The organism is Micromonospora eburnea (assembly GCF_900090225.1).
GTDB classification, from domain to species: Bacteria; Actinomycetota; Actinomycetes; order Mycobacteriales; family Micromonosporaceae; genus Micromonospora; species Micromonospora eburnea.
In genome coordinates, this window is the sequence record NZ_FMHY01000002.1 from 905,450 (window position 1) to 1,020,031 (window position 114,582).

General features: G+C 71.5%; 104 protein-coding genes, 1 tRNA gene and 1 other RNA gene (1 of these 106 running past the window's edge). 71 read left to right on the forward strand and 35 right to left on the reverse strand.

Annotated features, from left to right (window positions below):
* The 5 genes in view from GA0070604_RS04515 to GA0070604_RS04535 are tightly spaced (each overlapping or abutting the next) and all read right to left on the reverse strand, a layout consistent with a single transcriptional unit that may run on beyond the window.
* Positions 1–1,045: the 5' portion of a DUF58 domain-containing protein gene (locus GA0070604_RS04515; RefSeq protein ID WP_091114638.1), read on the reverse strand. The gene continues 266 nt to the left of window position 1, outside the view; only the first 1,045 of its 1,311 coding nucleotides appear in the window; it begins with the start codon at positions 1,043–1,045; its stop codon lies beyond the left edge, outside the window.
* Positions 1,042–2,031 carry an AAA family ATPase gene (locus tag GA0070604_RS04520; RefSeq protein WP_091114642.1) on the reverse strand — a complete coding sequence of 330 codons (990 nt, stop codon included), beginning with the start codon at positions 2,029–2,031 and terminating at the stop codon, positions 1,042–1,044. The genes GA0070604_RS04515 and GA0070604_RS04520 overlap by 4 nt, the downstream gene beginning before the upstream one ends.
* Complete coding sequence (locus tag GA0070604_RS04525; RefSeq protein ID WP_091114645.1) at positions 2,028–3,317, reverse strand: DUF4350 domain-containing protein; 1,290 nt, start codon at positions 3,315–3,317, stop codon at positions 2,028–2,030. The genes GA0070604_RS04520 and GA0070604_RS04525 overlap by 4 nt, the downstream gene beginning before the upstream one ends.
* The gene (locus GA0070604_RS04530) at positions 3,314–3,937 is read right to left on the reverse strand and encodes a DUF4129 domain-containing protein (RefSeq protein WP_091114648.1); all 624 of its coding nucleotides are present in this window, start codon (positions 3,935–3,937) and stop codon (positions 3,314–3,316) included. Before GA0070604_RS04530 ends, GA0070604_RS04525 begins: the two co-directional genes overlap by 4 nt.
* A complete protein-coding gene (locus tag GA0070604_RS04535) occupies positions 3,934–4,779 on the reverse strand; it encodes a hypothetical protein (protein WP_091114651.1) in 846 nt (281 codons plus the stop codon). The genes GA0070604_RS04530 and GA0070604_RS04535 overlap by 4 nt, the downstream gene beginning before the upstream one ends.
* 213 nt (positions 4,780–4,992) lie before the next feature.
* Between GA0070604_RS04535 and mtrA the strand changes: the two genes are divergently transcribed.
* From mtrA to hpf, 5 genes are all read left to right on the forward strand, one after another.
* On the forward strand, positions 4,993–5,682 hold the full coding sequence (gene mtrA / locus GA0070604_RS04540; RefSeq protein ID WP_091114656.1) for an MtrAB system response regulator MtrA: 690 nt from the start codon (positions 4,993–4,995) through the stop codon (positions 5,680–5,682).
* A 67-nt stretch (positions 5,683–5,749) separates the two neighbouring features.
* A complete protein-coding gene (mtrB, locus tag GA0070604_RS04545; protein WP_091126900.1) occupies positions 5,750–7,477 on the forward strand; it encodes an MtrAB system histidine kinase MtrB in 1,728 nt (575 codons plus the stop codon).
* A gap of 235 nt (positions 7,478–7,712) precedes the next feature.
* The gene (locus GA0070604_RS04550; protein ID WP_091114660.1) at positions 7,713–9,518 is read left to right on the forward strand and encodes an LpqB family beta-propeller domain-containing protein; all 1,806 of its coding nucleotides are present in this window, start codon (positions 7,713–7,715) and stop codon (positions 9,516–9,518) included.
* A gap of 7 nt (positions 9,519–9,525) precedes the next feature.
* The gene (locus GA0070604_RS04555) at positions 9,526–10,227 is read left to right on the forward strand and encodes a ComF family protein (RefSeq protein ID WP_091114663.1); all 702 of its coding nucleotides are present in this window, start codon (positions 9,526–9,528) and stop codon (positions 10,225–10,227) included.
* Between the two features lie 245 nt (positions 10,228–10,472).
* A complete protein-coding gene (hpf, locus tag GA0070604_RS04560) occupies positions 10,473–11,156 on the forward strand; it encodes a ribosome hibernation-promoting factor, HPF/YfiA family (RefSeq protein WP_091126901.1) in 684 nt (227 codons plus the stop codon).
* A gap of 40 nt (positions 11,157–11,196) precedes the next feature.
* Here the strand turns inward: hpf and GA0070604_RS31615 are convergent, their stop codons facing one another.
* A complete protein-coding gene (locus tag GA0070604_RS31615; protein WP_167363394.1) occupies positions 11,197–11,838 on the reverse strand; it encodes a GNAT family N-acetyltransferase in 642 nt (213 codons plus the stop codon).
* Positions 11,835–13,001 (reverse strand): GNAT family N-acetyltransferase, encoded by a 1,167-nt coding sequence (locus tag GA0070604_RS31620; protein WP_244161741.1) that lies wholly within the window; start codon positions 12,999–13,001, stop codon positions 11,835–11,837. The genes GA0070604_RS31615 and GA0070604_RS31620 overlap by 4 nt, the downstream gene beginning before the upstream one ends.
* Positions 13,002–13,162: 161 nt before the next feature.
* Here GA0070604_RS31620 and secA point away from each other — a divergent pair, with 161 nt between their 5' ends.
* Positions 13,163–16,081 (forward strand): preprotein translocase subunit SecA, encoded by a 2,919-nt coding sequence (secA, locus tag GA0070604_RS04570; protein ID WP_091114666.1) that lies wholly within the window; start codon positions 13,163–13,165, stop codon positions 16,079–16,081.
* A gap of 229 nt (positions 16,082–16,310) precedes the next feature.
* Here the strand turns inward: secA and GA0070604_RS04575 are convergent, their stop codons facing one another.
* Entirely contained in the window at positions 16,311–16,901 is a 591-nt protein-coding gene (locus tag GA0070604_RS04575; RefSeq protein ID WP_091114671.1) for an Rv3235 family protein, read from the reverse strand.
* A gap of 102 nt (positions 16,902–17,003) precedes the next feature.
* Entirely contained in the window at positions 17,004–17,231 is a 228-nt protein-coding gene (locus GA0070604_RS04580; protein WP_091114674.1) for a helix-turn-helix domain-containing protein, read from the reverse strand.
* Positions 17,232–17,436: 205 nt separating this feature from the next.
* On the opposite strand from GA0070604_RS04580, the gene GA0070604_RS04585 reads away from it, so the two are divergent.
* Positions 17,437–17,946 (forward strand): DUF6912 family protein, encoded by a 510-nt coding sequence (locus tag GA0070604_RS04585; protein WP_091114677.1) that lies wholly within the window; start codon positions 17,437–17,439, stop codon positions 17,944–17,946.
* Between the two features lie 73 nt (positions 17,947–18,019).
* On the opposite strand, the gene GA0070604_RS04590 is transcribed toward GA0070604_RS04585, so the two are convergent.
* Positions 18,020–19,066, reverse strand: coding sequence for a hypothetical protein (locus GA0070604_RS04590; protein WP_091114679.1), 1,047 nt, complete (start codon positions 19,064–19,066; stop codon positions 18,020–18,022).
* Between the two features lie 540 nt (positions 19,067–19,606).
* On the opposite strand from GA0070604_RS04590, the gene pruA reads away from it, so the two are divergent.
* From pruA to GA0070604_RS04640, 10 genes are all read left to right on the forward strand, one after another.
* Positions 19,607–21,235, forward strand: a complete 1,629-nt coding sequence (gene pruA, locus GA0070604_RS04595; protein ID WP_091114684.1) for an L-glutamate gamma-semialdehyde dehydrogenase — start codon at positions 19,607–19,609, stop codon at positions 21,233–21,235.
* 215 nt (positions 21,236–21,450) lie between these two features.
* On the forward strand, positions 21,451–21,969 hold the full coding sequence (locus GA0070604_RS04600) for a PadR family transcriptional regulator (RefSeq protein WP_091114687.1): 519 nt from the start codon (positions 21,451–21,453) through the stop codon (positions 21,967–21,969).
* Positions 21,970–22,201: 232 nt separating this feature from the next.
* A complete protein-coding gene (gene prfB, locus GA0070604_RS04605) occupies positions 22,202–23,323 on the forward strand; it encodes a peptide chain release factor 2 (RefSeq protein ID WP_091114690.1) in 1,122 nt (373 codons plus the stop codon).
* 118 nt (positions 23,324–23,441) lie between these two features.
* Positions 23,442–24,122: a cell division ATP-binding protein FtsE gene (gene ftsE / locus GA0070604_RS04610; RefSeq protein WP_091114694.1), complete on the forward strand. Its 681-nt coding sequence runs from the start codon at positions 23,442–23,444 to the stop codon at positions 24,120–24,122.
* 70 nt (positions 24,123–24,192) lie between these two features.
* A complete protein-coding gene (gene ftsX / locus GA0070604_RS04615; RefSeq protein ID WP_091114697.1) occupies positions 24,193–25,068 on the forward strand; it encodes a permease-like cell division protein FtsX in 876 nt (291 codons plus the stop codon).
* A 133-nt stretch (positions 25,069–25,201) separates the two neighbouring features.
* Positions 25,202–25,681, forward strand: coding sequence for an SsrA-binding protein SmpB (smpB, locus tag GA0070604_RS04620; RefSeq protein ID WP_091114701.1), 480 nt, complete (start codon positions 25,202–25,204; stop codon positions 25,679–25,681).
* 103 nt (positions 25,682–25,784) lie between these two features.
* Positions 25,785–26,160, forward strand: a transfer-messenger RNA (tmRNA) gene (gene ssrA / locus GA0070604_RS04625).
* A 116-nt stretch (positions 26,161–26,276) separates the two neighbouring features.
* Complete coding sequence (locus GA0070604_RS04630; protein WP_141721230.1) at positions 26,277–26,936, forward strand: hypothetical protein; 660 nt, start codon at positions 26,277–26,279, stop codon at positions 26,934–26,936.
* 119 nt (positions 26,937–27,055) lie between these two features.
* Positions 27,056–27,526, forward strand: a complete 471-nt coding sequence (locus GA0070604_RS04635; RefSeq protein ID WP_091114709.1) for a hypothetical protein — start codon at positions 27,056–27,058, stop codon at positions 27,524–27,526.
* Between the two features lie 40 nt (positions 27,527–27,566).
* Positions 27,567–28,625, forward strand: a complete 1,059-nt coding sequence (locus GA0070604_RS04640; RefSeq protein ID WP_091114711.1) for a hypothetical protein — start codon at positions 27,567–27,569, stop codon at positions 28,623–28,625.
* Here GA0070604_RS04640 and mdlC read toward each other — a convergent pair.
* The gene (gene mdlC, locus GA0070604_RS04645; RefSeq protein WP_091114715.1) at positions 28,597–30,192 is read right to left on the reverse strand and encodes a benzoylformate decarboxylase; all 1,596 of its coding nucleotides are present in this window, start codon (positions 30,190–30,192) and stop codon (positions 28,597–28,599) included. The two genes, GA0070604_RS04640 and mdlC, sit on opposite strands and share 29 nt — an antisense overlap.
* Before the next feature lie 146 nt (positions 30,193–30,338).
* Entirely contained in the window at positions 30,339–31,142 is an 804-nt protein-coding gene (locus GA0070604_RS04650; RefSeq protein WP_091114718.1) for an S-methyl-5'-thioadenosine phosphorylase, read from the reverse strand.
* A 154-nt stretch (positions 31,143–31,296) separates the two neighbouring features.
* Here GA0070604_RS04650 and GA0070604_RS04655 point away from each other — a divergent pair, with 154 nt between their 5' ends.
* Positions 31,297–31,887 carry a YqgE/AlgH family protein gene (locus GA0070604_RS04655; RefSeq protein WP_091114725.1) on the forward strand — a complete coding sequence of 197 codons (591 nt, stop codon included), beginning with the start codon at positions 31,297–31,299 and terminating at the stop codon, positions 31,885–31,887.
* 90 nt (positions 31,888–31,977) lie between these two features.
* Positions 31,978–32,050, forward strand: a tRNA-Ala gene (locus tag GA0070604_RS04660).
* A gap of 325 nt (positions 32,051–32,375) precedes the next feature.
* Here the strand turns inward: GA0070604_RS04660 and GA0070604_RS04665 are convergent.
* A complete protein-coding gene (locus GA0070604_RS04665) occupies positions 32,376–33,767 on the reverse strand; it encodes an MFS transporter (protein ID WP_167363395.1) in 1,392 nt (463 codons plus the stop codon).
* Positions 33,768–33,839: 72 nt separating this feature from the next.
* On the opposite strand from GA0070604_RS04665, the gene GA0070604_RS04670 reads away from it, so the two are divergent.
* The gene (locus GA0070604_RS04670; protein WP_091126902.1) at positions 33,840–34,919 is read left to right on the forward strand and encodes a DUF5937 family protein; all 1,080 of its coding nucleotides are present in this window, start codon (positions 33,840–33,842) and stop codon (positions 34,917–34,919) included.
* 101 nt (positions 34,920–35,020) lie between these two features.
* On the opposite strand, the gene GA0070604_RS04675 is transcribed toward GA0070604_RS04670, so the two are convergent.
* From GA0070604_RS04675 to mgrA, 4 genes are all read right to left on the reverse strand, one after another.
* Positions 35,021–36,556: an MFS transporter gene (locus tag GA0070604_RS04675; protein WP_208601969.1), complete on the reverse strand. Its 1,536-nt coding sequence runs from the start codon at positions 36,554–36,556 to the stop codon at positions 35,021–35,023.
* A gap of 126 nt (positions 36,557–36,682) precedes the next feature.
* On the reverse strand, positions 36,683–37,186 hold the full coding sequence (locus GA0070604_RS04680; RefSeq protein WP_167363396.1) for a hypothetical protein: 504 nt from the start codon (positions 37,184–37,186) through the stop codon (positions 36,683–36,685).
* A 329-nt stretch (positions 37,187–37,515) separates the two neighbouring features.
* Positions 37,516–39,741: a DUF4153 domain-containing protein gene (locus GA0070604_RS04685; RefSeq protein WP_244161742.1), complete on the reverse strand. Its 2,226-nt coding sequence runs from the start codon at positions 39,739–39,741 to the stop codon at positions 37,516–37,518.
* Positions 39,742–40,025: 284 nt separating this feature from the next.
* Entirely contained in the window at positions 40,026–41,015 is a 990-nt protein-coding gene (gene mgrA / locus GA0070604_RS04690) for an L-glyceraldehyde 3-phosphate reductase (RefSeq protein ID WP_091114739.1), read from the reverse strand.
* 140 nt (positions 41,016–41,155) lie between these two features.
* Here mgrA and GA0070604_RS04695 point away from each other — a divergent pair, with 140 nt between their 5' ends.
* The 6 genes from GA0070604_RS04695 (at position 41,156) to GA0070604_RS04720 (ending at position 46,412) form a co-directional block, all read left to right on the forward strand.
* Positions 41,156–42,124, forward strand: coding sequence for an aldo/keto reductase (locus tag GA0070604_RS04695; protein ID WP_091126903.1), 969 nt, complete (start codon positions 41,156–41,158; stop codon positions 42,122–42,124).
* 7 nt (positions 42,125–42,131) lie between these two features.
* Positions 42,132–42,629, forward strand: a complete 498-nt coding sequence (locus GA0070604_RS04700; protein ID WP_091114742.1) for a hemerythrin domain-containing protein — start codon at positions 42,132–42,134, stop codon at positions 42,627–42,629.
* Between the two features lie 53 nt (positions 42,630–42,682).
* Positions 42,683–43,927 (forward strand): sensor histidine kinase, encoded by a 1,245-nt coding sequence (locus GA0070604_RS04705; RefSeq protein WP_091114744.1) that lies wholly within the window; start codon positions 42,683–42,685, stop codon positions 43,925–43,927.
* Complete coding sequence (locus tag GA0070604_RS04710) at positions 43,924–44,574, forward strand: response regulator (protein WP_091114747.1); 651 nt, start codon at positions 43,924–43,926, stop codon at positions 44,572–44,574. Before GA0070604_RS04705 ends, GA0070604_RS04710 begins: the two co-directional genes overlap by 4 nt.
* 77 nt (positions 44,575–44,651) lie before the next feature.
* Positions 44,652–45,725 (forward strand): hypothetical protein, encoded by a 1,074-nt coding sequence (locus tag GA0070604_RS04715; RefSeq protein WP_091114750.1) that lies wholly within the window; start codon positions 44,652–44,654, stop codon positions 45,723–45,725.
* Between the two features lie 192 nt (positions 45,726–45,917).
* Positions 45,918–46,412 carry a hypothetical protein gene (locus GA0070604_RS04720; RefSeq protein ID WP_091114754.1) on the forward strand — a complete coding sequence of 165 codons (495 nt, stop codon included), beginning with the start codon at positions 45,918–45,920 and terminating at the stop codon, positions 46,410–46,412.
* Here the strand turns inward: GA0070604_RS04720 and GA0070604_RS04725 are convergent.
* A complete protein-coding gene (locus tag GA0070604_RS04725; RefSeq protein WP_091114759.1) occupies positions 46,311–47,405 on the reverse strand; it encodes a GlxA family transcriptional regulator in 1,095 nt (364 codons plus the stop codon). The two genes, GA0070604_RS04720 and GA0070604_RS04725, sit on opposite strands and share 102 nt — an antisense overlap.
* 70 nt (positions 47,406–47,475) lie before the next feature.
* Between GA0070604_RS04725 and GA0070604_RS04730 the strand changes: the two genes are divergently transcribed.
* Positions 47,476–48,774, forward strand: coding sequence for an MFS transporter (locus GA0070604_RS04730; protein ID WP_091126904.1), 1,299 nt, complete (start codon positions 47,476–47,478; stop codon positions 48,772–48,774).
* A gap of 31 nt (positions 48,775–48,805) precedes the next feature.
* Here GA0070604_RS04730 and GA0070604_RS04735 read toward each other — a convergent pair whose 3' ends face one another.
* Together GA0070604_RS04735 and GA0070604_RS04740 are read right to left on the reverse strand one after the other, a co-directional pair.
* Complete coding sequence (locus GA0070604_RS04735) at positions 48,806–49,546, reverse strand: RICIN domain-containing protein (RefSeq protein ID WP_091114762.1); 741 nt, start codon at positions 49,544–49,546, stop codon at positions 48,806–48,808.
* A 58-nt stretch (positions 49,547–49,604) separates the two neighbouring features.
* Positions 49,605–49,889 (reverse strand): DUF427 domain-containing protein, encoded by a 285-nt coding sequence (locus GA0070604_RS04740; protein WP_091114763.1) that lies wholly within the window; start codon positions 49,887–49,889, stop codon positions 49,605–49,607.
* A 222-nt stretch (positions 49,890–50,111) separates the two neighbouring features.
* Between GA0070604_RS04740 and GA0070604_RS04745 the strand changes: the two genes are divergently transcribed.
* From GA0070604_RS04745 to GA0070604_RS04795, 11 genes are all read left to right on the forward strand, one after another.
* Positions 50,112–51,515 (forward strand): FAD-binding oxidoreductase, encoded by a 1,404-nt coding sequence (locus tag GA0070604_RS04745; RefSeq protein WP_091114766.1) that lies wholly within the window; start codon positions 50,112–50,114, stop codon positions 51,513–51,515.
* Entirely contained in the window at positions 51,512–52,855 is a 1,344-nt protein-coding gene (locus tag GA0070604_RS04750; RefSeq protein ID WP_091114770.1) for a class I SAM-dependent methyltransferase, read from the forward strand. The genes GA0070604_RS04745 and GA0070604_RS04750 overlap by 4 nt, the downstream gene beginning before the upstream one ends.
* A gap of 137 nt (positions 52,856–52,992) precedes the next feature.
* Positions 52,993–53,514, forward strand: coding sequence for a SigE family RNA polymerase sigma factor (locus GA0070604_RS04755; protein ID WP_244161743.1), 522 nt, complete (start codon positions 52,993–52,995; stop codon positions 53,512–53,514).
* Positions 53,511–54,449 carry a hypothetical protein gene (locus GA0070604_RS04760; RefSeq protein WP_141721232.1) on the forward strand — a complete coding sequence of 313 codons (939 nt, stop codon included), beginning with the start codon at positions 53,511–53,513 and terminating at the stop codon, positions 54,447–54,449. Before GA0070604_RS04755 ends, GA0070604_RS04760 begins: the two co-directional genes overlap by 4 nt.
* A gap of 80 nt (positions 54,450–54,529) precedes the next feature.
* Positions 54,530–55,090: a winged helix-turn-helix domain-containing protein gene (locus GA0070604_RS04765; protein ID WP_091114779.1), complete on the forward strand. Its 561-nt coding sequence runs from the start codon at positions 54,530–54,532 to the stop codon at positions 55,088–55,090.
* Positions 55,083–55,934 carry an SRPBCC family protein gene (locus GA0070604_RS04770; protein WP_091114783.1) on the forward strand — a complete coding sequence of 284 codons (852 nt, stop codon included), beginning with the start codon at positions 55,083–55,085 and terminating at the stop codon, positions 55,932–55,934. Before GA0070604_RS04765 ends, GA0070604_RS04770 begins: the two co-directional genes overlap by 8 nt.
* Positions 55,935–56,062: 128 nt before the next feature.
* Complete coding sequence (locus GA0070604_RS04775; RefSeq protein ID WP_091114787.1) at positions 56,063–57,151, forward strand: hypothetical protein; 1,089 nt, start codon at positions 56,063–56,065, stop codon at positions 57,149–57,151.
* Positions 57,152–57,197: 46 nt separating this feature from the next.
* Complete coding sequence (locus tag GA0070604_RS04780) at positions 57,198–58,730, forward strand: hypothetical protein (protein WP_244161744.1); 1,533 nt, start codon at positions 57,198–57,200, stop codon at positions 58,728–58,730.
* A 175-nt stretch (positions 58,731–58,905) separates the two neighbouring features.
* The gene (locus GA0070604_RS04785) at positions 58,906–61,314 is read left to right on the forward strand and encodes a putative bifunctional diguanylate cyclase/phosphodiesterase (protein WP_208601970.1); all 2,409 of its coding nucleotides are present in this window, start codon (positions 58,906–58,908) and stop codon (positions 61,312–61,314) included.
* On the forward strand, positions 61,311–61,949 hold the full coding sequence (locus GA0070604_RS04790) for a lipase chaperone (RefSeq protein WP_091114790.1): 639 nt from the start codon (positions 61,311–61,313) through the stop codon (positions 61,947–61,949). Before GA0070604_RS04785 ends, GA0070604_RS04790 begins: the two co-directional genes overlap by 4 nt.
* Before the next feature lie 163 nt (positions 61,950–62,112).
* Positions 62,113–62,871 (forward strand): MerR family transcriptional regulator, encoded by a 759-nt coding sequence (locus GA0070604_RS04795; protein WP_091114793.1) that lies wholly within the window; start codon positions 62,113–62,115, stop codon positions 62,869–62,871.
* A gap of 287 nt (positions 62,872–63,158) precedes the next feature.
* On the opposite strand, the gene GA0070604_RS04800 is transcribed toward GA0070604_RS04795, so the two are convergent.
* Positions 63,159–64,700 carry a gluconokinase gene (locus tag GA0070604_RS04800; protein ID WP_091114795.1) on the reverse strand — a complete coding sequence of 514 codons (1,542 nt, stop codon included), beginning with the start codon at positions 64,698–64,700 and terminating at the stop codon, positions 63,159–63,161.
* Between the two features lie 187 nt (positions 64,701–64,887).
* On the opposite strand from GA0070604_RS04800, the gene GA0070604_RS04805 reads away from it, so the two are divergent.
* Positions 64,888–66,051, forward strand: a complete 1,164-nt coding sequence (locus tag GA0070604_RS04805) for a hypothetical protein (RefSeq protein WP_091114798.1) — start codon at positions 64,888–64,890, stop codon at positions 66,049–66,051.
* A gap of 3 nt (positions 66,052–66,054) precedes the next feature.
* On the opposite strand, the gene GA0070604_RS04810 is transcribed toward GA0070604_RS04805, so the two are convergent.
* Complete coding sequence (locus tag GA0070604_RS04810; protein ID WP_091114800.1) at positions 66,055–66,486, reverse strand: VOC family protein; 432 nt, start codon at positions 66,484–66,486, stop codon at positions 66,055–66,057.
* A 17-nt stretch (positions 66,487–66,503) separates the two neighbouring features.
* The gene (locus GA0070604_RS04815; RefSeq protein WP_091114803.1) at positions 66,504–67,064 is read right to left on the reverse strand and encodes a hypothetical protein; all 561 of its coding nucleotides are present in this window, start codon (positions 67,062–67,064) and stop codon (positions 66,504–66,506) included.
* Between the two features lie 186 nt (positions 67,065–67,250).
* Here GA0070604_RS04815 and GA0070604_RS04820 point away from each other — a divergent pair, with 186 nt between their 5' ends.
* Together GA0070604_RS04820 and yidD are read left to right on the forward strand one after the other, a co-directional pair.
* Positions 67,251–68,441 carry a phosphotransferase family protein gene (locus GA0070604_RS04820; protein WP_091126907.1) on the forward strand — a complete coding sequence of 397 codons (1,191 nt, stop codon included), beginning with the start codon at positions 67,251–67,253 and terminating at the stop codon, positions 68,439–68,441.
* 68 nt (positions 68,442–68,509) lie between these two features.
* Entirely contained in the window at positions 68,510–68,890 is a 381-nt protein-coding gene (gene yidD, locus GA0070604_RS33300; RefSeq protein ID WP_244161745.1) for a membrane protein insertion efficiency factor YidD, read from the forward strand.
* 16 nt (positions 68,891–68,906) lie between these two features.
* On the opposite strand, the gene GA0070604_RS04830 is transcribed toward yidD, so the two are convergent.
* Positions 68,907–69,275 carry a VOC family protein gene (locus tag GA0070604_RS04830; protein ID WP_091114809.1) on the reverse strand — a complete coding sequence of 123 codons (369 nt, stop codon included), beginning with the start codon at positions 69,273–69,275 and terminating at the stop codon, positions 68,907–68,909.
* Positions 69,276–69,430: 155 nt separating this feature from the next.
* On the opposite strand from GA0070604_RS04830, the gene GA0070604_RS33305 reads away from it, so the two are divergent.
* The 7 genes from GA0070604_RS33305 (at position 69,431) to GA0070604_RS04865 (ending at position 75,661) form a co-directional block, all read left to right on the forward strand.
* Positions 69,431–69,898: a hypothetical protein gene (locus GA0070604_RS33305; protein WP_091114813.1), complete on the forward strand. Its 468-nt coding sequence runs from the start codon at positions 69,431–69,433 to the stop codon at positions 69,896–69,898.
* Positions 69,891–70,805, forward strand: coding sequence for an alpha/beta fold hydrolase (locus GA0070604_RS04840; RefSeq protein WP_091114817.1), 915 nt, complete (start codon positions 69,891–69,893; stop codon positions 70,803–70,805). The genes GA0070604_RS33305 and GA0070604_RS04840 overlap by 8 nt, the downstream gene beginning before the upstream one ends.
* 130 nt (positions 70,806–70,935) lie before the next feature.
* Positions 70,936–72,183, forward strand: a complete 1,248-nt coding sequence (locus tag GA0070604_RS04845; RefSeq protein ID WP_091114820.1) for an RNA polymerase sigma factor — start codon at positions 70,936–70,938, stop codon at positions 72,181–72,183.
* A gap of 79 nt (positions 72,184–72,262) precedes the next feature.
* On the forward strand, positions 72,263–72,922 hold the full coding sequence (locus tag GA0070604_RS04850; RefSeq protein WP_091114823.1) for a DUF998 domain-containing protein: 660 nt from the start codon (positions 72,263–72,265) through the stop codon (positions 72,920–72,922).
* 13 nt (positions 72,923–72,935) lie between these two features.
* Positions 72,936–73,310 carry a YciI family protein gene (locus GA0070604_RS04855; protein ID WP_091114827.1) on the forward strand — a complete coding sequence of 125 codons (375 nt, stop codon included), beginning with the start codon at positions 72,936–72,938 and terminating at the stop codon, positions 73,308–73,310.
* A 153-nt stretch (positions 73,311–73,463) separates the two neighbouring features.
* Positions 73,464–73,976 (forward strand): PPOX class F420-dependent oxidoreductase, encoded by a 513-nt coding sequence (locus tag GA0070604_RS04860; RefSeq protein WP_167363397.1) that lies wholly within the window; start codon positions 73,464–73,466, stop codon positions 73,974–73,976.
* 44 nt (positions 73,977–74,020) lie between these two features.
* Positions 74,021–75,661, forward strand: coding sequence for a fibronectin type III domain-containing protein (locus GA0070604_RS04865; RefSeq protein ID WP_141721233.1), 1,641 nt, complete (start codon positions 74,021–74,023; stop codon positions 75,659–75,661).
* Between the two features lie 45 nt (positions 75,662–75,706).
* Here GA0070604_RS04865 and GA0070604_RS04870 read toward each other — a convergent pair whose 3' ends face one another.
* The gene (locus tag GA0070604_RS04870) at positions 75,707–76,321 is read right to left on the reverse strand and encodes a TMEM175 family protein (RefSeq protein WP_091114836.1); all 615 of its coding nucleotides are present in this window, start codon (positions 76,319–76,321) and stop codon (positions 75,707–75,709) included.
* A 107-nt stretch (positions 76,322–76,428) separates the two neighbouring features.
* Here GA0070604_RS04870 and GA0070604_RS04875 point away from each other — a divergent pair, with 107 nt between their 5' ends.
* From GA0070604_RS04875 to GA0070604_RS04885, 3 genes are read left to right on the forward strand one after another with little or no spacing between them, the layout of a single operon-like run.
* Positions 76,429–76,953, forward strand: a complete 525-nt coding sequence (locus GA0070604_RS04875) for a PadR family transcriptional regulator (RefSeq protein ID WP_091114839.1) — start codon at positions 76,429–76,431, stop codon at positions 76,951–76,953.
* Positions 76,950–77,621, forward strand: a complete 672-nt coding sequence (locus GA0070604_RS04880; protein ID WP_091114843.1) for an ABC transporter ATP-binding protein — start codon at positions 76,950–76,952, stop codon at positions 77,619–77,621. The genes GA0070604_RS04875 and GA0070604_RS04880 overlap by 4 nt, the downstream gene beginning before the upstream one ends.
* Positions 77,618–79,867 carry an FtsX-like permease family protein gene (locus tag GA0070604_RS04885; RefSeq protein ID WP_091114845.1) on the forward strand — a complete coding sequence of 750 codons (2,250 nt, stop codon included), beginning with the start codon at positions 77,618–77,620 and terminating at the stop codon, positions 79,865–79,867. Before GA0070604_RS04880 ends, GA0070604_RS04885 begins: the two co-directional genes overlap by 4 nt.
* 48 nt (positions 79,868–79,915) lie before the next feature.
* On the opposite strand, the gene GA0070604_RS04890 is transcribed toward GA0070604_RS04885, so the two are convergent.
* Positions 79,916–80,269 carry a nitroreductase/quinone reductase family protein gene (locus GA0070604_RS04890; RefSeq protein ID WP_091114848.1) on the reverse strand — a complete coding sequence of 118 codons (354 nt, stop codon included), beginning with the start codon at positions 80,267–80,269 and terminating at the stop codon, positions 79,916–79,918.
* A 239-nt stretch (positions 80,270–80,508) separates the two neighbouring features.
* Here GA0070604_RS04890 and GA0070604_RS04895 point away from each other — a divergent pair, with 239 nt between their 5' ends.
* From GA0070604_RS04895 to GA0070604_RS04915, 5 genes are all read left to right on the forward strand, one after another.
* A complete protein-coding gene (locus GA0070604_RS04895; protein ID WP_091114851.1) occupies positions 80,509–81,447 on the forward strand; it encodes a PrsW family intramembrane metalloprotease in 939 nt (312 codons plus the stop codon).
* A 366-nt stretch (positions 81,448–81,813) separates the two neighbouring features.
* On the forward strand, positions 81,814–83,295 hold the full coding sequence (locus tag GA0070604_RS04900; RefSeq protein WP_244161746.1) for a restriction endonuclease: 1,482 nt from the start codon (positions 81,814–81,816) through the stop codon (positions 83,293–83,295).
* Positions 83,296–83,298: 3 nt separating this feature from the next.
* On the forward strand, positions 83,299–83,988 hold the full coding sequence (gene darT, locus GA0070604_RS04905; RefSeq protein ID WP_091114857.1) for a type II toxin-antitoxin system toxin DNA ADP-ribosyl transferase DarT: 690 nt from the start codon (positions 83,299–83,301) through the stop codon (positions 83,986–83,988).
* Positions 83,985–85,064, forward strand: a complete 1,080-nt coding sequence (darG, locus tag GA0070604_RS04910; RefSeq protein WP_091114860.1) for a type II toxin-antitoxin system antitoxin DNA ADP-ribosyl glycohydrolase DarG — start codon at positions 83,985–83,987, stop codon at positions 85,062–85,064. Before darT ends, darG begins: the two co-directional genes overlap by 4 nt.
* 300 nt (positions 85,065–85,364) lie before the next feature.
* Positions 85,365–85,604: a hypothetical protein gene (locus GA0070604_RS04915; protein WP_091114864.1), complete on the forward strand. Its 240-nt coding sequence runs from the start codon at positions 85,365–85,367 to the stop codon at positions 85,602–85,604.
* On the opposite strand, the gene GA0070604_RS04920 is transcribed toward GA0070604_RS04915, so the two are convergent.
* On the reverse strand, positions 85,601–86,182 hold the full coding sequence (locus tag GA0070604_RS04920) for a TetR/AcrR family transcriptional regulator (RefSeq protein ID WP_091114867.1): 582 nt from the start codon (positions 86,180–86,182) through the stop codon (positions 85,601–85,603). The two genes, GA0070604_RS04915 and GA0070604_RS04920, sit on opposite strands and share 4 nt — an antisense overlap.
* 68 nt (positions 86,183–86,250) lie before the next feature.
* On the opposite strand from GA0070604_RS04920, the gene GA0070604_RS04925 reads away from it, so the two are divergent.
* Complete coding sequence (locus tag GA0070604_RS04925) at positions 86,251–86,742, forward strand: FBP domain-containing protein (RefSeq protein ID WP_091114870.1); 492 nt, start codon at positions 86,251–86,253, stop codon at positions 86,740–86,742.
* 78 nt (positions 86,743–86,820) lie between these two features.
* On the opposite strand, the gene GA0070604_RS04930 is transcribed toward GA0070604_RS04925, so the two are convergent.
* Entirely contained in the window at positions 86,821–88,950 is a 2,130-nt protein-coding gene (locus tag GA0070604_RS04930; RefSeq protein WP_091114874.1) for an MMPL family transporter, read from the reverse strand.
* A gap of 219 nt (positions 88,951–89,169) precedes the next feature.
* On the opposite strand from GA0070604_RS04930, the gene GA0070604_RS04935 reads away from it, so the two are divergent.
* From GA0070604_RS04935 to GA0070604_RS04955, 5 genes are all read left to right on the forward strand, one after another.
* Positions 89,170–89,889, forward strand: coding sequence for a class I SAM-dependent methyltransferase (locus GA0070604_RS04935; RefSeq protein ID WP_167363398.1), 720 nt, complete (start codon positions 89,170–89,172; stop codon positions 89,887–89,889).
* 16 nt (positions 89,890–89,905) lie between these two features.
* A complete protein-coding gene (locus GA0070604_RS04940) occupies positions 89,906–91,666 on the forward strand; it encodes a hypothetical protein (protein ID WP_091114880.1) in 1,761 nt (586 codons plus the stop codon).
* Positions 91,667–91,774: 108 nt separating this feature from the next.
* Positions 91,775–93,079, forward strand: coding sequence for a sensor histidine kinase (locus tag GA0070604_RS04945; protein ID WP_244161747.1), 1,305 nt, complete (start codon positions 91,775–91,777; stop codon positions 93,077–93,079).
* Positions 93,031–93,675, forward strand: a complete 645-nt coding sequence (locus tag GA0070604_RS04950) for a response regulator (RefSeq protein WP_091114883.1) — start codon at positions 93,031–93,033, stop codon at positions 93,673–93,675. The genes GA0070604_RS04945 and GA0070604_RS04950 overlap by 49 nt, the downstream gene beginning before the upstream one ends.
* 79 nt (positions 93,676–93,754) lie before the next feature.
* A complete protein-coding gene (locus GA0070604_RS04955; protein ID WP_244161748.1) occupies positions 93,755–95,974 on the forward strand; it encodes an MMPL family transporter in 2,220 nt (739 codons plus the stop codon).
* 51 nt (positions 95,975–96,025) lie between these two features.
* Here GA0070604_RS04955 and GA0070604_RS04960 read toward each other — a convergent pair whose 3' ends face one another.
* Complete coding sequence (locus tag GA0070604_RS04960) at positions 96,026–99,040, reverse strand: DEAD/DEAH box helicase (protein ID WP_377592653.1); 3,015 nt, start codon at positions 99,038–99,040, stop codon at positions 96,026–96,028.
* Between the two features lie 810 nt (positions 99,041–99,850).
* Between GA0070604_RS04960 and GA0070604_RS31625 the strand changes: the two genes are divergently transcribed.
* The 3 genes from GA0070604_RS31625 to GA0070604_RS31635 all read left to right on the forward strand — a co-directional run bounded on the left by GA0070604_RS31625 (position 99,851) and on the right by GA0070604_RS31635 (position 103,031).
* Complete coding sequence (locus GA0070604_RS31625; protein WP_141721234.1) at positions 99,851–100,273, forward strand: hypothetical protein; 423 nt, start codon at positions 99,851–99,853, stop codon at positions 100,271–100,273.
* A 315-nt stretch (positions 100,274–100,588) separates the two neighbouring features.
* On the forward strand, positions 100,589–102,286 hold the full coding sequence (locus tag GA0070604_RS31630; protein ID WP_141721235.1) for a hypothetical protein: 1,698 nt from the start codon (positions 100,589–100,591) through the stop codon (positions 102,284–102,286).
* Between the two features lie 172 nt (positions 102,287–102,458).
* Positions 102,459–103,031 carry a hypothetical protein gene (locus GA0070604_RS31635; protein ID WP_141721236.1) on the forward strand — a complete coding sequence of 191 codons (573 nt, stop codon included), beginning with the start codon at positions 102,459–102,461 and terminating at the stop codon, positions 103,029–103,031.
* A gap of 95 nt (positions 103,032–103,126) precedes the next feature.
* Here the strand turns inward: GA0070604_RS31635 and GA0070604_RS04970 are convergent, their stop codons facing one another.
* Together GA0070604_RS04970 and GA0070604_RS04975 are read right to left on the reverse strand one after the other, a co-directional pair.
* Positions 103,127–103,642 (reverse strand): flavoprotein, encoded by a 516-nt coding sequence (locus GA0070604_RS04970; RefSeq protein WP_244161751.1) that lies wholly within the window; start codon positions 103,640–103,642, stop codon positions 103,127–103,129.
* An 11-nt stretch (positions 103,643–103,653) separates the two neighbouring features.
* The gene (locus GA0070604_RS04975; protein ID WP_091114899.1) at positions 103,654–104,901 is read right to left on the reverse strand and encodes a helix-turn-helix transcriptional regulator; all 1,248 of its coding nucleotides are present in this window, start codon (positions 104,899–104,901) and stop codon (positions 103,654–103,656) included.
* Positions 104,902–105,202: 301 nt separating this feature from the next.
* Between GA0070604_RS04975 and GA0070604_RS04980 the strand changes: the two genes are divergently transcribed.
* Genes GA0070604_RS04980 through GA0070604_RS04990 form a run of 3 tightly spaced genes read left to right on the forward strand, consistent with a single transcriptional unit; the run spans position 105,203 to position 106,868 of the window.
* A complete protein-coding gene (locus tag GA0070604_RS04980; RefSeq protein WP_091114902.1) occupies positions 105,203–105,436 on the forward strand; it encodes a hypothetical protein in 234 nt (77 codons plus the stop codon).
* Positions 105,433–106,623 (forward strand): FAD-binding oxidoreductase, encoded by a 1,191-nt coding sequence (locus GA0070604_RS04985; RefSeq protein WP_091114905.1) that lies wholly within the window; start codon positions 105,433–105,435, stop codon positions 106,621–106,623. The genes GA0070604_RS04980 and GA0070604_RS04985 overlap by 4 nt, the downstream gene beginning before the upstream one ends.
* Positions 106,620–106,868, forward strand: coding sequence for a DivIVA domain-containing protein (locus GA0070604_RS04990; protein ID WP_244161752.1), 249 nt, complete (start codon positions 106,620–106,622; stop codon positions 106,866–106,868). The genes GA0070604_RS04985 and GA0070604_RS04990 overlap by 4 nt, the downstream gene beginning before the upstream one ends.
* Before the next feature lie 73 nt (positions 106,869–106,941).
* Here GA0070604_RS04990 and GA0070604_RS04995 read toward each other — a convergent pair whose 3' ends face one another.
* Positions 106,942–108,180 carry an MFS transporter gene (locus GA0070604_RS04995; RefSeq protein WP_091114912.1) on the reverse strand — a complete coding sequence of 413 codons (1,239 nt, stop codon included), beginning with the start codon at positions 108,178–108,180 and terminating at the stop codon, positions 106,942–106,944.
* 114 nt (positions 108,181–108,294) lie between these two features.
* The gene (gene sigJ, locus GA0070604_RS05000) at positions 108,295–109,230 is read right to left on the reverse strand and encodes an RNA polymerase sigma factor SigJ (RefSeq protein ID WP_091114916.1); all 936 of its coding nucleotides are present in this window, start codon (positions 109,228–109,230) and stop codon (positions 108,295–108,297) included.
* A gap of 163 nt (positions 109,231–109,393) precedes the next feature.
* Here sigJ and GA0070604_RS05005 point away from each other — a divergent pair, with 163 nt between their 5' ends.
* The 3 genes from GA0070604_RS05005 to GA0070604_RS05015 all read left to right on the forward strand — a co-directional run bounded on the left by GA0070604_RS05005 (position 109,394) and on the right by GA0070604_RS05015 (position 112,954).
* Complete coding sequence (locus GA0070604_RS05005; protein ID WP_091114920.1) at positions 109,394–109,900, forward strand: carboxymuconolactone decarboxylase family protein; 507 nt, start codon at positions 109,394–109,396, stop codon at positions 109,898–109,900.
* Positions 109,901–109,976: 76 nt separating this feature from the next.
* Positions 109,977–110,417 (forward strand): nitroreductase family deazaflavin-dependent oxidoreductase, encoded by a 441-nt coding sequence (locus tag GA0070604_RS05010; protein WP_279615667.1) that lies wholly within the window; start codon positions 109,977–109,979, stop codon positions 110,415–110,417.
* 167 nt (positions 110,418–110,584) lie between these two features.
* Positions 110,585–112,954 carry an acylase gene (locus GA0070604_RS05015; protein WP_091114926.1) on the forward strand — a complete coding sequence of 790 codons (2,370 nt, stop codon included), beginning with the start codon at positions 110,585–110,587 and terminating at the stop codon, positions 112,952–112,954.
* 77 nt (positions 112,955–113,031) lie between these two features.
* Here GA0070604_RS05015 and GA0070604_RS05020 read toward each other — a convergent pair whose 3' ends face one another.
* Both GA0070604_RS05020 and GA0070604_RS05025 read right to left on the reverse strand, forming a co-directional pair.
* Positions 113,032–113,970 (reverse strand): CU044_5270 family protein, encoded by a 939-nt coding sequence (locus GA0070604_RS05020; RefSeq protein ID WP_341845353.1) that lies wholly within the window; start codon positions 113,968–113,970, stop codon positions 113,032–113,034.
* A gap of 15 nt (positions 113,971–113,985) precedes the next feature.
* A complete protein-coding gene (locus GA0070604_RS05025) occupies positions 113,986–114,564 on the reverse strand; it encodes an RNA polymerase sigma factor (RefSeq protein ID WP_208601972.1) in 579 nt (192 codons plus the stop codon).
* Positions 114,565–114,582 lie beyond the last annotated feature (18 nt).

Below are 114,582 nucleotides of genomic sequence, written 5' to 3' on the forward strand. Positions count from 1 at the left end.
GGAGCAGGCCCTCACCGAGCGGGCCCGCCTCCAGGGCGGTGAAGAGCACCACCAGGCTGCGCCGCCGCTCTCGGCGCAGCACCTCACCGGCGATCAGCTCGAAGTCGGTCTCCACCAGCGCCGGCTGGAGCGGGGCGAGCGCGTCCACCAGGCGGGTGAGCAGGGCGGGCCGGCCGCTGCCGGTCACCGCCGCTCGCACCGTGCTGTCGGCGGCGAGCAGGTCGACCCGGTCGCCGGCCCGGGCGGCGAGCGCGGTGAGCAGCAGCGCCGCGTCGATCGCGGTGTCCAGCCGGGGCTCGTCGCCGACGCGTACGGCGGAGGTGCGGCCGGTGTCCAGCACGCAGACCAGCCGCCGGTCCCGTTCCGGCCGCCAGGTGCGTACCAGCACGTCCGAGTGGCGGGCGCTGGCCCGCCAGTCGATCGAGCGCACGTCGTCGCCGATCACGTACTCGCGCAGGGTGTCGAACTCGGTGCCCTGACCGCGTCCCCGGGTCACCTGGACGCCGTCGATGATCCGCAGTTTCGCCAGCTTCTCGGGCAGGTGCCGCCGGGAGTCGAAGCGGGGCAGCACGCGCAGCGTCCACGGTGGCGTGCCGGGTCGGCCGGCGCGTTGCCGGAACGCCAGCCGCAGCGGGCCGAGGGAACGTACGGTGAGCGCCGCCGCGGGCCGGTCGCCGCGCCGGGCCGGGGTGAGGCGGACCGGCAGCTCGGCCGTGCCGCCGGGCTCGACCGTCAGCAGCTGTCCCGGGGGTACGTCCGGCCGGGCCCCCGCCGAGGGCACCCAGGCGTCGCGTACCTGGGCGTGCAGCGTACGGCCGGAGGCGTTGGCCAGGTGCAGGGTGACCGTGGCGGTGCCGCCGAGCCGGACCGTCCGGTCGCCGGTGCGGGTGGCGGTGAGCGCGTGCAGTGGCGCCGCGAGGGCCCAGTCGAGGGCGACGAGGAGCAGCACCGCACCGGTCATCACGGCGACGCCGAGAAACGGCGCCGGCCAGGCCGGCAGGGTGGCCGCGCCCGCGGCGAGCAGCAGCGCCGCCCGCCAGGTCATCGCGGCGTCGGCACGGTGGCCAGCACCGCGTCCAGTACCGAGTCGACGCTCACGCCCTCCAGTTCGACCTCGGGGCGCAGCCGGAGCCGGTGCCGCAGGGTGGGCCGGGCCACCGCCTTCACGTCGTCCGGCGTGACATGGTCCCGTCCGGCCAGCCAGGACCACGCCTTGGCGGCGCTGAGCAGCGCGGTGGCGCCGCGCGGCGAGGCACCCAGTTCCAGGGCCGGGGCGGCCCGGGTGGCCCGGCACAGGTCCACGATGTAGCCGAGCAGCGGCTCGGCGACGTGCACCCCGTGGACGGCCTCCCGGGCCGCGGCCAGGTCGGCGGCGGTGGCCACCGGGCGTACGCCGGCGGCGTGCAGGTCGCGCGGGTCGAAGCCGGCGTGGTGCGCGCGGAGCACGCCCAGTTCCTCGTCGCGGTTGGGCAGCGGTACGGTCAGCTTGAGCAGGAACCGGTCGAGTTGCGCCTCGGGCAGCGGGTACGTGCCCTCGTACTCGACCGGGTTCTGGGTGGCGGCGACGATGAACGGCTCGGGCAGCGGGCGGCGCTCGCCGTCGACGGAGACCTGCCGCTCCTCCATCACCTCCAGCAGCGCCGACTGGGTCTTGGGGGGCGTCCGGTTGATCTCGTCGGCGAGGAGCAGGTTGGTGAAGACCGGCCCTTCCCGGAAGGTGAACGCGGCGGTGCGCGGGTCGAAGATCAGTGACCCGGTGACGTCGCCGGGCATCAGGTCGGGGGTGAACTGGACCCGCTTGGATCGCAGGTCGAGCGCGGTGGCCACGGTCCGGATCAGCAGGGTCTTGGCCACCCCGGGCACGCCCTCCAGCAGCACGTGCCCGCGGCAGAGCAGCGCGATCACCAGGCCGGTGACGACGGCGTCCTGCCCGACGACGGCCTTGGCCACCTCGGCCCGCAGCCGGTGCAGGGCGGCGCGGGCGTCGGGCTGCGCGACGGCCGGCGCGGCGGCGAAGACGGGTCCGGTCACCGGGGATCTCCTTCGGTCGGGTGGACGAGGGTACGGGTCAGGGCGTCCAGGCCGTGGGCCAGTTCCAGCAGTTCCTGGTCGGTGGTCGGCGGGGCGCCGTGCAGCAGCTCCGCCACCCGCTCGACGTCGTCGCCGGCGTACTCGGCGACCCGGACGGCCACCTCGGCGGGCGGTGTGTCGGGCGGCAGGTTGAGCCGGGGCCGTAGCCGGGCCAGCGCGGCGGCGCGCAGGGTCTCGGCGGCGGGCCCTCGGGCGCCGGCCCGCCGGTAGAGGCGGGCCCGACCGAGCACCGTCTCGGCGGAGCGGACGGTCACCGGCAGCGGCTCCGGCACGGGCGGGCCGAGCCGGCGGGCCCGCCAGAGCACCACCAGCAGCCCGGCCAGCGCGAGCTGGGCCAGCAGGGCCCAGAACCAGGTCGGGAAGGCGTCCCAGAGCGGGTTGTCCTGCTGCTGCGGGCGCTCCGCCCGGTCGTCCGGGCGCTGGGACGGACGGGTCGGCCGGCCGTCGCCCTCCTGGCCGGATGCCCGGCCCGGCCCGTCGGGTGCGGGGTCCGGGCCGGGCAGGTCGAGCCAGACCAACCGGCGATCGCCGCCGAGCAGGCCGGTGGCGAGGGCGCGGTTGCCCCACTCGTCGATCCGGTCGTTGCGGAACGGGTCGCTGGCCCCGATCACCACCACTTCGACAGCCCGGGGCAGCCGGACCAGCCCTCCGGAGTAGCAGCGGTCGACGGTCGCGCTGCCCTGGGCCGCGTAGCGCTGCCGGTCGGCGGCGGCGGTGCCGGCGCGGTCGGCTTCCGCGAGGGGGCAGCGGCGGCCGTCGGCGTCCGGGGTGGTGGCCCGGGTGGCCCACCGGCGTTCGGTCGACGCCAGCGGCACGTCCAGCCCCGCGAGCGCCCACCGGGACGGGTCGACCAGCACCAGCCGGCTGCCGGTCGGCAGGTCGGCCAGGGCGGCGACGGTGCTCGGGTGCACCAGCTCCGGGGCCGGTACGAAGAACGTCGTCGGGCCGGCCTGGGCGGCGCGCAGCGCCTGCCGGGTGTCGGTCTCGCGGCGTACGGTCACGCCCTGTTCGCGTAGCGCCTCGGCCAGTTTGCTGCCGCCGTCGTCGCCGGTGGCGGCCGGAGAGAGGAAGCCCCGGTCGGTGGCGTCGGGCTGGTCGATGGCGTGGAAGACCAGGGTGGCCACGATCAGCACCACGGCCAGCCCGAGCGGGACCAGCAGCCGGTGCCGACGGCGTCGGGCGGAGGTCGGAGCCACCGGGCGGGGCGGGTCGAGGGTGGCGGTCACCTGTGCTCACCCTCCCCGGTCAGCTCGCGGTGCAGGTCGGTGGCGAGGTCGCGCATCCGGTGGTCGTGCTCCCGGGTGGCCGGTCGTTGGGCGTACCAGAGGTCGGAGAAGATCGTGGCGGCGGCGTGCAGGGTGGGGTGCACCCGGGGTCGGGCGTGGGCCGCCGCCGCGGTCAGTTCGGTGACGGTCATTCCGGGCCGGATCTCGACGACCCGCCGGTCGACCAGTTCGCGGACCATGCCGCGGAGCCGTTCCCGGACCGCCTCGGCGTACCGGCCCTCGGCGGCGAGCCGGTCGGCGTGGCTGCCGGACGCGGTGGCCACCGGCTCGGCCGCGCGGGGCGCGGGCACCGGCGGCGCGTCGTCCGCCGACCGGGGCGCCGGCCGGCGTCGCCGCAGTCGGGGCAGCCGCAGCCTCGGCAGCCGCAGCCGGGGGAGCCGGAGCCGAGGGAGGCGCAGCCGGGGCAGGTGTGGCCGGGGCAGCCGGGTGGGCACCCAGGCCGGGAAGAAATACCAGGCCAGGGCGGCCAGCAGCGCGGCGAGTAGGACGAGCAGGGCAGCCAGCGGCAGCGGTACGACGTCCCCGATCGCGGCGACCGCCTCGGTCCACCAACGGCTCACCGCCGCACCGCCAGCAGGGCGGGCTCCGGGATCCCGGCCGGGGCCCGGGAGAGCCGGATGTCCAGCCCCTCGGTGCGCATCCGGGTCTCCAGGTGCAGCACCGCGTCGAGGCAGGCCAGCGCCGGGTACGCGAGCGCGTTCACCCCGGCCCAGGTGACCGTGGCGACCGGCAGCGCCCAGGCGGAGACGTCGAAAAGGCCGAGCAGCGCGAGACCGTAGTAGGCGCCGAGGCCGATGCCGAGCCGGATCAGCCACCAGCCGAGATAGCCGAGGAGCCGGATGCCGGCGAACCGCCCACCGGCGCGTACCGCGAGCGTGAGCGCGCGCCAGGGTGCCCGGTACGCCGGGACCCGGTCCACCACCAGCACCGGGACGACGGCGCCGAGCAGCCCGTACGCGGCGAACCAGGCCGGCCCGGCCACCCCGGCGAGACACACGGTGAGCCCGACCGCGACCGCGATCAGCAGGGTGGCGCCCCACCGGGCCCCGGCCGGGCGCAGCAGCTCGCCCGGCTCGGCCCGGCGGCCGAGCAGCGCCGCCGCCGCGCCCCGGGCGGCCGGGTTGCCCAGCAGGGCGATGATCAGCGCCTCGGTGCCGGCGCCGACCGCCAGCAGCAGCCAGTACCAGCCGATCTTGTCGGGGTCGAGCCACCACGCGGGCGCTCGGGCGTCGGCCAGCAGCCGCAGCGGGTGCAGCAGCAGCTGCTCGCCGAGGGACAGCAGGACCGCGAGCGGGATCAGCAGCCGGGCCTGGCCGCGAAGCAGCAGGACGGCCGAGTCCAGCAGCTCGCCCACCGTCAGCGGGCGGCGCGGGAGCACTGCGGTCGGGCCGACGTCGGGCACGCGTACTCCTGGCGGACGAGCGGTGGTGGCGGGCACGAGGTGCCCGAGGGATCATGGTTGCACGGCCGGTCCTGCTCCGGTGGACCTGTCCGCCGTGGCACGCCACGCGGAAGGTCCTGGCCTGTCAGCTGTGGTGCGTGGCCGCGGGTCGCAGTACCGTGCCGTGATGATGCCGAACCCTTCGAACCGAACGGGGATGGAACGATAAACCCCATGAGAGCTCGGGTACTGGTGGTCGACGACGACCCTGCCCTCGCCGAGATGCTCGGCATCGTGCTGCGCAGCGAGGGCTTCGTGCCCTCCTTCGTCGCGGACGGGGAACGGGCGCTGGCCGCGTTCCGCGAGAGCCGGCCCGACATCGTCCTGCTCGACCTGATGCTGCCCGGTATGAGTGGAATCGACGTGGCCCGGGCGATCCGGGGCGAGTCCGGCGTGCCGATCGTCATGCTGACCGCCAAGAGCGACACCGTCGACGTGGTGCTCGGGTTGGAGTCCGGGGCCGACGACTACGTGGTGAAGCCGTTCAAGCCCAAGGAGCTGGTGGCCCGGATGCGGGCCCGGCTGCGCCGGGGCGAGGACGTGGCACCCGAGCTGCTCACCATCGGCCCGCCCGGCAACCAGATCTCGATCGACGTGCCGGCGCACACGGTCAGCCGGGACGGCGAGGAGGTGAAGCTGACCCCGCTGGAGTTCGACCTGCTGGTCGCGCTCGCCCGCAAGCCGCGTCAGGTCTTCACCCGCGAGGTGCTGCTGGAGCAGGTCTGGGGCTACCGGCACGCCGCCGACACCCGCCTGGTGAACGTGCACGTGCAGCGGCTGCGCGCCAAGATCGAGCCGGATCCGGAGCGACCCGAAATCATCCTCACCGTGCGCGGCGTGGGCTACAAGGCGGGCACCGGATAGCCTGGTGGTCACTGTGGTGACCTCCCCGCCCCCCGACTCGCCGACCACCGCGTCGCGCTGGCTGCGCATGGCGCGGGCGTTGTGGCGTGCCCTCACCGGTTGGGCGGCCGGGCTGGTCTCCGGCCTGCACGGGGCCTGGCGGCGGTCGCTCCAGCTTCGTGTGGTGACCATCACGCTGGTGGCGTCCAGCCTGCTGGTGGGCGGCTTCGCCTACCTGATCGCCGACAAGATCACCGGCATCCTGTTGGAGAACGCCGAGACCGACGTCCTGCAGCGGCTGCAGAACGGCAGTGACTACGCCTCGAAGCAGTTCAACCTCTACAGCCGGGCCGAGGACGCCCAGCTCCGGGACACCATCGACGGCACGGTGAACTACCTGGCCGGCGGTGACCCGACGCAGAGCAGCGGCGTGGTGGTCGCGATCATCGGGGACAACACCAACGGGGTCATCTCGCCGCGTACCTCCCCGGAGGTCGAGCTGCGCCCGCTGATCGGACCGGAGCTGCGGGCCTCCGTCGCCGCCGGCAACGTGGCCCACCAGATCCGTACCGGGGTCCTCGGCGACCAACGCACCAAGTACCTCGTCTACGGCTCGCCGGTGCCGACCCAGTTCGGGCAGCTGGAGCTCTACTACCTCGTACCGCTGGCCCGGCAGGACGCCACCGCAGCCGACGCCCGGGCCACCGTGGTCGCCACCGGCACCGCCCTGGTCCTCCTGCTCGGCCTGCTCGCCGCCCTGGTCACCCGGCTGGTGGTGACCCCGGTACGGGTGGCCGCCCGGACCGCCCAGCGGCTCTCCGCCGGGTTGCTCGACCAGCGGATGGTGGTCAACGGCGAGGACGATCTGGCCCTGTTGGCCGCCTCGTTCAACCAGATGGCGACCAACCTGCAACGGCAGATCCTCCGGCTGGAGGAGATGTCGCGGTTGCAGCGCCGGTTTACCTCGGACGTCTCGCACGAGCTGCGTACGCCGCTGACCACGGTCCGGATGGCCGCCGACCTGATCTTCGCCGAGCGCGACGGCTTCGACCCGGCGGTGGCCCGCAGCGCCGAGCTGCTCCAGGCCGAGCTGGACCGGTTCGAGGAGCTGCTCACCGACCTGCTGGAGATCAGCCGCTTCGACGCCGGCTTCGCGATGCTGGACGCCGAGCCGACCGACCTGGTGCCGGTGGTGCACCGGGTGACCGAGCGGCTGGCCGGGCTGGCCGAGCGGGTGGGGGTGGCCATCGAGCTGGACGTACCGGACACGCCGGTGATCGCCGAGGTGGACCCGCGCCGGGTCGAGCGGGTGCTGCGCAACCTGGTCGGCAACGCGGTCGAGCACGGCGAGGGCAAACCGGTGCGGATCACGCTGGGGATGGACCAGAACGCGGTGGCGATCACCGTCCGGGACCACGGTGTGGGACTCAAGCCGGGCGAGGAGAAGCTGGTGTTCAACCGGTTCTGGCGGGCCGACCCGTCCCGCGCCCGGCAGACCGGCGGCACGGGCCTCGGCCTCTCGATCAGCGTGGAGGACGCCCGGCTGCACGGCGGGTGGCTGGAGGCGTGGGGCGCTCCCGGGCAGGGTGCCCAGTTCCGGCTGACGCTGCCGGCGCGGGCCGGCGACCGGCTGACGACCTCGCCGTTGCGGCTGGTGCCGTCCGACGCCCCGCTGCCGTTCGGTGGCCCTCGGGACGGGGGGCTGTTGGCCATCGGGCCGGGCACCGCGGGGGCGTTGGCCATCGGGCCGAGCACGGCGGGGGCGCTGGCCATCGGGCCGGCCGAGGACGCCGGCCGGAAGGAGGTGGCACCGTGAGCGCGAGGAGTGAGCCGGGTTTGCGAGCCCCGCGGTCGCGAGCATGGGTGGGCACCGTGAGCGCGAGGAGTGAGCCGGGTTTGCGAGCCCCGCAGTCGCGAGCATGGGTGGGCACCGTGAGCGCGAGGAGTGAGCCGGGCTTGCGAGCCCCGCAGTCGCGAGCATGGGTGGGCACCGTGAGCGCGAGGAGTGAGCCGGGTTTGCGAGCCCCGCGGTCGCGAGGAGAGGTGGCGCGGTGAGGCGTGGGGTGCTGGCGGCGCTGTTGGCCGGTGCGATCCTGCCCGCCGGGCTGGCCGGCTGCGGCATTCCCAGCGAGACCGAGGTGCAGGTGGACGGCCGCCCGAAGCCGGCGGCCGAGGCCGGCGTGCGCAACGGCTACAGCGCCGAGCCGCCCTCCCAGGCGGCCAGCAGCGATCCCGCCCAGTTCATCCGCAACTACCTCTCCGCCGCTGCCGGCGAGCGCGAGCAGGCGTACGCCCGGGCCAAGAAGTTCATCGCGCCGGAGTCGCAGAACCAGCTGCGGGAGAAACAGCAGAGCAGCGAGGTCGAGCTGACCGTGGTCCGGTTGCGGGATGAGCCGGTGGTCAGCCCGGAGAGCAACGACCCCATCAGCGTGGTCACGGTGTCGGTGCAGCAGGTCGGGGTGCTGCGCCCCGACGGCACCCTGGCACCGCCGACGCTGAGCGATACCAAGTACGTGTTCCGGCTCCGCCCGGCCGACGCCGGCAGCACCGGGCTCTACATCACCGACCTGCCGAACGTGTTGCTGCTCAGCGACACCGCCCTGCGCAACTACTACGGCACGCACACCGTCTACTTCTGGAACTCCGACCAGAGCCGGCTGGTGCCCGACCAGCGCTACCTGCCGTCCACGGTGCCCGACGAGCGCCGGGTGACCGAGGTGGTCAAGTGGCTCGCTGGCGGCCCACCCGACTGGCTCGCGTCGGGGGTGTCCCGGCTGCCCGCCCGCACCGCGCTGATCAACAACGCCACCGGCGCGGACAACCACTGGGAGGTCAACCTGACCATGCCCAATGCGACCGACTTCCGGCTGTCCCGGCTCGCCACCCAGCTCGCGTGGTCGTTGCAGGAGTTCACCGGCGAGCTCCAGCTCAAAATCCAGAACCAGAACCGGCACACCGTCGACCTCAAGCAGGCGCGGGACACCTTTCCGCTGTACCCGCCCTCGGGCGCTCCCGAGCGGTTCTGCGTCTACGACGGCGTGATCCACCCGATCTCCGTCGCCGGCGAGTCGTCCGGCCCGGTCCCGCTGTCGGAGGAGGCCAACAAGGGCGTGGTGTCGGCGGCGCTCAACCGCGCCGGCGACGAGGTGCTCGCGGCGCTGGTGGTCACCCGGCCGGACCGGCGGCAGCGGCTCATGGTCGGCACCAACCCGGCTCCGGTCACCCTGTTCAACGGCAGCGAGAGGTGGTTCGGCTCGATCGACCGCCCGACCTGGCTCCGTTCCCTGGACCAGGATCATCCGACCGGTCTGGTGGTGGCGGACGGCAAGCTCTACCGGTTCGACGGCATGGCCGGGATGACCCAGACCCCGCTCCCGGTCCCGGGCAGGGTCACCGCGGTCGCCAGCTCGTTCGACGGGCACCGGATCGCGCTGATCATCGATGGCAGCCTCTACGTGGCGGCGGTGAGCGTCGACGGGAACGCGGTCGAGGTGAACCAGCCCCGTCGGCTGGTGACCCGGCTCACCGGGATCACCGCCGTCGACTGGTCCGCCGCGAACGAGCTGGTCTTCGCCGGCAACGAGGCGGGCCGCCCGGCGATCTACCAGACCACCGTGGACGGGGGGCTGGAGACCGCGCTGAAGCGGCAGATCGGCGCCGAGGTGACCCAGCTGGCCGCGTACGCGGGCGGCTCGACCGGCGCGCTGCCCCCCTTCATGTACGAGACGAACAAGGCGGCCTTCCGGAACAACCCGTTCGAGATCATCAAGCGGGAGCAGGTGCTGGACCTGCCGGCGTCCTCGGCGTCGCCGGGCGCCCGGGCACCCAACCCCACCGCCCCGTTCTTCCTCTACTGAGGTGCCGATGCGGGGCCTGGACGGACTCTGGTCCGATCTGACGGATCTGGTGCTGCCGGCCGGGTGCGCCGGTTGCGCCGACCGGGTCCCGGGCCTGACCCGGGGCTTCTGTCCACGCTGCGTCGGTGAGTTGGCGGCGCTGCATCCCGCGCCGACCCGCCCCGATCCGGCCCCGCCCGACCTGCCGCCCTGCGTCGCGCTCGGCCCGTACGCGGGCGCGCTGCGGGAGGGGCTGCTGGCGTACAAGGAGCGGGGTCGGCACGGGCTGGCCCGGCCGCTGGGTGCGCTGCTCGCCGAGGTGGTGGCCGCGGCGGTGGGACCGGCGCGGCCGGTGACCCTGGTGCCGGTGCCGGACACCGCGCGGGCGGCGCGGGCCCGCTACGGCGACCATCTGGGCCGGTTGACCCGCCACGCGGCGGCCCGGTTGCGGGCGGCGGGCTGGCCGGTACGCGTGCTCCAGCCGCTGCGGGCGCTGCCCCGGCCGGACTCGGTCGTGTTGGACAGCGCCGGGCGGGCCGCCGCGGCCGAGGCGGCGTTCCGGCTGCGCCGGTCCGGTGGTGCGCCGGTGGCCGGTCCGGTGGTGCTGCTCGACGACATCGTCACCACCGGGGCGACGCTCGCGGCGGTGAGCCGGATCTTGCGCTCAGTGGGAATGACGCCAAAGGCCGCGGCGCTGCTCGCCGCAACGCAAAAGCGGCCCTTTCGGTGACGCTTCGTGTTTCCGTTTCACCCCTTGGTGTACGAGCTGAGGGAATTCGAGGGCAGTCTCGACAACGAGGGGTGACTACTGGGGGAACAGGAGTTAGCGTTCTCATGTCGGGGGTAGGAGCCTCTCCAGCCACTCCCGGCGTGGGAAGGAGGCGTAGCCGCACCAACCGGTCGACGCCGAGCGGGATGCTCCCAGTGGCGGGTCGGCCGGACCGGATCAACGACCGTCCGAACAAGGGAGGTCACGTGGACATCGTGGTCAAGGGCCGTAACGTCGAGGTGCCGGACCATTACCGGGTGCACGTCGCAGACAAGCTCGCGAAGATCGAACGCTACGACCATAAGCTCATTCGCGTGGACGTCGAGTTGTTCCACGAGCGCAATCCGCGCCAGGCCGATCACTGCCAGCGGGTGGAGATCACCTGCGTGTCACGGGGCCCGGTGATCCGGGCCGAGGCCTGCACGAGTGATTTCTACAGCGCGCTGGACGCGGCCATCGCCAAGCTGGACACCCGGTTCCGCCGGGCGGCCGACCGGCGTCGGGTGCACCGGGGGCGGCACGCGCCGCTCTCCGTCGCCGCCGCCACCGCGGGCCTGCCGGTCGTCGACCTCGACGGTCCGGGGCTGGCCACGCTGAACGGCGCGCGGACGGCCACCGCGGTCGCCGACCGGCCCGACGAGCCCACCATCGCCGCCGACCGACCGGACGAGGACGGCCACGAGGCGTACGACGACGACCAGCCGTGGCACATCGCACGGGAGAAGGTGCACCCGGCGGAGCCGATGACCGTCGACGACGCGCTGTTCCAGATGGAGCTGGTCGGCCACGACTTCTATCTGTTCCAGGACAAGGAGTCCGGCCGCCCGAGCGTGGTCTACCGCCGCCACGCCTACGACTACGGGATCATCTCGCTCGACACCACTTTCTGACCACGAGCAGCAGGGGCCCCGCGTAAGCGGGGCCCCTTTCCTATTCCCGCAGGTCGGAGGCGAGCAGGCCGAAGAGGACGGAGTCGGTGCGGGTGCCGTCCGGGCCGGGGAGCCGGCCGCGCAGCAGCCCTTCACACCGAAAGCCGATCCGCTCCAGCACCCGTTGGGCGGCGACGTTCTCGGCGCGGGTGCCGGCCCAGAGCCGGGCCAGGCCGATGCCGAACGCCCAGTCGGCGACGAGCCGCACCGCCCGGGTGGTCAACCCCCGGCCACGCGCCTCGGGCAGCATGCTGCAGCCGAGCATGGCCTGGCCGGTGGCCGGCTCGTCGTACACCAGTGCACAGCCCCCGGCCGTCGTGCCGGACGACGCGTCCAGGATCACGAGGTCGGCCGAGCGGCCGGCCAGCCAGTGGCTCTCGGCCAGACGGCAGCGCCGCTCGATCGACTCCGGGCTCGGTGGCACCGGCGGCACCCGGTTCGCCACCACCTCGGGCAGCGTGTGCAGCCGGTGCAGCGCGTCCGCGTCGCCGGGGGCGATCCGGCGCAGGGCCACCACGCCGTCGGTGAGCCGACCGTCCGGCAGGTCGGGCAGCGGCCGGGCGGCCGGACCGGGCGGGTCGACGGCGAGGCGTACCCAGGCGCGCAGCCGCACCCCGTACGCCTCGATCGTCTCCGGCGTCACGCCAGGTCCTGCGGGAGCAGCGCGGCCACCCACACGTCCGGCCGCTCGCTCCGCTGTTGGATGCCACTTCGGGCGGTGCCTTCGAAGGTGAAGCCCGCCTTCTCGGCGACCCGGCGGGAGGCCGTGTTGCCCACGTTGGCCCGCCACTCGATCCGGGCCAGGCCGAGCGTGGTGAACCCCCAGGCGCAGAGCGCGGCCAGCGCGGCCGGCAGGTAGCCCCGGCCTCGGGCGTACGGGGCGGCCATGAAGCCGACGTCGGCGACGAGCGGGTCGGCGGGGGAGATCCGCAGGTCGATGGAGCCCGCGTACTGGTCCTCAGCGTCGGCGATGGCGTAGTTGGCGCCGGTGCCCCGGGCCCAGGTCGCCTCGGCGACGTCGTGCAGGTAGCCGTCGGCGTGCTCTCGCTGGTAGGGGTGCGGGACGCTGGTCCAGCGCACGGTCTGCTCGTCCTGACAGGTGGCCACGACCGCGTCCAGGTCGCGTTCCTCCAGCGGGCGTAGCCGTAGCTCGGTGGCGCCGGCGGTGGCGAACAGGAGGGGCTGCGGGCGGCCGAACACGGCGGCCCGACGGGCCGCCAGGGTGTCCGGGCCGGCGGGACCGGGTGCGCCGGGTTCGGGCACCTCGCCGGGGAGCAGTGAGCCGAGCCAGCCCTCCCGGCGCCCGCCGGCCGCCGGCTGGGCGAGCCGCAGCTCGCCCTCGATCCGGAAGCCGGCGCGGAGCGCGACCAGCCGGGAGGCGTGGTTGCCGATCTCGGCCTGCCAGATCACGCGACGCAACTTGGCAACGTCGAAGGCCCAGCGGGCGACCGCCCGGGTGGCCCGGACCGCGACGCCCCGCCCCCGTGCCCACGGCGCGGTCCAGTAGCCGACCTCCGCGCTGCCCAGGCTCCGGTCGATCGAGACCAGGCCGCAGGAGGCCAACAGCTCGCCGGTCGCGGCGTCGCAGACCGCGAACTCCGCCCCGCTCCCGTCGGCCCAGGCCGTGGGGCTGCTCACGGCGACGAAGTCGCGGGCGTGCTCGGGCAGGTATGGGCGGGGTACGGTGGTCCAGCGCTGGATGTCCGGGTCCTGGCAGGCGCGGTGAACCGCGTCGGCGTCCTCCGCCCGCCAGGGGCGCAGCAGCAGACCGTCCTCGAGGATCTCTACGGGCTCCACCCGAGTCATCGTGCCGGATCGTTCGCGCTGGGCGTAACCCGATTTACCGTCCGCCGGTGCGCCAGCGGGGCGTTATGTCGGGTTCATCGGTCCGGACCGCCGCCACCACTGACCAACACCGCGATGGAGCGCCTACGATGGTTCGAGACCGTCTAGGGGAGCGTTGATCCGTGTCGATTCTGGAAAAGGTCCTTCGCGCCGGCGAGGGTCGCATGGTGCGTCGGCTGAAGGCCATCGCCGCCGCCGTCAACTCGATCGAGGACGACTACGTCAACCTCACCGACGACGAGCTGCGCGGCATGACCGACCAGTTCAAGGAGCGGCTCGCCGACGGGGAGACCCTCGACGACCTGCTGCCCGAGGCGTTCGCGGTGTGCCGGGAGGCCGCCTCGCGGGTGCTCGGCCAGCGGCCCTACGACGTCCAGGTGATGGGCGGCGCGGCGCTGCACTTCGGCAACATCGCCGAGATGAAGACCGGTGAGGGCAAGACCCTGACCTCGGTCATGCCGGTCTACCTCAACGCGCTCGCCGGCAAGGGCGTGCACGTGGTCACGGTGAACGACTACCTGGCCGAGCGCGACGCCGCCTGGATGGGCCGGGTGCACGAGTTCCTCGGCCTCACCGTGGGCGTGGTGCTGCCCAACCGGCCGGCCAGCGAGCACCGGGCCGCGTACGAGTGCGACATCACCTACGGCACCAACAACGAGTTCGGCTTCGACTACCTGCGCGACAACATGGCCTGGTCGCGGGACGAGCTGGTCCAGCGCGGGCACTTCTTCGCCGTGGTCGACGAGGTGGACTCGATCCTCATCGACGAGGCCCGGACCCCGCTGATCATCTCCGGCCCGGCCGAGCACTCCGCCCGCTGGTACCAGGAGTTCGCGGCCGTGGTGGCCCGCCTCCAGCCCGGCACCGACGGCGAGGGCGACTACGAGGTCGACCACTCCAAGCGCACCATCGCCATCACCGAGCGCGGCGTGGCCAAGGTCGAGGACCGGCTCGGCATCGACAACCTCTACGAGTCGGTCAACACCCCACTGGTCGGCTACCTCAACAACGCGATCAAGGCCAAGGAGCTCTACAAGCGCGACAAGGACTACATCGTCAACGAGGGCGAGGTCCTGATCGTCGACGAGTTCACCGGTCGCATCCTGCACGGCCGCCGCTACAACGAGGGCATGCACCAGGCGATCGAGGCCAAGGAGGGGGTGGAGATCAAGCAGGAGAACCAGACCCTGGCCACCATCACCCTCCAGAACTACTTCCGCCTCTACGACAAGCTGTCCGGCATGACCGGTACCGCCCAGACCGAGGCGGGCGAGTTCAACAAGGTCTACAAGGTCGGCGTGGTGACCATCCCGACGCACCGGCCGATGGTCCGCCTCGACCGTCCGGACGTCATCTACAAGACCGAGAAGGCCAAGTTCAACGCCGTGGTCGAGGACATCGCCGAGCGGCACGAGCAGGGCCAGCCGGTGCTGGTCGGCACCGTCTCGGTGGAGAATTCCGAGATCCTCTCCCAGTTGCTGCGCCGCCGCGGCATCCCGCACTCCGTGCTGAACGCGAAGTTCCACGCCAAGGAGGCGGAGATCGTCGCCCAGGCCGGGCGCAAGGGCGCGGTCACCGTCGCCACCAACATGGCCGGCCGTGGTACGGACATCCTGCTCGGCGGCAACGCCGAGTTCCTCGCCGCCAACGAGCTGCGCCAGCGCGGCCTCGACCCGGTCGAGCAGCCGGAGGAGTACGCCAAGGCGATGGAGGAGGTCCTGCCCACGTGGAAGCAGGCCTGCGACGCCGAGGCCGAGGAGGTGGCCGCCGCCGGTGGCCTCTACGTGCTGGGCACCGAGCGGCACGAGTCCCGCCGGATCGACAACCAGCTCCGCGGTCGTGCCGGCCGGCAGGGTGACCCGGGCGAGTCCCGCTTCTACCTCTCGCTCCAGGACGAGCTGATGCGGCGCTTCCGGGCCGGTGCGGTCGAGGCCGTGATGGAGCGCTTCAACATCCCCGAGGACGTGCCCATCGAGTCGAAGATGGTCACCCGCCAGATCAAGAGCGCGCAGGCCCAGATCGAGGGCCAGAACGCCGAGATCCGGAAGAACGTCCTCAAGTACGACGAGGTGATGAACAAGCAGCGCCAGGTGATCTACGCCGAGCGCCTCCGGGTGCTCAACGGCGAGGACCTCTCCGAGCAGGTCCGCAACATGATCGACGACGTGGTTACCGCGTACGTCATCGGTGCCACCAGCGAGGGCTACGCCGAGGACTGGGACCTCGACCAGCTCTGGTCCAGCCTCAAGCAGCTCTACCCGGTGGGCATCACCGTCGAGGAGCTGGAGGAGGAGGTGGGCTCCCGGGCCGGCATCGACCAGGACTTCCTGCTCTCCCGCCTCAAGGAGAACGCGCACGCCGCGTACGATCGGCGCGAGGAGCAGCTCGGCGAGGAAGCGGTACGCCAGCTTGAGCGGATGGTCCTGCTCCAGGTGATCGACCGCAAGTGGCGCGAGCACCTCTACGAGATGGACTACCTCCAGGAGGGCATCAGCCTGCGGGCGTACGCCCAGCGCGACCCGGTCATCGAGTACCAGCGCGAGGGCTTCGACATGTTCGCCACCATGATGGACGGCATCAAGGAGGAGACGGTCGGCTTCCTCTACAACCTGGAGGTGCAGGTCGAGGAGCCCGCGCCGGAGGCCGAGGAGGTGCAGCTGCTGGAGAAGCCGGTGGAGATCCGCGCCAAGGGCCTCAACCGCGCGCCGCAGCAGCAGGGCCTGCAATACTCCGCGCCGGCCATCGACGGCGAGGCCGGGCGGGGCGCTCCCACCATCGAGCGGGCCGACGCCCAGGCACCCGCCCTGGGCATCGGCAACCCGGACAGCACGGCCCGCCCCGCCGCCCCGTCGCCGTCGGGCAAGCCCCGGCGCCCGGCGGCTGCCGGGATGAACGGCCAGGCGGTCGCGGCCAGCACTGCCCGCCGGGCCGCGCCCGGCCAGGTGAACGCCGGTGAGGGCCCGTCCCGCAACGCGCCCTGCCCGTGCGGCTCCGGCCGCAAGTACAAGCGGTGCCACGGCGCACCCAACGGGGGCAACTGACCCCGCCGCACCCAGCGACGACGGGCCCCGGCCGACGGCCGGGGCCCGTTCGCGTACCGGCCCTTTGATCCACTCGCTTTGCGGCGAACGGCGCTATCCGGGCGGCCGGATGCCGCAGTGTGCGGCACGTGGAGTTGATCAGCTGGTTCAGGCGCGTTGGTCGAGCGGATCACGCGGGGATCGGGGGCGGGGTCGCGGCCGGCGGTGTTCTGGCGCCACCCGGGGCCGGTCAGAGGACGTCGAGGGTGGTGCAGAGCCAGGCGGCGCGGCGGTGTTCCAGGCGCAGGGCGATGGCCCAACTGGCGCCGCCCGCCCCGGCAAGTACGGCGGCGGCCTCGACCGCGCCCGCGCGGGGCTCGCACACGCGCAGCCGGCGGAGCTGGAGGACCGGGCGGCCGGATCGGCGGCGTACCGGGCCGACCCGGCGGGCGGCACGGGCCAGCTCGGCGGCTACCTTGGCCCCGGCGTCGGGCACGCAGAGCGGTCGGAGCTGCCCGGGCGGACGGTAGCCGTTGACGATCTCCAGGAAGGTGCGGACGAAGCGGAAGGCGGCCCGGGTGGCCTCGGGGGTCGCGGTGACCAGGGCGGGCGCCGGTGGGCCACCGGTACGCCGCCCCGGCCCGGTCGACGCCGGTCGGATGTCCACGGGTCGGCCGGCGGGTCGGCCGGAGTCGTGGCGGCGAGAGTCGAACAGGTCGAGGGTGAGCTGATCGACGTTGCCCCAGGGTGATCCCTCGTCGACGCAGGGCGGGTCGATCGGTGGGGCGGGGCGGAGACGGACCGGGGGACGCGGTGCCAGCGGCCGGCGGGTGTCGGTCATCCTCAACCCCTGTTCGTTGCGTTTGCCTTCGTTTGCCTCCGAATGTGTTTCATTCTCAGCCAGGGTAACGCCGGTCGTCAATGCCGTAGCGGCACCGGATGATTACTCCGGGTCGCGGTCGGCGAGCGGGTTGTCGCGTACCCACTCGGCGGTCTCCGCGTACTTTCGCTGGATGTACTCCTCCAGGCGGGCGCGTTCCACCCGCCACTGCCCGCGGCCGCCGATCTTGATCGCGGGCAGCTCGCCGCTGCGCACCATGTGGTAGACCTGCGAGTCCGAGACGTTGAGCTCGGCGGCCACGTCGGACAGCAGCAGGAACCTGGGCTCCATGGTGACTCCCCCGGTCGGCTTCGTTTGCCTAAGTTTGCCATCGCTCGCCGCCATGCCCCAGCCTGCTCCGTGGTGATCCGGAAGGGGACACACCGGCGGGGAACTTCTCCCGGGCGGGTGCGGGGTGTATGACGGTCACGGCGTACGGCATGATCGGCGCCCGGAGCCGGCATCCGCCGGCCGGGCCTGAGCAGGGGAGAGACCGGTGGCCGACGAGCTTGTCCGGGTGTACGTGCCGGCGATCGTCCCGATGCTGGCGCGGCTGCGCGAGCAGGGGCTCGCGGTCGACGAGGCGCACGCGGTCACCCCGGAGCTGCGCGAGTGGTACGCCGAGGGTGACGAGGAGGAGTTGGAGTACGTCGCCTTCACCCGGGCCGCCCAGGACGCGTTGCTGTTGCTGCGCGCCGACCCGGCCGCACCCCGGCGCCGGCTGGTCGTCTCGGCGGACCTGCCGGCGTCCTCGGTCGGCCGGGCCGACGGAGAACTGGGCTCCAGTATCGTCCGGTTGACCGGACCGGTGCCGGTCGGCGCGGTCGCCGCGATCCACGTGGACGGCGCGGAGGCGGTCGACGACGTGGCGGCGGCCGCCGAGGTGGTCGCCGACGCCCGGGCCGGCGACCCGGACGCCCAGTTCACCGTCGACGGGGCCGAGGACCACGAACTGGAGTGGTACGACCCGACCGAGCTCGACCTGCTGCTGCACGAGGTCTCCTGACCCGCCGTATTCGTGCCGGCGCGCACCAGCGCGGCGAGCCGGTCGGCAGCGGCCACCACGGATGGCACCCGGGTCAGGCGACGGCGTCCTCGGCCGGCTCGTCCTCTTCCAGAACGGGACGTGGGCCGAGCGTGCGGCCGAAGGCGACGAGCGCGGTGAGCGCTCCGACGAAGAGCACCCAGATTCCGTTGTCGATCCGGGAGGTGCCCAATGCCGTCTGCGCCACCTGGTCCGCCTCGCTGAGGGCGGCGGCCAGGTCCAGCAGGCCACGTCCGCCCACTCGGATGATCACTTCGGTGAGCAGCAGGAGCAGGCCCGGCCCGGCCCCGGCGACCAGGTACGCCGGCCAGCGCAGCTCCGCCGCGTCCCGGCAGGCGGCGCGGCGGCGGGCCCAGCGCAGGTAGCCGAAGGCCAGCAGGCCGGCGATCAGCCCGGCGAGCAACGACTCCGTCCGGGACACCCACTTGGCGGCGTCGAGCATCGACTGCTGGGTGTCTCCGGCCCCGAACAGGTCGGACAGCGGGTCCCGGGCGCGGCTGAACAGCACCACGAAGACCTGGGCGGCCAGCGTGGCGGCGGCCAGGCCGCCCACCACCCGGGCGTTGCGGGCGCCGGCCAGCGCGCCGCCGATGATGGCCGCCGCGGCGGTGGTGCCGGCAATGGTGTTGGTGGTCGCGTTGTCGGCGTACGTCAGATTGGTGGCCACGGCGGCGGCGAGCCCGACCAACAGGCCGGTGCCGACGGCGGCGAGGAAGCGCAGGGTGGGTCGGCCGAGCGGGTTGGTCGCCGCCAGGGCGACCGCGGCCCCGGCGACCAGCGCGGCGGTGATGACGCCGGGGAGCGCGTACGCGGAGAGGCTGATCGCGGTGACGCCGGCCGCGGCGCTGTTGATCGCCGCCCGGGTGGACCAGAGCATCGCGGCGAGCCAGCCGACCGCCAGCAGCGCCAGCACCACCGCGCCCGGGACGTACGCCGGCCGCCCGGCCTCCTCCGGCGCGCCTTCCTCGACGGGTGCCGGCTGTTCCCCCGCCTCGGAGGAGGTGGCTTCCGGCTGGTCCGGCGTGCCGGGGGCGGGCTGGTCCGGCTCCGCGGCCGTGGAGCTGCCGGGCTGCTTGCTCATCGTCTTCCCTTCGACGGAGGCCGGACGGCCGCGACGGGCCGGGGGAGGTCACCGGCCACCCAGGGTACGCGCCACCCGAGGCTTCCCTGAGGTCCGCTGTCACGCCGGCTCAGGGCAAGGCTTGATCGACTCAACGTGCGGCACGTGGGGGTCAAATCCGATGGTGAGACCACCTCCTACCGCACATCGAGTTGATCATGAGGTGGGCAGGCCGAGGGGATGGCGCGGGCAGGCCGAGGGAGAGGAGCGGGGTGACGGATCGGAGGCAGAGGGGGAGTCTGGCTGAGGGTTCGTCGGGTCGACGTGGGGTCCGGCCTACGGTCCGGTGTGTGCGGGTGTGTCCCGGTCCTCGCTGCGGCAGCGAGATCGAAGCCGCTCATGCGAGGGGCGGCAGGGGTGAGCCGGCGGTGGCGCATGAAAGAATCGGCCCAGGTCCCGCCGCCGCGACCGGTCCGCCACGCGGTGCCCGGCACCCGGCCGCCCGGTCGGTGCCCGCGGGTCCGGTTTCGCCACCGTTGTCGAGATCGCACAGGAGCCGTGATGGACGCCGTGTTCTCCGTACCCGAGCCGCGCAACGAGCCGGTCCACACCTACGAGCCCGGCAGCGCCGACCGGGAGCGGCTCCAGCGGCGGCTGGTTGAACTGGCCGCGGAGCAGATCGAGCTGCCGATGACGATCGCCGGCGAGCAGCGGATGGCCGGCGGCGAGCCGATCAAGGTGGTCCAGCCGCACAAGCACGCCCACGTGCTCGGCGTCACCGGGCACGCCAACCACGACGACGCCCGCGCCGCGGTGCAGGCGGCCAAGGATGCCGCGCCGATGTGGCGGGCGCTGCCGTTCGAGGAGCGGGCCGCGATCTTCCTGCGCGCCGCCGACCTGCTCTCCGGCCCCTGGCGGGACACGCTCAACGCGGCCACCATGCTCGGCCAGTCCAAAACGGCCGTCCAGGCCGAGATCGACTCGGCCTGCGAGCTGATCGACTTCCTGCGGTTCAACGTGCACTTCGCCCGGAAGCTGCTGGCCGAGCAGCCGATCTCCTCGCCGGGCGTGTGGAACCGCCTCGACCACCGCCCCCTCGAAGGCTTCGTCTACGCGATCACCCCGTTCAACTTCACCGCCATCGCCGGCAACCTGCCCTCGGCGCCTGCCCTGCTCGGCAACACCGTGGTCTGGAAGCCGGGCCCGACCCAGCAGTTCGCCGCGCACTTCACGATGCGGCTGTTCGAGGCCGCCGGCCTGCCGCCCGGCGTGATCAACATGGTCACCGGACGCGGCGAGGAGGTCTCCGACGTCGTGCTCGCCGACCCGGACCTGGCCGGCATCCACTTCACCGGTTCGACCAAGGTGTTCCAGCACCTGTGGCGGACCGTCGGCGAGAACATCGGCCGCTACCGGGGCTACCCGCGCCTGGTCGGGGAGACCGGCGGCAAGGACTTCGTGGTCGCGCACGCCAGCGCCGACGTGGACGCCCTGCACACCGCGCTGATCCGCGGCGCGTACGAGTACCAGGGGCAGAAGTGCTCGGCGGCGTCCCGGGCGTACATCCCGCGGTCGATCTGGGAGGGCGGGCTGCGCGACCGGCTGGCCGCCACCGCCGACTCGCTGACCTACGGCGACGTGACCGACTTCAGCAACTTCGGCGGCGCGGTCATCGACGACAAGGCGTTCGGCCGGCACACCGCCGCGCTGGAACTGATCAGGGGGGACGACAGCTGCCAGGTCCTGGCCGGCGGCACCGCCGACGACTCGGTCGGCTACTTCGTCCGGCCGACCCTGTTCGAGTGCTCCGACGCCGCGCACGAGACCTTCACCACCGAGTACTTCGGTCCGATCCTCGGCGTGCACGTCTTCGACGACGCCCGCTTCGACGAGGCGGTCGCGCAGGCCGAGTCGATCGCCCCGTACGCGCTGACCGGGTCGATCTTCGCGACCGACCGCCGGGTGGTCGACCAGGTGGCCGAGAAGATGCGGTACGCGGCCGGCAACTTCTACATCAACGACAAGCCGACCGGCGCGGTGGTCGGGCAGCAGCCGTTCGGCGGGGCCCGGGCCAGCGGCACCAACGACAAGGCGGGTTCCTGGCACAACCTGATCCGCTGGATGTCGCCGCGGACGATCAAGGAGACGTTCGTCCCGCCGACCGACCACGCGTACCCCCACATGGGCTGAACCGGCGGCGGTCGCCGGTGGCGCGCGGAGCGTCACCGGCGACCTGGCCGGGCTCCTTCGGCACGCCGGGCGGTCACCGTCGGTGGCTTTCCAGCGACGATGTCGCCGTCCCCGGCGGACTGTCGTCCACCGACAGTGCACATCGGACGACCCAACCGGCGCCGAAAATGGCAAATCCTGGACGCCGGGTCGGGCAAAGTGGCAGCTTAGAGGGCATGGCGGAAACCGGAGTCAACCCGACAGCGGCGGCCCTGCTCGGGCTGCTGCACGAGGGCCCGATGACAGGCGGCCAGCTCATGGCCGCCGCTGAGCGCCGTCTGGCGCCGTACTGGTCGATGACCCGCAGCCAGGTCTACCGGGAGCTTCCGGTGCTGGCCGAGAAGGGTCTGGTGCGGCTGGGCAAGCCCGGGCCGCGGATGAGCCAGCCGTACGCGATCACGGCGGCCGGAAAACGGACATTTTCCCGCTGGTTGGCCGAGAATCCGGGCAAGGACACCATCCGTAACCCGGTCGCGTTGCGGATCGCGTTCGGCAGCCTGCACTCGCCGAATCAGCTCAAGAACCTGTACACCACCGCGAACGAATACCACACCGAGGCCCTCGCGGCGGCGCGCGAGCAGGTCAAGAACGCCAAGAAGGAAGGCGACAACTACGACGCCAGCGCGTTGGAGTTCGCCGTCGCCTACCATCGGGCGGCCCTGTCCTGGCTCAAGGCCGCGCCAGTCGGCGGGTGACCCCGAAGCGGGTCGGACCGGAGCGGTGAACAGCCTCCCGGGCGGTGCCGCGCCGTCTTTCGCATGGGGCCTGCGGGGCTTGTAGGCGCGCTCGTCGCCCGTGCCGTGCCGTCTTTCGCGCGGGACCTGCGGGGCTTGTAGGCGCGCTCGTCGCCCGCGCTGTTTCGTCTTTCGCGCGGGACCTGCGGGGCTCGCAAGCTCACCCCTTGCCCGCGCAGTACGCTTGTCTGTCGTGACCGCTGCCGATTATGCCGAACAGCTCAAGGAACTCGACGCCACGCTGCGCAACATCGAGGCCGTGCTCGACCTCGACAAGCTGCGCGAGCAGAAGGCCCGCCTGGAGCAGGAGGCCTCCGCGCCCGACCTCTGGGACGACCAGGCGAAGGCACAGCAGGTGACGTCGCAGCTGTCGTACGTCAACGGCGAGATCACCAAGCTCGGTAACCTCCGCTCCCGGCTCGACGACGCCGGGGTGCTGCTGGAACTCGCCCAGGCCGAGGGCGACCCCGGCACGCTCGCCGAGGTCGAGTCGGAGATCACCGGGCTGACCAAGGCCATCCAGGAGATGGAGGTCCGCACCCTGCTCTCCGGCGAGTACGACTCCCGGGAGGCGCTGGTCGCCATCCGGGCCGGTGCGGGCGGTGTGGACGCGGCGGACTTCGCCGAGATGCTGCTGCGGATGTACCTGCGCTGGGCCGAGCGGCACGGCTACCCGACCGAGGTCTACGAGACCTCGTACGCCGAGGAGGCGGGCCTCAAGTCGGCCACCTTCACGGTGAAGGTGCCCTACGCGTACGGCACGCTCAGCGTCGAGTCCGGCACCCACCGCCTGGTGCGGATCAGCCCGTTCGACAACCAGGGCCGGCGGCAGACCAGCTTCGCCGGCGTCGAGGTGCTGCCGGTCGTCGAGCAGACCGACCACATCGAGATCCCCGAGAACGAGATGCGGATCGACGTCTACCGCTCCTCGGGCCCCGGTGGGCAGAGCGTCAACACCACCGACTCGGCGGTCCGGATCACCCACATCCCGACCGGCATCGTGGTCACCTGCCAGAACGAGAAGTCGCAGCTACAGAACAAGGCCTCCGCGCTGCGGGTGCTCCAGGCCCGGCTGCTGGAGCGTAAGCGCCAGGAGGAGCAGGCCAAGCTCCAGGGCCTGAAGACCGAGGCCGCCGGCTCCTGGGGCGACCAGATGCGCTCGTACGTCCTGCACCCGTATCAGATGGTGAAGGATCTGCGGACCGAGCAGGAGACGGGCAATCCCTCCGCGGTCTTCGACGGTGAGCTGGACGGCTTCATCGAGGCAGGTATTCGCTGGCGAAAGCAGCAGCAGCTCACCGCTGACGGTGCGTGATCGCTCTTGGACGCACCGCGTCATCGATCTCTGCCTGACCGGCTGAATCGATGACGCGATGCGTATCCCGGGGGCGGGGGGCTTGGCTCTTCGGTTACACCGCGTAGACTCACGACCCGTGATTCAGCTTGAGCAAGTGACGAAGACGTACCCGAAGGCGTCCCGGCCTTCGCTCGACAACGTGTCCGTCTCGATCGAGAAGGGCGAGTTCGTCTTCTTCATCGGTCCCTCTGGCTCCGGCAAGTCCACGATCATCAAGCTGCTGCTGCACGAGGTCCACCCCAACAAGGGGCGGGTCGTCGTCAACGGCAAGGACGTCACGTCGATGCGGTCCTGGAAGCGACCCCACTTCCGGCGTTCCATCGGCTGTGTCTTCCAGGACTTCCGCCTGCTGCCGAACCGCACGGCCTACGAGAACGTGGCGTTCGCCCTGGAGGTGATCGGCAAGACCAAGGCGGTCGCCCGCCGGGTCGTGCCGGAGGTGCTGGAGCTGGTCGGCCTCGGTGGGAAGGAGCACCGTTACCCCCACGAGCTCTCCGGTGGTGAGCAGCAGCGGGTGGCGGTGGCCCGGGCGTTCGTGAACCGGCCGCTGATCCTGCTGGCGGACGAGCCCACCGGAAACCTGGACCCGGACACGTCGATCGAGATCATGCGCCTGCTGGATCGGATCAACCGCACCGGCACGACCGTCGTGATGGTCACGCACGACTCCAACATCGTGAACCAGATGCGCCGTCGGGTCATCGAGATCGAGAGCGGTCGCATCGTGCGCGACCAGGCCCGTGGCGTCTACGGCTGAGCCGTCCTCCTGACGATCCGTAGATCCTGACGACGAACATCTCACGCCGGAGAGCCGGAGGAATTTCCCGATGCGGATGAAGTACGTCCTGTCCGAGGTACTGGTCGGACTGTGGCGCAACGTCACCATGACGATCGCGATGATCATCACGATGACGGTGTCGCTGTTCCTGCTGGGCTTCAGTGGCCTTCTGTACCAGAAGGTCGGCGACATGAAGGAGCTCTACTACGAGAACGTCGAGGTCTCGATCTTCCTCAAGACCGACGTCGACGAGCAGCAGCGCACCGACCTCCAGGCCAAACTGGACGCGGACCCGCTGATCAAGGGCGTCACGTACGTCGACAAGCAGCAGGCGTACGAGCGCTTCCAGAAGATGTACGCCGACGCCCCCGATCTGGTGAACGCCATCAAGCCGGACCAGCTGCCCGAGTCGTTCCGGCTCAAGCTGGTCGACCCGGAGCAGTACAAGAACATCTACGACCAGTACAAGACCACCGAGGGGGTCGACGAGATCGTCGACCAGAGCAAGCTGCTCGACAAGGTCTTCGGCGTGCTCACCGGCATCCAGAACTTCACGCTGTTCATCTCGGTCGTGATGGCCGCCGCCGCGTTGCTGCTGGTGGCGAACACCATCCAGGTCGCCGCGTACAGCAAGCGGCGCGAGGTCGCGGTGATGAAGCTGGTCGGTGCCTCCAACTGGTTCATCCAGGCGCCGTTCGTGCTGGAAGCCGTGGTCGCCGGCCTGATCGGTGCCGTCCTCGCCCTGGGTGGGTTGATCGCCGGGAAGTTCGTCGTCGGAAACGGGTCGCTCTCGGCGCTGGAGGGCCTGATCACCCCGGTCTCCTGGTCCGAGATCCTGCTGAGCTTCCCGCTGATGGCCGGCATCGGTGGCCTGGTCACCGCGATCACCGCCTGGGTCACGCTCCGCTTCTACCTGCGGGTCTAGTTACCGCGGACGGCTCTCCCGAGGGCCCTCCCGCGCCCGGAATAAACGGCGCGGGAGGGCCCTTGTAGTTCCGGTAGCATGATCCCGCTCCGTGGCCGCCGGTCGCGGACCGATCGGAAGGGAGGTGGCACCGATGCCACGGGAAAAGGGCCGCAAGGTGGTCGCCTCCAACAAGAAGGCACGCCACGACTACGCCATCCTCGACACGTACGAGGCGGGCATGGCGCTGACCGGCACCGAGGTCAAGTCGCTGCGGGCCGGGCGGGCGTCGCTGGTCGACGCGTTCGCTCAGGAACGTGACGGCGAGCTCTACCTGCACGGCATGCACATCCCGGAGTACACGCAGGGCACCTGGACCAACCACGAGCCCCGGCGGACCCGGAAGCTGCTGCTCAAGCGGCTGGAGATCGACCGGTTGGTCGGCAAGACCCGGGAGAGTGGTCTCACCCTGGTGCCGTTGCAGGTCTACTTCCACGACGGCTGGGCGAAGGTGGAGATCGGCCTGGCCCGGGGTAAGAAGGCGTACGACAAGCGTCAGGACCTCGCCAAGCGGGACGCCGAGCGGGAGATGACCCGTGCGGTGGGCCGGCGCGGTAAGGGGATGGCTGAGTGAAATGACCGGTTTGTCCCAGTGTTGGGCTCCGGCCGACCTCGGGATGAATCCGGTTGCGCCAGGCGTTAGGCTTGGTGGTGCTGCCGACAGGGGCAGCCGTCGAGGGGGTGACTGGTTTCGACTTCGTACGTTGCGGCAGGGGAAGCGAGCCGAGGAAGCCGACGTCGTCTCGTGAATCGTTCGTCGGAAAACAATAAGCGCCAAGCAGAATCGCGCTGACTTCGCTCTCGCCGCCTGAGGCGAGTAGCAAGTCTGTCGGCCTGGGAGTGCCTTCGACCCAGTTAGCCGGCATCAGCTAGGAGGCTGGCCAATCGGACCCGGTCGCGGGGTCCGTGCGGCGAGATCAATCAGCGACTGGGCCCGTCACACCGACTCGCTCGCGTGATCGGAGGGGCCGAGTAGAGGCACAGCGAGCTGCGCTCGGAGAAGCCCTGACAAGGCGGCGAAGGACCCGGGTTCGATTCCCGGCACCTCCACCGTTGAAGGCCCTGAGAGTGTCCGACACTCTCGGGGCCTTTTTCTGTGCCCGCCCGGCCGGTCACATCCCGGCGGCGAGGGCGGGCGCGGGTCCAGGCCACCGCCTAGGCTGCCGCCTGTGACGAACGAGAGGATCCCACTCTCCGTGGGAGCCGGACCCGGCCAGCGGGCCTTCGCCGCGGTGGTGGGCGTCGTGTTCACCGGTTTCGGAGCGATCTTCGTGCTCCTGCCGTTGATGGCCGACGGCCTGCTGACCAGGCTGACCGGCCACAGCGACCCCTTCCCGTCGTACGACGACGCCCGGGACCTGCCGCCCGGCATGCTCCCGCCGAGCCTGCACGGTGACGCCACCCTGCCGGGGCCGGTCCGGTTTGTCGGGCTGTGCGGACTGCCGTTCGTCCTGCTCGGGCTCTATCTGCTGCTGCGGATGCTGCGTACCGCCGCCTGGCTGGACGGCACCCGGGCCTCCGTACGCGGCGCGTTCGGCACCCGCACGGTGGACCTGGCCACCGCCGAGGTCCACGGCGGGGTGATCGCCCACCCGGCCGGCCGGGAAGCGCCGGTGCCAGCGCCGGCGATCGTCGCCCGCGACCCGGACACCGGCCGCCGGGTCACCATCCCGTTGCGGGGGATGGGGCTGGCCACCCTGCCGCCGTACCAGCTGCGGGCGCTCGCCGACGCGATCACCGCGGGCCGGCCGAGCAGCGACCGGAACGCCGACGCGCACCTCCTCGCCGGCCAACTGCGCACCATGGCGGACCAGCCGCTGGGCCGGTAGGGGCTGGTGGGCCCGATGGGGCGCATGGGGCGAATGAGGCGCTCGGGGGGCCTGGACAGCCGCCCGCGTACGGGTTCACCATCTCCGTACGCGGTAGCGCAGCAGCGCGGGAGGTGCCCATGGTCACCGGTCCGATCCAGCAGCCGTCCACGGTCGCCGCGGCGGCCCGACCGCCCGCCGCACGTCAGCCCCGGCCCAGTTTCCTCGGCGACGTGCACGCCCTCGCCCGGGCGCTCGCCGTGCCGGCCGGGGAACCGCGCTGGCGGGAGCGACTGATCCTCCACCTCAGCCCGGTCCGGCAGGGCTTCGCCGAACACGTCCGGGTCACCGAGGGGCCCACCGGCCTCTACGCCGCGCTGGTCCACGAGGCGCCCCGGCTGGATCGCGGGGTGCGACTGCTGACCGGCGAACACACCGCCATCACCGCGGCGATCATCGCCCTGCAACAGGCGGTCGCGCTGCCGGCCGTATCGGCCGAGGAGTTGCGGGACCGGGTCGGGCGGCTGCTGGAGGCCCTTGACCAGCACCGCCAGCGCGGTGCCGACCTGCTCTGGGAGGCGTACCACGCCGACCTGGGCGGGGAGGACTGACGCCGGGAACCGGCGCGGCGGGAGCGACGTCAGAACAAACATGCGTCGCTCGGTTGCCCTGCTCTGCCTGCCCCTCCTGGTCGTCACCGGCTGCGCCCGGGCCGGATCGGATCCGACCCGGGTGGGTCCCGCGGTCACGCCGCTGCCCTCCGGGGTGGACCATCGCTGGGAGGCGTTCTACCAGCGGGCCGTGGAGATCGCCGACGCGTGGCGACCCGGCGAGGCGTGGCGCGGCGGTTACGTGCCGCTCCAGGACGCCACCGTGCTGAGCGGCGACCCGGGCTTCACCGACGAGACCAAGCTGGCCTTCAGCTCCGGCTGGTACCGGGCGCGGATCGGGCTGCCGACCGCCACCCCGGCCGACGGGACCATCCGGTTCCCCGACGGCACGCTGCGGGTGCCGCTGGTCAGCGCCGCCGAGGCGTACGCCCAGCTCGATCAGGGGGACCCGCCGCCGTGTCCGGACCGGCCGAAGGCGCCCCCGGCGACATCCGCGCCGGGGCGGCCCAAGCCTGGCGGGCCGACGATCGAGCCGGGGCCGGACGGACTGGTGCCCACCCGCCCCGGGCCGGAGACTCCGGTCTCCACCGAACTGGCGACCCCCTGCGTGCCGTTGACGGTCAGCGGGGTGAAGCTGGGCAGCGCCTCCGTGCGGACCAGCCGGGGCGTCGCCGAGGTGCCGGCCTGGCTCTTCACCGTGGCGGAGCTACGGGTGCCGGTGGCCCGGCTCGCGGTCGCGTCAGGCGCGGTGGGCGCCGTACCGGAGGGCGTGGCACCGACGCGGTCGGTGCCGGACGGGGTGGTCTCCGTGGTGAGCCTCGACGCCGTGGACGGCGCCCGACTCGACTACCGGCTCGGGTTGGGCGCGTGCGACAGCGGCCTGACCCCGCTGGTGCTGGAACGGGACGACGTGGTGGTACTCGGGGGCGGGGTGACCCGGTCCACCGGCCCGTGCACCCTGCAACTGGTGATGAAGCCGACGAGTGTCACGCTGCGGGCCCCGCTCGGCGACCGGGTGGTGCTGGACGTGGGCGGCGGCGGCCCGGTCACGCTGGAACAGCGCCAGGGCACTACAGGATGCCCGGCACCTCCGTGCTGATCGGCACCGGCAGCACGGTCGGCCGGTCGGCGGCCAGCGCGGTGTCGAGCGCGACGCCGAGGCCGTCCAGCGACTCCACCACCTCCGCCGCGCAGCCGTAGCCGCGCGCGACCGCGGCCACGTCCAGGCCGGGCAGGTCCAGCGCGGGCACCCCGGGCGTGTGCTTCAGTTCGGCGAACGCCTTGAGGATCGCGTACTGCTGGTTGGCCGGCACCACGACGGCGAGCGGCAGGCGCAGCTGGGCGGCGGTCCACAGCGCCTGCACCGAGTAGTGCAGCGAGCCGTCGCCGACCACCGCCACCACCGGCCGGCCGCGCCCGGTGTCCCGCTCGGCCAGGGCGATCCCGACCGCCGCCGGCAGGCCGAAGCCGAGACCGCCGCTGGCCATGGTGAAGTACGACCGCGGCCGGCTCATCCGCAGCCGGCGGCGCAGCGCGGCCAGGTTGGACGGTGACTCCTGCACCAGTACCCCGTCGGCCGGCCAGTGCCGGGCCAGCGCGGCGAAGAGCGCGTCGGCGCTCGGCGGGGTGGTCGCCGCGGGCGGCTCCGGGGCCGGTCGGGCGGGTGGCGCCGGCCGGTCCGCCGGCGGCAGCAGCTCCAGCAGGCCGGCCAGTGCCAGCCCCGGGTCGCCGAGCAGACTCTCCCCGACCGGGGCGCGGGCCGCCTCGTCCGGATCGTCGGTGACGTGCAGGAGCCGCGCCTCGGGCGGCAGGTAGTCGCCCGGCACGTGCGGGTAGTAGCGGAAGACCGGGGCGCCGACCACCAGCACCGTGTCGTGCCCGCGCAGCGCCTCCGCCAGCGGGCCGATCGCGTACGGCAGGACGCCCCGGAAGTGCGGATGGTCCTCGGGGAAGACGGACCGCTCCGGTGCCGGCGCGGACCAGACCGGGGCGGCCAGCCGCTCCGCCAGCGCCACGGCGGCCGGCCAGGCGTCGGCCCGGTCCACCGCCGCACCGAGCACCAGCGCCGGGGTGCGGCCGCTGGCCAGCGTGGCGGCGAAGTCGCGCAGCCGGTCCGGGTCGGGGGCGAACCGGGTGGCCACCGTGCGTACCTGCGGGGGCGGGTCGGCGGGCTGGTCCCAGTCGTCCATCGGCAGGGAGAGGAAGACCGGCCCGGCCGGGGGTTGCACCGCTGTGGCGTACGCCCGCATGAAGGCGGCCGGGATGTCCTGGGCGCGGGCCGGCTCGTAGGCCCACTTGACGTACGGCTGGGTCAGCTCGACCGCCCGGCGGCTGGCCAGCCGGGGCTCCAGCAGCAGCATCTGCCGGGTCTGCTGGCCGGCGGTGACGATCAGCGGGGTTTTGTTGTGCCAGGCGGTGACCAGGTTTCCCATGCCGTTGCCGGTGCCCGGGGCGGTGTGCAGGTTGACGTGTGCGGGGTGACCGGTGGCCTGGGCGTACCCGTCGGCCATGCTCATCGCCGACGCCTCGTGCAACGCGTGCACGTAGCGGAAGTCGGCCGGGAAGTCCCGCAGGAAGGGCTCCTCGGTGGAGCCGGGGTTGCCGAAGACGGTGGTCAGGCCCAGGTCGCGGAGCAGGTCGTACGTGGTGTCGCGAACGGTTGCCATCGCCGAGCTGCCTCCGGTGTCGCCGAGACCGGAGACGGTGCTTGGTGATCAGCTCTCCGGCAAGCCGAATGTATCGGGCATCAGCTGACTTTTCGGGTGCTTGCCGGGTTCGTGATAGTAGGTGGTACCACGGAAGTGGGCGGCGGTCAGGGCAGCGGGAAGGGCAGCTTGATCCCGTCGAGCGCGTGCGGGCACGGGCAGGCCCGCTCGGCCGGCAGCGCGGCCACCGCGTCCAGCAGCACCCCGCGCAGCCGGTCGGTGTTCTCCGCGAAGACCCGGAAGACCTCCTCCTGGGTGACCGTGTCGCCGGCCTCGACGCCCGCGTCCAGATCGGTGACCAGCGCGATCGAGGTGTAGCAGAGGGCCAGCTCCCGGGCGAGCACCGCCTCCGGGTGGCCGGTCATGTTGACCACCGTGCCGCCGATCGAGGCGAACCAGCGCGACTCGGCGCGGGTGGAGAAGCGAGGGCCCTCGATCACCACCACCGTCCCGCCGTCCACCGCCGGCACGTCGCGCCCGGTCGCCGCGTCGAGCAGCGTCCGCCGCCCCGTCGGGCAGTACGGGTCGGCGAACGGGGCGTGCACGGCACCCCGGTCGTAGTAGGTCTGGGCCCGCCCGCTGGTGCGGTCGATGAGCTGGTCCGGCACCACGAACGTGCCCGGGCCGAACTCGGGCCGCAGCCCGCCCACCGCGCAGGGGGCGAGCACCTGGCGTACGCCGAGGGAGCGCAGCGCCCACAGGTTCGCCCGGTACGGGATCAGGTGCGGCGGGTAGCGGTGGTCGCGTCCGTGCCGGGGCAGGAACGCCACCCGCCGGCCGCCCACCTCGGCGATCGTCACCGCGTCCGACGGTGGCCCGTACGGCGTTTCCAGCTCGTGCTCGGTGGCGCCGTCGAGCAGGGCGTACAGCCCCGACCCGCCGATCACTGCCAGTTCCGCCGTGGGACCCATCCCGGCCCTCCCTCGTTCCGGTCGCGATCACCTGCCGCTCAGACCTTAGCCAGCGAGCCGGCCGCAGGCTATCGTGCGTGGCATGGCGTTGACAGCGCGGCTGATCGACGGCGTCGAATCCGCCGCACCGGTGTACGGCTGACGGGTGTCGGACATGCAGGGTGAGGGACAGGCGATCGGTGGCCGAGCCATGGAGTCGATGACCGGGCGGCTGCTGGTGGCGACTCCGGCGTTGAAGGACCCGAACTTCGACCGTACGGTCGTGCTGCTGGTCGCCCACGAGCCCGGCGGCGCGCTCGGCGTGGTGCTGAACCGGGCCACCGAGGTGGCGGTCGCGGACGTCCTCGGCGACTGGAGCGAACTGGCCCGCGACCCCGCCGTGCTCTTCGAGGGCGGCCCCGTGCAACCCGACGCGGCCATCTGCCTGGCCCGGATGCGCCACCCGGTCAAGCCGGTGAAGGGCTTCCACCGGGTAGCCGGCGCGGTGGGCACCGTCGACCTCTCCGTCGACCCGGAGCGGCTGCGCGACGCCATCGGCGGGATCCGGGTCTTCGCCGGCTACTCCGGCTGGGGTGCCGGGCAGTTGGAGCAGGAGATCGAGGAGGGGTCCTGGTTCGTCCTCGACGCCCTTCCCGGGGACGCCTTCGTCGACCGGCCGGACGACCTCTGGCCGATGGTGCTGCGCCGGCAGGGCGGCATGATGGCGGCGGTGGCCCACTTCCCGCCGGACGTGGCGCTGAACTGATCCGGCGACGGGGGGACCCCCGCGAGATGACCATGCCGGCCGGCGTGTGTATAGTTCTCTGCGTGCCCGGGCGACCGGGGACGACAGCAAGGGGCCGTGGCGCAGCTGGTAGCGCACCACACTGGCAGTGTGGGGGTCAGGGGTTCGAGTCCCCTCGGCTCCACTTGCGGTTACGCAAGTAAACCGACATCAGTCATCGACTGATGTCGGTTTTTTGCGATCTCTGGTCACAATCACGGTCACGCGACCGCCCCACACCGGCCTTCTCAAAATGCCGAGGAGCTACGGCCGGAAACGGCCCTCTGCCGTCGTCGATCCGGAACGAGCCGAGCAGACCGCCGCCCGGCACGCCAGCGTCCGAACCTGTGTCCAGGTCCGTTTGACGTGGCGTGCCGGGCGGTGGCGTCGGCACGGTGGCGGAGGACTTCACGATCAGGGTGAGCCGGGATCAGGCGTTGGTGCTCTCAGGGCGGGTAGCCGGGAGGGGTCTACCCTCCGACCTTCACAGCTCTGGACGTAACAGGCTCGCCGCGAACGCTCTTGGTCAGGTGAGCATCGACGGCCGGGCTTGCGCCGTCTGCCACGGCGTGACTCATGGACTGCCCAGGCGAACGGTGCAGACCATGCCGTCGGGTGCTCAGGCGCACCGTCGCAGCGCCCAGCAGGGTCGTGGCGGCCAGCGGCAGCCACAGCGCCGCCGCGCCCAGGCTGAGCAGGCCGGTGATGATGACGGGATCGACGGCCCGGGCCAGGCCGTAGCTGAGCTGCCAGCGGGCGAGCGCGCGCCCCATCAGATGTGGTGGCGCTGACTCGATCACCAGCGGCACGCTGCTGCTGGTGTAGAGAATTTCACCCAGCGTGTAAGGCGCGATGACCAGCGCGACGAGCACCGTGCCGGGGCCGCCGCCGGTCGCCCCGCCGAGCCAGAAGGCGAGGTAGGAGGCCGCGAGCAACAGGCCGGACCAGAAGAGCACGGTGCGGTGCGGCCACTTCGCAAGGCGCACCACGACGACCAGTTGCAGCGCAATCACCATGACGGTGTTGGCGGCGAAGATGCCCGAGGGCCACGCCAGGGACGCGTGCAGGCTCTGCAGCAGCAGCAGCGGCAGGGCGATCTCGAGGATGTCGGCGTAAAACGCGTACGGAATGCCGGCCAGGGCCAGGATGGTAACGGCGCGTAGGTCGGCACCGCGCGCTTCCTTCGTTGCCGCAGCCGGGGCGGGGGCCGGAACATCGTGATGGGGCAGCGGCACCCGGGCGATCACCGCCGCGCCGAACGCGCACCCGAGCGCCGTCGCCAGCGCGAGCCAGCGGAGCACCTCCGGCCCGCCCGCGACCAGAACCGTGCCGAGCAGGGCGCCGGCGCCCAGGCCGGCGTTGCGCAGCGAGCGGCCCGCGGCCAGCGCCGCCGTACGCCGGGCCGGGCCGGCCAGCGCGGCGACCAGCGCGGAATTGGTGGGTGGAGCGATCTGCGTGCCGACGCCGATGAGCACCGCGCCGATCGCGAATCCGGCGATGCCGGGCACCAAGGCAAGCAGTATCGACCCCACCGCTCGCACCAGTAGCGCGGCGACGGCGGGGGCCCGCCGCGCTCCGCGGTCGATCCACCATCCGGCAAGTGGGACGGCGCCGAGGCCGGCCAGCATGCCGATGGCCAGCGTCATACCGGCCTGCCGCGCGCTGAGCCCGATCAGCACGGCGTAGATGACGATGAACGGGCGCAGCATCCCGGAGGTCGCTGCCTCGACTGTGGCGCTGAGCGCGTAGCGGCCGCCGCCCGGGATACGGGCCAGCTCACGAAGCGTCGTACGGGTGGTCGTCACGGCTCCGATCGTCCGGCCGTACGGGTGCGAGGGATCCAGGTTGGCCAGCGTCGTCAATCCATGCCTCGTCGATTGACAAACGACGTCAATCGGTCTGCCCGGGCGTGGGCCCCTGTCATGATCGGTACTGTGGTTACCGCGGTCGACATCGCCGGCGTACCAGCCGATCGGATCCGGATAACGCCGTCGCCGCTCGCGGAGCTCGGCGCGGTGCTGCACGTGCTCGCGGAGCCGCAGCATCATCCGGACACTGCCGCGGCGGTTGCGATGATGGCGGCTGCTCTTCCCGCGGAGCTGGCTCCAAATCTCGAGGAGTTTGGTCTGCTCTGGCACTCCGGCCGGGCCGACTTTCTGTTCCCGTCCGATCCACGGCCGAGCCTGCGCGAGGAACTGGACGACGTCGACCGCCTGGACGACGAGCGCTGGGTCGCTGCGGCGCTCGCCGCCCATCGGGCCGTCTCACCGGCGCCGCGAACGTGGTCGCCGCTGCGTGACCCGATCGTGCGGCAGCGGGCGCTGGCCGCTGCCCGCGCCAGAGGGCCGCGGCAGGCGGCGTGGGCCGAGCGGGTGCTCGCCGATCCGGCCGCCGAGCGCGAGCGGGTACGAAGCTTTCTGCTCGCCTGCGAGTCCGCCTTCTTCGACACGGTCTGGAAACGTGTCCGCCCAGCGCTCGCCGAGGAAGCCGACCGTCGACGCTTCGACCTGGCCCGCGAGGGTATCGGCGCCCTCGGCCGGATCTCGCACGCGATCGGGGTCGACACCGACCGTGGCGTTCTGACGATCGACAAGCTGCAGGACCAGACCGCAAACGGTCGCGGCGGCGGGATGACGCTCATCCCGAGCGCGTACGGCGCACCGCATCTGACCGTCGTGTACGCGCCCGGCTGGCTGCCTGTGCTGCAGTACCCGGCACCGGGCTGGGATCCGCGGCCGGTGTTGCGGGTGGACGAGCTGGATGCTCGGCTGACCGCGCTTGCGCACCCGCTGCGGCTGCGTTTCTGCCGCACGCTCGCCCGAGGCCCGCACACGACCGGCGAGCTGGCCGACTTTTGGCGGGTGACGGCGCCGGAGGTGTCCAGGCACCTCGCGGTGCTGAAGGCGGCCGGGTTGCTGATCTCGGCGCGCCGCGGCCGCTACGTGACGTACCGCCTGGACATGGCGGCCTGCACCGGCCTGGGGCAGCAACTGGTGGACGTCCTCGGGCGCTGAACAGCCAGGACCCGTACGTGGGCAGGCCGGCAGCAACGCGGCGCCGACAAGCTGATCCAGAACTCACCCCTGCGTAGGTGACACGAAGTCCTTCGCGCGGATCAGGACGAAGGACGCGACCCCGGCGGCGAGGGTGACGATCGCCGCGATCCACAGGATCTCGTCCAGGGCGCTGCGAAGCTGCCGCGCGCGATCTCGATGAGCAGGCCGCGCTCCTGCGGTGGGACGGCCGCGAAGAGCCGGCTCACGTTGCCGTTGCGCAGTGCTGTCGAGATCTCGGCGCTGTGCGGGGCGAGCGGGGTGCCGGCCGCCCGGGACTGCACCACGGAGGCCAGCCGGTTGGCGAACAGGGTGCCTAACAGCGCGACGCCGGTGGCCAGGCCGACCTGCCGGAACGTCAGGTTGATGCCCGAGGCCATCCCCGACCGTCGTGGCTCCACGACGCCGACCGCGGTGGAGGCCAGCGGTGGGTTGACGAACCCGACGCCCACGCCGGCCACGATCAGCCCCGGGATCAGGTGGGTCCACGACGAGGTCGCGGTCAGGTCGCGCATGAGCAGCAACCCGACGCCGACCAGGACGAGCCCGGGACCGATGAGGGCGCGGACCGGCACCTTCGCGCTCAGCCGTCCCGCCACGCCGCTGGCGACCAGGACACCGACGGAGAGGACGAGCAGCCGCAGGCCGGTCTGCAGCGCGCTGTATTCGAGCACGTTCTGTAGATAGAGGACCACGTAGAGCAGCATCGAGAAGATGCTGAAGGAGAGGCCGAACGCGGCGATGTCGCCGCCGACGAAGGTGGGCACCCGGAACAGGCGTAGGTCGAACATCGGGTGCCGACTTCGGGTCTCGACCAGCAGGAAGGCGATGAGCAGCACCGCGGCGGTGGCGAAGCAGGCGATCACTGGTGCGGCCGTGAAGCTGCTGCGCCCGGATTCGATGAGCGCGTAGATCAGGCTGGCCAGGGCCCCGGATAACAGCACGAAACCCGGCCAGTCCGGGCGCGTGGCCTGCTCGTCGCGGGACTCGACGACCCGCAGCATGGTCAGGGCCAACGCGATGACGCCGATGGGCACGTTGACGAAGAAGATCCATCGCCAGGACAGGCCCGAGACCAGTACGCCGCCGATGATGGGTCCGACGGCTGCGGCGAGCCCGGCCAGGGCGCCCCAGACGCCGAAGGCCAACCCGCGTTCGGCGCCGCGGAACGCGTTGGCCAGCAGAGCCAGCGAGACGGAGAACATGATCGCCCCGCCGATGCCCTGGAGGCCACGGGACAGTTCGAGCATGAGCGGAGACTGGGCGATGCCGCACAGCGCTGATGCCCCGGTGAAGACGCCCAGGCCGACCACGTAGAGGCGGCGGCGGCCGTAGAGGTCGGCGAGCGATCCCGCGGTCAGCAGGAGGGCGGCGAGGGTCAGCGCGTAGGCGTCGACGACCCACTGGATGTCGGGGAGGGAGGCGCCCAGCGACGCCTGGATGTCCGGCAGTGCGACGTTCACGATCGTCAGGTCGATCAGGAGCATGAAGGTGCCCAGGCTGACGGCCGTGAGGGTCCACCATTTCGGGTCGACGCCGGACCGTGACGGCCGGTGCGGACCTGCGTCGGAGGCGCCGGTCCGGCTCGGCTCGGTCATAGCGGGATGCTGCCGAGGTAGGCACCCTTCCATGTATTTTTAGCTGGATTGTCCGGTTCGGCTTCCCGCCCAGGCGGAACGCCCTGGTGGGGGATCGGCCCCACCAGGGCGTCGGTGGTTCAGGCGTCAGCAGCCGCAGGTGTAGTAGAGGATGTCCCAGTGGTTGCCCTCGTCGGTGTAGAGGTTGCCCGACGGCGCTCGCCACTGGTAACCCCAGCCGGAGATATAGCCCACGTAGGTGTACGCGCTGTTGATCCAGTTGTAGACACAGGTTGTCTTGGCGATGTCGAGCTTGTAGCCGTTCCAGTGGCTGTACGTCCCGCCGGCGTGCCCGGTCTCGGTGCCGCCGGTGATGGTGATGGCGCAACCGCTGGCCCGCTTGAAGGTGATGATGCCGTCGATCGTCGACTGTCGGATGCCCTCGAACGAGGTGCACGTCGGGTTGTTGCGGTCGCTGCAGTTGCCGCTGGAGACCCAGCTGATGCCGGCGTTGCGCAACTGGGTGGTGGCGCTGGCGTGGGTGATCGCGAAGGCGGGGGTGCTGAAGCCGAGGGCGGTGACGACCGCTGCGACGCCCGCGAGGAGCAGGGTGAGCATGCGGCGGCGCAGGGTGCTACGGGTCGTTGACATGGCGTCTCCTGATTCGCGTCCTGGTCGAATATTTGCGAAGCGGAGGCCGGCCTTGGCAATTTCTACCATGCATTGATGTCTGTGACTAGATGATCGCGCCCGTCACATGCGTCGTGACCGCTTTGATGCCTTCTGGCCAGCGAAGATGGCCCGGCAAATGCCGCGTGTCGGAATCCTTCCCAGCCTGACCGGGTGGGCCGTATGGGGTGCGTTTGAGTTGATTGAGTCATCGATGGGTGACAATGTGAATTAGCGGATCGGGGGGCGTGGGACCGGTCGGTTCCGCCGTGCCGCGCGGCCGGGTCGGGGCTGCGCGGCACGGCGGCGGTTTACCGGGTGCCTCGGGTCTTGGGCAGGTCGAACTGGTCGGCCTTGCGGCAGTCCTTCGGCCCGCCGATCGCGTCCGGGCCGAGCCGGTCGAGTTCCTGCCGGGCCCGGTACCGGCCCAGGTTCCAGGCGTACCAGGGATCGGACTCGTCGAGGTCGTCGGCGATCCAGCTCAGCGTGCAGCGGCGTACCGGATCGGGCAGCTTCGCCAGGGCGGGGGTGGCGTCCGCGGAGAGGGCCCGCAGATACCACGCGTCGATCTTGCCGGTCTGCTCGTACCGGAGGATGTTGCGCCGCGCGGCGTAGTCCTCGGGATTGAGCACCGCCAGGCCGAGCAGCATCGCCACGGCCAGGGCGACCGTCGTGCCGGGAATCCAGCCGCCGCGCCACCGGACGCCCGCCGCCAGGATCATCAGGAAGATCGCCCCGAGCAGCAGCTCGAACGCCATCACGAAGATCCGCTCGCCGGTGAAGCTGTACACCTTCTGGTACGTCCACATTCGGGACAGCGCCGACACCACGATCACCACGCTCAGCGCGCTGAGCAGGCCGAGCAGGATCCGCAGCACGGTACGCTCCACCGGCTGTTCCCGGCTGGCCAGGCGGCTCACTCCGCCGAGCACGGCCAGGGTGAGCAGGGTGACGAAGAGCAGCTCCCAGAAGCCGCTGCGGGCGTACTCGGAGTAGCTGAGTCCGGCGACCTTCTGGACGTGCTGTTCGCCGCCGAAGAGCACGGTGAACTGCACCACGACGAAGCCGGCGAAGAGCAGCGTCAGCGCCCCGATGGCGGGGGCCCACTCCAGCAGACCGAGGCGACGGCTGCTCGGCTTGTCCACGGTCGACAGGTCGGGCGGGGCGGCCAGGGTGTAGACCGCCGCGACGGCGATCAGCCCGCCGACAGCGGCCAGGAAGATCCAGCGGAACACGGCGCCGATGCTGATCTCGGGGATGATCGCGGCGAGCGCCTCGGAGAAGGCCGCGTCGGCCGAGGCGAGCAGGGGGCCGAAGACCACGAGCACCAGCACGGTGGCGATCACCGAGCCGGCGACCCGGCGGACGATACCGGCGTCGGGGGAGGCGGTGATGTGCCGGCGTACCCAGGGCAGGCCGCGGAACGCCGCGAACGGCGTCGCGACCAGGCCGAACAGGATCGAGCGGATCAGCCTGCCGCCGACGATGGCCAGGGTCGCGCAGCCCAGTGCGCCGAGCACGCAGAACGTGACCAGCCACCACGCGTTACGGAAGGCGAGGACGGCGAGCAGGGCCAGGGCCGCAGCCGCCCAGCCGCTGCGGATCAAGCGCTCGGTGCGGGGCAGTTCGGCGGTGCGCCGCCGTACCGCCAGCAGCACGCCGAGGGTCAGGGTGAGCCAGCCGAGGAACCAGCCGATGCCGACCCGGCTCAGCGGTACGAAGAACGCGGTGCCCAATGCGCCGGCCAGCACCGCGAGCGGCACAGCGGGTCCGGTGCCCTGCTTCGGGCCGGGCCAGCGGGCGCTGAGGAACGACGTGCGGGGCGTCGGCGGGCGGGGCGCCCAGCCGCCTCCGGGGTGCAGCACGGGCTGCGTCACGACGTACGGCGGCGGATAGCCCGGGGGCGGGGCCGCCGGCGGCCTGGCAGTGGTCTGCGGGGCGGTGGGCGGGATGGTGGGGGGCGGAGACGGCGTCGTGCCAGCCGTCGGGCTGCCCTGGGGTGCTGGTTCGTCGGCTGCGTTCTCGTCGGCCGCGTCCCGGCCGTCCGCCGTCTCGCCGTCCGCGGTTGTGCTGGCCGCCGTCTCGCCGTCCGCCGTTTCGCCGTCTGCCTCGGCGCCGGGTGCCGTGGCGGCCGGGGCCGGGCCTGCGGGTGGGGCGTCCGCAGCGCGTTCGTCGGTTGACGGCGCGGCAGGGACGGCCTCGGCCGAGGCGCTCGGGTTCGACGCCGGTGCGGTGCCGGTAGCGCTCGACGCCGGCGCGGGGTCGGAGTCGGTGTCGGCCGGTGCCGGCGCGCCACTCGCGCCCTCGACGGCCGGCGGGGCCGCCTGAGCGGGAACGCCCGGCGTGGGCACCATGATCCGGGAGCCGACAGGCTGCCCCGGGACGGCGACCGGCTGGTCCTCGCCGGCAGGCAGCAGCGGCACGAACACCGCGTAGCCGCGGGTGCCGGGTGGCACGGCCACCGGGATCGCCCAGGCGGGCTGGCCTTCCTGGCCGGGCCACACCACCCCGGGCGGCGCTCCGTCGAGTGTGGGCATGACGAGCAGGTACGGCGTGACGTCCGCCGGGACGTCACGCCCCGGGGGCCCGGACGCCGGGGGGTGCCGGGGAGAATCAGGCGCCGATGACGTTTCGGACACTTTGCGCTCCTTGATCACTGGGTGCCGTCACTCTAGGCGCACGTTCCGCCCACGGCTGCCCCGTGGCCGAGGCAGGAGGAGATGCCGGATCGACAGCGATCGACCCCGGACGCTTCGTGGTCGGACCGCACCGCACTGCCGTCTGGCGGCGAAATCAGGCGGCGCGGCCCGACCAGGAGAGATCAGCCCAGGTGGCGGTCGATCTCGGCCAGTTCCTCGGTGGTGAAGTCGAGGTGGTCCAGGGCGGCCACGTTCGCCTCCAACTGGCTCACGCTGCTCGCCCCGATGATCAGGCTGGTCAGCCGCGGGTCGCGCAGCGCCCAGGCCAGCGCGAGCTGGGCCAGCGACTGGCCACGCCGCTCGGCGATCGCGCCGAGGCCCCGGATCGTGGCCATCCGCTCCTCGGCGAGGTCGCTCTCGTTGAGGAACACGCTGGTGCGCACCCGGGAGTCCGCCGGGATCCCGTTCAGGTAACGGTCGGTGAGCAGGCCCTGGGCCAGCGGGCTGTACGCGATGCAGCCGGCGCCGACCTGCTCCAGCGTGTCCAGCAGCCCGTCGGTCTCGGTCCAGCGGTTCAACATCGAGTACGACGGCTGGTTGATCAGCAGCGGCGTACCCAGGTCGCGCAGGATCGCCGCGGCCCGGGCGGTCTGCTCGGAGTTGTAGTTGGAGATACCGACGTACAGCGCCTTGCCGGAGCGGACGATGGCGTCGAGCGCGCCCATCGTCTCCTCCAACGGAGTGTCCGGGTCGAACCGGTGCGAGTAGAAGATGTCGACGTAGTCGAGCCCCATCCGGCGCAGCGACTGGTCCAGTGACGAGATCAGGTACTTGCGCGAACCCCACTCGCCGTACGGGCCGGGCCACATGAGGTAGCCGGCCTTGCTGGAGATGACCAGCTCGTCCCGGTAGGGCTTCAGGTCGGTGGCGAGCAGCCGACCGAAGTTCTCCTCGGCCGTGCCGGGTGGCGGTCCGTAGTTGTTGGCCAGGTCGAAGTGGGTGATCCCGAGGTCGAAGGCACGCCGGACGATGTCCCGCTGCCGCTCGTAGGGCCGGTCCGGCCCGAAGTTGTGCCACAGCCCGAGTGAGATGGCGGGCAGGCGCAGGCCGCTCCGCCCGCTGCGCCGGTAGGTCATCGAGTCGTAACGCTCATCAGCGGCGAGGTAGGTCACGGCCCCCGACCCTAGTCCGGGCCGATGCGAGGTCGTCGTGGAGGCGGGGCAGGGTCCGGCCGGTGGACGGCGAGACGGAGGTGCCGGCGGGGACGCCGGAACGGGCGTGCCCGGCCGTCACGACGGGTAGCTTCGAGGCCATGCGCGTCGTGCGGCTCGGCACTCCCAAACCCATCTCCAAGATCGGCCTTGGTACCTGGCAGTTCGGGTCGAAGGAGTGGGGTTACGGCTCCGACTACGAGCGCCGGGCGGTGGACATCGTCCGGCGGGCGATCGACCTGGGCGTCACCCTCTTCGACACCGCCGAGGTGTACGGCTTCGGCCGCAGTGAGCGCATCCTCGGCGCGGCGCTGGGCGACGACCGGGCCAGGGTCGTGGTGGCCACGAAGATCCTTCCGGTGCTGCCGGTCGCCCCGGTGGTGCACCAGCGCGCGGTCGCCTCCGCCGCCCGGCTCGGCGTCACCAGCATCGACCTCTACCAGGTGCACCAGCCCAACCCGGTGGTCGCCGACACCACCACCATGCGGGGCATGCGCGCCCTGCAGGACGTCGGTCTGGTCGGCGAGGTCGGGGTCAGCAACTACAGCCTGCGCCGCTGGCAGTCGGCCGAGGCGGCGCTGGGTCGCCGGGTGCTGAGCAACCAGGTCCGTTACAGCATGATCGACCGCGGCCCCGAGGAGGACCTGATCCCGTACGCGGAGCGGGCCGGGCGCATCGTCATCGCGTACAGCCCGCTCGCGCAGGGGTTCCTCTCCGGCCGGTACGACGCGAAGCACCCGCCGAGTGGGGCGGTGCGCCGGGCCAATCCGTACTTCCTGCCGGAGAACCTGGATCGCGGCGCGGCCCTGATCGCCACGCTGCGTGAGGTGGCCGCCGCGCATGACGTCACCCCCAGCCAGATCGCGCTGGCGTACCTGCTGCGCCACCCGAACGTGGTGGCCATCCCCGGCGCGTCCGGCGTGGAGCAGGTGGAGCGCAACGCCGCCGCCGCCGAGATCGACCTGACCGACGGCGAGTACGCCGCGCTGGCCACCGCCGCCAGCCAGTTCCGGCCGGTCACCGGGCTGGCCGCCGTACCCAAGCTGGTCCGCGCCCGGACCCGGAGGTGATCCGGCCATGGACGACATCACCGCGCTGATCCTCGACGACCACGCCGCCTTCCGGCGGGGCTTCGCCCGGCTCGACGACGCCCACGATCCGGCCGAGATGCTGGCCATCTGGGAGGCGCTCGCCCTGCACCTGAACATCCACGCGGAGGCGGAGGAGGCGATCCTCTACCCGCACCTGGTGCGGCACGGCGACGACGGCACGGAGGAGACCGAGGACGCCATCGGCGACCACAACAAGATCCGCGACGCGATCGCCGAGTCGAGGCGCCACGAGGTCGGCTCGGACGGGTGGTGGGCGGCGGTGTGGCGGGCCCGCCGGGAGAACAGCGAGCACCTGACCGAGGAGGAGGACGAGGCGCTGCCGGACTTCCGCCGGCACGCCGACGTCGAGCTGCGCGCCGAGCTGGGGGCGCGCTGGCTGAAGTTCTACGGCGAGCACAAGAACGGGCGCAACCTGCCGTTCCTCGACAAGGACCCGTCCCGGTACGTGGCTGATCACCGCTGATCTCCCCACTGTGGGGGAGCCGGCGGGGGTGGACGGGGCGGAACAATGGGCGGGTGACGGTACGTGGGGTGCTGGCGCCGCTGGTGCGGGGAAGCACCTGGCGGCGCGGCGTGTTTCTGCTGCTCGGCGGGGTGCTCGCGTTGCCGTACGCGCTGCTCGCGGCGGCCTTCGTCCAACTGCTCGGCAACGAGCGGGTGCCCCGTCCGCTGGGGTTCGGGCTGCTGCTGGTGGGCATGATGATCGCGGCGGTGCCGGTGTTCCTCGCCGGGAGCCGTGCGTTGGAGATCGCCGCCGCCCGGGCGCTGCTCGCGGTCGACCTGCCGGAACCGGCGGTGGGCCACCGGATCGACCGGGAGACCCGACTGCGCGCCGCGCTCTGGATCGCCCTGCACCTGGTCAGCGGCGGACTGGTGCTCTTCGCGGCGCTCAGTGCGTTCCCGATAGCGCTGGTGTTCCTCGCCGCCCAGCTCGGGCTCGACACCGGCGCGACCACGGATGACGGCTTCGGCCCGCTCATCATCGACAATCCGGTCGGCGCGACGCTGGCCGGGGTGGCGATCCTGGTCGGGCTCGGGTACGCGGTGGCCGGTCTCGGCGCGCTCGCCGCGTCGATGGCCCCGGTGCTGCTCGGCCCCTCGCAGGGCGAGCGGATCGCCGCCCTGGAGGCCCGGGCCGCCCGGCTGGCCCAGCGGAACCAGCTGGCCCGGGAACTGCACGACTCGGTCGGGCACGCGCTGACCGTGGCCACCCTCCAGGCCGGCGCCGCCCGGGAGCTGCTCGACGTCGACCCGGAGTTCACCCGGGGGGCGCTGCGGGCCATCGAGGAGACCAGCCGACACGCGATGGACGATCTGGACCACGTGCTCGGGCTGCTCCGGGAGACCGCCGGGGAGCCGGCACCCATCGCGCCACAGCGTACGCTCGGCCAGCTCGATCGGCTGGTGGCCGACACCCGCGCCGCCGGACTGGAGGTGGACGCGCAGGTCAGCGGGGCGGTCGGGGAGCTGCCCGCGGCGGTGTCCCGGGAGGGGTACCGGATCGTGCAGGAGGGGCTGACCAACGCGGCCCGGCACGGCCGTGGCCGGGTGACCGTGCGGGTCGACGTACCCGGGGAAGCATTGGAGATCGAGCTGGTCAACGGGCTGCGGGGTGGGACCGGGCCGCGCGGCGGCGGGCGCGGCCTGGACGGCATGCGGGAGCGGGTGCTGCTGCTCGGCGGCCGGCTCGACGCCGGCCCGGCCGGCGACCGCTGGCGGGTACGGGCCTCGCTGCCGGTGCCCAGGGGGGAGAGCGGGTGACCATCGACGTGCTGATCGTCGACGACGACGAGCTGATCCGGGTCGGGCTGCGGGCGATCATCGACGCCCAGCCCGACCTGCGGGTGGTCGGCGAGGCGGCGGACGGCGCGGAGGTGCCGCCGCTGGTGGCGAAGCTGCGCCCCCGGGTGGTGCTGATGGACGTGCGGATGCCGGCCATCGACGGCATCCAGGCCACCCGGCGGCTGCTCGCCACCTCCGCGGACCCGCCCCGGGTCCTGGTCGTCACCACGTTCGCCAATGACGAGTACGTCTACGACGCGCTCCGGGCCGGAGCCAGTGGCTTCCTGCTCAAGCGGGCCCGCCCCACCGACGTGGTCGAGGCGATCCGGGTGGTGGCGGCCGGCGAGTCGCTGCTCTTCCCGGCGGCGATCCGCCAGCTCGTCGGGGCGTACGGGGGCCGGGGCGGGGACGGGCTGCGCGCGGCGCGGCTCACCGACCGGGAGGCCGAGGTGCTGCGCCTGATGACCGCCGGACTGTCCAACACCGAGATCGCCGAGCGGCTCGTGCTCGGGGTGGAGACGGTGAAGACGCACGTTGGCAACGTGCTGGCCAAGCTGGGCGTCCGGGACCGGACGCAGGCGGTGATCGCCGCGTACGAGTCGGGTTTCGTGGTGCCGACGGGCTGAGGCGGTCACCCCAGCGGGGGAGGCGGTCCATCCCGGCGCGGGAGGGGTGGTGGGCCGGTCCGGTCGAGGGTGGAGTCATGACGACGACATCGACAACCCGGCCGGGCCGGGCCGCCCCGCTGGCCGCCGGCTGGCTCGGTCTGTGGGGCGTACTCGCCATGGTCGGCACGCTCACCGGTCACGGCTATCCGCTCGGGGCCAACGACGCGTACGGCGAGGCGAGCCTGCTGCGGCTGCTGCCGGTCCGGTACGGCCCGCCGGTCTTCGCCGTGGTGCTGCTCGGCGCCGCGGTGGCCGCCCTCGCCATGGTGGGCACCGCCCGCCCGTCCCGGCCGCTGCGCGGTCTGCTGCTGGCGTACGGCTGGGCGGTGGCGGTCCTGCTGGCCGTGGTAGTGCCGGACGTGCGGGTGCTGATGATCCTGGCCTACCTGCCCATGCTGATCATCGGCGCGCCGTTCGGCTGGCCGCCCGTCGACTACGCGGAGATCTTCAACTGGACGCTGGCCGCGAAGTTCTCCGGGCTCGTCGCCGGGGTGCTGCTCGCCGCCGCCGTGCTGGCCTGGCAGCGGCGTACCGCGGGGTCCTGCGTGGCGTGTGGCCGGGACGGCGACGAGGCGGGCTGGACCACTCCGGCGGCCGCCGCCCGTTGGGGACGCTGGGCGGCGTGGTCGGCCGCCGCCATCCCGCTCGTGTACGCGGCCACCCGGTTCGCCTGGGTGCTGGGCATCCCCCTCGGCCTCTCCCGGGAGTTCCTCACCGAGATGCACGACAACGGACTGGTCTGGGCCGGCGCCGGCCTCGGCGCGTTCGCCACGGTCGGGGCGGTGCTCACCATCGGGCTGGTGCGGCGCTGGGGCGAGGTCTTCCCGCGCTGGCTGCCCCGGCTGGGCGGCCGGCGGGTGCCGCCGCTGCTCGCCGTCGTTCCCGGCACTCTGGTGGCGATCGCGGTGACCGCCGGCAGCCTCGGCGAGCTGGCCAACTCCGATTTCTGGCAGATGGCGGGCGGGTTCAGCTCGGCCAACGCCCCGATGCTGCTCTGGCCGCTGTGGGGGCCGGCGCTCGGCGCCGCCACCCTGGCGTACCACCTGCGCCGCCGCGGGGCCTGCGCGAGCTGCCGGCGGCCCTGGCCGGGGCCGGTCGCCCGGGCGTGATCCGGGACTGGGCGTGCGGTCACCCGGTCGAGGCGGCGCTGGCCGGGTGACCGCTCCCCGCCGCCGTGGTGCCTTCCTTCGCGCGCTCTCGACCTGATGTCGCAAACGATTCACGGCCTCCTGCCCTGCCGGTCCTCGTCCGGGTGAACCGGGTGCGGTAGCCGGGGCGTCGCCGCCCGGGAGCGGGGTTGGATGCGGGTCATGGACGGCGTGGACGCCGGGGAGTTGCGGCGGGCGTACGAGGCGGTGCTCGCGGAGGTGGACGCGGGCGGGTTCGGCCCGCCCGGGGACGGCGAGCTGAGCGCCGAGCAGATCGTCGCGCACCTGGCGGCCAACGACGAGTTGATGAGCGAGGCGACGGAGGCGGTGCTGGCCGGTTCGCCGTTCGCGTACTACGACCTGGAGACCATCCACCGGCCGCAGCTCGACGCGCTGGTCTCCGAGTGCGGCGGGCTGGACGGGCTGGCCGCGCTGCTGCGCGCCACCAGCCAGAAGCTGTGCTTGCTCGCCGAACGGCTCGGCCCGGCCGCGGAGACCCCGGTCGACACCGTGCTGCGGGAGGGCTTCGACCTGGACGTGGACGAGTCACTGCCCTGGGGCCGGGCCCTGGACCTGCACACCCGCGTCCACCTGCCGATGCACCTGGCCCAACTGCGCGCCCTGCGCCGACAGCCCCACCTCGCCTGACGGCCCGGCGCCGGGCGGCGGCTCAGCGGGGCGGCGGAAGGTGTGGCGGTAGGCGGTGGGGGCGACGCCGACCCGGTGGTGGAAGTGCTGCCGCAGGGCGGCGGCGGTGCCGAAGCCGGCGTGGCGGGCGACCTGGTCGATGGTCAGGTCGGTGGTCTCCAGCAGCAGCCGGGCGTGATCGGTGCGCTGCTGGAGCAGCCACTGCGCCGGGCTGAGCCCGGTCTCGGAGCGGAAGTGCCGGGTGAAGGTGCGTACGCTCATCCGGGCGTGCGCGGCCAGGTCGCGCAGGGCGACCGGCTCGTGCAGCCGCTGCCGGGCCCACTCCCGGGTGGCCGCGGTGCCGGTGCCGGTCGCGCGGGGGACCGGGCGTTCGATGTACTGGGCCTGGCCGCCGTCCCGCCAGGGTGGCATGACGCAGCGCCGGGCGGACCGGTTGGCGACCGCGCTGCCGTGGTCGGTGCGGATGACGTGCAGGCAGAGGTCGATGCCGGCGGCCACCCCGGCCGAGGTGAGCACGCCGTCGTCGATGAAGAGCACGTCCGGGTCCAGTTCGACGCCGGGATGCAGCCGCCGGAACAGGTTCGCGAACGCCCAGTGGGTGGTGGCTCGGCGGCCGTCGAGCAGGCCGGCGGCGGCCAGTACGAAGGCGCCGGTGCAGATCGACATGATCCGGGCGCCCCGCTCGTGGGCGGCCCGCAGCGCGGCCGTGACGGCGGGGTCCACGGTTCCGTCGACCATCGGTGGGCCGTCGTGGATGCCGGGGACGATCACGGTGTCGGCGGTGCGGGTCAGCTCCAGGCCGTGCTCGGGCAGCACCTGGAAGCCGGCGGTGCTGCGTACCGGCCGCCGGCCCGGGGTGCACACGTCGACGGCGTACAGCGGCGTGAGGTCCTCGGTGCGGGCGGTGCCGAAGACCTGGGACGGGGTGCCGAGGTCGAGACCGACCACGTGGTCGGTGGCGAGGACCGCGATCCGGTGCGGGACGACAGCCATGGCCCGATTATTGCGTACGATGGCTTTCCGGCCACTCGTCGTGCCGCACGCCGCCTCCGAGACTCGGTGGGTGACTCGACACCGTCTCCACCCGGCCTGGATCGTCGCCGCCGTCGCCTTCGTCGCGCTGGTCGGCGCCGCCGGTTTCCGCGCCACGCCCAGCGTCCTGCTGCACCCCCTGCACGCCGAGTTCGGCTGGCCGCTCGCGACCATCTCCGCCGCCGTCTCGGTCAACCTGATGCTCTACGGGCTGACCGCACCGTTCGCCGCCGCGCTGATGGACCGGTTCGGCATCCGCCGGGTGGTGGCCGGCGCGCTGGTGCTGGTCGCCCTCGGCAGCGGGCTGACCGTCGCGATGACCGCGAGCTGGCAGCTGATCCTCTGCTGGGGCGTCCTGGTCGGGCTGGGCACCGGCTCGATGGCCCTCGCGTTCGTGGCGACCGTGACCGGGCGCTGGTTCGTCCGCCGCCGGGGCCTGGTCACCGGCGTGCTCACCGCGGGCGGGGCGGCCGGCCAGCTCGTCTTCCTTCCGCTGCTCGCCGTGCTGGTGCGCGACCACGGCTGGCGGATGGCGGCGCTGGTCGTTGCCGGGGCCGCGCTGGCGGTCGTACCCCTGGTGGTCTGGCTGCTGCGCGAGCACCCGGCGGATCTCGGTCTGCCGGCCTACGGCGCGACCGAGGTGGCGCCCCCGGCGCCGGCGGCGGGCGGGGCGGCGGCCCGGGCGGTCGGCGCGCTCACCGCCGCCGCGCGGACCCGGCCGTTCTGGCTGCTCGCCGGTGGCTTCGCGATCTGTGGCGCGACCACCAACGGTCTGGTCGGCACCCACTTCGTGCCGGCCGCCCACGACCACGGCATGCCGGAGACCACCGCCGCGGGGCTGCTCGCCCTGGTCGGCGTCTTCGACATCGTCGGTACGGTGGCCTCCGGCTGGCTCACCGACCGGATGGACAGCCGGCTGCTGCTCGGCGCCTACTACGCGCTGCGCGGCGCGTCACTGCTGGTGCTGCCCAGCCTCTTCGCCGGCACCACCGGGCCCAGCATGCTGGTCTTCATCGTCTTCTACGGCCTGGACTGGGTGGCCACCGTGCCGCCGACCGTGGCCCTGTGCCGGGAGCACTTCGGTGCGTCCGGTGCGGTGGTGTTCGGCTGGGTGTTCGCCGCCCACCAGGTCGGGGCGGCGGTGGCGGCGACCGGCGCCGGGCTGGTCCGCGATCAGCTCGGCGAGTACACCCTGGCCTGGTACGCGGCGGGCGTGTTGTCGATCGGCGCCGCCGGGCTCTCCCTGTTGCTGCTGCGCCGCCGCGACGGCGAGCCGCCGGTCGCGCTGCCCGTCGCGGTCGGCCGCCGGGCCTGGAGCTACCGGGGCTGAGCCGCCCGCCCGGCGGGCCGGGGTTGGCGGGTCAGCCGAGCGCCCACTGCTGTTCGGGTGCGCCGGTGCAGGGTGCCTGTTCGAGTGGGGCGCCGGGGTCGGTGCCGGCGCCGGCGACCTGCGCGCACTTGCCGCTGTGCACGGCGACCAGCAGCACCGGGCCGGTGCCGGCCGGGGCGAGCCGCCACTGCTGGTTGGGCTGCCCGTGGCAGGACCACTGCTGCACGGCCATGCCGTCGTCGGCGCTCTGCCCGTAGACGTCCAGGCACTTGCCGTTGGCCGCGTTGGTCAGGGTGAACGCGTCGCCGTCGACCGGGGTGGCCACCCACTGCTGCTCCGGGCCGCCGGTGCAGTCGGCCAGCACCGCCCGCGCGCCGTCGGGATTGTCGCCGGCCACCCCGACGCAGCGTCCGGACGGCACCCCACGGAGGACCGCGGGGCCACCCGCGGGGGGCGCGGCCGGGGGCGCGGTCGTCGGCGTCGCCTCGGTGGTGGGCGTCGCCTCCGAGCTGGGCGTCGCCTCGGTGGTGGGCGTCGCCTCCGAGCTGGGCTCGGCCGTGCTCGACTCGCTCGCCACGCTCGTCCCGGCCGCCGCCGGCTGGTCGCCGCCGCCGACGCGGAGCACGCCGCTGGCGAAGAACACCCCGAGGAGTACGCCGAACACGGCGACGCCCAGCGCGATCCGCATCAGCGGGTCCTGCGGCAGGCGCAGACGGAACCCACGGGTGGTGCCGTAGACGGTGCCGGGCGGGTCGGTGCGTGGCTCGGACATGGGGGCATCCTGACCCACAGCCACCGCCGATGGCCAGCCGCCGCGAGGGGACCGTGATTCAGGCGACGACCCGGACGTCCTTCCAGAACGCCACCCGGTCGCGGACCAGCTCCGCCTCGGGCTTCGGGTCCGGGTAGTACCAGACGGCGTCCGGGCTGGTCCGGCCCGCGTGTTCGAGCGTGTAGTACGACGCGGTGCCCTTCCACGGGCAGAACGTGTGCGTGGCCGAGTCCCGGATCAGGTCCTCGCGCAACGCGGTGCGGGGGAAGTAGTGGTTGCCCTCGACCACCACCGTGTCGTCGCTCTCCGCGACGATCAGGTCGTTCCAGACGGCTTTCGGCATGCCTCCACGCTATGCCCTCTCGCGACCGGCCGGGAGTGCCGGCAGCGCGCTCGCCGCCGGTCGGCTTCCGGTGGTCGTCGTGCCGCCGGGCCGTCGGGCGCCGAGTGGTGGGACCCGCGCCGAGGGTGAGGTGGCCGCGGTCACCGGTCGGCCGACCGGAGGACTCGAAATGGCCATGGTGGACAACGCGCCAAGGTGGCCGAGCAGGCGTAATGTGATCTCATGCGTGCACAGCGTGTGGATCATCGGGATGACCATGATCGGGCGGTGGACACGCTGCGGCGGTCGTACGCCGCGGTGCCCGCCGGTGAGCCGGTGCGGCTGGCCAAACGCACCTCGAACCTGTTCCGTCCGAGATCGACGTTGCGGGCCCCGGGGCTGGACGTGAGCGGCCTGACCGGCGTGCTCGACGTCGACCCGGCCGCCCGCACCGCCGACGTGCAGGGCATGTGCACCTATGAGGACCTGGTCGACGCCACCCTGCCGTACGGGCTGATGCCGCTGGTCGTGCCGCAGTTGCGCACGATCACCCTGGGTGGCGCGGTGACCGGGTTGGGCATCGAGTCCACCTCGTTCCGCAACGGGTTGCCGCACGAATCGGTGCGGGAGATGGACATCCTCACCGGGGCCGGCGAAATCGTCACCGCCCGACCCGAGGGGGAGCACGCCGACCTGTTCCGCGCCTTCCCCAACTCGCTGGGCAGCCTCGGCTACGCCACCCGGCTGCGCATCGAGCTCCAGCCGGTCCGCCGGCACATGGCCCTGCGCAACATCCGGTTCACCCGGTTGTCGGAGTTGACCGACGCGATCGGGGAGGTGGTCGCCAAGGGTTCCTGGGAGGGCGAGCCGGTCGACGCCATGGACGGGGTGATGTTCAGCCCCGGCGAGGCGTACCTGGTGCTCGGCACCTTCACCGACGAGGTCGCCGCGGCGCGGCCGAGCGACTACACCGGCCAGGACATCTACTACCGCTCGGTGCAGCGGCGCACCCGGGACGTGCTCACCACGTACGACTACCTGTGGCGGTGGGACACCGACTGGTTCTGGTGCTCGGCGGCGTTCGGCGTGCAGCACCCGGTGGTCCGCCGGCTCTGGCCGCAGCGCTACCGCCGCAGCGACTTCTACCACCGGATCGTCCGCTTCGAGCACCGGCACCAGGTGGCCGCCCGGGTCGACCGGTGGCGGGGCCGCCCGGCCCGGGAGCGGGTGGTGCAGGACGTCGAGATCCCGCTCGACGGCATGGCCGATTTCCTGCACTGGTTCGCCCGGGCGGTCCGGATGGCGCCGGTCTGGCTCTGCCCGCTGCGGCTGCGCGAGCCGGCCGGCCCCGGCTCCGCCCACGCCTGGCCGCTCTATCCGCTCGAACCAGGCGAGACGTATGTGAACATCGGCTTCTGGGGGACCGTGCCGATCGCGGAGGGCGCCGCCGACGGCGACGTCAACCGGGAGATCGAGCGCGCGGTGTCGGAGGCGGGCGGGCACAAGTCGCTCTATTCCGACGCGTACTACGACCGGGAGGCGTTCGACCGGCTCTACGGCGGGGAGACCTGGCGTGCCGTGAAGGACCGCTACGACCCGGACCACCGACTCACCGGACTTTACGAGAAGGCGGTAGCGCGAGCATGAGTCTGATCGACCGAGAACAGGGGGCGGCGAGCGTCCCGGCCGGCCCGCCGACGGGCGGCCGGCGTACCGGACCGACCGTGGCGGACGTGGTCCGAGCGGTCACCACCGGCGCTCTCCCCATCCGGATCACCGGGTACGACGGCAGCGCCGTCGGCCCGGCCGACGCCGGCATCACCCTGGACATCCGCACCGAGCGGGGGCTGTCCTACCTGCTCACCGCCCCCGGCGACCTGGGCATGGCCCGCGCCTACGTGAGCGGTGACCTGGGCCTGGACGGGGTGCACCCGGGCGACCCGTACGAGGCGTTCAAGGTGCTCAAGGACGAGCTGCACCTGCGGCTACCGTCGGTGGGAGAGGCGCTGGCCCTGGTGAGGGGGCTGGGCTGGGAGCGGCTGATGCCCCCGCCGCCGCCGCGGCAGGAGGCGGCGCCGCGCTGGCGGCGGGTGATGGACGGGCTGCGGCACTCCCGGTTGCGGGACAGCAACGCGATCTCCCACCACTACGACGTCTCGAACGCCTTCTACGAGAAGGTGCTCGGCCCGTCGATGACGTACACCTGCGCGGTGTTCCACAGCCCGGACGACACGTTGGAGCAGGCGCAGCGGGCCAAGTACGACCTGGTGGCCGGGAAACTGGCGCTCAAGCCGGGGATGCGGCTGCTCGACGTGGGCTGCGGCTGGGGCGGGATGGTCCGGCACGCGGCCCGGGAATACGGCGTCAAGGCGCTCGGCGTGACGCTGTCGCGGGCGCAGGCGGAGTGGGCGCAGGCGGCCATCGAGCGGGAGGGGCTGGGCGACCTGGCCGAGGTGCGCCACCTGGACTACCGGGACGCCCCTCGGGAGCAGTTCGACGCGGTCTCCTCGATCGGGCTGACCGAGCACATCGGGGTGCGCAACTATCCCGCGTACTTCGGGGCGCTGCGCAGCCGGCTCAAGCCGGGCGGTCGGCTGCTCAACCACTGCATCACCCGCGCGGACAACCGCGCCCCGCACCGCTCCGGCGCGTTCATCGATCGGTACGTCTTCCCCGACGGGGAGTTGGCCGGGCCGGGCCGGCTGATCAGCGAGATCCACGACGCCGGGCTGGAGGTGCACCACGAGGAGAACCTGCGCCAGCACTACGCGCTGACGCTGGCCGGCTGGTGCCGCAACCTGGTCGAGCACTGGGACTTCTGCGTCGGCGAGGTGGGCCTGGGCACCGCCCGGGTGTGGGGGCTCTACATGGCCGGCTCCCGGTTGGCGTTCGAACGCAACGACATCCAGTTGCACCAGGTCGTGGCCACCCAGAACGGCCCACAGGGCGTCAACGGTTACCCGCTGCGCCCTGACTGGACGCCCTGACCTCTCTTCGATCGACGAGAAGGCCGCGCGGTTCGCGCGGCCTTTTCGTCGTCCGGGCCGTTCCGGAAATTGCTCGGGTCGGCCGGTCAACCTTCCGGGCCCACCCGTCGTCCTTGGTGGCGACGAAAGGAGAGCCGGTGTGGCGGAAGCAACGCTTCGAGGGGTTGGACGTCCTCGTCGCGGAACGCGGCAGGGCCCTACTCGCGGCGGCGGTGCTGCTGACCGGTAGTCGGGCCGCCGGGGAGGACCTGGTGCAGGCGGCGCTGGAGCGGCTGATGCGGAACTGGAGCCGGGTGCACGGCGACAAGGAGGGATACCTGCGTCGCACGCTGTACCACCTGGCGGTCGACCGGTGGCGGCTGCGCCGGCGCCGGCCGGAGGTGCTGACCGAGGTCGAGCCGCTGGATCAGTCGGACGGCACCGAGGCGCTGCACCTGCGGCAGGCGCTCATCCAGGCGCTGGCCCTGCTGCCGCCCCGGCAGCGGGCCGTGCTGGTGCTGCGGTACTGGGAGCAGCGCAGCGAGGCGGAAGCCGCCGAGTTGCTCGGCTGCTCGGTCGGCACCGTCAAGTCGACCGCATCCCGGGGGCTGACCCGGCTACGCGAACTCACCGCCGACTGGGCGCTGGAAGGCGCAGGCATGAACGGAGCAGGAAGATGACCATTGACGTTGAGGATCAGTTGACGGCCGGGATGCGCGACGAGGTCGCCGGCCTGGCGTACACCCGGGACGTGCTGGGGGAGGCCACGCGCCGCCATCGGCGGCGCATCGTCCTACACCGCAGCGCGTACGCGGCCGGCGTGGTCGGGGTGGCCGGGGCGTTGGCCGCGGCATTGACCGTCGGTGCGGGCGCCCCCGGCTCACCCGGCTCGGTCGCCGAGCGGCCCGCGACCGCGACCAGCCCGGAGTCGCCGCAGATGCGGCTGGCCGCCGCCGCGGCGGCCAGCGAGAGCATCAGTTACCGGGTGAGGGTCACCACCACCAGCAAGGACAAGCTCCCACCGAAGGGCGGCCTGCCCGAGCCGGTGGCCAGGAGCTGGGTGACGAAGGGCGCGTTCGATCCGGTGACGGCCACCGGCTACCTGGAGTCGCCGAACACCGGGCTACGTCCGCCCATGTCGAATTTCTTCCTGGAGGAGCGCCTGGTTGATGGCGTTCGGTACCACGGCGGCCTGGACGGCACCGACCCCGACAGCGGAAGGATCGTGTGGTCCCGGACTCGGGAGGGCAGGCAGACGAGCTTGACCTTCGACGACGCGCTGGGCGGCACGCTGGGCGCCTCGACGGATCCGCAGCAGCTGTTCCGGATGTTGCGGTTGGCGGGCGCCGAGGTGACCCAGAACCCCGGCGGTGGCTACCACTTCGAGGTCACGGTGCAGGATTCCTCCCAGGGAGTTGCCGCCGACAGGCTGGTCGGTGACGTGACGATCGATGCGGACGGCCGGATCAAGACGGTGGCGTTCGACCGTACGGCGCGGTGGAACGCCAGGGGTCCGGAGTACACCTACCACCTGCACGTGCTGGTGGAGCTCTCCGACTACGGGCTGCCGGTGAAGGTTGAGGCGCCGGGCAACGCCGTCGTCATCGGCAAGTAGGGGGAAGGCCGCGCGAACCTGCGCGGCCTTTCGTCGAATCCATTGACAAAGAAACTTTGTACGTACAAACTGATTTTGTCATGAGAGACGTCCTGTACCTGGAAGAGCGCGAGCAGGCCGAGGTCCTGCTCAAGCCGCAGCGCATCGAGGTGCTGCGGCAACTCGCCGAGCCCCGCACCTGCACCGAGGTCGCGGCCCGGCTGGAGCAGACGCCGCAGCGCGTCTACTACCACGTCAAGCAACTGGTCGCGGCCGGGCTGGCCGAGCAGGTGTCCGAGCGGCGGGTGCGCGGCATCACCGAGGGCATCTACCAGGCCGTCGCCCGGTCGTACTGGCTCTCGCCCCGCCTCGTCGGGCGGATCGGCGGGGGACGCCGGGTGCGCGACGAGCTGAGCCTGGGCTACCTGCTCGACCTGATGGAGGAGGTGCAGGCCGACATCGCCGCGCTCGACCGGGCCGCGCCGGAGCTGCCCTCGATCGGGGTGTCCGGCGAGATCCGGGTGCCGGCCGAGCGCCGGCAGGAGTTCCTGCACGACCTGCAGTCGACGCTGCGGGACCTGTTCACGCGCTACGGGGGCGCCGAGGGGGACGCCTTCAAACTCGCCGTGGCGTGCTACCCGAAAGGTGATGACCATGAGTGACCTGTTGACCATCCGGGTCCGGCTGGCCGCCCCAGCGGAACGGGTGTGGCGCGCGTTGACCGACCCCGCCGAGCTGCGAATCTGGTTCGCCGAGCACGCCGAGGTCGAGCTGCCGCACCGGTACGCGTTCTGGGGCCGTTACACGCCGGAGGGCGACGCCCCGCACCAGCGGTTGCTGCACGCCGACGAGCGGAGCCTGCGCTTCGCCTGGATGCTCGGCGGCGTGGAGACCACCAGCGAGATCGAGGTGACGCCGGCCGGGGAGCACGCGGAGCTGACCCTGCGGCAGAGCCACTTCGTCTTCGCCGAGGCCCTCGACGGCAGCACCATCCGGGGCGTGCTCCAGACCTGGTGGAGCCTGGCGCTGGCCAACCTCAACGCCCACCTGGAGGGACGCCCGCTGCTGCCCCGCACCGACTTCACCTCCGCCGACCTGCGTGGCGAGTTGACCATCGACGCGCCGATGGAGCGGGTGTGGACCTCGCTGACCGACTCCGAGCAGGCCAGCGCCTGGTTCGGCTACCCGATCGGCATCGAGCCCTGGGCCGGTGGCCGATACGCCATGGGCGGCTTCGACGCCGGGTACGCGGCCAAGGTGATCGACCTGGAGCCGGGCCGCAAGATGTCCGTCGACTGGGGACCGACCGGCGTCACCACCTGGGAGCTGGCCGAGTCCGCCGGGAAGACCCGGCTGACCTTCGTGCAGAGCGGCTTCGACGAGACCAACCCGCCGTACGCGGCGTGGAGCGGGTCGGTCGCGGGTCTGTCCGAGCTGCGCCGCTTCCACGAGGTGCCGGACTGGCAGCCGATCTGGCTGGCCGAGGAGCTGCCGACCGTTAGTTAGGTCCCGCCGCGATGGGCGGAGCGGGATCAGGCGCGCTCAGCTCGGCGTCCCGGCGCAGTAGTGCGGGGTGCTGTGCTCCGGGTGTGGACGCGGGACCCACCGGCGGGCGACGGCTATCGTGGCGTGTCGTGACGGACACCGCGCAGCGCCTGGCCGAGATCCGGGGTGGCGTGCCGCCCCGGCGGCACAACGCCCGCACGATCGCCGCGTTGACCGGCAACCCGGGCTGCACCCGTCGGGCGGTGCTGGACAGCGCCGGGGTGGACAAGCCGAAGCTGGCCGAGCGGATCGGTTTCCCGGCCCGGTTCGGCCAGTCCCGCTTCGCCATCACCCGCGGCAACGCCTTCGAGGCACAGGTGAAGGCGGACGGCGGGGTGGAGCTGCTGCGGCTGGTCGCGGAGCGGCTGGGCGTACCGGTGCCGGCGGGGGCGACCTGGACGGACCTGGGCGGCGCGGAGGACCTGCCGGACCGGCAGGAGCGCTCCCGGGCCGCGTTGACCGGTGTCGGCGACGGGCCGGCGCTGTTCGACCATCCGCTGCTCGGCCTGGCGGTGGCCGGCCAGCGCGTGCACCTGGAACCGGACCTGGTCGCCGCCCGGCTCGGCGGCCGGTTCCACGTGGTGGAGATCAAGTCGTTCCCGGTGATCGACGGGCAGGCCGACCCGGCGAAGGTGTCCGCCGCCGCCATCCAGTCCGCCGTCTACGTGCTGGCGCTGCGCGAACTGCTGGCCGCCGAGGGGCACGACCCGGAACTGGTGTCGCACGAGGTGGTGCTGGTCTGCCCGCGTGACTTCGCCAACCAGCCGGTGGCCAGCCTGCTCGACGTACGCAAGCAGTTGCTGGTGCTGCGCCGTCAGCTCGACCGGATGGCCCGGATCGACGACCTGCTCGCCGACCTGCCGGCCGGCTTCACCGTCGACCCGACCGCCGAATCGGCGACCCTGACCGCCGCGCTGTCCACCGTGCCGGCCCGCTACGCCCCGGAGTGCCTGGCGGCCTGCGAGTTGGCGTACTTCTGCCGGCACGAGGCGCGCGGCCACACCGCCGCGCTGGGCCGACCGGTGCGGGAGGCGCTGGGCGGTATCGCCGAGATCGGGGAGGCGCTGGCGCTGGCCGACGGCGTCCGCGCCCCGGACCCGGAGCAGGCGGAGGCCGCCGCGCTGCTGCGCGCCGCCGCCCGGTTGCGCGCCGACGCCCTCGCCGGCAACCCCGCATGAGTACGCCCCGCCGGCCCGGCCGGCCCGTCCCGCCCCGGAGGTCCCGGTGAGCACGCTGCGCGCACTGGCCAAGGCACGGGCCGTCGCCGCCGGGGTGGCCCAGCCGGTGGCCACCGTACGGCACCTGCACCTGTCGGACCGGCCGCTGGTGCTGGTGCCCCTGGCGATGGCGGGCGAGGCGAACGCTCCGCTCGCCGCCATGGTCGGCGCCGCGCCCGACGAGGGGCGGCTGCTGTTCGTGCCGCAGCCCCGCAACCGCGACCAGCGGTTCGCGTTCGCCGCCGAGCTGGCCGAGATCGTGCTGCCCCACCTGGACTCCTTCCGTGGGGTCAGCGAGGCGGTGCCGGTCGATCGGGGCAGGGACGTGCGGTACCGGTACGTCGACGCGCCGCAACTGCTGGTGCCGAACCCGGCCGGGGTCACGTTCCTGCGGCTCTTCGGCCGATCCATCCGGTTCCGTCGCCCGGACGGCGAATATCCGGTGCACCCGTCGGTGCCGTTGCTCGGGCGGTGGCTGACCTTCTTTGCCGAGCGCGCCGAGTATCCGGGCTCGGCGGCGCTGGTGGCGATGACCGAGGCGTTGACCCTGCACTGGGCGACCGGGCAGAGCGCGGTGGAGGATCTGCACCTGCCGGCGCTGCTCGGCTGGATCGACCCGCCAGCCGGCTCGACCGGCGCGGAGGCGGCCGGCCGGGCCGAGGATCCGCGGCTCTGCCCGCCCGCCGGACCGGCCACCGACCCGGAGTTCGACAACCGCCGGCTGGCCGCGGCGATCGAGGCGTACGCGGGGACCGAGGACGACCCGGTCGCCCGCGCGGGCGCGTACGCGGAGTTGGAGCGGTTGCTGCGCGACCAGCTCGCGCCCACCTGGGAGCTGATGTGGCGCGGCGTGGGGTTGCTGCGCGCGCTGCCGCCCGGCGCCCGGGTGGCCGGCCGGTGGGACGGCGACAAGGACGCCTTCACCGGGTACGCCGAGCACGTCGACGCCGGGGGTGGACCGCAGCCACGCCGCGACGGTGCGGTGGCGGCGGCGGTACGGCTGCACCGGCTGGAGCGGGCCCTCACCTCGTACGCGGTGCAGCGCGCCTACGACGACCCGCTGGTGATGGCCGAGCACCGGCTGACCGGGGAGGCGTTCGTCGGCGACGTGACACTGGCCGACCCGAAGCGGGTGGACGACACCGGCAAACGGCCGGTGCTGCGCCCGCGGATCCAGGTGGTCACCACCGAGCCGGTGGCGGTGCCGGTCGGCGCGACCCTGTACTCACCGGCCCGGCCGGGGCAGAAGGCGAAGGTGGTCTTCCTGGTCCCGGGCTCGGACGGCAAGACCGAGGTGGTGCTGGAACTCTCCGGCGGGATGGGGCGCGGACTGACCGCGCCGCCGGGCACCGTGCCGGAGGTGGGCGAGCGGCTCTGCCTCACCACCCTGTCGGACGCGTACCTGCCGGCCGGGAACTTTCCCGCCGCCGAGGAGACCCCGTGGACCCACGGCGGTCCGCCGACCGCCGCCGCAGAGGCGCTCGCGGTCCCGGACGGTGACCTGGCGGACACCGGTGATCCGGCCGAGGAATGGTCCTGACCGGCGCGGCGTCCATGGTGGACACGGGACGCCTTGGACGGCGGGCGGCCATCGGCTCTGGCGGTGGTACCAGGCGGTAGTTAGGCTTGCGCCGTTCGCCGTCCGCAACCGGTCCTCATCGTCGAGGTGCGCGTCTGGGAGAGAGCCGGAGCAGATCGTTGTACCTCAGCAGATCGTGAGCCGCGCCGTGACGGTGGTGGCCCGTCGCCCGCTCTCCGGCCGCGTCGGGCTCGTCGCGGCCGCGCTCGTCGTACTCGGGGAAGCGTCCTGGCTGGTCGCCGGCCTGCCGGGCGCGGCCCTGGCCAGCGACGTCGGCGCGGTGACGGTGTCGAGCTGGGCGGCGCTGGTGTGCGGCCGGGCGGCCCGACGGCATCCGCTGTCGCGACGACGGTTCTGGGCGCTGCTGACGGTGACCATGGCGCTCGCCGCAGTTGGCCGGATCGTGTGGACGGTCGAGCGGCTGGGCGGGCACGAGCTGCCGCACACGCCGCTGGTTGGTGTGCTGTTCGCGGCCGGGATCATCACCGGCACGGCGGCGTTGCTCTGCTCGCTGGCCGCCCCGCGCAGCCTGGTCGGGCAGGCCCGGGCCCTGCTCGACGGAGTGATCGTCGGGTTGGCCCTGATCCCGATCGGCTGGGTGGTGGTGTTCCGCGACCTCGCCTCGGCCGACCTCGCCGATCCGCTGCGCACCTTCGGGCTGCTCTACCCGATGTTCGACCTGATGCAGCTCACCATCCTGGTGGCGGTGGCCGGGCCGGCGCGTCCGATGTGGCGGGCGCTCGCCCTGATCGGGGTCAGCCTCGGCATCCGGGCCACCGCCGACGCGGTCTACGTCTCGCTCGTCGCGCACCACAGCTATGCCCCCGGGCACCCGATCGACGTCTGGTGGCCGCTGAGCTACCTGCTGGTCGGTGCCGCCACCGGGTACTCGGCGCCGTCCGGCTGGAACGACGGTGAGGAGAGCAGCGAGTCACCACTGCCGCCGTGGTGGCGGGTCGCGCTGCCGTACCTGCCGGTGGGCGGGGCGATCGTCGCCGTGGTGCTCGCCCGGCAGCCCACCGGGCAGACCCCACAGCTGATCTTCGTCGGCATGATGGCGCTGCTCGGGGTGCTGGCGCTGCGGCAGGGCCTGGCCGCCAACGAGAACCTGCGGCTGGTCGCCCGGCTGCGCCGGCTGGCATACTCCGACCAGCTCACCGGCCTGGCCAACCGGCTCACGTTCAACCGGCGGCTGCGGCGGGCGCTGCTCGACGGCGGGCCGGTCGCCGTGCTGCTGCTCGACCTGGACGGCTTCAAGCAGGTCAACGACCGCTTCGGGCACGCCGCCGGGGACCGGCTGCTGGCCAGCATCGCGGATCGGATGCGGGACGCCGTCGGCGGCGACGGGATCATCGCCCGGCTCGGCGGTGACGAGTTCGCGGTGCTGGTCAGCGGTGACCGTCCGGTGGCGCCGGAGCGGCTCGCCGATCGGCTGCTCGCCGCCCTCGAACCGTTGCCCGGCGAGGAGGATCTCGGTGTGCACCCGTCGGCGAGCATCGGCATCGCCGAGTACGGCCCGCAGCACACCTCCTACACCGACCTGCTCCGCGACGCCGACATCGCCATGTACGCGGCGAAGGCGGCCGGCAAGTCGGCGTACCGGACCTGCACGCCGGGGCTGCGCGAGTCGGCGGTGAGCCGGGCCGAGCTGATCGCCGAGCTGCGCCGCGCGGTCGACGAGGACCAACTGCTGATGGAGTTCCAGCCGATCGTGGACCTGGCCACCGGCACGGTACGCAGCGCCGAGGCGCTGGTGCGCTGGCGGCATCCCCGGCTCGGGGTGCTTCCCCCGGCGAGGTTCCTGCCGCTGGCCGAGGAGACCGGGCTGATCCTGGCCATCGACCGGTGGGTGATCCACCAGGCGTGCCGGGCCGCGGCGACCTGGCGGGCGTACGCGCCCGAGGTGACCGTCGCGGTCAACATCGCCGCCGCCCACGTGCGCCGCCCCGACCTGATCGCCACGGTCACCGGGGCGACCGCGGCGGCCGGTCTGGCGCCCCGCGCGCTCACCCTCGAACTGACCGAGTCGGCGTTGATCGAGGGCAGCGAGGCGGTGCTGGAGCGGTTGCACCAGCTACGCGAACTGGGCGTACGAATCGCCATCGACGACTTCGGCACCGGCTACTCGTCGTTGAGCTACCTGCACCGCATCCCGGCCACCGAGTTGAAGATCGACCGGTCCTTCGTGTCCCGGTTGGACGCCGGCGACCCGCGGGCGTACGCCACGGTGGAGATGGTCAACCGGCTGGCCCGCGCGTTCGACCTGGCGGTGGTGGCCGAGGGGGTGGAGACCGGCACCCAGCACGCGGCGGTCGCCGCGATCGGCTGCGTGCACGGCCAGGGTTGGCGGTACGGCCGCCCGGCCGGCCTGTCCGAACTGCTCACCACGCTGACCCCGATCGACGCGCCCGCTGACCGGCCCGGCGGGCATGGGTCGAAGGTCCTGGACAGGACAGGGGGTTCGACCCTGCCCTACGGTGGTGCGAACAGCGACGATGAAACTGTCACCGAGAAGAGATCACCTTCCACCCAGGAGCAGTCATGAAGCGTCGGACCTTGGATCTGCTGTTCAGCATCGGCGGGTTGGGCCTCGCGGTCCTGCTGCTTGTCGTGGGCATCGTACTGACCACGAACGCCAACTTCGCCAACGACTACGTGCACGACCAGCTCGCTGAGCAGCACATCACCTTCAAGCCGGCCGACAAGTTGACCGACGAGGAGAAGAAGTCGGACTGCCTGCGCGAGTACGCCGGCAAGGCGATGACCACCGGCAAGCAGGCCGAGTGCTACGCCAACGACTTCATCGGGCTGCACCTGAAGGGGATGTCCGGCGGCAAGACGTACGCGGAGCTGGGTGAGCCGGAGACGGCGCTGAAGGCGCAGATCGCCGAGGCCGAGAAGAACAACGCCGCGAACGTGGAGGACCTGAAGCAGCAGCTCGCCCAGGCCAGCGCTCTGCGGGAGACCGTGTTCAAGGGTGAGTCGCTGCGCGGCATGCTGCTGACCTCGTACGGCTTCAGCGAGTTCGGCCGCAAGGCCGAGCAGGGCGCGATGGCCATGTACGCCGGTTCGGCGCTGCTCCTGCTGCTCTCGATCGCCGGTCTGATTCACGCCTTCCGCACCCCGGCCAGCGAGGTGTTCGCCGCGCCGGAGAAGACCCGGGCGCCGATCAACGCCTGACCTGACCGTCCCGGGCCCGATCGCCCCCGGTCTCCGCCGCCCCCCGAGGCGGAGACCGGGGGCGATCACGTTTCCGGGCACGCCGTTCGGGGGCGGATCGCAGAATCGGGCTTGACCCTCACGTCGCGGGAGGCGGGAGCCTTGGTCGCGGAAGGGAGGGAACATGGCGTACACGGTGGGTCAGGTGGCGCGGGCGGCCCGGGTGACGGTCCGGACGCTGCACCACTACGACGAGATCGGGCTGCTGTCGCCCAGCGGGCGTACCCCGGCCGGCTACCGCCGCTACTCGGACGCGGACCTGGAGCGGTTGCAGCTCATCCGGGCCTACCGTGAGCTGGGGTTCCCGCTGGAGGAGATCGCCGCGATCCTGGACGACCCGCAGGCGGACCCGGTGGCGCACCTGCGCCGGCAGCACGAGCTGCTCACCGGCCGGATCGGCAAGCTGCGCGAGATGGTGGCGGCGATCGAGCTCGCGATGGAGGCGAGACGGATGAACATCGGGCTCACGCCGGAGGAACGCTTCGAGGTGTTCGGGGACTTCGACCCGGACGCGCACGCCGAGGAGGCGGAACGGCGGTGGGGCGGCACGGAGGCGTACCGGCAGTCCGCTGAGCGGGTCGGCCGCTACGGCAAGGACGACTGGCTGCGGAACCGGGCGGAGAACGAGGACTGGGGCCGGCGGCTCGCCGAGCTGATGGCCTCGGGTGCCCCGGCGGACAGTCCGGAGGCGATGGCGCTGGCCGAGGAGCACCGGCAGTTGATCAGCCAGTGGTTCTACGACTGCTCGTACGAGATCCACACCGGGCTGGCGGACATGTACGTCGCCGACCCGCGCTTCACCGCGTACTACGAGCGGATCCGGCCGGGGATGGCCGCGTACCTGAACGAGGCGATCCACGCCAACGCGATCACCCGGGCCTGACCGGGCCGGGGATGCCCGGATGGGCCGATGGATCACCCACGGGAGGCCAACGATCTGATCCTTGGGTGGCCGAAGCCGCCGGAAGAATCATTGCAGAGCCGCCTACGAACTTGATGACGCAGACGATTCACCACGGGCCGGTTCGAGGCACGCGCCGCCCGGTTCGAGGCACGCGCCGCCCGGTTCGAGGCACGCGCCGCCCGGCGTGAGTCGTTCACGTCATCAAGTTCGTAGCGTCTCAGCAGAACATCCGACCCCGCTGTGCTGGCCCATCTGCCGGGCGATGCTCACCTGGCAGCGGTGGTGGGTGGTGGTTCCGGTGGCAGGCTCGGCGCCAGCCGCCGCAGCGACGCGTACGTCGGCACGAGCGCCTCGTACAGCTCGGAGAAGAGCGGCAGCAGGGCGGCGTAGGTGGCGGCGGAGGCGGGGTCGGGGCGTACCGTCTCGTCGATCTTCACCAGGTCGGCGGCGACGTCGATCGACTCGATCAGACCGAGGGCCTGCATGCCGAGCAGGGCGGCGCCGAAGCTGGATCCCTGGTGGCCAGCGGGGAACCGGACCGGCATGCCGAGCACGTCGGCGAGGATCTGCCGCCACACCCGGCCGCGGGCGAAGCCGCCGCTGGCGCGGATCTCGCGTACCTCGTTGCCGGCGGCCCGCACCGAGGCGAGGACCAGGGCGAGCTGCTGGCAGACGCCCTCCAGCGCGGCCCGGACCAGGTGCTCGCGCCGGTGGCCACGGCTGAGCCCGACGTACGCGCCGCGGGGCACCGCGCTCCAGTGCGGTGCCCGCTCGCTGAGCAGGTACGGCAGCATGATCAGCCCACCGGAGCCGACGGGCGCGTGGGCGGCCAGGTCGAGCAGCTGCTCCTCGGCGTGTTCGCCGAGTTCGGGGGCGAGCGCCTCGCCGGCCCACTCCAGGACGATGCCGCCGTTGTTGATCGCCCCGCCGACGACCCAGCGGTTCTCGGTGAGGGCGTAGCAGAAGACGCCGCCGAGCGGGTCGACGCCGGGGCGTTCCACCACCACCCGCATCGCGCCGCTGGTGCCGATGGAGCAGGCCACCTCGCCGGGGTGCACCGCGCCGAGGCCGAGGTTGGCCAGCGGTCCGTCGCCGGCGCCGACCACGATCGGGGTGTCGGCGGGCAGGCCGGTGGCTCGGGCCGCGTCGGCGGTCAGCCCGGGCAGGACGTGGGTGGTGGGCACGAGCCGCGGCAGGTGTTCCGCGGTGATCCCGGCGATGCCGAGCGCCTCGGCGTCCCAGGCCAGCCGGTGGATGTTCATGAGCCCGGTGGCGGAGGCGACCGAGTGGTCGGTGACCAGGGCGCCGGTGAGCCGCAACAGCACGTAGTCCCTGATGCCCGCCCAGTGGGTGACCCGTTCGTGCAGCCTCGGCTGCTGCTCGGCGAACCAGACGAGCTTCGGCAGGGGCGCCATGGGGTGTACGGGTGTGCCGGTGCGCCGGTGCAGGGCCAGCCCCGACGGTAGGGCGCGCAGCCGCTCGGCCTGTGCGCTGGCCCGGGAGTCGGCCCAGATGACCGAGGGGGTGAGCGGGCTGCCGTCGGCGTCGAGCCCGATCAGGCTGTGCAGGGCGCTGCTGAACGACAGCCCGGCGACCGGCACGGCCAGTTCGTCGACCACCGCGCGGACCGCGGCCACCACCGCGTCGAAGATCAGCCGAGGGTCCTGTTCGACGTATCCGGGGTGTGGTTCGTCGATGGGGTAGCCGATCGAGTGGGTGGCGAGCTGCCGTCCGTCGGTGTCGAACGCGATGGCCTTGCTGCTGGTGGTGCCGATGTCCACGCCCACCACGACGGCCGGTTCGCCCACCGGTGCACCTCCTCGGAGCCGTCGGACCACGCTACGTGCCCGACGACGACGCCGTTGGGAGGTTCGACCTAACGCGTCGGTCAATCACCCGATCGGTCAGATTAGCTACTTTCGCGTGTCTTGCCGGCCCCCTCCCGCAGTTGACAGAAATGACACCCAGTGGACTCTGCGAGGCAGAGGAGTCGGTATGGCGATGACTGATTCGACGGGTTCCACATGGCGGTACCGGTGGGCGCACCGGCAGAACGACCGGCGACAGCGGGCCTTCCGCACCGCCGACGAGGCGTGGCGGCGACGCGACGACGAACTGCGTCGGCTGCGTACCCTCGCCGGGTCCTTCCACGGCTCGGCCGAGGCCGCCGCGGGACTGCCGATGGAACTCGGCCCCGGCGAGGTGGTCTTCTGGACGCTACCGGCCGCGCAACTGGTCGAGGTGCGGCACACCGCCGTGCTGCCGGCCCCCGAGCTGACCGTCGAGGTCGACCCGCCGGTGCTGCGCCCGCGCCGCCCCGAGGGGGTACGGACCGTCGACGCCGGGCTGGCCGTGCTCACCAACCGGCGGCTCGTGCTGCTCGGCGGGCGGGGCCGGCGCGACTGGACGTACGGGCGGATGACCGGGCTGTCCCACGACCCGGGGGCGCCGGTGACGCTGATCCAGGTCCTGGACCGGCGGCGTACCTCCGGTCTGCTGCTGCCGACCGGCGCGGTCGCCGACTTCCGGTTCAAGCTGACCCTGGCCTTCGCCGACGCGATCGAACAGCGGGCGGCGGTCGTCGCCCAACTCGACGAGCTGATCGAGGAACACACCGCGGACCGGCCGGTCCGGCCGGCCGTCCTCACCCCGGCCCAGGCCCGGATCTCCGCGCGGGTACCGGGCGGGCGGCGCACCGTCGCGGTCGGTGCGGCCGTCGCGCTGATCGTGCCGGCGCTCCTCTTCGAGTCCGACCCCCCGGTACGGCCCGGCGTCGAGCGGGCCGCCGCCGCCACCCCGGCGGCCGCCACCACGCCCCCACCCTCGCCGCTCGCCCCCGCGGTGGGGGCCGCCGCGTCCACGTCGCCGAAACCGCGCCGCACCCGCACCACCCCCACGGTCGAGCCGTCGCGGACCGCGCGGCCGGTCGCCGACCGGCGCTGCGGCGCCCCGCCCAACCCCTTCGGGTACGACTACTGCGGTGGCCAGCGGATCCGCCGGCCGGCCCGGGGAGTCTGCGACTGGTTCGACTGCGTCCACGGGTTCTGGTCCGGCAAGGGCTGGCTGGTGCAGTGCCGGGATGGGACGGTCAGCCTCACCGGCGGGCAGCGCGACGCGTGCACGGGCCACCGGGGCTTCCGCCGTACCGTGTGGACCTGACCGTCAGGCGGTGAAGTCCGGGACGGTCAGCGAGCCGTCCTCGGCCAGTGGGAAACCCGGGTTCCAGGCGATCTCCCACAGGTGACCGTCCGGGTCGGTGAAGCAGCCCGCGTATCCGCCGTAGAAGGTCTCCCGGGCCGGGCGGGTGATCGTTGCCCCGGCCTCGGCCGCCACCCGCAGCAGCTCGTCGACCTCCTCGCGGGTCCGCACGTTCTGCGCCAGGCTGAGCCCGCCGAAGCCGTCGGTGCCCCGGTCGGTCAGGCCGGCGTCATCGGCGAGCTTGTCCCGCCCCCACAGCACCATCGCCAAGCCGCCGGCCTGAAAGAAGACGGTTTCCTCGACCTCCTGGCCGCGCCAGCCCAGGCGCTCGTAGAAGGCGCGGGACCGGGCCAGATCGGCCACGCCGAGGGTGATCAGGCTGACGCGCTGCTCCATGCTCGGACCGTACCCGGTCAGCGTCGGCCGAGGGGGAGCAGGCCGGCGAGGACCAGGGCGGCGCCGACCGGCAGCAGGTCCAGGTTCACCGCGAACGACCCGAAGCCGACCAGCACCAGCACCGGCGCCCACGCTGGCAGCAGTCGCGCGACAGCCGCGCGGACCAGCAGCGTGAGCAGGCCCAGCTCGAACAGCGCCGGCCCGCCCAGCAGTACCAGGTCCGGCGTGGCCACCGCGTCGGCGAAGCGCGGGAACAGGTCACCGAGGATCACCCACACGAAGCCGGCCGCGCCGACCAGGCCGGCCAACGCCGCCACGTCGTCGACCGCCCCCAGCCGGGGCGAGGTGGCCCGTAGCAGACCGTGCAGGCCCACGATCAGCGCCCCGAACGCGACGATGCCGAACAGGAACAGGGTGTGTCCGACCATCCAGGGCCACGCCGTCTTGTCGCGGGGCCCGTTCAGGCCGCCGATCAGGCGCAGCACCCCGTAGCCGAGCAGCAGCAGGGACGCCGTCACGGCCACCGGCCGCATCCAGGCGTACGGGGAACGGGTCGTCAGGTGATCGGTCGTCGTCATTGCCTTAGCGTGTCAGCGGGGCCGGGCCGGGGCATCGGGGGCGAACCCGTAGTGGCCCCGGAGGTGTGCGCCTGACCCGGCTCGGGGATGCCCCTTCGCGTGCCGGTCGCCCCGGACCCGCCCCGGCCGGCTGCGGCCGTCGATAACCGCTCGCGGTACGGCGGCGGCGAGGTTAGCGTCGCGGCCGTGTCCCGCACCGTGACCCTCGTCCTCGTCGACGGCGCCGGCGTGCCGCTCGGTGCCCTGCCCCCGTACGAGGTGCCCGAGCCCTGGTGGCAGGAGGTCGGCGCGATCGTCGACGAGGCCCGCCGCCGGTACGGCGTCGACGTGGCCGTGCTGCGGCTGCTCGCCGCCGACCGTCCCGAGCCGCCCGGCGGCCACCTCACCTACCTCGGCCAGGTCACCACGCCCCCGGCCGTACCCCTGGAACCGGTGGCGGTGGACCTGTCGCCGCACCCGTCGCGCGCCCCCTGGGCGCAGCCCGGCGGACCGGCCCACAGCCTCGCCTGGGCCACCGGCGAACTGCACCGCCTCGGCCGGCCGGTGACCGGTGTCGCCCAGCGCCGCACCTGGAACCTGTCGGCGATCTGGCGGCTCGACGGCCCGCACGGCAGCGCCTGGCTCAAGCAGGTACCCGCGTTCTTCCGGCACGAGGCCGGCGTGCTGCGCTGGCTCGCCGCCGCCGCGCCCGGCACCGGACCGGCCCTGCTCGCCGCCGACGACACCGGCCGGATCCTGCTCGACCACGTACCCGGCGAGGACCGCTACGCCGCCGACCACACCGAACGCGCCGCCATCGCCGCCGACCACCACGCCGTGCAACTGCGGGCCGTCGGCGACGTCACCGCGCTGGTCACGGTCGGCGTACCCGACCTGCGCGGGCCGGGCCTCGCCGGGTGGATCCGCGACCGGCTCGCCCCGCACGACACCGCGGTGGTGGCCGACCTGCTCGCCGGCCTCGACGAGCGGCTCGACCGGGTACGCGACTGCGGCCTGCCCGACACCCTCGTCCACGGCGACCTGCATCCCGGCAACGTACGCGGCGACGGCCAGCGGCGGGCGGTCATCGACTGGGGTGACTCGTTCGTCGGGCACCCCGCCTTCGACATCCTCCGGCTCACCGAAACCCTCGACCGGGCCGCCGCCGCGCCGCTGCTCGACGCGTGGGCCGCCCGGTGGCGGGCCGACGTGCCCGGCAGCGACCCGGAACGCGCCGTCGACCTGCTCCGCCCGGTCGCGCCGTTGCGGCTGGCCGCCGGGTACGCGATGTTCCTCGCCGGCATCGAGCCGAGCGAACACCCGTACCATGCGGGCGACGTGCCGGCCTGCCTCGACCAGGCCGCCGCCGAAGCGCAGCGGATGCCCCTGCCCGGCTGAGTCCGGCCCGACGCCTTGCGGCACCGGCGCCACCCGCGGCGGTGGCGCCGGTGCCGCATCATGGCGTCGTGTTCGATCTGAGGCGCAAGCGGCAGCGCAAGAAGAAGAACCGCGGCTCCGACGGCGGCGGCTGCGACGCCTGCGACTGCGACGGCCCGGACTGCTGCGACTTCGGCCTGTTCTCGTTCCTGCTGACCCTCGGCTCGGTCGCCGCCACCGTCACCCGTACGCCCGTCGTGGACCGGGCCGGCCGGGCCGCCATCGTCGGTTACCGGCGTTGGCTGTCGCACCGCTGGCCCGGCCGCTGCCGCTACTCGCCGACGTGCAGCGCGTACGGGCTCGCGGCGGTGGAGAAACACGGTCTCGCGGTGGGCGGGCGGATGGCCGCCGACCGGGTACGCCGGTGCAGGCCGCACGTGCCGCGCGGCACGTACGACCCGCTGCGCTGACCGCCCGCCTCGTCGATCACTCGGGCCGGTGGCAGACGGCCTCGACGTTGTTGCCGTCCGGATCCCGGACGAACGCGCCGAAGTACGTCGGGTGGTATTCCGGCCAGACCCGGGGCGCGTGCAACACCTCCGCGCCGGCCGCGACCGCGGCGTCGTGGAACGCCTGCACGGCGGCCCGGTCGGGGGCGGTGAAGGCGATGTGCGCCTCCAGCGGATCGCCGGCTCCGGCCGGTGCGGGCACCAGCCAGAAGTCGGGGCTGTCGACGCCGTAGCCGATCGGGCCGGGCTCCATGATGCGCCGGGCGCCCAGCGGGGCGAGCACCTTGTCGTAGAAGGCGGCGCTGGCCGGCAGATCGCGGACCATGACGGAGAAGTGGTCGAGCACGTCGTCTCCCCTGCGGTTGTCGTGACCGGGGGAGGCTATGCGCCCCCTGCGACATTCCGCTGGACGCTGGTCCTGCGCGGCCCAGCCCCGACCGTCGCACTTGACACTCGACGTCAAGTGCTTGACGATGCTTGTCAAGCAACGAGGGGGGCGCCATGCCATCCGGCGACGAGGACCTGGTCGAACAGCTCGCCAGGCTGATCGACATCCGCCTGCTCGACCCGATCGAGATCCTGGTTGACGGCCACGACGCCGTCGACTCGCTGCGGGCCGTCGCCCACCAGCGGTCGAGATCCCTGGCCGCCACGATGGTCAGCGGCGACGACCGGGCCGCCTACGCGGCGATCGCCCGGGTGATCTCGACGCTCTGGCCCGGGGACGGCCCGTTCGACCCACCCCTTGACTGGTGGCGGAGCCCGCTCGGTCAAATCGTCGCGCGACGGGTGGGTCACCCCACCGCCGAGTCGGTGTCGTACGCGGTGGCCGGCGCCATGCTCGGCATCACCCGCCAGGGTGTCCACGACCTGGCCGTGCGCGGCAAGCTGGCCCGCCACCCCGAGGGTGGCGTGCGGTCCGCCTCCGTCCGTGACCGACTCCTCCAGGAGGGAACCAGACGTGCCTGAGACCTTTGTCAACTCCGGGGCGGTGCCGATCGCCTACCGCGACTTCGGCGGAGCCGGACGTCCGCTGCTGCTCCTGCACGGTGCCGGCGGCAATCTCGCCCAGATGACCGCGTTGGCCGAGCGGTTGCGGCCGGCGCACCGGGTGGTCACCGTCGACCTGCGCGGGCACGGGCGCTCCGGAGACGGCCCGTGGCGCTGGGACGACGCGCTGGCCGACCTGGCGGCCGTCGCCGACGGCCTCCGCCTCACCCGCCCCGCGGTGGTCGGTGCCTCCCTCGGCGGAATGCTGGCCGCGCTCTGGGCGCAGCGGCACCCGGAGTGCCCCGGCGCCGTCAGCCTGGACGGGAACCCGACGCTGGGCCGCCCGGAGCAGCTCACCGGGATGGACCCGGAGCAGGCGGCGGCCGGCCTCGCCAAGCTGCGGGCCGCCTTCGACGGGATGGCCGCGATGCTGGCGGCGCCGCTCAGCCCCGAACACCTCGCCGCGGCACTGGACGGGCAGCGGGCGATGGCCCAGCGGTACGGCGGAGCGCCGGAGGACTGGGTGGCGGCCTTCGAACGTAACCTCCTGCCGTGCGGCGACGGCCGGAGCCGGCTTCGCCCCGGCCCGGAGCTGACCGAGCAGCTACGGGAAGCGATGGAGTCGCTCGACCTGATTCCCGCCTACCAGGACACCCGGTGCCCCCTGCTGCTCGTACTCGCCACCGAGGACCTTCCCGAACAACAGGCCTTCGGCGAGTTGTACGCCGCCTACCGCCGGGCCACGACCGAGCGGATCGCCGCCGTGGACAACCCGTCGTTGCGGGTGGTGCACCTCGACGGCGCCAGCCACGCCATGGTCGCCGAGCGCCCACAGGAACTTGCCGACCTCATCACCCACTTCCTGGGCACGACAGGTCGCCACTGATCCGAACCGGACGGCCGGGGCGGGGATGCGGTCCGACCGAAAGGCCGCGCCCGCGTCCCCGCCCGGTCCGCTCGCGGTGCGGCGCCTGGTGAGCGCCGCTGCCCGGCACCGGTTGTTAGGGTCCTGAGCCATGGGGCAGTCCGAGGTGCGGGGCACCGTCGAGACGGTGTGGCGGATGGAGGCCGGGCGGGTCGTCGCCGGCATCGCCGCGGTCGTCCGCGACGTCGGGCTGGCCGAGGAACTGGCCCAGGACGCCCTGGTCGCCGCGCTCGAACAGTGGCCGCGCGACGGCGTACCGGCCAACCCGGGCGCGTGGCTGACGACCGTCGGCAAGCGCCGGGCCGTCGACACCGTGCGCCGCCGGCAGACCCAGGAACGTACGCTCGCCAAACTCGGCCGGGACCTTGACGAGCAGGTCACCCCCGATTTCGACGCCCGGCTCGACGAGCCGATCGAGGACGACCTGCTGCGGCTGATCTTCGTGGCCTGCCACCCGGTGCTGTCCCCGATCGCCCGGGCGGCGCTCACCCTGCGGCTGCTCGGCGGCCTGACCGTCGGCGAGATCGCCCGTGCCTTCCTCACCTCCGAGCCCACGGTCGGGCAGCGGATCACCCGCGCCAAGCAGGCCCTCGCCGCCGCCCGGGTGCCGTTCGAGGTGCCCGGGCGGGCCGAGCGTGCCGAACGGCTCGACTCGGTGCTGGAGGTCGTCTATCTGATCTTCAACGAGGGGTACGCGGCCACCGCCGGCGACGACTGGATGCGGCCCGCCCTGTGCCAGGAGGCGTTGCGGCTGGCCCGGCTGCTCCAGGGGCTGATGCCCGACGAACCGGAGGTGCACGGGCTGGCGGCGCTGCTGGAGATCCAGGCGTCGCGTACCCACGCGCGCACCGGCCCGGACGGCGCGCCGGTTCTGCTCAACGATCAGGATCGCAGCCGCTGGGACCGACTGCTCATCCGCCGGGGTCTCGCCGCCCTCGACCTGGCCCGCGCCGGCCAGCCCGGCCCGTACGTGCTCCAGGCCGAGATCGCGGCCTGCCACGCGCGGGCGCGTACCCCCGAGGAGACCGACTGGGCGCGGATCGCCGGCCTGTACGCGGAGCTGGCCCGGCTGGTGCCCTCACCCGTGGTGGAGCTGAACCGGGCCGTCGCCGTCGCCTACGCCGAAGGGCCGGCCGCCGGCCTGGAGCTGGCCCGCGCGCTGGCCGACGACCCGGCGCTGGAGTCCTATCACCCGCTGCCCAGCGTGCTCGGTGACCTGCTCGCGAAGCTCGGCCGGCAGGACGAGGCGCGGGTCGAGTTCGAGCGGGCGGCGTCGCTCACCGGCAACGCCCGCGAGCGGGCGCTGCTGCTCGACCGGGCCGCCGCCTGCCGCTCGTAAAAAATCTTGAAACGGGATGTCGGATCCCGGTCGCCCCGATCGACGCGTCAGCGAGAGCCGATGACTGAAGGAGATCGAGATGACCAGTGCGACGCTGACGCGGGCCGGTACGACCCGGGGTGTTCCGACGGCGACCCTGCTCGCCGGGGGGATGGCCGTCGGGCCGCTGTTCCTGGGGTTGTCCTTCGCGCAGGTGTTCACCCGGGACGGTTTCGACCTGAGCCGGCAACCACTGAGCCTGCTCTCCCTGGGTGACTACGGTTGGATCCAGGTCGCCAACTTCGTCGTATCCGGGCTGCTGGCCCTGGCCGGCGCCGCCGGGCTGCGGCGGGCGCTGCGCGGCGGCCCGGCCGGGACGTGGGGGCCGGCGCTGGTGGCGGTCTTCGGTGTCGGCATGGTCGCCGCCGGGGTGATGCGGGCCGACCCGAGCATGGGTTGGCCGGCCGGCGCGCCCGAGGGCAACCCCGAGACGATGAGCTGGCACTCGGCCGGCCACGGGGCCGCGGCGATGCTGGCGTTCGGGGCGCTCACCGTCGCCGGCCTGGTGTTCGCCCGCCGTTTCCGGCGGATCGGTGAGCGGGGTTGGTCGCTCTTCTCGGTGCTGTGCGCGCTGGCGACCATCGTCGTCATGGCGTGGCCCGACCAGGACAGCATGAGCGTCCGGCTGGTCGTCGCTTCGGTTGTCATTTTCGGCTGGCTCTCCGCGGTGTCCGTCCGGGTCCGCGGCAACCTCTCCTGAAAGGATTCTCCAGATGCAGTACATGCTGATGCACAAGCTGGACGAAAACGTCCCCGGCACGTTCGAGCCGAGCCCCGAGTTCATCAAGCAGATGGGCGCCTTCATGGGGGAGGTGGTCAAGTCCGGGGTGCTGCTCGCCGCCGCGGGGCTGCACAAGAGCAGCAAGGAGGACGCCGCGCGGATCACCGCCACCAAGGGCAAGACGACCATCACCGACGGTCCGTTCACCGAGACCAAGGAACTCATCGCCGGATTCGCGCTGATGGAGGTGCGGTCGAAGGAGGAGGCGCTGGAGTGGGCCAGGCGCTTCACCCAGGTCTTCATCGACCACGGGGTTGACGTCGAGGTCGACGTCCGCCGGGTCAACGAGGGCCCCGGCCAGGGCTGATCGCGGGGGCGGGCGGTACCGGTGGTGCACCGGTACCGCCCGCCGTGTCGTTCACGCCACGTCACACCGCCGGCCGCCGGGCCGTCTCCCGACCATGAGAGCACTGGTACGTGGAGTGGCCGCGCTGCTCGGCGTGGCTGGGTGGTCGGGTACGTGGATCCCGCCCCGGCCTCCGCGTGGGCGCCGCTGGCGCGGCAGAAGACGGTCGTGCTGACGACCCTCAAGCGGGACGGGACGGCCGTGCCGACGGCGGTGAGCGTCGCGGTGGTGGGGGAGCGGGCGTACGTGCGTAGCTTCGAGAAGGCGTGGAAGACGAAGCGGATCCGCAACAACCCGCGGGTGACCGTGGCGCCGTCGACGGCGCTGGGGAAGCCGACCGGGACGCCGGTGGAGGCGGTGGCGCGGCGGCTGAGCGGGGCGGAGGACCGGGCAGCCAGCCGAGCGCTGGTACGTAAGCACCCGTTGCTGCACGGGCTGCTGGTGCCGTTGACGCATCGGCTGGGGCGGCGCAGGACCGGCCGTACCGTTCATTTCGCGCTGACCGCGGTGGCACCACGGGTTGGGGATGCGGCGGCGGGAGGATCACCGGCCGGGAAGTCCGGGGTCGGTTCGTCTGTTCGGGTGACGACATCGCGGCGCTCGCCGGGCCACAGTGGTTTTGAGTAGGCGGTGGGTGTCCTACCCGCCTTCGGCCCACGGGGGTGCGGGCGATGCGTACGGTTCGACGACTGGTTGGTGCGTTTGCCGCGCTGACGATGGTGTTGGGCGTGCTGACCGCCACTTCCACGCCGGTGGCCGCCGCCGAGGTGATCTGGCTCGACTCACCTGCCGCGGGCGCCCGGATAAACCCGGGCTCTGTGTTGGTGGCTGGCCGGCTCCAGGGTGTGGACCCGGGTGACACGGTGTCGGTGTCCTTCACCGGCAGCCCCGACCAGGAATGGATCGCGTCTCCCGGCCCGGACGGGCGCTGGTCGGTCAGCGTCGACATCGCTCGCGTGCCCGATGGCGTCTACCAGTTCTCCGCCACGGTGCCGAGCAGCTTCGGCGGCACCGGCACGGCCAGTCGGCTGGTTTACGTCGACGAGGTGGCCGACGACATCGTCATCGACACCCCGGCCGCAGGCGCGACCATCAGCACCTCCGGTGAGGAGGGGATCTGGTTCACCGGCCACGTCCCGGACGTCGGCCGGACGCTGGAGCCCGGCACCTACCTCGCGGCCCATCTCGACGCCGACCGCATCCGGACGACCGGGCCCATCGCCCGGCTGGGCGAGGACGGCACCTTCCGCTTCGCCGTTCCCCCGCGGTACCTGTCCAACGGCCCGCACCGGATCGGCGTCGGCGCGGACTGCCTGATCATCTACCCCAACTGCCCCCCGGGGATCGCGACGGTGGACGTCGTGGTCGCCCTGGTCCCCTCGGTTCGGGTGACCAACCCGACTGCGGGGGAGGTCTTCGACTCCCCTTCCCGCACGCCGGTCGGCATCACCGTGGACAATCCCGGCCCGGCCGACGCCGTGACGGCCACCATCGACAACCGGATACCGGTGCGCTTCGGCAGCCCGATGACGGTCAACGCAACCAGGACACTGTGGTGGGGCAGCCCTGACGTCGACAGCCTGCAGTTGCCGGAGGGGTTGCACACGCTGCAGGCCACCGCCTCGGTCCGGGGCCGGACGGTCGTGTTGCCCGACGTGCGCTTCGTGGTCGACTTCGCCGCACCCACCTCGGCGTCCGTGTCCGTGCCCGCCGTCGTGCAACTGTCGAAGTCGGTCGCTGTCTCCTGGACCGGGGTCGACAACGTCGCTGTGGCCAACTTCGACGTGCGCTACCGCACCAGCTCCGCCAGCAGCGGACTGAGCGGTTACGTCTACCCGGCGGCACTTCAGCGCACGTCGGCGAGGAAGACCACGCTCGCTGCCACGGCCGGCGTCCTCTACTGCTTCTCGGTCCGGGCCCGTGACCACGCCAACCGGACCACCGCCTGGTCGGCTGAGAAATGCACCGCGACCCCGTACGACGACCGGTGGCTCGCGGTGTCCGCCGGCAGTGCACGGCGCACCAGCGGCTCCTACTACCGCGGCACGTACACGAAGCTGGCGGCCAAGGGCAAGGCCTCGCACGCGGTGACCGGCAGGCGGTTCGGCATCGTCGCCTACACCTGTCCCACCTGCGGTCAGGTCACCGTGTCGATCGGCAACGCGACCATCGGGAAGCTGAACCTGAAGCGTGCCACCAGCGGCCGGGTCCTGCTCTGGCTTCCCACTCAGGCGCAGCTGCGGGGCACCATGGTCATCAAGTCGACCAGCAGCCGCACGGTCATCATCGACGGGGTCGTCGTGCTGCGATAGCCGGGCGCGGCACGGCGGGTTTCGAGGCCGACCGCGGTCAGCGGCCTAGCCGGCGGCTTCGTGCTCGTGGACCACCCGGTCGATACGGCGGTCCGGTACGACCCACATGATCGCCACGGCGACGAAACACGCCAGGGCGAGCGCGACTCCGACGTGTCCGCGCCGGTCGATCAGCAGGGCGCTGAGGATTCCCGCGACGTAGAACACGGGCGAGATCTTGCCCTTGATGTCGGCGCCGACGGCCCGCCTCAGCAGTGACGCCGGTCCCTGCTGCCGGATGATCACCGTCTGGAGTACGAAGTACGCGATCGCGGCGCCGAGCAGGTTGACACCGTAGATGACGACGGGGGTCGGTTCGAACCTCGAGTCGTCGACCCAGGCCGTCGTCAACGGGAACAGCGACAGGCAGAACAGCAGCCCCAGGTTCGCCCACAGCACTCCGCCGCTGACCTGTCGTACGAGGTGAAACATGTGGTGGTGGTTGTTCCAGTAGATGCCGACATAGACGAAGGTGAGGAGATAGGTCAGTAGCCCGACGCCGGTCGTGCGGACCAGGTCGGAGAAGCCGTGACCTGCGGGAACCTTGAGCTCCAGCACGATGATCGTGATGATGATGGCAAGGACGCCGTCGCTGAACGCCTCCAGTCGGTTGGTCGGCACCGAGTCATCATCCCTCTCCCTCCGCCGTGCGGCAGCGTAACCGCGACCCGTGTCGATATACGCCGGGGATATATACGCGAGGTATACGCCCAGGGTATGGTGTCGCCATGAGCGTTCCCATGACCCTGCTCGGCCTGCTCGAACGCGAGCCCAGCCACGGCTACGACCTAAAGCGCGACTACGACTCCTTCTTCAGCCGTGGCAAGCCCCTGCCGTTCGGCCAGGTCTACGCGACCCTGGGCCGGCTCACCCGGGACGGCAAGATCGTGGTCGGCGAGGTCGAGCCGGGCGTCGGCCCCGAGCGCAAGCGCTACGTCATCACCGACCGGGGCGCGACCGAGTTCGAGTCGTGGCTGACCGAGCCGGTCGACGCCGAGCCCAACCTGCAGAGCGTGCTGTTCACCAAGGTCGTGCTGGCCCTCATGCTCGGCCGCCCCGCCGAGGAATATCTCGACACGCAGCGCGCCACCCACCTGCGGCGGATGAAGGAGCTCACCGAGCTGCGGCGCAGCGGCGACCTGGTCGACGCCATGCTGGCCGACCACGGCCTGTTCCACCTGGACGCCGACCTGCACTGGATCGACACCACGGTCGCCCGGCTGGACGCCCTGCGCAAGGTGGTGCGGGGATGAAGGCGATCGAGGCGCGCGACGTCGTGCTGTCCTTCGGCGAGACCCCGGCGCTGCGCGGCGCCAGCATCGCGGTGGCCCCGGGCGAGATCGTGGCCATCATGGGCCCGAGCGGCTCCGGGAAGTCGACGCTGCTGCACTGCCTGGCCGGCATCCTGGTCCCCGACGCGGGGGAGATCCATTTCGACGGCCGCCGGATCGACACCCTGAGCGAGCAGGAGCGCAGCATCCTGCGCCGGGACCAGTTCGGGTTCGTGTTCCAGTTCGGGCAGCTCGTGCCGGAGCTGACCGCGGCGGAGAACGTCGCGCTGCCGCTGCTGCTCGGCGGCGTCAAGCGGGCCGCGGCGCTCAAGGCGGCGCGGCCGTGGTTCGAGCGGCTCGGCCTGGCCGGGCTGGAGCACCGCCGCTCCGGTGAGCTGTCCGGCGGCCAGGCGCAGCGGGTCGCGCTGGCCCGGGGCCTGGTCGCCCGGCCCGGGGCGCTGTTCGCCGACGAGCCGACCGGGGCGCTCGACACGCTGACCGGCGAGCAGGTCATGGACCTGCTGGTCGCCTCGGCCCGCGAGCAGGGCACGACCGTCGTGCTGGTCACCCACGAGGCCCGCGTGGCCGCGTACGCCGACCGGCAGGTCATCGTGCGCGACGGCAAGGTGAACGCGCTGGTGCACTCATGATCCGGTTCGGTCTGCGGCTGTCCCTGGCCGGTGGCCGGGAGGCCGCCACCCGGCTGCTCATCATCGCCGTCGCGGTGGCGCTCGGTGTCGGCATGCTCCTGTCGACGCTGGCCGGCATCAACGCGGTCGGCGCGCAGAACCAGCGGTACGGATGGCTCAACACCGCCGTCGCCCCGTCCTCCTCCGACACGTCGGCCGATCCCCTGTGGTGGCTGCTCCGGGAGGACTACCATCACGGCCGCTCGATCGGTCGGGTCGAGGTCGCGGCGACAGGTCCCGACGCGCCCGTCCCGCCGGGCATCCCGCGCCTGCCCGGCCCCGGCGAGTACTACGTCTCGCCCGCCCTCGGTGAGCTGCTGCGGGACACGCCGGCCGCAGAACTCGGCGACCGCTTCCCCGGCCACGAGATCGGCACGATCGGCCGGGCGGCGCTGCCCTCCCCCGAATCGCTGCTGATCGTCATCGGCCGTGACCCGGGCGACCTGGAGCAGCTCGGGGCGACCCGGATCACCCAGATCATGACCACCTCACCGAGCGATTGCAGCGGCTGCTACGTCGGGATCAACCACGACGGTCTCACCCTGGTGCTCTCCGTCGTCGCCGCCGCGCTGCTCTTCCCGGTGCTCATCTTCATCGGTACGGCGACCCGGCTGGCCGCGACCCGCCGGGAGCAGCGGTTCGCCGCGATGCGGCTGGTCGGTGCCACCCCACGGCAGATCTCCCTCATCTCGGCCGTGGAGTCGACGCTCGCCGCCTCGGTGGGCACCGCCGTCGGGTTCGGCCTGTTCCTCGCGCTCCGGCCGGCCCTCGCCGCGATCCCGTTCACCGGCGAAGCGTTCTTCACCGCCGATCTGTCGCTCACCGTCGTCGACGTCCTGGCGGTCGCGCTCGGCGTGCCGCTCGGCGCGGTCGTGGCCGCCTGGCTGGCACTGCGCCGGGTGCAGATCTCGCCGCTGGGCGTGACCCGGCGGGTCACCCCGAAACCGCCGCGCATCTGGCGGCTGATCCCGCTGGCCGCCGGCCTCGCCGAGCTGACGTACTTCATCGACCGGCGTCCCCCCACCACCAACGCCCAGATCACCGCGTACCTCTCCGGGTTTCTGCTGATCCTGGTCGGGCTGGTGCTGGCCGGGCCGTGGCTGACCATGATCGGCGCCCGGGTGCTGGCCGGGCGGGCGAGCCGGCCCGCCACCCTCATCGCCGGGCGCCGCCTCGCCGACAACCCGCAGGCCGGCTTCCGGTCGGTGAGCGGGCTGATCGTGGCGCTGTTCGTGACCAGCGTGGCCACCGGCACGATCACCACCTTCGTCGCCAACCGCGGCGAACCACGCACCGACTCGGTGGCCGCCACCTCACTGGCCAAGCAGTTCTGGCCCGAGGAGGGCCCCGCGCCGACCGTGGACCAGATCCCGGCCGGGCTCAGCACGATCCCCGGGGTGCGCGGCGTGGCTGTGGTCCGTGCCAATCCGATCGACCGCCCACCGGTCGACCCCCGGGGGTCGACGGATTCCGACGACGCCTCCTATCGGGAGTGGTGGCCGGGCGTCATCACCTGCGCCGAGCTGGACCGGATGGCCGCGTTCGGCAGCTGCCCGGCCAGGGCACAGGTCGCGGTCGTGGCCTACGACCTCATCGGCATGCGCGCGTTCGACCTGACCAGTGACACCTACGTCTGGGCCGCCGCCGACATCGACCCCGCGGAGGTCGACCGGCAGCCGATCCGGTCGGTGGTCGTCAACACGACCAGCCGCTCCGCGTTCGAGCAGGCCCGGACGATGCTGATCAACGCGTTTCCGCAGGGGCGCTTCCCGGCGAGCGTCGGCGAATGGGAGTCGAACTCCGCGCGACAGCTGAACCAGTTCCAGCAACTGGCCAACGTGATCATGCTGACCAGCCTGCCGATCGCGGGTTGCAGCCTGGCGGTCAGCGTGGCCGGTGGGCTCAGCGACCGGAAGCGGCCGTTCAGCATGCTGCGCCTCACCGGGATGCAGCTGCGTACGCTGCGCCGGGTGGTCGCGCTGGAGACCGTCGTACCGCTGCTGGTCGTCGCCGTGGTGGCGATCGGGATGGGGTTCCTGGCCGCGCACCTGTTCCTGCGGGCGCAGCTCGGCTACACGCTGCTGGCGCCGGACGGCTCGTTCTACCTCATGGTCGCTGGCGGACTGGCCGTGTCGTTGGGCATCGTCGCCCTGACGCTGCCGCTGCTGCGCCGGGTCACCGGCCCGGAGACGGCCCGCAACGAGTAGGCGCCCCGGGTGGGCCTGGTGATGTCGCCGGGCCCACCCCGGCCCGGGTCACCCGAGCGGCACCTGGACGGCGACGTCGCGCTTGGGGTAATACGCCTCCACCTTGTTCGCGCCGTACTTGTCGCGGAACATCTGCACGATGTGCCGGACCCGGTCGGAGTCGGTGATCGGGGTGGCGCTCGAACTCAACGCCGTACCGTTCGCGGCCACCTGGATCATCGGGGTGCGCCGCACGTTCTTGTACCAGTCGCTGTTCGAACCGGTCACCGGGACCAGGAACACGCTGTCTTCCTCCTGCACGAACCACACCGGATGCGAGATCTGCCGCCCGGTCTTCCTCCCGGTCACGGTGATCTCGACCTCGTTGACGCCCTCGAGAGCGTCCCTGATCGCGTTGGCCACGATGCCCTCCCGACCGTTTCCCGACCTGCTCCCACCTGCCAGGCTATGAAGCTTCGCGTCCGTCGGTCGCCGGTTCCGCCGGACCGGCGGCACCAATCGCCACAAGGACCCGGGAAACGCGGGGCCGGGGACCGGTGCGGGCCTCGAATGACGTACGTCGGGCATAACGCTGCTTTTGTGTGGTCTGTGCGCCTTTACGCTGGGCGCGGACACGGACAAGATCCGAGGAGGAGGCGGCGGTGGCCCAGTCGTACCCCCCACCGCCTGTTTCGACGACGGTCCGGCGGCCGTGGCTGCGGATCTTCTGGGTGGGCCTGGTGCTGTGGCTGGCCACCGTGGTGGTCATCTTCGCGACCGGCAACCCCACCCTCGTGCCGACCCTGGTGCTGCTGGGCAGCTTCCTGGTGCCCGTGACGTTCGTGATCTGGGCCTTCCAGCGCCGGGAGACCGGTGAACTCACGCCCGGCCTCATCCTGAACACGTTCCTGGCCGGCGGTGTGCTCGGCGTGCTGGCCGCCTCGCTGCTCGAGTCCTACCTGCTGCGCCCGTCGTGGTGGCTGTTCCTCGGGGTGGGACTCATCGAGGAGGCCGTGAAGCTCGGGGTGCTGGCGTTCCTGACCCGGCACCTGCACCACAAGGCGGTACGCGACGGGCTCATCCTCGGTGCGTCGGTCGGGTTCGGCTTCGCGGCCCTGGAAACCGCCGGCTACGCCTTCACCGCGCTGTTCACCACGCACGGGCTCTCGGTGACCCAACTCGTGGAGACCGAGCTGCTGCGCAGCGTGATCGCCCCCTTCGGGCACGGCCTGTGGACGGCGATCCTCGGCGGGGTGCTCTTCTCGTCCAGCACCCGGGAGCATTTCGTGGTCACCGGGCGGCTGATCCTCGCCTACCTCGGCGTGTCCCTGCTGCACGCGTTCTGGGACGGCATGCGGGTGATCGCGTTGATCCTTACCGTGCTGTTCACCGGGGGAGAGGTGTCCAACGGCAGGCTCGTCCGGCCCAGCAGCGGCCAGGTGGCGCTGTTCAACGCGCTGCAGTGGATCGGGCTCGCGGTCGTGGCGCTCATCGGGCTGCTCTGGCTGTGGGCGCTGGTGCGGAAGGCGCGCCGCGCCCCGCAGGCGCCCCCGCCGGAGCGTGGCGGCTGGCGGGTGCCGATCCGCCCGCCGGGCGGCTGAGGTCGTTCTCGCCGTTCGGCTCGTCTGAAGTGGCCCGCATTCGTGTGCCAGTGGCCCCCACTTGCGAGGGCCGGCGGGATCCTTATGTGATCCCTGTGTCCGGCATCCGACAGTTGTACGCCTCAATTGCGGGGCAGGTGTGGGCATTTCGCTACGCAAAGCCCCACTGTCTGATGGTCGCGCGGATACCTCACTCCTTGCTGCTGGCCTAGTGTTTGGCTCTGCACCCATCTACCTCTTAGGACAACCGTGGGAATCCTTAAGGAGATGCAGCGGGCGCACGCACGCCAGATGCGCACTCAGAGGCAGGCCCAGGCTGCGGCGTACCGGCATCACCAGCAATTGCTCCGTGAGGCGGAGCGAGCCATGAAGGCTGCGGAACGCGCCGCGGCGGCAGACGAACGGGAGCGCAAGCGGCTCTACGCCGAGGCGCGGAGCGCCGAGGCGAGGGCTGCCAACTCGGACCTCCAGGTCCGCCTTGAGGAGTTGGAACAACTGCTGGTTGCGACACTCGATGTCGACGACCACATCGACTTCCGTCGGCTGAGAAAATCAGTCACCCACGCACCCTTCAACGCCGGAATGTTGGGCAGCCCCCTGCCCCCGCCGGACTGGCGCCGATTCGAGCCACCCGCGCCAACCGGGCTGGCCAAGGTGCTCGGCGGCCAGACGAAGTACCAGCAACAGTTGGCCGCAGCTCAGCAGGCGTTCGCGCAGGCGCAGGCGCAGTACGCGGCCGCCGAGGCCGATCGCCAGCGGCGACTGGCCGCCGCCTACCAGAGCTATCAGAAGCAGTGCGCCGAGATTGACGCGGAAGCCGCCGCGTACAACGCCGAGATTGAACGGTTTGCCGCGGCTTTCGCCGCTGCGGACCCGGCGGCGGTTGTCGAGTACTTCAGCATGGTGCTTGGTAATTCGGTCTACCCTGACGACTTTCCCCAGCAGTACCGGTTGGCATACGTCCCGGAATCACGACAGTTGGTGGTGGAGTACCACCTGCCGACGCTGGACGCGATCCCCAAGGTCCGGGAGTATCGCTACGTCAAAGCCCGTGACGAGATCACCTCGGCATCCCGGCCGATGAAGGAGGTCAAGGATCGGTACACCAATCTTGTCGCCCAGTTGACGCTACGAACGGTTCATGAACTGTTCGAGGCCGACCGTGCTTCGTTGGTGGAGACGATCATCTTCAACGGCATCGTCGACACTATTGATCCACGTATCGGAGCCGCCGTTCAGCCGTGCCTGGTGACGCTTCGAACCACCCGCGAGGTGTTCGGCGAAATCAACCTTCGCATGGTCGAGCCCGGTGCCTGCCTGCAGCATCTCAATGCGTCGTTGTCGAAGCGTCCCGCCGAGCTCGCGCCGGTCCGTCCCGTGCTGGAGTTCGACATGGTCGACAAGCGGTTCGTCGACGAGGTTGACGTGCTCGCCGACCTCGACCAGCGGCCGAACCTGCTCAAGCTCACCCCGACGGAGTTCGAGAGCCTGATCCAGAACCTCTTCGCCAAGATGGGACTGGAGACAAAGCAGACCCGCCCGTCTCGCGACGGTGGTGTGGACTGTGTCGCCTTCGACCCCCGACCGATTTTCGGTGGCAAGGTCGTCATCCAGGCAAAGCGTTACCGCAACACGGTCGACGTCTCCTCTGTGCGGGACCTCTACGGCACCCTCCAGAACGAAGGTGCGTCCAAGGGCATCCTCGTGACCACCAGCGGCTATGGAGCTGCCTCGTACGAATTCGCTTCCGGCAAGCCTCTGGAGTTGATCGACGGCTCTAACCTGCTCTACCTGCTCGCCGAGCATGCGGAGGTGGAGGCCCGGATCGACCCGAGCGAGCTGGACTGATCCATGGCGGAGACATTCGGCCAACCGAAGCCGACCCTGATCTTGCATTTCACGCACATCGACAACCTGCCGGGCATCTTGAAGGCGGACAGGTTGTTCTCGGACAGCAGCGTCGGGCCGCAGTTGGCCACGAATGTGGGTGCCGTGGAGATCAAGGCGCGTCGACGGGAGCGGCGGGTGCCATGCCCTCCTGGTGGGTTCGTCGCTGACTATGTGCCCTTCTACTTCGCCCCACGCTCACCGATGATGTACCGGATCATGTGTGACCATCGGGACGGGAAGCCGGGGCGCTATCCAGGCGGGGAGGACCCGCTCGTCTACCTCGTGAGCTCGGTGGAGCGGGTGCATGCAGCCGGGCTGCGCTGGGTGGCAAGCGACGGCAACTGCGCCGTCGGGCTGACCACCTTCTCGACCGAGCTCGATGAGCTTTCGGCCCTCGTCGACTGGCCTTTGCTGCGAGCGGAGGTCTGGAAGGACATTCCCGATGATATGGACCGCGTGCGTCGCCGCGCGGCCGAATTCCTGGTACATCGTGAGTTTCCTCTGGACCTGCTTCTCGGTTACGTCGTACGGACAACGGAACGGCAGGAACAGGTGAGGCGGGTCTTCCGCGATGCTGGCATGATCGAGCCGTACGGTCGTGTCAGACCTGGCTGGTACTACGGAAACCCGCGGGGGGAGGTGCGCAGATGATCGTCATCGGTCACGGCAACCTGTTGACCGCTGACGCCGACGCGTTGGTCAACACGGTCAACACGGTCGGAGTGATGGGTAAGGGGATCGCTCTCCAGTTCAAGCGTGCCTACCCGGCCAACTACGCGGCTTACCGGGCTGCCTGCGCCGCCGACGAGGTCAAGCTGGGCCGGATGCTCGTTTTCGACTCGGCACGCCTCGGTCCGCGTAGATATGTGATCAACTTTCCTACCAAGGGTCACTGGCGGGCGAACTCAAAGTTGTCCGACATCCAGGACGGCCTTGCTGATCTCGTCCGTATAGTGCGCGAACGGCAGATTTCGTCGCTGGCTGTGCCGGCGCTGGGGTGCGGCAACGGTGGACTCCGCTGGGACGAGGTCCGACCCGTCATCGAGCGCGCCTTCGCCGAGATCCCCCACGTGCGAGTGCTGCTGTTCCCGCCCGAGGGCGCACCGGACCCCGCCGACATGCCGGTGGCCACGGAGAAGCCCCAACTGACCTCGGGGCGGGCAATCCTGTTGCGGGCGATTGAGCGCTATTTGCAACGGGCGCGAACCCTCGAACCACGCGACGGAGTCACCGTTCTGGAAATCCAGAAGATCGCCTACTTCCTGCAGGTGTTGGGTCAGCCACTACGCCTGCAGTTCGGCCGCGGCCGATATGGCCCGTACGCCGAGAACCTCAACCACGTCCTCGACCGGCTGGAAGGGCACTACCTGACCGGCTTCGGTGACCGGTCGGCGCGGGTCGAGGAGCTTCAACCGATCCGGCTGACTGACGGCACTGTCGAGGCCGTCGCGGACTGGTTCGGAACTCACGGTTCGGCGTCGTGCGACGTGCTGGACCGGCTGGCCCACCTGACCGACGGGTTCGAGGCGCCCTACAGCCTTGAGTTGCTGGCGACCGTGCATTACGCAGCCGCGTCACATCCAGCGACCAGCGATCTCGACGAGTTGACCGAGCGGGTTCGTAACTGGAGTGGCCGCAAGGCCCGCCTCTTCACGGCTGCGCACATCCGGCTGGCTTACGGTCGGCTGAAGTCAGCTGGCCTGCTGCCTGCCTTGAGCCTCGCGTGAGTCGCCTGCCGCGTAAGACGCGGCCCGGGCGTACCGCGGTCTCCCCGCAAACGGGGCCTGCGCACCCGGCACGCGCCGTGCATCAGGGCGCGCAGCCGGTCGCCGGTGTCCAGCCGGGCGACTGAGGTTGGGAGGACGTAGAGGAGGGCGTCCTACTTCCCGTTTGTCCGCATGTAACGTCGCCTGCCGTGTCCGCCGGGCAGACTCACCCTGTGTCGTCGCGACGGCTGCATATGGATCGGCGTCGTGACCTTGCCGGGTGGCCGCTGACGCCGCTGTGCACGCTGGTGGGGGGCTGCGGTGCTGGCCGGCTGCGTCGAGATGGTCACGGTGCTCGGGGCCAGCCAACCACCGGAGTTCTGCGCGGAGGCCAGGCTCGACAACAGGTGCGAGACCACCCTCGCCATGTTGGCCGGGCATGTGGTGCTCTTCGTCGTGCTGTGGCTGGTGCCGTGGTGGCGCGGCCTCCGCACCCTGCGCATTCTGCTCGCGATCCTCGCTGCCGTCGTGCTCGTACTCGCCCCGATCCGGATGGCCTAGGCGGCGTCCGGGGGCGCCGGCCAGTTGCGCAGCAGGGCGTCGAGGGCGTCCAGGATCCGTGCCCAGGTCTGCGTGGTGTCCGGGGCGCTGTGTTCGAACCCGCCGCCCAGTTCCAGGCTGACGTAGCCGTGGAAGACGCTGCCCAGCAGCCGGACGGCGTGCGTCTGGTCCGGCTCCGTCAGGTCGTAGCCACGCAGGATGGCCCGGGTCAGCTGAGCGTGCCGGCCGCCGGCACTGGCGGCGGCCGTCTCCGGGTCGAGCCGGAGCTGGGCGGCGGCGTAGCGGCCGGGGTGCTCCCGGGCGTAGTCCCGGTAGACGTTGGCGAGGGCGGTCAGGGCGTCCCGGCCGGCCCGACCGGCCAGCGCGTCGGCGGCGAGGGCGGCCATCTCGTCCAGGGCGAGCAGGGCGATCCTGGTCCGGAGGTCCTGCGAGTTCCGCACGTGCGAGTACAGGCTCGCGACCGTGACATCGAAACGCCGGGCGAGCGCCGAGACGGTCACCTGGTCGAAGCCGACCTCGTCGGCGAGCTCGGCGCCCGCCCGGGTCAGGCGTTCCGCGGTCAGCCCTGCACGTGCCATGCCTCTCCCATCTGCCTAAGTCATTATCCGTTTGCCTAAAGCCTTTAGGCAAACTAGCTTAGCCGCTCATGACACCCCTCACCGAGCAGGACATCCGTGCCGCCTTCGTGAACTGCAGCAAGGGCGAGGCCAAGCGCCTGACCGTCCCGCGCGACCTGGCCGACCGGCCCTGGGACGACCTGGACTACCTCGGCTGGCGAGATCTGCAGGCGCCGGACCGCGCCTACCTGGTCGCCGTCCTGGACGGCCGGCCGACGGCCCTCGCGCTGCGCTGCCCCACCCCCACCACCCGGCAGCCACGGCGCACCATGTGCGCGATGTGCCTCACCACGCCCGTCGGCGGGGTCTCGCTGATGGTCGCCCGCAAGGCCGGGAAGGCCGGGCAGCAGGGCAACTCCGTGGGCACCTACCTCTGCAGCGACCTGGCCTGCTCCCTCTACCTGCGAGGCAAGAAGGACGCCGGTGCCGGCGCGCGGCTGCCCGAGTCGCTCACCCTGGAGGAGAAGATCCAGCGGACCGTGGCGAACCTCGTCGGATTCATCGCCACGGTGACCGCGTGACCCCGAGCCATGTCGGCGTGCCGACCGGTCCGGGCACCGGCCGTACCTCCGTGGGCACGGCCGGCGCCCGGGGGACGCCTACGACGCCGCCGGGACCCGTTCGGCCGGCGGGGCCGCGACCGGCCGGAACACCGGCCGGGCCAGGGTGCTCGGCCACCAGGTACGGCGGCCGACGTGCAGCGCCAGCGCGGGGACGAGCAGACTGCGGACCAGGAACGTGTCGAGCAGCACCCCGACGCCGATGATCACGGCCGTCTGCACGGACGGCACCAACGGCAGCACGTTGAGCGCGCCGAAGGTGGCCGCGAGGACCACGCCCGCGCTGGTGATCACCCCGCCGGTCACGGTCAGCGCGTGCAGCACACCCCGCCGGTGACCGAGCCGCGCCGTCTCCTCCCGCGCCCGGGTGCTGAGGAAGATGGTGTAGTCCACGCCGAGAGCGACGAGGAACAGGAACGTCTGCAACGGGATCCCGACGAACAGGTTCGGGTAGCCCATCGCGTCGAGGATCAACCCGGCCGCGCCCAGCGCGGCGGCGTAGGACAGGACCACGCTGGCCAGCAACAGCAGCGGTGCGACCAGTGCGCGCAACAACACCACCAGGATGAACAGGACGACCGCGAGCACCAGCGGCGCCACCGTCCAGTTGTCCCGGCTGACCGTCCGCTGCTCGTCGATCAGATATGCGGTGTCCCCGCCCACGAGGGCCTGCGCGCCCGGCACCGCGTGCACCGCGGCGCGCAGCCGCTCGACCGTGTCCAGCGCCGCGTCGCTGTCCGGCGTGTCGGCCAGGACCACCGCGACGCGTACCCAGCGGCCGTCCGCCGAGGGTTCCGGCTCGCCCACCTCGGCCACCCCCGGCACGGTACGCGCGGCGGCCACCACCTGCCCGGCCTGGCCGGCGGCGGCCAGGATCTCGGCGGGCGAGGCGGAACCGCTCGGGTAGTGCGCCTCGATCATCCGCTGGCCGGTGACCGAGCCGACCTCCTTGGTGAACGACTCGTCGTGCGGCATGCCGATGCTCAGGTTGAGCATGCCGAAGCTCAGCGCGACCAGCACCGCCGCCGTACCCAGCCACACCGCGCGGGGCCGACCGCCGACGAACCCGGCGATCCGCCGCCACACCCCGTGCTCGGCCGCCACGTCGACCCCGACCGCGTCCGGCGAGTAGCGCGGCACGAACGGCCAGAACAGCCACCGCCCGAAGAGGACCAGTACGGCCGGCAGCAGCGTGGTCATGGCGAGCAGCGCCGCGACGATCCCGACCGCCCCGACCGGCCCCAGCCCCCGGGTGGACGGCAGCTGCGCGGCGAGCAGACAGAGCAGGCCGAGCGCGACGGTCGCCGCCGAGGCGCCGATCGCGCCGATCGAGCGACGCAGCGCGACGGCCATCGCCGCGTGCCGGTCGACGTGCCGGCGCAGCTCCTCCCGGTAGCGGGCGATGAGCAGCAGGGCGTAGTCCACGCCGACGCCGAAGACCAGCACGGTCAGGATGCTCTGGCTCTGGAAGTCCACGGCCAGCCCGGCGTGCTCGGCCAGCAGGTACACTACCGCGCTGGCGAGCTGGTTGGCCAGCGCCACCGTGACGAGCGGGATCAGCCACAGCACCGGACTCCGGTATGTGACGAGCAGCAGCAACGCGACCGTGCCGGCGGTCGCCAGCAGCAGCGTGGTGTCCATGCCGGCGAACGCGTCGAAGACGTCGTCCTCACCGCCGGCCGGACCGGTCAGCGCCGTCCGCAAACCCCCGGGTACGTCACCGGCGAGCCGCTTCTTGATGTCCGCCACCGCGTCGGCGCGCTGGCCGGCGTCCCCGGCGACGGGAAAGGAGAGCAGCAGCGCCTGCCCGTCGTCGCTGGGCATCGGCGGCGACACCTGGCCGCCGTCGGCGTACCGGGAGAAAACCGCCCGGTCGGCGTCGACCTTGGCCCGGTCGGTGGCGGTGAGCCCGGCCTCGCGGACGTAGACGGCGACGGCCAGGGGCTTCTGCGAATCCGGGAACGCCTCCTGCGCCCGCTGCACGGCCCGGCTGGTCTCGGCGGTGGCGGGCAGCGCGCCGAGGGCGTCGTTGTCCTGCACCTCGGTCAACTTGAGCGCCAGCGGCCCGGCCACCGCGACGAGGACGAGCCAGAAGACGAGCATCGCGTATTTGCCGCGGCGACCGGACGGCAGGCCGGCCAGTCGATCCTTGCGCCTGATCGTGGTCATGGCGTCGATCCTTCGGCCGGCGGAGGGTGAGGTCAGGAGTGCCAGATCCCGAAGGCGGGTGGTGGTAGCACCACCGATCAGGGGTCCAGTCTGGAGCGTGGACGGCGACCGGGGCCGGATCGAGCGGCGCGTCATCCAGATCTGACGATGTTGTACGCCGCTGGTGCGACCGGTAACGTTCGGACGAATTCGGCCACCCCATCGCCCCTAGGGACTGCCATGCCTCCAGGCGACGACCCCGCTCGCGGGCAGAGCGCGCACGATCTGCTGACCCGGTGGTACGAGGACTACTACTCCACGACGGCCGCGACGGCGGACGGGTCGTTCTTCGAGCGTTACCTGCACCGGTCGATGGAGGCGCCGTACGGTCCGGATGTCCGGTACGCCCGGGTGCTGGAGGTGGGCGGCAACTGCGGCGAGCACGTGCCGTACGTGCGGCACCAGTTCGACGAGTACCTGCTGACCGACCTGCGTGAGCCCCGCCCGACCGAGCGGGTGGCGGCGGATCCCCGCGTACGGGTGGCGGCCTGTGACGTGTCCGATCTGCCGTACCCGGACGGCGGGTTCGACCGCGTGATCGCGACCTGCCTGCTGCACCACCTGACCGACCCGTACGCGGCACTGCGCGAGATGCGCCGGGTCGCCGCGCCCGGCGGCACCGTCACGATCCTGCTGCCGACCGACCCGGGGATCGTGTACCGGTTGGGCAAGGCGCTCACCTCCGGTCGTGCCGCCCGCCGGCAGGGCATCGCCGACCTTTACCAGGTGGTCACCGCGCTCGACCACCGCAACCACTTCCCGTCCCTGCTGGCCCAGGTGCGACACGTCTTCCGCGCCGACGATGTCGCGGTGAACTGGCGGCCGTTCCGGGTGCCCGGCTGGCACCTGAACGCGTTCAGCGTGGTGCACGCCCGGGTATCGGACGACGCCGGCGTCTGACCTAGCATCGACTGCTATGGAATCCGCAGCGCCCCCGATCGCGCCCGAGACCGCCGACGAGCCGGAAGGCGGGCCGCGACGCGCGCTCGTCTGGCGGGTGCTGCGGCACGAGTGGACGCTCGCGGTGCTCGGCGGCCTGCTGCTCGCGGTGGTGCTGACCTGGCCGACGCTGAAACACCCGGCGTCCACGATCCCCGGTGACATCGGCGACCCGACCGTGCAGTCGTGGCAGATCGCGTGGGGTGGGCACGCGCTGCTGACCGATCCGCTGTCGCTGTGGCACTCGAACACGTTCTATCCCGAGCGGTACACGTACGCGTACACGGACTCGCTGCTCGGCTACGCCCCGGCCGGGTTCATCGGCTCCGGCCTCGACGCGACGATCGTCCGCTACAACATCATGTACGTGCTGCTGTACGCGCTGGCGTTCATCGGCGCGTACGCGCTGGTCCGCCAACTCGGCGCGGGCCGGCTGGGCGCGGCGGTGGCCGGGGTGGCGTGGGCGTTCTCGCCGTGGCGGCTGGCGCACGGCGGCCACATGAACATCCTCTCCACCGGTGGCATCGCGCTCTCGCTCGCGATGCTGGCCCGCGGCCACGGCTGGTCGCTGACCGGCGGCTACCAGCCGGACAAGCGCCGGCCCGGCTGGGTGGTGGCCGGCTGGCTGACCGCGGCGTGGCAGGTCAGCCTCGGCTTCGCCATCGGGCTGCCGTTCGTGTACTTCCTGGCCGGCGCCTGCCTGGTGGCCGCCGGCACGTACGCGTTCTCGTGGTGGCGCAAGAAGGCCCGGCCGCCGTTCGGGCGCAGGCTGCTCGTCGCCAACCTCGTGGGCGGCTCGCTGTTCGGCCTGGTCACGATCTCGATCGCGATGGCGTACCTGAAGGTCACCGAGCTCAACCCGGGCAGCAAGCGCGGCCTGGAGTGGACGATCATGTTCTCCCCGCCGGTGAAGGCGTTCCTCACCGCGCCCGCCGAGTCGTGGTTGTGGGGCGAGCGGCATGCCGCCGCCCGCGAGCAGCTCACGTGGCCGCCGGAGATGGCGCTGCTGCCGGGCGTCTGCCTGATCGTGCTGGCCGCGGCCGGGCTGTTCTTCTCGGTCTTCTCACTGCGGCACCGGATCGTGCTGGCCGTGGCCACCGTGGGCACCGCACTGCTCGCACTGGGCGCGACGCTCGGCGGGGACGGCGACCCCGGATACATCACGCTCTCCAAGCACCTGCCCGGCTGGGACGCGCTGCGTACGCCGGGCCGGCTGATGATCTGGACCAGCCTCCTGCTGGCCATCCTCGCCGCCGGCGCGATCACCGAGGCGGTCCGCAACGCGGGCAGGCTCAAGGGCGTCGGCCGCGCCGTGGCACGGGTCGCGCTGGTCATCCCGTTGCTACTCGTGATCGGCGAGGGCGTGAACAAGACCGCCCACCCGGCCGTGCCGCAGCCGCCGGCCGCGTTCGCGCAGGCACGTGAGCCGCTGCTGGTGCTGCCCGCGACCGGGCTGATCGAGCTGCACTACATGATGTGGACGGTCGACGGCTGGCCACGGATCGCCAACGGCCTGGCCGGATTCGAGCCGGCCACCCAGGCGCAGACCCGGGCGGCCACCGTCACGTTCCCGGACCAGGCCTCGATCGCGTACCTGCGCGGCCTCGGCGTCAAGGACGTGCTCGTGCTACCGGACTACCTGCCCGGCACCCCCTGGGACGGCGTGCCCAGCCGGCCGGTCGACGGCCTCGGCATCACCCGGGAGGACATCGGCGGCGCGGTGCTCTATCGCCTCTGAGGCCTCGGCGACGGCGCACCAGCCAGTCCGGTCCTGCTGGTGCCTGCCCAGGCGACGGGTGGTGGTAGCACCACCGATTCCGGTGGCCGCGCGGCGGAGAATGACGACGTGGACAGCTCCGTACGTGCCTCCTTCTGGCAGCAGATCCGACCCGGCGCGGTCGCCGCCGTGCAGGGCCTGGCCGTGGCGTTGCTCAGCCTGACCACCAACGTGGCGCTGTTCGTGCTGTCGGTGGTCGCGCTGGCGCTGATACCCGCGCTCGGCATCGGGTTCGCGCTCTTTCCGGCGGTGACCGTGCTGGTGCGGGCGTCGCTGACGCTGCAACGCCGGCTGAGCCGGTGGGGCACGGCGCCGATCGCCTCCCCGTACGCCCCCGTGCCCGCCGGTGCCGCGCTCGGCACCTGGCGGCGGTTCCGGTGGGTGGTCACGGACCCGGCGACCTGGCGGGACCTGGCCTGGCTGATCCCCGGCACGATCACCGGCGCCGCCTGCCTGCTCGCGTTCGCCCTTCCCGTGTACGGCCTCGAAGGCGCTCTGTTCGTGCCGGTCGTGTGCTACCTGACCATCGGCTGGTACGGCTACGGCGTGTTCTGGCCGACGGACAACTTCGTCAAGGTGTGGCTCTCCGTGCCACAGGGCTGGCTGCTCCTGGCCGGCGGGCTGGCCGTCGCACCCTGGCTGCTGTGGCTGCACTTCCGCTTCGCCGGCTTCTTCCTCGCCCCCACCCGGGCGCAGGAGTTGGCCCTACGGGTGCGGCACCTCGCCGCCACCCGCGCCGACACCATCGACACCCAGGCCGCCGAGCTGCGCAGGATCGAACGCGACCTGCACGACGGGGCGCAGGCCCGGCTGGTCGCGCTGCGGATGAGCATCGGTCTGGCCGAGCAGCTGCTGGCCGACGATCCGGCGGCGGCGCAACGGCTGCTCAGCGAGGCGCAGGAGTCCAGCGGCCACGCCCTCGCCGAGCTGCGCGACCTCGTTCGCGGCATCTACCCGCCGGTGCTGGCCGAGCGGGGCCTGGCCGGCGCGGTGCAGGCCCTCGCCCTGGCCGTGCCGCTGCCCGTGGAACTCGACGTGCGGCTGCCCGGCAGCCCGCCCGCGGCGGTCGAGTCCGCGGCGTACTTCGCGGTCGCCGAGGCGCTGGCCAACGTCACCAAACACAGCACCGCCACCCGCGTCTGGATCCAGGTTCATCACCAGGACGGTCTGTTGAAAATGGTGGTCGGTGACGACGGCCGTGGCGGGGCCACCATGGACGCGGGGACCGGCCTGTCCGGGGTACGCCGCCGGCTGGCATCCTTCGATGGCACGATGACCGTGACGAGTCCGGCAGGCGGACCCACCGTCGTCACCATGGAGCTGCCGTGCGAGTTGTCATCGCCGAGGATCTCGCCCTCCTCCGGGACGGGCTGACCCGCATCCTCGACGCGTACGGGTTCAAGGTGGTCGAGGCTGTCGCCGACGGGCCGTCGGTGCTGCCGGCGCTCACCCGGCACCGCCCCGACGTCGCCGTCCTCGACGTACGCCTGCCACCCACCTTCACCGACGAGGGCCTGCAAGCGGCGCTCGCGGCCCGCGCCCAGATCCCCGGGCTGCCGATCCTCGTGCTGTCCCAGCACGTCGAGCAGCTGTACGCGCGGGAACTCCTCGCCGACAAGGCCGGGGGAGTCGGCTACCTGCTCAAGGACCGGGTCTCCAACGTCGCCCAGTTCATCGACGCGGTGCAGCGGGTGGCCGGCGGCGGCATGGTGATGGACCCGGAGGTGGTGTCGCAGCTCCTGGCGCGCAACAGCGGGGCGGAACGGCTGCTCGATCTCACCGCCCGCGAGCGGGAGGTGTTGGGGCTGATGGCGGAGGGGCGGTCGAACGCTGCCATCGCGGGGCGGCTGTTCGTGACCGAGAAGGCGGTCAGCAAGCACATCAACAACATCTTCAGCAAGCTGGGGATGCCGCCGTCGGAGGACGACAACCGCCGGGTGCTGGCGGTGTTGGCGTATCTGAACGGCTGACCGAGTTTCCGCGAGCCGTCCGAAAAGGGGTGCCGAGCGGCACTACTATTCACGCGGGGTAGTCAAGACCGTCGTCACGGTGACGGGTGGGCGCCGGCGGGCGCGCGGCACCCCGGACGTCGATTCTGCCGAACACGCGGGGGAGACCATGTTCGAGCGGCTGGGCACATTCGTCGTACGCAGGGCGTGGTGGGTGATCGCGGGCTGGGTGCTCGCGGCCATCGCCATCATCGTCACCACACCGTCGCTGAGCGACATCACCTCCGCCGACCAGGAGAGTTTCCTGCCGCGCTCGTACGAGTCGGTGCAGGCCACCGAGCTCGGCAAGAAGGCGTTCCCGCAGCAGGCCACCGCCACGGCGATGATCGTTGTCAAACGCGCCGACGGGCAGGCGCTCACGCCGGGCGACGAGGCGAGGGTGGGCCAGCTCGCCCAGTCGCTCAAGGCCAGGAACATCCCGCACACGTCCGGCTACCTGACCGGCCCGCAGGCGGTGGCGCCGGACAAGTCGGTGCAGGTGATCAACGTCGGGCTCGACGCGCCCACCCCGGACGACCCGGCGCTGCTCGACGCCGTACGCGATCTGCGGTCGGCCATCGGCCCGGAGCTGGCGGGCAGCGGCCTGACCGCGGGCGTGGCCGGCGACGTGGCGAGTTTTGTCGACAACGAGGACACCTTCAACCGGGCCTTCGCCGTGGTCGGCCTCGCCACGATCATCCTGATCTTCGGACTGATCCTGATCATCTTCCGCAGCCCGGTCGCCGCGCTGCTGCCCGTACCGATCATCTTCATCGTCATGTCGGTCACCACCGGGCTCGTCGCCGCGGCGGGCAAGGCGTTCGACCTCAACGTCAGCCAGGACCTGCAGACGGTGCTGCTGATCGTGCTGTTCGGCATCGGCACCGACTACATGCTGTTCCTGCTCTTCCGCTACCGCGAGCGGCTGCGCGCCGGTGACGACAAGCGCACCGCCATGGCGGTCTCCGTCGCCCGGGTCGGCGAGGTCATCACCTCGGCCGCCGGAGCGGTCATCGTCGCGTTCCTGGTGCTGCTCCTCGCCTCCCTCGGCTTCTTCGGCTCGCTCGGCCCGGCGCTCGCGATCGCCGTCGGCGTCATGCTGGTCACCTCGCTCACCCTCATCCCGGCCATCGTCTCGCTGCTCGGCCGCTACGTCTTCTGGCCGTCCAAGGCGTGGCAGCGTCCCCCCAAAGCCACCATGTCGCACCGCCTCGGCACCGCCATCGGACGCCGGCCGGCGCTCGTCGCGGCGGCCTCCGGTGCCGTGCTGGTCGCGCTCGCCGCCGGAGTGCTCAACTACAAGGCCGACTACGACTTCAGTGCCGGCTTCCCGCAGGACACCGAGTCGGCGAAGGCCGCCGCCGAGCTGCAGCGCGGATTCGCCGCCGGCGCGCTCGCCCCCACCGAGGTCTACCTGACCACCGGCAACGGCACAGCCCTGACCGAGCAGCAGATCAACGACTTCGCGGCCGCCGTGGCGAAGGCCCCGGGAGTCGGCCGGGTGCAGCCCGCCGAACGCAGCAGCGACCCGAGCGTCGCCCGGGTCAACCTGCTGCTCAACGAGAACCCCGTCTCCAACGAGGCGATCACCCTCGTACGCGACAAACTGCGCGACGCCCTGCACAAGGCGGCCCCGCCCGGCACGCGGGCACTGGTCGGCGGACCCACCGCGATCTTCGCGGACATCAACTCGGCGAACAACCGCGACCTGTCGGTCATCCTGCCGGTCGCGGCCGGCCTGATCGCGCTCATCCTCGCGCTGCTGCTGCGCAGCCTCGTCGCGCCGATCTACCTCGTGGTGGCGGTGCTGCTCAACTTCGCCGCCACGCTGGGTGCCACCGTCTATCTCTTCCAAGGACTACAGGGCAAGCCCGGCGTCACCTTCCAACTGCCGATCATCCTCTATCTCTTCGTCGTCGCGATCGGGACCGACTACAACATCCTGATGATCGCCCGACTACGCGAGGAAGCGCGGGAGGGCAACGAGCCGCACCAGGCGGCCGCCATCGGGGTGGAACACGCCGGCCCGACGGTCGCGGCCGCGGGCCTCATCCTCGCCGGGACGTTCGGGGTGCTGATGCTCGCGCCGATCTCGTTCCTGCAACAGATGGGCTTCGCGGTGGCGATCGGCATCGTGCTGTCGGCCTTCGTCATGTCGATGTTCTTCGTGCCGTCGCTGACCGCGCTGATCGGGCACGCGGCATGGTGGCCGGGGCATGGGGACGTACGGCCGGTCAAGGGTCACGCTGCTCCCGAGCCGGCCGGCGTGGCGGAGGCGTAGCGGGCGCCGGAACGGGAGGCGGGGCGGTTCCAGAACCCTCCTGGCGGGTGCTCATGCGGCGATGGCCCGGGCGGCGGCGTACATGTCGGCGGGGAGTGGGTGCCTCAGCTCCCAGAGGATCCGCATGGGCCGGTCGCCGGTGTGCTCCTGGTACGTCATCGGGCCGGCGTACAGGTAGGCCGGCACGCCCAGGTCGCGGTCGGCGACCTTGGTTTCCCGGACGAACAGGTGCACCGTCGACCCGAGCTTCTCGTGGTTGATGTAGCGCTGCCCGGTCGCCGACGCCGACGCCGTGGTGCTCTGCGACTCCCACTGAAACAGGGTCTCGGTGATGGCCCGGTCGGCGTACATGGTGGTCGGGGAGTAGTGGTGTTCGGACTTGACCAGGGTGACGAAGAAGAGGTCGGCTTGCTCGTTCGGCAGCCACTTCACTCCTTCCCGCAGCGATCCCGGGTTCGGCATCCCGAAGGCGGCGCACGCCTCGTTGCGGCTGTACCGGGCGTGCACTCGTAGCGGCACCTGGCCCAGCCCGACCGGCTCGGTGACCCGGTGGATCCGCTCCCGCAGCACCTCGGCGAGCTGGCGTAGCTCAACGCAGCGGGCCGGCTCGGCCCACAGCCGCGCCAGCCGCTCGTCCCGCTGCGACAGCGGCACGTTCGGCCCCCACAGGCTGAAGTGCAGCATGTCCAGCAGCCGCCCATCGGGCACCGGCCCGCCGGCAGCCACCTGTTGCCACAACGCCAGGCGATCGAGGTCATCGGTGTGCAGCATCCGGCCGATCGCCCGGCCCAACTCGCGGTCATCCGCTCCCGGCGTCGACGTCTCCATCCCGGCGAGCCGCCGTAGACCGGTCCAGCCACCCAACGCCGCCGATCGGTACACGTCCTCGACCTCCAGGCCGGTGTCCCGCAGAAACTCGGCCAGGGTTACGTCCCCAAGCTGCCGCAGCTCGGCCACCATGCTGTTCTTCGTGGATGGGACCGCTCGTTCCAGGTTACGAAGGACGACCTCCTTGGTGACTCGGTCCAGCTCGATGTGGCACCCGCTCGGCAGAGTCGGGAAGTCCTGCGCAACCGCGTCGCGTACCTCTCGGTGGCTGACTCCGGTCAGCGCCCGCCAACGGAGGTCGAACCGGAAGTTGGCGTGCTGACCGCCGATGAAGTCGAGCACGGTCAGGCAGGGCTTGTCGTCGTCCAAGCGCAGGCCACGGCCGAGCTGCTGAAGGAAGATGGTGGCGCTCTCGGTGGGCCGCAGCAGGAAGATCGTGTCGACCATTGGCAGGTCGACGCCCTCGTTGAACAGGTCGACGGTGAAGAGAACACGCAGCTTGCCGGCCTTGAAGTCCTGGATCAGGCAGTGCTGCTCCGGCCGGCCGACCTCCGAGGTCACCGCCGCCGACGGTACGCCGTGCTCGGTAAACCAGTCCGCCATGAACTTGGCGTGCCCGATGCTCACGCAGAACCCGAGTGCCCGCATCCGCCCCACGTCGACAAGCCGCTGGGCGGCCCGCAGCACCAACCGCGCCCGCGCCTGGTTGCCGGTGTATAGGCCCTCCAACTCCGACCGGTCGTAGCCCTGCCCGCGCTTCCACGCGACGTGCGACAGGTCCACGTCGTCGTGCAGCCCGAAGTAGTGGAATGGCGCCAACAACTGCCGGTCCAGCGCCTCCCGTAGGTGCAGCTCCACGGCCGCGTGTCCGTCGAACCACCGCCGCACGTCGCGGCCGTCGGCCCGGTCGGGGGTCGCCGTCAGTCCCAGGAGTACGCGCGGTTGCAGCCGCTCAAGCAGTTGGGCGTACGTCTTCGCCTCGGCGTGGTGGAACTCGTCCACGATCACCATGTCGAACTGCTCGGGGTCGATCTCCTGCCGGTGCAATGACTGGATCGAGGCGAAGACATGTCGCCACTGCCTCGGCTTGTCCCCGGCGACCAGCGTCTCGCCGAAGCTGCCATCCCCCATCACCTGCCGGAACGTCGACCGGCTCTGCCGCAGGATCTGCTCCTGATGCGCGACGAACAGCAGCGAGTCGACATCCCCCGCCTTGTGTAGCCGGCGGTAGTCCATGGCCGCGACCACCGTCTTGCCGGTGCCCGTGGCCATCACCACGAGATTCCGCCAGCAGCCGTGTACGCGGCGCTCGGCATCCAGGTCAGCCAGGATCTCCGCCTGATACGGGTACGGCCGCACGTCCAGGTTGGCGATCTCGGTCGGTGCATCGTCGGCGCGCTCGCCCCGCAGGGCGTACCCCAGGCGCTCACCATCCTTTGCCGGGTCGTACGCCTCGAACGCCGGGTCGTTCCAGTAGTCCTCGAACGTGGCGGTGAACGTGTCGATGACGTGCGGCTGCTCGACGTTCGATATTCGTACGTTCCACTCCACCCCGTCAACCAGGGCGGTCTTCGACAGGTTCGAGGACCCGACATACGCGGTGGTCATGCCGTTGTTGCGGCGAAACAGCCACGCCTTGGCGTGCAGGCGAGTGGTCCTGGTCTCGTAGGACACCTTGATCTCGGCACCCAACTCGGCGAGCCGGTCAAGGGCTCGCTGGTCGGTGGCGCCCATGTACGTGGTGGTGATGACCCGTAGGCGGCCACCGCGGTCGAACAGCTCCCGGATGGCGGGCTCGATGAGGCGCAAACCGTGCCACTTGATGAATGCGCACAGCAGCTCGACGGAGCCTGCCGAGGCCATCTCGTAAGCGACCTCGTGGCCGATACGCGGCTGGTGGCGACCGTTAACCAGCAGTGCGCCGGTGGAGAGCGGAGTAGAAGGACGGTGTGGGAACGCAGGAGCGGCGGGCGCAGTCGGCGGAGCGGCGATGGCATGTAGCAGACGTTGGCTATCAACGATTTCGTCGCCTGACGCCGTCGTGCCTGGTGCGATGGTCTCAATGGCTTTAGCGATGTGATTGACGATCGCCACCTGGCGAGCGAGCTTGTCGTCGCTTCCGGGTACGGCAGCCAGCGCTCGGCGAGCAATGGCGGCCAGGTACTGTGCGAGCACGTCGGGTGCGTCGGCGGAATCGAGTCTGGCGTGCTGGATCAGAGCGGGATCGAGCCGGCGCATGCCCTCGGCAACCTGCTGAGTGATCAGGTGCTCATAGATTCCGCGCTCAAGATCCGTCACGCGAACGAGCTAACCATCCGCCGACGCATGCTGCTGCCCCTGAAAGAGTGGTGTCGGCATCCGAATGTCGACGGACATTATCCATCCGCTTGACGGGACTGGTACGGACGGTGGTCGGAAAGACCACTGTCATATCTCCGACAGGGCCTTCCGGTTAGTGGCGGGGTGGCACTCCTGACTCCCCTTATTGAATCTCTGCAGGCGCCGGTGGCGACCTGCATACGGTCTACTAGCAGGAAGAATCGGCGGAGCGTTCCATCGAACGAGGCGTGGCTGAAGGCCGGCATTTGGCCGACTTCGATCAGCACGAACGAGCCCTACGCCGGTCGCTCTAGGTTCCGCTGGCAGGACTCGTTCCTGTACTGTCCGAGGACGCCTTGTGGGGAGGTGGGTCGATGCTTGCGGGGTTATGGTCGCTAGCGACGGCAGCAACAGCCCGAGCGGTTGATGACGTCGGGGTTCCTGTCGCGTGCCGAGGAGTCGAGCCTTGCTCCCTACCTGAGACGAGTCCTGCCCCTGTGCTGCCGGTTGCCCTCAAATCCTGGTTGCAAGTCGGCATGGGTGGGCGGTGCGCTTGTTAGGAACTCGGCGTCGAAGTCGGCGGCGTCGTAGAGGAAGCCGCCCGTCCGCGCAAGAGACAGATGCTCGTTACGGTGGGCCGGCCCTTGATGGGTCGTTTTCTGCGCCGCAAATGCACTCGTCTGCGCTAATTGGTGGTGGCTCCGTTGTGGTGTCGGATTGGGAGTGAACATGGAATTGCCGCCGGAAGTAATCGCGCTGTGTGTCAGCGCTGGAACGCTTGTCGCGAACAGTATGGCCAGCGACTTATATCACCTAGCCCGAGCCGGGTTGCAGCGTCTTGGCCGAGTGGGCCCGGCGCATATGCGGCAGATAGAACGCCTGGACCGTGATCGCGCGGAAGTGATTGCGGCTCCAGAGAATCAACAGCAAGCGGTGATTCTCGACGTTTCAAATGACTGGAAAACCAGATTGAGGGATCTTCTGGAGGAGTACCCGGAGCTGGTGCCTGAGCTGGAAGCACTCGTGAAGCAGCTGGAGGCAGCTGGTGGGAGTAGTGACTCGAAAAACCTGACCGTGATCAACCAGAGGGCCGGCAAAGGTGGCCAGAATATTTACTCCGGACGTGATACGAACGTTGGCCGAAAGAGATAGCCCATGGTTGCAGTATCTAGCCCGCCCCCTTCCCAAGATAACCGCGGCCTCAATCCGCTCCTGCCGGCCCGGAGGATGCTAGTCGCTCAACACGCTGTCGGCGGCGATAACATCTACTCCGAAGGCGACACCAATTACACGAGGATCGACGCTAGCAAGCTGAGGGCTCGACGCGTTAGTGATGTGGCCGTGGCAGAAGCGGTTGCCAGCTCTATTGTGGAGCCGGAAGATTTCGAGGAATGGAAGCAGACCCTGTGGAGGCGAGGCCTATTGGTGCTCCGAGGCCCTGACGGAATCGGCAAATCTACTCTCGCCGTGCGGTTGCTGAGCTATTGCCAGAAGAAGTTGGATGAGGAGGGCAAGCCTGCCGGCGGATCGTGGCTCTTACGAACGGGCTGGGAAGAGATCGCAGCTCGCGAGATTCCAAGTGCCCCTGGAGCCTCGTATCTCTTGGATGTCAGTCAGAGTGACGATATCCCGAAGGCGGAGTTCGGCGAAGATCTTATCCGTGATTCGGACTTCAATCGATACGACGGCGTCTTCCTGGTAGTTATCACCACACCAGAGGTGTGGCAGGAATGCCACGGAGTTACAGCTATTGTTACTCGCGATGTGCCGGTACCTGATCCATACGCCGTTACGATGGAGAGGCTTCAGACGATCACCGACGATAATCGGTACGAGAGCTGGCTCGCTGACTTAAGCTTCCAGGCCCTAGTTACGCGCCTGAAGCAGCCCTCCGAAGCAGTGGCCCTGGCAAAGTCTATTTCCAGTGCTCTCCAGCGAGAAGACGCAGAGGAAGCCAAGCAATCAGTACTCGACGAATTCCAGAGCTGGCGGAGCTATCTCACGACCTGGTTCAAAAAGCATGATTCGGTGCCGGAACGTGCTGCTCTTGTGGCGGCTGCAGTCCTTGATCCCGCGCCGCCGGCTCGGATGCTAGATGCAAGAAATGAGCTGCTTAGGGAGATTGGTGAACCAGAGGAGAGCGTGGGACCTCTGTCTGGGCCCGGCCGTAGCGGCTACCTTGTCCTGCTTGAGGCTGGTAGCGTGGACAAAGGATTTTCTATATCCGCTACGCGACATGGCTTAGATGAGGCAGTCATCATCTTTGTCTGGAACGAATTTCCGCAAATGCATAGAGTTCTGCAAAACTGGCTTATTGGATTGGCCGAAGGTGCGCCTTCGCACGTAGTTGAGCGAGTTGCCCACATTACGGTGAAAACCGCGATTCGTGCAAGGAGTAACATTTTCCTTGAGTTGGTAAAGAAGATCGTGCTTGAACGCCAATCCTCCTATGCTCTGGCGATAAAGATAATAGACGGGATTGTTCTAGATTCGGGCGTCGGGGCTTTCGTGCGTCACCGCCTTCTGCAATGGGCAAGAGGGGCTAATGAGTTCCTGGCGTCCTTTGCGGTAGACGCCTGTAGTCATACTCTCCTCCAGGAGAGGCCCCGCATCGCTCTTAAGCGCATCTTCGAAGGACTCAATCGGGAATCGCCTGATTCCGGATTCCGAAATGCACAAAAGGTGCTGCTGGAGGTTTCGAAAGACGGATCCGCTGCATTGATTGTCTGCGATGTTGTTGCCGAATGGCTTAGCCAAGATGGTGGTAATGCCGGAGTTAAAGCCTTCCTGGTGATCAACTACAACGTGCCCGCTGTTCTGTTGGCGAATCTGGCTGACGCGTCCAATGCCTCGACTGAGGAGTTCTTTAGAAAGGGCTGGAGTGCAGCTATCGGGTCTGATGTTGACCGTTCAGAACTGATTGGTGCAATGCGCTCCTTGATCGATGTGTGCAACAAATGCATGATCCCTCCGTCGGTGGTGATGAGGATCGTTGGCCCCGTGCTGGCCGAGTCAATAAATAGCGACGTCGCAATGGCGGCACTAAGGGCCAAAGATGATGGGGTAGCGGATCCTATCCGCGATCACCTTATGCGAGAGCTGATTTACGGCGATCTGGCCAGCGCGTTTGGTATTGGAGTGGAGGAGGTGGTGGCGGATGCCTGACCGAGTACCCCTAACTCGAAAATGGTGGTCGCTGGCGCCCGCGCCGGAGGATCGCAGGGGATGGGTGAGGTTGAGGCTTCAGGCAAGCTTGCCTAGCTCCGTGCATGGAGCTCCATTCAAGTCGAAAATCTATGGATGGTGGCGGTTAACAACCGTGGACTCTAGTGTCGGGATGGCTGAGGTTGATGCGGTTCGAGATAGTGTTTGGCGTGAGGCGTATAAAGTGACCCGAGAGTGGGAAGTTGTGCAGGGCAGGCTGGCGCAGGCTGCTATGAATGCACGTCTCGGCTCGGTCCATCAAGTCGCAGGCCTTCCAATCGAATGGGTTGGGGCTGGGCGACTGAAAGGCTCCATGGCGAGCCGAGAACTAACCAGAAGTGTAAATCGTATCCGGCGTGATGAACTCGCAAAGCGCCTCGTTCTTGCAGACGAGGTGGCGTTCCTTCGTCAAATGGCTAGAACTCCCGGTGATATTGCCCTCTGGTGGGCCGCCGTCCACCCAGAAAAGCTTTCATCTTTGTTGGATGGCTCAATAGCAAAAGTGATCGAGCTTCAACCAGGCGAGGGTCACCTCGGTCTAGATGAATCGAACGATCCCTCCGCGAAGGTTATTAGGGCCTTCCTTGAATCTGTATCGGACCCGAGCGCTCGCCCGGTTATTGCTAGGTATCTGGAGGTCGTCAACAAGTGGGTTGCTCGCGAGGCGCATCGAGGGGGCGGCCTTGCCACACCTCCTGAGAAGTAGGCGTTGGGGGATCGCGCAGCCCATTACGGCCGGCTCCTCGACTCCGCGACGACGGCAAGAGTTCCCAGCCTGAGCCTGTCGAAGCCGAGCAGCGATCAGTCGTCCAGCGGGGTTGGGATACCAGAAGCGCGCTGCGCATGGGCATGGAGCCCGTCCGTGACCAACAGCCAGTCCATCTCTTTAGCCAAGGGCGCCACCGTGACGCCAGCGTCCTGGAGTAGCTGCAGGTGCCGGTCGTAGCTTGGGTGCATGGCAAGCTGCCGCTTGACGTTCGGGAACGCGTAGATCGGGAGTTCGGCGCCGAGAGCCTCATTGAGGATGCCGAGCGCGGGGGTGTCGTTGATTCCCTGAGCCCACTTGTTGATCACGTTGAAAGTGGCAGGCACTACCGCAACAGCGCACGCCGGAGGATGAGGCTCCGGCTCACCCGGCTTTCGCCAGTCGACCCGAACCGGATACCCCGTCTGCCGCGCCAGCGCCTCCCGGTCGATCCAGGTCGCAGCGGTCGGCGTAGCGGTGAGGCAGACGGTCCAGCCGTCTTCCTGCAAGAGCTCAATCAGTTCGCCGATTCGCAGCACTGGAGGCGCGGCGCAGACGACCAGAGCCAGCACGCCTCGCCGAGTCATGCCAGCAGCCCGGCCCGCTCTGCCAATGGCCGCAGCCCCGGTGTCGCCGCACGTCGCTCCTTTGCCAGTAGGTCCAGCAGAATCGCGCGTGCCTGCACGTTGGCGTGGACAGCCTCGGCGGCTACCCGTTCGGCTTCGAGCAGGTGCAGCACCGAGACGGATCTATCCCCGCCGGACATCATCGCCGCTGCCGCCAGGTCGACATGCACCTGCGCCCTCCGGCCAACCAGCACCGCCGGCAACCGAGAGGTGTCAAGGCGGGTTCCGATTTCCAGGGCTTGTTCGGCGTTGCCCGCCCGAACGGCGGCGGAGACCGCGTGAATGACAACGTTCGTCGGACCGAAGCCTGTCCACAACCGATTACGGTCAGCGCCCAGCATCGCCGCCAGCCCTTCTGCCTGCGCCAGGAACTGGGCCGCCTCCTTGAGATTGCCCTGTCCGGCCGTCATTACTGCGGCAAGGAGCAGCAGAGCGCCGTGAGCGGAAAGCTGGTCTGGGTCGCCCGTGGGCCTCGAAGAAGACATGCGCTCGATGCTGTTTCGCGCGACCCGCTCGGCTTCGGTAGCTCTACTGGGCAGCCGCATGAGCCCGCAGACCGCTTGGTACGCCGCGACGGCCGCCAACGCCTGGTCGTCACCGAGCCGAGCGGCGGTGGCAGCCCGGTCGGCGGTCAGCAGGGCGGTGTCGCCATCGCCGATCTTGGCGGCGAGTTTCGACGCCGCGATGTAGGCGGCGGCGAGCAGCCGAAACGCGTTGCTGCGATGCAGCCCGGTCGACTGGCTGGATAGGTACGTTGCCTGGCTAAGCACGTCTGGCAGCAGCCGAGCAGCGGACGTGTAGCTCGCCCGCTGGTAGAGGTTGTGCACCCGGCCCACGGATCGCCGTACCTCGACAAGCGGCTGAGCTGGCCCAGCCGGGGCCGCCAGGTAGCTGGTGAGGAACGCCCAAAGGCCGCTCAGCAAGTCCAGCCGAGCAGCAGCCGAAGCGGGATTCCGAGCGTCGTCTTCCATGGCCTGCCCTCGATGTGCTGCCACTGACACGTCGACGAGCATGTCGTCGAGCTGTTCGAGCGTAACCCCCAGCGCGGAGGCGATCCGGGTGCGGTGCCACGGCTGCGGATCAGTCTCGGCGTTCTCCCAGCGGACCACGGTCGACCGCTCCACGCAGAGGATGTCGGCCAGGCGCTCTTGGCTGTACCCGAGGGCCTTGCGCCGTTGACAGAGCCGGTGTCGTTTCAGGGCCACGCCCGATCTCCCTCCGTTCTGTCGTCACTGTAGTAACAATGCGTTGATCGGGCGGGGGCGCAGACGCCTCATTTCTGCGTCAAACAGGCTCCGTCGACGCTGTAGTTCCTGGTCAGCTCCAGGCCGAGGCTGGGCACATGGCCCGGGGCGGGTGCTGGGCTCCGGCGGCACCGTCCTCCCCCGAAAGCGGATGCTGCTGTCCCCGCCCGCCCCGGTGCCGCCGCACCTGTTAAGAGGGGCCCCTTCCTATACCGGATCCGTTAACAGGGTGCCCCTCCTTACATCTCGGAGGCGCCCACCGATGTCCGCCGTACTCGACGACTTTCCCGTGCTCATGCCGGTTACCGACGAGGACCTGGCCCTCGCCGCGCGGGCGGTCCGCGTACACACGCCAGAAAGTTGGCCGCAGGGCCCGTTGTGTCGCAGCGAACGGGTTCCTTACCCGTGCAGGCTGGCCCGCTGGGGTCAGGCCACTCTCGAAGCCGCCGGCTTCAGTGAGGTGCAGGCCGGGGCGATGGTGGACGCGGCGCGATGACCGGGCCGGAGGCACGCGAGGTGGCCGCCCACTGGCTGAGTCTGGTGGCGGCGGATGTGGAGTTGTCGGCGTACCTGATCGGGGTGGACTGGGATCGGTTGAAGGCGCACCTGGCACGCTCGCTGACCACAGGGACCGGCGGTGAGCCGGAGATTCCGTGCCTGGGCTGGTCGGAGGCGCAGCACCGGCGGGCGGTCGACTACCTGATGGGAACCCTTAGATCGCGCAGGGAGTCCGGCTTTTGGGAGGCGGTGGAGGACCGCTGCCCGGGTCTGCTGCCGGAGCGGGAGGCACCGCTGCTGCACGCCGCGCTGCACCAGCTCGCGAGCAGAACCGACGATCGCCCGAACAGGTTGGCGCTGCTGGCGGTGCTCGGCCGCGCGTACCGTCGCTTCGGCCTGCGCCCGGACCACGCCGCCGTCATCGACGATGTCCTGCAAACCGCGGTGCCCTGGCGGAAGGTCGAGCGGGCCGCCGCGCTGATGGGCGACGGTCCGGCCTGGTGGCCGGCCGAGGTGGTCGGCCACGACCGGGCCTGCGACCAGGTGGCCATCGTGACGGTACGGCCGTGGCGGCGGCTGCCCTATCGGCCGGGTCAGGCGGTGCCGGTGTGCACGCCACGCCATCCTGGCCGGTGGCGGTGGCTGTGCCCGGCGAACGCGCCCCGGCCGGACGGCACCGTCGAGTTGCACGTCCGCGCGGTCCCCGCCGGCACCGTCTCCACCAGCCTGGTCCACGAGGTACGCCCCGGCGAGCTGCTGCACCTCGGCCCACCGATGGACACCGGCCTCAAACTCGGCGAACACAGCGACCTGCTGCTGGTCGCCGGCGGGACCGGGCTGGCCCCGCTGCGCGCTCTAATCGAGCAGGTCGCCAAGGCTCCGGACGGCCGACGGGTGACCCTGGTTGTCGGAGCCCGCGCGGTGGAGAGCCTGTACGACGCGGTCACCCTCGACAAGCTGCGCCACGACTGGCTGACGATCGTGCCGGCGTTCTCCCACGATGCGCTGGCCGAGCCGGGGGAGCGGGGCGACGCGCTCACCGTCGCCCTCCACCATCTGCGTCCCGACCAGGCGGTGTACGTGTGCGGGCCGCCGGCGATGCTGGCCGGGTCGAGGCTGCGGCTGCACGTCGCCGGGGTGCCCGCCGAGCGTATCCACCTGCCGGAACGGATCCCGTGGCGGTGACCGTCTACCGCAGCCGCAACACCCTGCACGGCCCGCTCACCCCGGCGCGGATCGCCGCCCTGTCGCTGCCGACAACATGGCGCGGCTACCGGACCGACGACGTCGACGCCCTGCTGCACCGGCTCGTCTACGAGTTGGGCGAGCGGTCCCGCCAGCTCGCCGAGGTACGCGCCGAGAACCGGCGGATCAAGAACGCCCTGCGGAGGTGGCAGTCGGCCGAGGCAGCACGAAGACTCGGTTACTAACCATGGATTCGCCGTTGGCCTGGGCCGCGTCCTCGACGGCATCGCCCCACTCGTCGGCCGGCGTACGTGCAGGTCAGCGGGCAACCGCAGCGGGATCGTCCCCGCCATGGCCCCCCGTGACGTGCGCCGGCGCTGGAACGCCTGCTGCGGATCGGGCGGTGCGCGGACGTGCGTCAAGGGCGAGAACCGCCAGCGCGGCCAGCGTCAGCAGCCCGCCGACCAGCGCGAGCGGCTGCGGTCCCGGGCCGGGCAGCAGGGCGCTGCCGAGCAACGAGCCGCCGCCGATGCCGACGTTGAAGGCGGTGCTGACACCGGCCGACGCGAGGTCGGTGCTGCCGGGGGCGAGCTGGAGCATCCGGCTCTGCACGGCGGCGCCGAACGCCGCGTAGGCGATGCCGATGCCGGCGAGCAGGACTGCCGTGGCGGGCTGGAGGGAGCCGAGCGCGTACAGGCCGAGCAGGCTGGCCGTGCCGACACCCAGCGGCGCCAGCAGCGAGGTGACCGGATGGGCGTCCAGGGTACGGGCGACGGCGATCGTGCCGGCGATGCCGGCCACGCCGGAGACGAACAGCAGCGGCGCCAGCGCGGCGGCGGTGAACCCGCTGACGTCGAGCAGGAACGGCGTGACGTAGGTCTGCAGGGTCTGGAAGCCGGCGATGCCGAGGGCGGTGGCGACCAGGAGAATGACGAAGCGCCGTGCGTGCGGTGTGGTGCCCCGGGCGGCACCCCCGGCGTCCGGTGGGTAGGACGGGATCAGCACGACCACCGCGACGGCGATCGCCAGGCCGACCCCGGCCAGCACCGCGAACGGTGTCCGCCAGCCGGCCTGCTGACCGAGCCAGGTGCCCAGCGGGACGCCGAGCACCGGGGCGAGCGCCGCCCCGATCGCGAACAGCGCCACCACCCGGCCGCGCACGGCCGCCGGGAAGGGGCCGGTCACGGTCGCCGAGGCGACGGACCAGAACAGGGCCTGGGCCAGCGCGGTGACCAGGCGGGTGCCGGCCAGCACGGCGAACGTCGGCGCGAGCGCCGCCGCGACGTTCGCCACCGCGAAGAGGATCATGGTGGCGCCGAGCAGTTGGCGGCGCGGGATCCGGTGGGTCAACCGGGTCAGCGGCACCGACGCCAGCACGACCACGACGGCGTACCCGCTGACCAGCAGGCCCACCTGCGAGCGCGACCGGTCGAGGTCGGGTGCGATGACGGTGAGCAGGCCGACCGGCAGCAGCTCGGTCGTGATGAACGCGAACGCCGCGAGGGCGAGTACGACGAGCGCGGCCTTGGCCCTGCCCGGCGAAACCTCCGGTGCCACCGCCCCACCCTCCGGCCGCCGTCGAATCGCCGTACGGAGCGCTGGCGGCCACGGTGATCCTAGATCTTCGACCGGCGGTGGCCATCCTGCTGTGACAGAACCCGCACACCTAGGTCAGGCGGTCGTCCAGGGCCGGAGTTTCTCCGGGTTGCGGACCGCCCAGATGTGTGTGATCCGGCCGTTCAGGACGTGGAACGCCATCACCGCCACCGTGACGCCGTCCTGCTGGGCGACCAGACCGGGCCGGCCGTTGACCGTGCGTTCCACCATCGTCAGCTCGGGTGCCCGGCCGGCGAGGTCGATGGTGTAGCGGGCGACCTGCTCGCGGCCTTCGACGGGGTGGGTCAGGGCGCTCACGAGGCCGCCCCCGTCGGCGACCGCCGTGACATTCGGATCGAGCAGGCCGACGAGGGCGTTGATGTCCTGGGCTTCCCAAGCCCTTTTGAAGTCCCTGATGATGCCGGCCTGCGGGGCTGCCGGGGCCGCGAGGGCCTGTGACGCGCGGATCCGGCGGCGGGCTGACGAGGCCAGTTGGCGGCAGGCCGCCGGGGTGCGGCCGACGACCTCGGCCACCTCGGCGAAGGAGTAGCGGAAGACGTCGTGCAGGACGAACGCGACGCGCTCGGCCGGGGTCATCGATTCGAGTACGACGAGGAAGGCCATGCTGATCGACTCGTCGAGCGTGACCCGCTCGGCCGGGTCGGTGGTCGCGTCGCCCTGCGGCCCGCTGAACCACTCCGCACCACCTGGCAGCGGCTCGGGGACCCAGTCGCCGACGTAGCGTTCCCGTCGGGCGCGTGCCGACCCGAGCAGGTCCAGGCAGACGCGGCTGGCGACCGTGGTCAGCCAGGCGCCGGGAGCTTCGATGATTTCCTGCTGCCGCGGGGTCATCGCGTACCAGCGGGCGTAGGTCTCCTGGACGGCGTCCTCGGCCTCGGCCAGGGAACCGAGGAGCCGGTACGCCAGATTGATCAGCCGGCGTCGCTCGCTCATGATCGCGCTCAGGCCCGGATCGGCGTGGCCGTCTACTGGCCCGGACTGGATGGTCATGGTGTCGCCGGCTCCCCTCGGTCGCGGCTGCCCTCACCGGATACGACGAGACACCGTGGCGAAGTGTGAGGTTGACGCGCCACCTGACATTCTCGGCGACCGCATCGTCGGACCAGTGAGGCGGGCCAGCAGGCCACCGCCGAGATTCTGGGAGGGAAAACCCATGACCACGACCGCGACGACCGTGCAGGACGACCTCCGGTCGCGTCTGCCCAACCCCATGCCGCTCTTTCCCGAGATGGGAGCGATCGCCGGCGGCATGTCCAAGGCCGTCCAGAACGGTTCGGTGCCGCAGACCACCATCAGCCTGGTGCACCTGCGCGCCGGGCAGATCGTCGCCAGCACGTACCACACCGTCCGGGCGACCGGCGATCTCCGCGAGGCCGGTGAGGCGGAGGAGCGCATCACCGCCGTGGCGTCCTGGCGGGACGCCCCCTATTTCACCGACGCCGAACGGGTCGCGCTGGAGCTGGTGGAGGCCGTCCTGACCCCGAACCCGTCCGGAGAGCGGGTCGCCGACGAGTTGTACGCCAGGGCGTCCGCCCACTACGACGACAAGGCGCTGTGGACGCTCACTCTGGCGATCGGCCAGATGTGCTTCTTCATCCCGGTCGCCCTCATCGCCAGGCCGATCCCCGGCCGGGCCATCGGGCAGAACTACAGCAGGTGATGCCCTGACCGGCAGCGTCGACGCCCGGCACGCCCCGCACCCGGGACGGGCCGGGCGCGTTGGTCAGAATATGGGGATGACCGGTGAATACGAACCGAGCGCGTCGGCGTGGGTCCGCGAGCACGTCGAGCAGATCATGCGTACCGGCACCACCGAGGGGGTCACGATCGGTGGCCGGCCCATCGTGCTGATGACCTACCGGGGCGCCAAGACCGGCAAGGTCCGCAAGACCCCGGTGATGCGGGTCGAGCACGAGGGCCACTACGCGGCTGTCGCCTCCATGGGCGGCGCGCCGACCAACCCGAAGTGGTACGCCAGCCTGGTCGCCGAGCCGGTCGTCGAACTCCAGGACGGCACGGTGACCGGGGAATACCGGGCCCGTGAGGTGTCCGGGGACGAGAAGGCCCGCTGGTGGCAGCGGGCGGTCGACGCGTACCCGGACTATGCCGACTACCAGCGCAAGACCGAGCGGCAGATCCCCGTTTTCGTGCTCGAACCGGTTTCCGCGAAACCCTGAGCTGCCGGCGAGCGTCCAGAGTCGACCCTGGGGTGACCCCCAGGGTCGACTCGGTGGTCTTCCCCGATGCCCGGGCGAGCGGGTGTCGCTAGCGTCGGTCGGCAATGGACAGCCGACACACGGGGAGGACGTCCGATGTTTCCGCACCATCCGCAGGGGGCCGCCCGATGAGGGCGCGCCGCCTGGCCGCCGCGACCACCGCACTCGGCCTGGTCGTGGCCGGCCTCACCGCCACCACCGGCCCCGCCGCCGCCAGCTCCGGCGGCTACTCGGCCCTCATCCAGCGCGCCTCGTACGGCGTACCGCACATCACCGCGCAGGACTTCGCCAGCCTCGGCTACGGCGTCGGGTACGTCCAGGCCGAGGACAACATCTGCCTGATCGCCGAGACGATCGTCACCGTCCGCGCCCAACGGTCCCGGTTCTTCGGTACGACCGGCGAGGCCGCGGCCAACGTCACCAGCGACCTGTTCCAGCAGAAGGTGATCGACGACCGGATCGTCGAGCGGCTGCTCACCGGCCCCCGCGACGGCGTGCACTCGCCCTCCGACGAGGTACGCGACCAGATCCGTGGCTTCGCCGCCGGCTACAACGCCTACCTGCGCCGCACCGGGGCGGCGAACCTGACCGACCCGGCGTGCGCCGGCAGGCCCTGGGTGCGACCGATCACCGAGCTGGACCTGTGGCGGGCCCACTGGACGAGCATGGTCCGGGCCGGCTCCGCCGCGCTCGCCGACGGCATCGTCGCCGCCGCCCCGCCCGCCGGCAGCGCCCCGAGTCGCCCCGGCGAGATCACCGGCCAGCTCCCGGCACCCGAGGCGGCCGCCCTGGTCGCCGCCCGCGACGGCGCACCGGCCGGGGTGGGCAGCAACGCGTACGGGCTCGGGGGCGACGCCACCGCCAGCGGGGCGGGCATGGTGCTGGCCAACCCACACTTCCCGTGGGACGGCCCGGACCGGTTCTACCGCATGCACCTGAAGGTCCCCGGCCGCTACGACGTCGAGGGCGCGGCCCTGGTCGGCGACCCGCTCATCGAGATCGGCCACAACGGCCGGGTGGCCTGGAGCCACACCGTCTCCACCGCCCGCCGCTTCGCCTGGCACCGGCTGACCCTGGCCCCCGGTGACCCGACCTCCTACCTCTACGACGGCAAGCCCCGGAAGATGACCGCCCGCACGGTCACCGTCCAGACCCCGAACGGGCCGGCCAGCCGTACCCTCTACGACACCCACTTCGGCCCCGTCGTCGTGGTCCCCGGCGTCTTCGACTGGACCGCCGACACCGCGTACGCGATCAGCGACCCCAACGCGGCCAACAACCGCGCGCTCGACGGCTGGCTGGCCATGGGCCGGGCGCGGTCGGTGGCCGACCTGCGGACGGTGCTGGACCGGCGGCAGTTCCTGCCCTGGGTCAACGTCATCGCCGCCGACAGCGACGGCAAGGCCCTCTACGCCGACCACTCCGTCGTGCCCCGGGTCACCGATGGCCTTGCCGCCACCTGCATCCCCGCCGCCTGGCGCGACCTGTACGCCGGCAGTGGCCAGGCCGTCCTCGACGGCTCCCGCTCCGCCTGCGAGCCGGGCCGGGATCCGGATGCTGCGGTGCCGGGCATCCTCGGCCCGGCGCACCTGCCCACCCTGGTCCGCGATGACTACGTGACCAACTCCAACGACAGCTACTGGCTGGCCAACCCGGCCCAGCCCCTGGAAGGCTTCCCCCGGATCATCGGCGACGAGCGCACCGAGCGGAGCCTGCGTACCCGGCTCGGCGTCCACCAGGTGCGGCAGCGCCTCGCCGGCACCGACAGGCTCCCGGGCACCCGGTTCACCCCGGCCAACCTGTGGGCGGTCACCCTCGGCAACCGCGCCTACGGCGGCGAACTGGTCCGCGACGACCTGGTCAGAACGTGTACGGCCCACCCGGTCGCCACCGCCTCCGACGGCACCCGGGTCGACCTGACCGCCGCCTGCGCCGCCCTGCGCGGCTGGGACCTGCGGGTCGACCTGGACAGCCGGGGCGCGCACCTGTTCACCGAGTTCGCCCTCGCCGGCGGGATGCGCTTCGCCGACCCGTTCGACCCGGCCGCCCCGCTCACCACGCCGAGCCGGCTCGCCGTCAACGACCCCCGGATCCGGACCGCGCTGGCCGACGCCGTTCGCGCGCTCGACGGGATCCCGCTCGACGCCCGTCTCGGCGACATCCAGACCGAACCGCGCGGCACCGAACGCATCCCGATCCACGGCGGGCGCCCCGCGGCCGGCGTGTTCAACATGACCATCAGCCCGCTGGCACCCGGCGTCGGCTACCCGAAGGTGGTGCACGGCACGTCGTTCCTGATGGCCGTCGAGCTGGGCCGGAGCGGGCCGTCCGGCCGGCAGATCCTCACCTACTCGCAGTCGGCCAACCCGAACTCGCCCTGGTACGCCGACCAGACCCGGCTGTACTCGGGTAAGGGCTGGGACACCATCAAGTTCACCGAGAAGCAGCTCAAGGCCGACCCGAACCTGGTGACCTACCGGGTGGGGGAGCGCCCCTGATCGACAGAACGTGGCCCGTGCCGGCCTGCGGATTGCCGCAGGCCGGCACGCCACTGTTGCTGAACCGGATTTCGTGGCTACGGATGCTGGCCGGCCCGGTCCACGACCGCGAGCCGCAGCACCGCGCTGGCAGACCGGACAGTCCCCTTGGGCTGGTTGTCGAATCGGCTCACGACAACGCTTCGCTCGCCGAGGAACCGGTAGGTCTTCGCGTCGAAGATCAGCTCCTGTCGGATGCCGTCGTCCTCGCGGGCCACCGCGACACCGGATCGGCCAGCGGCGTCGACCACGTGCGGTACGACCGCCACGCCGGGAATACCCGCGGCTGCCTGGAACGCCGCCGCCAGAACTCGCGGTGGCAGGTACGACTCCCTGATCAGGTCCCCGACGGTGATGAACGCCTGCTGGTGGCGCGGGTTCGCGCCGTGAGAGTTGCGATACAGGTACTCGCGCATGCCGGCCACATCTTCGGGCAGGCCGGCGGGAGCAGCCGGCGCCGCCTGAGGCGCGGGCAAGGGCAGGTCTTCCCACGCTCCGTCCGAGCCTCGAGGACGGAGCCGGACCAGCCCGTCTTGCGTGCCGTCCGCCGACAACCACACCTGCCGCTCATGAGACTCCTGATGCTGCCCGGTCGGCCAGAGTCTGCCCCGCAGGCCGCCGGTGTACTCCTGCACCGCCCCCGAGTCGACCGATTCGACGTAGACGAACTGGTCGGGTCGGGGGGCCAGGTCAGGGCCGTCCAGCGCGGTCTCCGCCGCTGCGAGGAGCAGGCGGGGTGCGTCAGCGGAGGCGTCGACGGGCTCGACCGGCCCGCCCCGGCCGTAGACCACCAGCGTGGCCGCGAGCACGGCTGCCGCGAATGCCGCCACGGGCACCAGGCCGCGCTGTCCCAGCCGCCGGGACCGCCCTACCGTGGCCGCTCCCGACCCGGCCGACGTCAGCACGCGATGCCGCAGGCCGCTGGGGGAGTGAGGCACAGGAGCGAGGGCCTCACCAAGATCCTTGATCATTGTCATCTCGTCCACCGTCAGCTACCTCTCGTCCCGAACGTTCTTGCCGGTGCCCTCAGCCAGTCGCCGGCGTACCTTCTGCCGGGCTCGGCTCAGCCGCGACCGGACGGTGCCGATCGGCAGGCCGAGCACCTCGGCGGCCTCCTCGTAGCTCAGCTCGCTCCAGGCGATGAGCAGCAACAGTTCGCGTTCGCGGGCCGACAGGGCCAGCAGGGCGGCGGCAACTCCGGCTCGACTCGCCCAGGCCACAACCTCGTCGACCACCCGCTCCGCCGGCCCGTCCACCACCTCGCGCGGAGCGTTCACCACCGCCCTCAGATAGGCGCGTTCCTTTCGGCGGTGCCGGGCGATCTCCTTGACGAGGATGCCGAAGAGCCACGGCCGAGCCAGCGGTCTTCCGCCGTCATAGCGGGCGCGATGGCGGAAGGCTGCCAGGAACGTCTCGGCCACCACGTCCTGCGCCGCATCGGGTCCGAGCCGACGTTGGGCGTACTGGAAGAGCTGCTCGGCATAGCGGTCGTAGAGGACCGCGAAGAGTTCGGGGTTCTCCCCGGAGGCACGCAGGACCGAGGCGTCATCGAGCGCTCCGTCGGAGACCACGGGCGTCAGGTTGCCGGC

Bases quoted from the DNA above. Each gene is read 5' to 3' on its own strand.
- mtrA (WP_091114656.1), top strand. From the start codon at position 4,993: ATGAGAGCTCGGGTACTGGTGGTCGACGACGACCCTGCCCTCGCCGAG.
- mtrB (WP_091126900.1), top strand. From the start codon at position 5,750: ATGGCGCGGGCGTTGTGGCGTGCCCTCACCGGTTGGGCGGCCGGGCTG.
- GA0070604_RS04555 (WP_091114663.1), top strand. From the start codon at position 9,526: ATGCGGGGCCTGGACGGACTCTGGTCCGATCTGACGGATCTGGTGCTG.
- GA0070604_RS31620 (WP_244161741.1), bottom strand. From the start codon at position 13,001: ATGACTCGGGTGGAGCCCGTAGAGATCCTCGAGGACGGTCTGCTGCTG.
- GA0070604_RS04575 (WP_091114671.1), bottom strand. From the start codon at position 16,901: ATGACCGACACCCGCCGGCCGCTGGCACCGCGTCCCCCGGTCCGTCTC.
- GA0070604_RS04580 (WP_091114674.1), bottom strand. From the start codon at position 17,231: ATGGAGCCCAGGTTCCTGCTGCTGTCCGACGTGGCCGCCGAGCTCAAC.
- GA0070604_RS04590 (WP_091114679.1), bottom strand. From the start codon at position 19,066: ATGAGCAAGCAGCCCGGCAGCTCCACGGCCGCGGAGCCGGACCAGCCC.
- pruA (WP_091114684.1), top strand. From the start codon at position 19,607: ATGGACGCCGTGTTCTCCGTACCCGAGCCGCGCAACGAGCCGGTCCAC.
- GA0070604_RS04600 (WP_091114687.1), top strand. From the start codon at position 21,451: ATGGCGGAAACCGGAGTCAACCCGACAGCGGCGGCCCTGCTCGGGCTG.
- ftsX (WP_091114697.1), top strand. From the start codon at position 24,193: ATGCGGATGAAGTACGTCCTGTCCGAGGTACTGGTCGGACTGTGGCGC.
- smpB (WP_091114701.1), top strand. From the start codon at position 25,202: ATGCCACGGGAAAAGGGCCGCAAGGTGGTCGCCTCCAACAAGAAGGCA.
- GA0070604_RS04635 (WP_091114709.1), top strand. From the start codon at position 27,056: ATGGTCACCGGTCCGATCCAGCAGCCGTCCACGGTCGCCGCGGCGGCC.
- GA0070604_RS04640 (WP_091114711.1), top strand. From the start codon at position 27,567: ATGCGTCGCTCGGTTGCCCTGCTCTGCCTGCCCCTCCTGGTCGTCACC.
- mdlC (WP_091114715.1), bottom strand. From the start codon at position 30,192: ATGGCAACCGTTCGCGACACCACGTACGACCTGCTCCGCGACCTGGGC.
- GA0070604_RS04650 (WP_091114718.1), bottom strand. From the start codon at position 31,142: ATGGGTCCCACGGCGGAACTGGCAGTGATCGGCGGGTCGGGGCTGTAC.
- GA0070604_RS04655 (WP_091114725.1), top strand. From the start codon at position 31,297: ATGCAGGGTGAGGGACAGGCGATCGGTGGCCGAGCCATGGAGTCGATG.
- GA0070604_RS04675 (WP_208601969.1), bottom strand. From the start codon at position 36,556: ATGACCGAGCCGAGCCGGACCGGCGCCTCCGACGCAGGTCCGCACCGG.
- GA0070604_RS04680 (WP_167363396.1), bottom strand. From the start codon at position 37,186: ATGTCAACGACCCGTAGCACCCTGCGCCGCCGCATGCTCACCCTGCTC.
- GA0070604_RS04685 (WP_244161742.1), bottom strand. From the start codon at position 39,741: ATGCCCACACTCGACGGAGCGCCGCCCGGGGTGGTGTGGCCCGGCCAG.
- GA0070604_RS04695 (WP_091126903.1), top strand. From the start codon at position 41,156: ATGCGCGTCGTGCGGCTCGGCACTCCCAAACCCATCTCCAAGATCGGC.
- GA0070604_RS04700 (WP_091114742.1), top strand. From the start codon at position 42,132: ATGGACGACATCACCGCGCTGATCCTCGACGACCACGCCGCCTTCCGG.
- GA0070604_RS04715 (WP_091114750.1), top strand. From the start codon at position 44,652: ATGACGACGACATCGACAACCCGGCCGGGCCGGGCCGCCCCGCTGGCC.
- GA0070604_RS04720 (WP_091114754.1), top strand. From the start codon at position 45,918: ATGCGGGTCATGGACGGCGTGGACGCCGGGGAGTTGCGGCGGGCGTAC.
- GA0070604_RS04725 (WP_091114759.1), bottom strand. From the start codon at position 47,405: ATGGCTGTCGTCCCGCACCGGATCGCGGTCCTCGCCACCGACCACGTG.
- GA0070604_RS04735 (WP_091114762.1), bottom strand. From the start codon at position 49,546: ATGTCCGAGCCACGCACCGACCCGCCCGGCACCGTCTACGGCACCACC.
- GA0070604_RS04740 (WP_091114763.1), bottom strand. From the start codon at position 49,889: ATGCCGAAAGCCGTCTGGAACGACCTGATCGTCGCGGAGAGCGACGAC.
- GA0070604_RS04745 (WP_091114766.1), top strand. From the start codon at position 50,112: ATGCGTGCACAGCGTGTGGATCATCGGGATGACCATGATCGGGCGGTG.
- GA0070604_RS04750 (WP_091114770.1), top strand. From the start codon at position 51,512: ATGAGTCTGATCGACCGAGAACAGGGGGCGGCGAGCGTCCCGGCCGGC.
- GA0070604_RS04760 (WP_141721232.1), top strand. From the start codon at position 53,511: ATGACCATTGACGTTGAGGATCAGTTGACGGCCGGGATGCGCGACGAG.
- GA0070604_RS04765 (WP_091114779.1), top strand. From the start codon at position 54,530: ATGAGAGACGTCCTGTACCTGGAAGAGCGCGAGCAGGCCGAGGTCCTG.
- GA0070604_RS04770 (WP_091114783.1), top strand. From the start codon at position 55,083: ATGAGTGACCTGTTGACCATCCGGGTCCGGCTGGCCGCCCCAGCGGAA.
- GA0070604_RS04790 (WP_091114790.1), top strand. From the start codon at position 61,311: ATGAAGCGTCGGACCTTGGATCTGCTGTTCAGCATCGGCGGGTTGGGC.
- GA0070604_RS04795 (WP_091114793.1), top strand. From the start codon at position 62,113: ATGGCGTACACGGTGGGTCAGGTGGCGCGGGCGGCCCGGGTGACGGTC.
- GA0070604_RS04805 (WP_091114798.1), top strand. From the start codon at position 64,888: ATGGCGATGACTGATTCGACGGGTTCCACATGGCGGTACCGGTGGGCG.
- GA0070604_RS04810 (WP_091114800.1), bottom strand. From the start codon at position 66,486: ATGGAGCAGCGCGTCAGCCTGATCACCCTCGGCGTGGCCGATCTGGCC.
- GA0070604_RS04815 (WP_091114803.1), bottom strand. From the start codon at position 67,064: ATGACGACGACCGATCACCTGACGACCCGTTCCCCGTACGCCTGGATG.
- GA0070604_RS33305 (WP_091114813.1), top strand. From the start codon at position 69,431: ATGCCATCCGGCGACGAGGACCTGGTCGAACAGCTCGCCAGGCTGATC.
- GA0070604_RS04845 (WP_091114820.1), top strand. From the start codon at position 70,936: ATGGGGCAGTCCGAGGTGCGGGGCACCGTCGAGACGGTGTGGCGGATG.
- GA0070604_RS04850 (WP_091114823.1), top strand. From the start codon at position 72,263: ATGACCAGTGCGACGCTGACGCGGGCCGGTACGACCCGGGGTGTTCCG.
- GA0070604_RS04855 (WP_091114827.1), top strand. From the start codon at position 72,936: ATGCAGTACATGCTGATGCACAAGCTGGACGAAAACGTCCCCGGCACG.
- GA0070604_RS04865 (WP_141721233.1), top strand. From the start codon at position 74,021: ATGCGTACGGTTCGACGACTGGTTGGTGCGTTTGCCGCGCTGACGATG.
- GA0070604_RS04875 (WP_091114839.1), top strand. From the start codon at position 76,429: ATGAGCGTTCCCATGACCCTGCTCGGCCTGCTCGAACGCGAGCCCAGC.
- GA0070604_RS04880 (WP_091114843.1), top strand. From the start codon at position 76,950: ATGAAGGCGATCGAGGCGCGCGACGTCGTGCTGTCCTTCGGCGAGACC.
- GA0070604_RS04885 (WP_091114845.1), top strand. From the start codon at position 77,618: ATGATCCGGTTCGGTCTGCGGCTGTCCCTGGCCGGTGGCCGGGAGGCC.
- GA0070604_RS04900 (WP_244161746.1), top strand. From the start codon at position 81,814: ATGAAGGCTGCGGAACGCGCCGCGGCGGCAGACGAACGGGAGCGCAAG.
- darT (WP_091114857.1), top strand. From the start codon at position 83,299: ATGGCGGAGACATTCGGCCAACCGAAGCCGACCCTGATCTTGCATTTC.
- darG (WP_091114860.1), top strand. From the start codon at position 83,985: ATGATCGTCATCGGTCACGGCAACCTGTTGACCGCTGACGCCGACGCG.
- GA0070604_RS04920 (WP_091114867.1), bottom strand. From the start codon at position 86,182: ATGGCACGTGCAGGGCTGACCGCGGAACGCCTGACCCGGGCGGGCGCC.
- GA0070604_RS04925 (WP_091114870.1), top strand. From the start codon at position 86,251: ATGACACCCCTCACCGAGCAGGACATCCGTGCCGCCTTCGTGAACTGC.
- GA0070604_RS04930 (WP_091114874.1), bottom strand. From the start codon at position 88,950: ATGACCACGATCAGGCGCAAGGATCGACTGGCCGGCCTGCCGTCCGGT.
- GA0070604_RS04935 (WP_167363398.1), top strand. From the start codon at position 89,170: ATGCCTCCAGGCGACGACCCCGCTCGCGGGCAGAGCGCGCACGATCTG.
- GA0070604_RS04940 (WP_091114880.1), top strand. From the start codon at position 89,906: ATGGAATCCGCAGCGCCCCCGATCGCGCCCGAGACCGCCGACGAGCCG.
- GA0070604_RS04960 (WP_377592653.1), bottom strand. From the start codon at position 99,040: ATGCGCCGGCTCGATCCCGCTCTGATCCAGCACGCCAGACTCGATTCC.
- GA0070604_RS31625 (WP_141721234.1), top strand. From the start codon at position 99,851: ATGGAATTGCCGCCGGAAGTAATCGCGCTGTGTGTCAGCGCTGGAACG.
- GA0070604_RS31635 (WP_141721236.1), top strand. From the start codon at position 102,459: ATGGCTGAGGTTGATGCGGTTCGAGATAGTGTTTGGCGTGAGGCGTAT.
- GA0070604_RS04980 (WP_091114902.1), top strand. From the start codon at position 105,203: ATGTCCGCCGTACTCGACGACTTTCCCGTGCTCATGCCGGTTACCGAC.
- GA0070604_RS04985 (WP_091114905.1), top strand. From the start codon at position 105,433: ATGACCGGGCCGGAGGCACGCGAGGTGGCCGCCCACTGGCTGAGTCTG.
- sigJ (WP_091114916.1), bottom strand. From the start codon at position 109,230: ATGACCATCCAGTCCGGGCCAGTAGACGGCCACGCCGATCCGGGCCTG.
- GA0070604_RS05005 (WP_091114920.1), top strand. From the start codon at position 109,394: ATGACCACGACCGCGACGACCGTGCAGGACGACCTCCGGTCGCGTCTG.
- GA0070604_RS05010 (WP_279615667.1), top strand. From the start codon at position 109,977: ATGACCGGTGAATACGAACCGAGCGCGTCGGCGTGGGTCCGCGAGCAC.
- GA0070604_RS05015 (WP_091114926.1), top strand. From the start codon at position 110,585: ATGAGGGCGCGCCGCCTGGCCGCCGCGACCACCGCACTCGGCCTGGTC.
- GA0070604_RS05020 (WP_341845353.1), bottom strand. From the start codon at position 113,970: ATGACAATGATCAAGGATCTTGGTGAGGCCCTCGCTCCTGTGCCTCAC.